The following is a 115,343-nucleotide window of genomic DNA, read 5'->3' as shown; positions in this document are numbered from 1 at the left end:
TTCGGATTGAGCTGGATCTTGCTTTCGGAGGAAAGCCGAAGTCCAGAAGGCAAGGCCGCGAACATCACCTCGCCGATATGGCAACAGTAGTATTCCGCCATCCAAACCCAAAAGCGGATTTGAAGGGGATTGACGCTGGGCTGTATATCCAGCACGTCGAGAATGGGCTTGGCTTCGTAGGCTTGGGGAGGCTTGTTGTGCACCTTCCCGATGATGCCCGTCAGCACTTTCTTTTTGCCAAACTGCACGATCACCCGTGCCCCAATCTGAATTTGGGACCGCAGCAAAGCGGGGATTTTGTAAGTGAACATCCGGGGAATGGGGACGGGCAGGATGATATCCGCGAAGTTGTTTCCGCCGCTTGTTTCCGCCAAATCCTGTTCTGCAAAGAGACTTTCCACCAATTCAGGCTAAATAAGGTAATTGAGCAATTGCCTCTTCCCAAGAAGCTACCGGGCGGCGACATGCTCTGTCAAAACAAATATAAATTAAGGCATTTCCCTCGGCGTCGGGCGTTTTTCCCTGAAGAAGGGGGACATTTTCTGTCAAGTTCTCAGACCAGGAAAGAACAGAGTTTGGGGTGTAGGCTTGCTGAAAGGCTTCCGCTTTGGACTTCGCGTTTGTTCCGACGATGGCGATTTCCGCGGAGGGAACCAGCGATTCGAGCAGGAAATGGGCCCAGTTGCTGAGAAAACCCGGATCGCGGAGAACCAAATCCTTCATGCCACCCAGCATCTTTTGCGCTATCTCCGAGTACTTCTCTTCATAGGTCAAAAGTGAAAGTCTATGGAGGTTTCGGGCCATGATCGAGTTGGAAGCGGGGATGACGTTGTCAAAAAGCTCCTTCTTATTGGCGATCAGTTTCTCTGCTTTGGGATTGTTGAAAAAGAAAAATCCGTCGCTTTCATCATAAAACTGATCCAAGCAGAAATCTGTCAAGTCCTTGGCAAAGTTCAGCCAGGATACGTCGCCACTCGCTTCGAAAGCCATTAATGCCGCGCGGATCACTGCAGCATAGTCTTCCAGAAATGCTGGGGTGTAGGCCTGGCCGTTTTTATAAGAGCGATGCAAAACGCCCGAAACGATCATCTTTTCCCGCACAAAGCCCAAGTTTTTCAAAGCCAGATCCAGCATGCGTTTTTCTCCTGTCGCATGGTAGGCCTGAATCAATCCTGCCGACATCAGTCCATTCCATCCCGCGAGAATTTTGTCGTCTTTTCCAGGGAAAATCCGCTGGTTTCTGACCTCAAGTAGCTTGGCTTTGACGGCGTTGAGCTTATCGACCAGCTCGTTTTCTTCGAGCTTGAATTGGGAGGTGATCTCTGCGTAGGATTCCGTCTGGAAGAGGATGTTGACGCCATCTTCCCAGTTTCCATTGGGTTTGAGATTGTAGAGTTTGCTGAGCCAAGGCAATTCGTCCGGCATCAAGGCCTGCAATTCGGCGTAGGTCCAGGTATAGAATTTTCCTTCCACTCCCTCGCTATCCGCGTCTTGAGCGGCGTGGAATCCTCCCTCTTCTTGGAGCATTTCGGCTTCCAGCCAGTTGACGGTTTCGGTGACTTTTTCCAGAAAAAACGCATCTCGGCTGACCTGATAGGCTTTTGCATAGAGCTCCAGCAGTTGGCCGTTGTCGTAGAGCATCTTTTCGAAGTGCGGCGCAAACCACTCTCCATCGACCGAATATCTCGCAAAGCCGCCTCGCAAATGGTCGTAAATGCCGCCCATTCCGATTTTTTTCAGGGTGAAGAAGACTTTTTCCTGCAAGTCTGGATTTTTGGAAAGCAGGGCATAATCGAGCACAAAGTCCCAAATCGTCGGCATAGGAAACTTAGGTGCCCGATTCATTCCTCCCCATTCAGGATCAAACTGGGAGGAAAGCTTGGTGATGATTTCCATGAGATCATCGGGATCGAATTCAGATGCATTGCCGGCAATGCCATATTTCTCGGTTTCCTTTCGGCTCAGGCTTCGCCCAAAGCTTTCGGCGCTTTCCGCCAACTGATCCTCGTGTTTTTCAAACGCGTTGGCAATGTTGGCCAGCAATTGTTTCCATTGCAGGTTGGGGAAATAGGTGCCGCCATAAAAAGGCTTTTGGTTGGGCATCAGGAAAACATTCAGCGGCCAACCGCCTTGGAGTCCCATAGCCTGCACCGCGTCCATGTAAATGTTGTCAATGTCCGGGCGCTCTTCCCGGTCAATTTTGATGCAGACAAAGTGTTCGTTCATCAATTCTGCAGTCACTTCGTCCTCAAAGCTTTCCCGCTCCATGACATGGCACCAATGACAAGCCGAATAGCCAATCGACACCAAAATCGGTTTGTTTTCAGTCTCGGCTTTTTGCAAGGCTTCCGGTCCCCAAGGAAACCAATCCACAGGGTTGTGTGCGTGCTGGAGTAGGTAGGGGCTTTGGCTTTGGATAAGACGATTGGACATGGATTTAAAAATTTGAAAATTGAAAGATTGGAAAATTGGGAGGGACGTAGATAGTTCTTTTGGCCAACTCCCCCTTTGGAAAAGGGGGCAGGGGGATTTAGTTATGAAGCTGCGACATGACGAGGTGGTCTGTCACCCTGAGCGTAGTCGAAGGGTGACCTCTTCGATCTCCCTAGAAAAATCAAATTGAGAGTTCAATCGTTCCAGCTTTTCCAAAAGGTTTCGAAGAAATTTGCGGTGGGCTTCGGTATCGGGATTGAAAGGCCGATGCGCAAGCTCCAGTCTGATTTTATTGATTTCACCGGCCAATTTTTTGGTTTCCTCAGTGAAATACGCTTGCTGCCATCTCTCCCAAATGTAATTTTCCGCCTCTTCACTCGGGTGGATCAAATCGGTTTTATAGAAGCGATAGTCCCTGAGTTCGTCCATCAATATTTCGTAGGCCGGGAAATAGTCTACCCGATCAAGGTCCTCCTGTAGATTTTGGCATAAAGCCCTGAGCATGCTTTTGCTGAGTTGGTTTTCCGCGACGCCGTCCTTCAGGTGTCGAACCGGGCTAACAGTCAGAATGATTCGGATAGCTGGATTGGCGAGGCGGATTGCCCGCAGGGTTTCGAGGACAGGCCTTTTCATTTCCTCGATGGACCAAAGCCTTTTGCGGAACTGGTTCTGCGGCACTTTGTGGCAGTTTGCAACCAAGGTTCCGTCTAGTAGTTCATAACCCCAAGCAGTGCCGAAAGTTAGGATGAGGTCCGTCCCGACTCGCGCTTGGGATTGTGTTTTGTCGGCTTCGTTTCTGAGCAATTGCATCAGATTTTCCAACGATTCGGCCCGAATATCCGAATGGGCAAGAAAGTGGTGAAAAAGCCCTTCTCGCTCTGTCAAAAGACGATCCTCAAACGACCGATCGAAAAAGGATCGGTTCAAAAGCTCAGAGATGGCCACAGGATGAAATACCGTCCCAAAAGGATTGACCAAAACGTCGAGCTTGGCATCGCCCATTCGCTGGCCGATGGTCTGGGCAAAGCAGGAGCCCATGCTGAGAATCATGCTTTGATGGGAAATCTTTTGCGGGGAGGGCGGAATCGGGAAGTCTATAGACCAGCGCATGGGATGAAGATAGCAATTATGCCTCTTTTGTCGCATTTGACAGGGTTTTTAAGACTGGAAAAAAAGGATTGGGATGATTGTCAGGAGGATGAAAAAATCTTTCGGGAGCCCTAGAAATTTTTCTTTCCAAGCCAGTAAATTGGCTTCGTTAAGCGGGTGTAGCTCAGTTGGTTGTCCGCCTAGGCGGATCCCAAGCTGAAGGTTCCCGATTTTTTTCGGGACAAGCTGTGAGTTCGAGACTCATTACCCGCTCTGAAGGACAGTCCATAGAAGGCTTGTCCTTTTTTATTTGGTTGAAAATGAGTTTTTTAAAAAAAATAAATTTCAACCTCTGTGATTTTTTTGAATGATACGAGACTAATAGTGCAAAATCCAATCCATGAGCCAAGAAGAAGAATTTGTAAACCTGATCCAACAAAATCAAGGCTTGCTTTACAAAATCGCTTCGATTTATACCCGGATTCCTGAGGAGCAGCAAGATCTCTTTCAGGAAATCGTATACCAGACCTGGAAGTCCTTTGGCAGTTATAAAAAAGCCGCCAAACCCAGTACTTGGCTCTATCGGGTGGGAATGAACACGGCCATTTCACACCTCAATCGATCCAAAAAAAGGATAACTGCAGTGTCTTTGGAAGGATGGGAATCGCTTCGATTGGAGGAGTACGATGCCGGATTGGAGGAAAGGGTTCAGTTACTGTATGCTGAGATCCGCAAACTTGGCCTGCTGGATCGTGGGATTGTTTTCCTATTTCTGGAAGATAAAAACTACGAAGAGATCGCGGAAATCGTCGGGATTACCGCCAGCAACGTGGGTACCCGACTGTCTAGAATCAAAGAAAAATTAAGAAAAGGCGTCAAAAATAACTAAGCCCCTGAGCCATGGAACTCGATGAAATGAAATCCCTCTGGGGCAGCCTAAGTGATGCCACAGAAAGAAAAGAAAAAATCAAAAAAGAAGAACTCATGAAATTGACCAAGAGAAATTATCAACGAAAGCTGGGTAAAATCTACCTGCCTGAGATTTTGGGTACCGTCATCACTTTCCTGTATGCAGGATTCTTTATCTCCCAGTTTGACAAATTGGAGTTTAAGGTGAACCAGATCCTCACCATTTTCAACACCAGCGCCATGATCTTGCTGCCGATTATCAGTTTGATTAGTCTGAATCGACTCAACCGATTGGATATCAGTGAGAATAGTCCAATGGAGTTGGTGGCTAAGTTCAAGAAGGACAAGGTGTTTTTTTGGAAGTTCCAGCGAATGAACATGCTGCTTTCTGGCTTTTTTGCCATCAGTATATTGCCGCCATTGGCAGAGTTGGTCGGAAAAAGAGACCTGATCCTAGAACCACAGTTTTGGATGGTATATGTACCCGTTGGATTGATTTGTGTTTATTTTTTCAGCAAAATCACCTTCAGGAAATACGAAAAATCGCTTGAGGAAGCGGAACAGTTGATAGAGGGGATAGACTAAAAAAAGGGAGCGTTAGCTTCCTTTTTTGATTTCATTCCATTGCCTAAGTACCTGCGTGTCCCCGAATCCATAGATTGGGAGCCTTTTTTGGAACTCGCGGAATACGCTGGAAAAGTCAGTCTCTCCCATTTCCTCCCGGATTTTCAGGAGGGTTTGGACAGGTTTGCCAGGAAAGTCTCCAATCGGCATCATGTCTCTCCATGATTCCACGGCCGGTTTCAGAAAAGGGAATCTCTCGATAAAGAGATTGGCGATTTTGAGCGCTTCAAAGACGTCATTGTTTTGGAAGTGTATCCACAAGTCTCCCAACACCGCACGCTCCCTTTGACTCAGTTTCTTGGCTTTTTTCTCATAGCTTTCGACTAGCTCCCTTTCGCTCAATGCTGAAAAATGGTAGGGCGAGTCGGGGTAGGGAAGTACAAGATTTACCACGGCAGGATGCGTTTTCAGGTAGTTGAATACAAACCAGAGATTAACCTGGCAGAAAAGATCTTCCTCAAACCAGCAAAAAATTTGGCTGTCTGCCGGAATGGCCTTGATTTTCAGAATCTCTTGGTAAGAATAGGTTTTGTAGTCGATCGAAGCGCCTTCGGGGTAATTTTGTTTGATAAAAGCTTCTCTCAGTTGCCAGAGCTCTTCACCCTCTTTGGGACTTACCGGGCCATCGACGAGACATTCCCTAAAAGAAATCCTTTCTCCTGGAATGCTTTTGGGAAACATGGACAAAAGCGCGTCGCCATTGAGAATATGATAGATCATGCGCTGTGGTATTTGGCTTTTGTCACGGCGTAGGATTTGGCGATGAGTTCGCGGAGGATGCCTTCGTTGAGATCGGAGAGCTTGTTGGCGTAGAGACAGGCGACGGCGCGCTTGTATTTCCCGAGGTTTTCGAGCAGTGGCTCAAAGTCCTGCTGCTCACAACTGAGCAGGTAGAGGGAAAGGGCTGTTTTTCGAGGGGAAAAGCCTACGATGGGCGCGTCTCCCTCGTGGCCGGTGGCATATTTGTAGTGATAGCTGCCAAAGCCTATGATGGACGGCCCCCACATGGTGGCTTCCTCGCCAGTGATCTCTTCCATCATTTTTTTCAGCGCAAAAGCATCTTCGCGTTTTTTTGGGCTTTCTACCGCGTTGATAAAATCGTCGACGGATACCTCGGTGGGTTTTGTTTTGTTTTCGGCCATGACTATTCTTGATAAAGTTCGATAGGCAAGCCGTCAGGATCGGAAAAGAATGTGAATTGTTTCCCCGTGTACTCATCCACCCTGATTGGCTCTGCCTGAATTCCTAATTTACTCAAATCTTCCGCCGCTTTCCCAATGTCTTTGACTGCAAAAGCCAAATGCCTCAGGCCGCAGGCTTCGGGTCGGGAAACTCTCGCTGGGGGATTGGGAAAAGAAAAGAGTTCGATCACATATTGCCCATTGAGTTCTAAGTCAAGCTTGTAAGAATCCCGCTCAGCGCGATAAACTTCCTGCAGGATTTTAAGTCCGAGGATTTCTGTATAAAAGTGCTTGGAACGCTCGTAGTCCGAGCAGATGATGGCGATATGGTGGATGGATGAAAGCATTTTTGGATTGTAAAATTGAACACTTCGGCAAGCTTAGAGCAAGGATTGGAAGATCGGAAAATTAGTCCACAGTCGACAGACGACAGTCCACCGCAATTCGACAGTCGACTTGGGTCTAGGGAAAGTTGGGAAAATGAATAGTGATCTATAACTTATTGAAAATGTGCTGTTATAGCCAGTTTTTATTTCTCCGAGTAAAGTAGTCCCCACTTTCCGATTTGAATTGTCTTTTTAAATGTTTGTCCAACTTGATATGGCCCTTGAACTTTTAAGTCAATTATTCTGTCAAGTTGTTGATCTTGAATTTTTATATAGTGCCTTGTCCCTCCTTTACTTGTCAAAGTATAGTAGTCAATAATTTTTGCATTCAGATTTACTGACCTACTATCACCAGTATACGCGTTGGTCAAAATTATCGTTGAAAGCGTTGTCCCAATAGAAATTCCCGTCATTCCTAATGTCAAAATGAATATTCTAAAAACTGTCCTTAATTGCGTCCAAATTTTTCTTTCGTACTCTTTCTTCTCGTGTTGTCGAATGAACCTTAAATAAATGAAGTAACAGCTTGGAGCCATAACGATTAGAATTGGTAAAGTAAAATACTTCATTGTCCAACCAACAGCAGTGTCAATCTCGATAAAGTCAAATGATGTAAACGAAAGAATTATTATCAACATACAAAGTCCGACTATGGTGTAGAAAACCGTCTGAAATTTTCGTGTTGTCATTGATTGCAGTGTTGTCCTAAAATTGGCTATAGCTACTCACTGAAAAACTTTTTTGTGCCGCTTCGACCAATTTTCCATTGGCCATGGACTATCGGCTATGGACTACCATCTACTTCATTAGGTGCTTCTCAAGGAAATCCGCCGTCAGCTGCCCTACCTGAACCATGTTTTTCCAGCGCATCCAGTGATGGGTATCGCCGGGGATCAGGACCGCCTCGTAGGGCATTCCAAGCTCTTCAAATCTTCGGATCAAATTGGTCGTCTGGCTTACTTCTACATTTCGATCATCATCGGAATGGATAAATAGCACCGGGCTTTTCCAGGTCCCCAGATCCGCAATTGGCGAGGACTTCCAGGCGATTTCTTTGGCCTTTTCATAATCCGGCGCAATTTCGTAACCTTCGGGCAAATCATATCGCCCATCCAAGTCGTGCACACCGTGAATATCCACGCCAACTTTGAATAGGTCAGAATCTCGAGCCAAGGCTAAAGCAGTCAGGTAGCCCCCATAGCTGCCCCCATAGACTCCGATCCTGTCAGCGTCGACTTGACTTAGCGAAGCCAAATATTCGCCTCCAGCTTTAATGTCTTGGTATTCGACCGCGCCTTGAAAATAGCCATTTGCAGGTCGGTGAAACTCGTAGCCATATCCGATTCCCAATCGGTAATTAACTGAAAGGACGACAAACCCAAGCTCAGCCAAGTACTGGTTGTAGGCATAGGTATTGGAATAATAATCCATGTAGCTCCAACCGAGCAACATCTGTCGCTGAGGTCCGCCATGGATGAAAACTACACCAGGCTTTTTGGCAGCTCCGCCTTCTTTTTCGAAAAGCTGACCGTAAACGGTTGTGCCATCCGGAGCTTTAAAGCTGACTTGCTTTGGAGTGACCAGATTGCTTTGAGGGAAATCAGATGGAATGGAGGATTCTTGGAGGAGTTTTGTTGCCGATCCGGACTTCACTGCCACCAAATGTGAACGCTGGGGCGTGGCTGAGAAAAAGGCGATTTTGTCTCCGCCACCCAAACCAACCGGATAGGCTTCGATTCCGTTGCCGGAAGTTTCCCAGGTCAATTTTTTGGTCTTTAGGTCTATTCTTCCAATGTGTCGTCTGTCGAGATCCTCTTCCTCTGGGCCGGTATTGGCGGAAAAGACCACATGGTTTCCATATTGGCTGAGCTTGATCTGCTCGACCATGTAATTTCCCGGTGTGAGGGATTGCAGGTTTTGGCTTGCCAAGTCCAGGGCAAAGAGATGCTGCCAGCCCTCATGGTAAGATTCGAATACGAGTTCTTTGGAATTGGGAAATGCGAAAAACCCATAGCGATAGGATCCTCGGAGTGTTTCGGGAGCTTTCCAGAACATTTTTCCTTCGCCTGATCTGACATCTGCAAGCCAGATTTCCCAAGGTACATGTCTGGGTTCCAACAGCGGAAATGCAGCTCCACTTCCTCCTTGGGTTTTAACAAAGGCAATTTGGCTGCCGTCAGGCGACCATTTGGGTTGGGAATAGCGGTGAAAGGATGGGGCGATCCAATGGATGGGAGTTTCTTGGTTTTCATAGATTCCCAGCAACTGATGCCCTCCTCGGCTTACGGTGAAAGCCAGTTTTTTTCCGTCAGGAGAAAACTCTAGGGAATTCACATTTCCTTTGACTTGAAAGAGTTGGGCAGGTTTTTCATTTCCTTCTAAATCAGCTTTCCATGCCTGTCCACCTTTGAGATAAAGGATTTGATTTTGTGGCCCGAGGGTAAAGTCGTCCCCTTCAACAAGGACTTCAGCTTTTTGGGTTGAGAGGTTGATTTTCCAGATTTCCACTTTGGGAAGTGTGGGCATGTTCAGCGCATTCACCGTGGAGGAGGCATTTCCGCCGCCATGGTCTCCGCCACGCACAAAGATCAGCCAATTGCCGTCTGCGGTGAACTTGAGGCTGCTGATTTCTTGTCCATCGTCTTGGTTGAACTTGGTCAGTTTGGTCGGTAGGAAATTTGGGCCATCGGCGAAGTAGACATTTCTTTTTCCCTGCTCATTCATCGCCCAAGCGATCTTTTCGCCGACTGGAGATGAAGTCAATTCCGAAGGAAAGCTGAATTTTCCAACCTGCTCCATCGTGAAGGATTGGGAAAAGAGCAGGATTGGTAAAAAAAGTAAGAGGGCAACCGGGATAAATCTTTTCATATCAATACTTGTCATGGATGAAGTACAAAACCTTTTGAAGTTCGGTTTTCAGGTCGTTGGACGGAATCGCGTAGTTGTTCATCATGCAAGAGAAATGCAGGATTTTACCGCTCTTGGTGAGCAGGTATCCACTTAGAGAGTTGGCCATGCTGAGGGAGCCGGTCTTGGCATAGATGTAGGGAGGCTGGCCGGGGTCGGCCGGGTACCAATTGCGGATGGTGCCGGACTCTCCCCCTGCTGGGAAGTAGGCCTTGATCTTTTCCAGCGGAACTTCTTGGCGGATTTTGCCCAGCAGAGCGATGATGGATCTCGGCGTAAACATGTTTTGGGCAGAAAGTCCAGAGCCGTCGACCCAGCGTGGCTCGTCCGGTAGGTCGTTTAGGAGGTTTTCTTTGGAATAAGAGATTGCCTCCGAGATGTCCAATTTGTTGGTCAGCTGATCCGAAACCAAAAACATCAGTTGCTCGGCCAAGAAATTGTCGCTGATCTTCATCATCTGGGCGTAGATGCTATCGGCTGGTGCAGAGAGGAGTTTTTTGGGTTCTTCCTCGAAATAACTTGGATTGGAAATCATCGTAATCGACTTTCCCGTTGCTTCCTCGAGTAGGATTTTCGTCAGCTCACGCGAGGTGATAAAGGGAATGTCGGATTCAAATTCGGAATCCTTCGCCTCGGTTTTGAACTGGTAGGGAAAGCGGTTTTTTTGATGTTTTCGGGTGAAAGAATAAGGCCTGGAACTCTCCGATTCGTCGTTTTCCATGGCCGATTTGAACCTTTCCGGGTAAACTGTAAAGTCGGTTTCCCCCTTTTCTTTTTCAAAACGGACAATGTCGCCATACACCGGAAGAGCGGATCGCTCGGCTGCATAGTAATAGGGATACCAATTCCATGACCAGCCCGGCCCGTAGGCATCCACTTGGTCGAAATTGTCCAGCAGAAAGAGTTTTTTGTTTGAAGCTTTGAGGAAGTCGATGGCTGTTTCATCTTTCAAATCTGGATGAAGCAAGCTTGGATCGCCCGTGCCCCAGAAGATTAGGGAATCGCCTTTTTCCAGATAGTTTAATCCATTGACCAAGCTGTCACCCAAAATGGAGTAGGCCGTGTAGAATGTGAAAATCTTCGTGTTGGAAGCGGGAATGAAATACTTGCCCGAGTTGATTTCAACCAAGGTTTTGCCCTTTTCAGGATCTTGGAGCATAAAGCCCAGATGGCCCTTGTCAAAGACATCTGATTTAGAAAGGGACTTGTTGATTTTGTGGACAGTGCAGGAACTGAGTGCAAGGAGGGTGGCGACTAGAATTCTTTTCATAACGGAAAATAAAAAAAGTCTCCCGCAAAAAAGCAGGAGACTTGATGAGAGGAGGGATTCTTTACTGATCCCACCAGATTCTGTCCAATAGCGTGACCTGGGGTACATTGTTGCCATTTCGGCTGACCTCACTGTCCGGATAGGCCAATCGTCTGATGAACTCCCCGTTTAGATTGGGGTTCAGATTTTCAGGCAGGGTCATGTCCTTGTAGGCATAGTCAAAACGACGGGCATCGTTCCATGTCTCGGGGTGGAGAAACATCGCGACGAATTTTTCCTTCATGACCAGATCCAAAGTCAATGCATCGGCGCCCACGCTCACGGATGGGTCGGCCAAATAAGCTGCTTTAGCAGCGTCTTCCACTTCGAGCATATCCATGTGAGCTTCGATCCCGGCAAGGTAAGCGGCATAAGCCCTTGCTTTGTCTGAAGCCAGAGCAGCTTCGGCTTCGATAAATTTCATCTCAGCATAAGTGGCAATCATAATTGGCGAAGTTTCGCTGGTATAGTATTGGCCGGGGATCAAGGTAGATCTGGCACCGGATTCAGGGGCATTTCCACGTCCAGCTCCGTTTACCGTGCCTACGAATTCACCCGTAGAGGTGGTGCCTACCATCAAAGGAAGTCTTGGATCGAATGCCGGATAAGAGGTTCCGTCCAGTGCCTGGATAAATTGTTCTGATATCCATCCTCCCAACAGCAAGCTGGCGTTGTTTATAGCTACTTGAGCCCAGGGATTAAAGGCTTCTTCGAAGAAAAAGACCTTGGCGTCATCGTCATTGGAAGAGAATCCGCCATCAAGCGCGGCCAACACTTCCGAGGCACTGTATCCCTGTTCATGAATCATAAATCGCGCCTTGAGCGAATGGGCAAATTTTGACCATTTCTCAATGTCTCCTGAGTAGATAAAGTCGTCACCGCCGATGGTAATGGTGCTTTCTTTTTGAAGGTTTGCGATACCCTGATCCAAGAGGTTCAAGATTTGGCCATAGAGCTGTTGATCGTCATCATAGGCCGGTGTCACGGTCTCGAATGTGAAGCTTTCAGAGAAAGGAACATCACCAAAGAAGTCTACGGTCATCCCCAGGTTAAGCGCCATGAGGATTTGAGCCACGCCCAGATAGTGGTTTGCACCAGACTCGGTAGACTTGTCCATGATCACGGTCAAATCAGTCATGACATTGTAGAAATTGAACCAGGTACCGCTGAAGTCCAGCGGATCCATGGTGTCAGAAGAGCTGGCGGGATTTGGTGAGGCCAGGTATTGGACATAATTACTGGTCGCACTGCCGGCCCGGTAGATATTGCGGGCGGTTTCCAGGGTGCTGTTGGTCAATAGCCCCGTGACGGGTGCGTCCTCGGGATTGTTGGGGTTTTCGTTGACGTCTAAAAATGATTCACAGGCTGAGGCCAATAGAACCACCAATGCGCCAATCACTACGGTAAGTTTATTTCTAAATTTCATCTTTTTGCGGTTTTAAAGGTTTATAGGCCAAGGTTTAAAGTCACGAAGTAGCTCTGTACACCGGGGAACCCAAGTCCCGTAAATCCGATTGCATTTCCTCCTGCTCCCGCGGAAAAGGATTCAGGATCAAATCCGTCCCATGGGGTGGAAAGAATGATGTTGTTGGCCGCCAGCGAGATCCTCGCCGTACGGAAGGGAGTCTTTTCCAGGGCGTTTGGCTGAAGACTGTAGGCGAGGGTGATGTTGCGCAGTTTTAGGAAGGAAGCATCTCCAACAAAGTTTTCTGACGTGGTTCTATGGTGATTTCTCCAATATCCTGCGCCATAATTCACGCCGTCTGGACCGACACCCTGACCCAACCACACTTCCTTGGTGTTTTGCGAGCCATCCGCCAGCACTCCCTCAAATACGCGTGTGTCATTTCTGGCAAGGGATGCGGTGCCTTTGCCGAATGCTGAGATGAAGTTTGCAAACTGGTTATACTGCTCCATTCCGGTGCGGAAGTCGATCAGGAAGGAGAATTCGAGCCCTTTGTAAGAGAAGTTGTTTCTCAGGCCGCCGAAGAATTTTGGCACCGCATTTCCCAGTACGAGCTGTGTTCCGGTACGTACGGGGAAGCCATTTGCGCCGATCAGCATCGGCAAGCTGCGGTCTAGGACATCGGATTCGGGATTGGCGCCTGGGCGGGTGTAGCTGCTGCCGTAGATGTTGCCGTAGGCTTGTCCCTCTTTCAGAATCATGGTCACCGTACTGCCCACATACCCAAATTGCGATCCCACCACGATTTGGTCAATGCCTTCGCGGATCTCTTTGATTTCGTTTTTGTTGGTCGTGAGATTCGCTGTCACATCCCAGCGGAAATCGCCTTTCTCGATAGGCGTGCCTCCAAAAACAATTTCCCAGCCGCGGTTTTCGATTTCACCCGCATTAGTGATGTAAGAGGAAAAGCCCGTGGCGTCGGAGATAGGTACGGGAATGATCTGGTCTTTGGCGTTGGACTTATAGTAAGTGACATCCAAGTTGAGGCGATTGTTGAAAAAGGCCAACTGGGTGCCAAATTCCAAAGACTGCGTAGTCTCCGGCTTAAGATTTGGATCTCCAAAGGTGGAATTTCTGGAGAAGCCCACCTGTCCGTCCAGCGGGTAGCCGTCAGGTGACACAAAGGTAGCTCCGAGGATGTGCGGGCTTGTATCCTTGCCTACTTCCGCGACCGAGGCCCTTATTTTTCCAAACGTCCACCAGTTCGGAAGGCTGAAGTTTTCGCTGAAGACATAGCCAACGTTAACGGAGGGGTAAAAGAAGGAATTGTTGTCTTTGGGAAGAGTGGAGGAGATGTCGTTTCTTCCCGTTACGTTGATGAATAGGAAGTTCTTGTAGTCGACCATCAAATCTCCATAGAAGCCGACCAGTCGGCGTATGCTTTTAGCTTGGGAGCCAAAGACCTGTGTGGTGTTTCCGATGTTATAAAATCCCGGGATCACGAAGTTGTTCCCAGAGAGTGTGATTATGTCGTACTTTCTCTCGAAGATGTCATTGCCGAGTCGAAGCTGTGTGTTCCAGTTTTCGTTCCATTGCTTTTTCAGCGTGATATAGAAGTTGGAGGTGAGGTCTCGGCTGTTGATTTTGGACTCTTCAATCGAACCTGTGCTACTCAGTGGCACTTCCCCGTCTATGCCCATCGGGCCAGGGGTGATGGCCTCGCGAGAGTCGGAATAGGTGTCCATTCCCAGACGATAGGAGAGGGTGATCCAGTCGGCGGGACTGTAGTTGAAGTTCAGGTTACCGATGATACGATTGACATCGTCCTTGTAAGTGGAAAAACGGGCATCGTAAATGGGGTTGGTGTTTGTGCCCACCGAATTCATCGTTCCGTCTGGATTGATGTAATCTCTCACATCGGCTGTCTCAGACCAGTACATCATCCGCTCCAAAAAGCGATCGTGTGGAACACGATTACCTCCCGAATTGGTGTAATTCATAGAGGCAGTGAAGTTGAATTTTTCGCTGGCAGTGATGGTTCCGGAGAGTTTGGCGCTGGTTCTGTCCCATGTCGAGAAGGGGATAATACCATTTTGGTCAAGTCTGCCAAAGGAACCGTAGAATGTCGCTTTTTCGTTGCCGCCCGACACGCTCAAGCTGTTGTCAAACTGGATACCCGTATCAAATGCATCGTTCCAGTTGTCTTGGTAGACATAGTTCGGGTCGTTTTCTTCCGCGATATTGGCGCCCCATGCCGGCCAAAAGCTATTGTCGTCACGCACGCCTGAGAAGCCTTGTCCGTATTGGTCTTGCAGCTCTGGCATCTTTGCAAGCTTATCAAAACCCAAGGAAGTGTTGAAGTCCACTCGGATCTCTCCTGCTTTGCCTTTTTTGGTAGTAATGATAACGGCACCGTTGGCCGCGCGAACACCGTAAAGGGCGGTTGCGGCGGCACCTTTCAGTACGGACATGGACTCTACATCATTTGGGTTGATGTCAGCAATCCGGTTGGACATACCGCGGGGAGTGCCGGATGATTCTACCGTAGAGTTGTCCACCGGCACGCCATCCACGACGAAAAGGGGCTGGTTGTCTGCGGAAGGATCCAGAGAGTTGATACCCCTGATGATGATCCGCGCCGACTGTCCTGGAGCGCCTCCGGAATTGGTCACCTGCACACCGGCTACCTGTCCCTGAAGGGAATTGACCACATTGGGCTGTCGTGTTTTGGTGATTTCTGCGGCGTCGATGTTTTGAGCGGCATAGCCTAGGGATTTCTTTTCTTGGGAAATGCCAAAAGCCGTGACAATTACCTCGTCAAGCTGCGATGTTTCGGTTGCGAGCGCGATGTTGATTGTGGTAGAGTTGCCTACAGTTTGGGTTTTGTTTTGATATCCGATAAACGAGAAAATCAAAACTGCATCAGGGCCTGGGACGGAGATGGAATAGTTGCCATCGACGTCGGACACTGTTCCAGTGCTCGTTCCTTGGATCAAAATGCTGACCCCCGGCAGTGGGAGTCCATCTTCTGAGGAGGTCACTTTTCCGCGGACTTGTTGTTGGGCCATTGCGGGAAAGGCCAACAAAAAGACCATCAGAAAAAGCATGGTAAAGTAGCTTTTCATCATAGTAATAGTTGTTTAGTAAGAAATTAATCAATTGAAGCGTCACTGTCGTTTTAAGTCCACAACAAGGACCACACTCATGTAGAAAGTGCAGCTAGATACAGAAACAAGATTCCCCTTTGCGAAGGCAAAAAGGGAAAGGTTGGCTGGAGTTTTTCTCCGGGTTCATTGGTTGACAGTTTTCAATTTAAGCCAATAATGAATTATATTCAAAAAAATCTAGGGATTATCCATTTATAGATTCTTAATTTCTTAATTGCCAGCGCTTTTTGTTAGGAGCTACTGCTGATAGCCTGGCGAAAGAATGTTTATGTTTTCCAACAAAAAAGCCGCCCTTGTTGAAGGACGGCTTTGTATTGCTTGATGAAGGTGAGACTAATTTTTTACGATCGTCTCTGTGACTGTTTCGGTCTTTTTTCCGTCGATAATTTTCACTTCTTTCTTGATCTCGACTTTTTGTGCCATCGCATCTGCACCATGTGTTCCCTCGGAGATGTGAGGTGCAATGACCAAAGCGACGATAGACATCAGTTTGATCAGAATGTTCATTGATGGACCAGAGGTGTCTTTGAAAGGATCGCCGACGGTGTCTCCCGTTACAGAAGCTTTATGGGGTTCAGATTTTTTGTAATAGATCTCGCCATTGATCTCAACTCCTTTTTCAAAAGATTTCTTGGCGTTGTCCCAAGCTCCGCCAGCATTGGACTGGAACATTCCCATCAACACTCCGGAGACTGTAACGCCGGCCAATAGACCTCCCAGCACTTCCGGTCCAAAAGCGAATCCTATGATAATTGGAGTGATCAGGGCAATTGCACCTGGAGCGATCATTTCTCTGATCGAAGCTTTGGTGGAGATTTCCACGCATTTCTCGTATTCCGGTTTGGCTTTGTATTCCATGATTCCCGGAATTTCCCGGAATTGGCGTCTTACCTCGTTCACCATATCCATCGCTGCACGGCCTACCGCCGCAATCGCTAAGGAAGAGAAGATGAACGGAATCATTCCGCCCACAAACAGGCCCGCCAATACGTCTGCTTTGTAAATGTCGATCGCTGAAATTCCCGATATTCCGACGAATGCCGCAAACAAAGCCAAAGAAGTCAATGCTGCAGAAGCAATGGCGAAGCCTTTTCCAGTTGCAGCAGTAGTATTGCCCACCGCATCAAGGATGTCGGTTCTGCCTCTGACTTCCTCAGGAAGCTGGCTCATTTCCGCTATACCGCCGGCGTTGTCGGCAATCGGTCCAAATGCGTCAATTGCAAGCTGCATGGCAGTAGTTGCCATCATGCCCGCCGCAGCAATGGCAACTCCGTAAAGACCTGCGAATTCATAAGCTCCATAGATCCCGCCTGCCAACACCAAGATTGGCAACACGGTGGATTCCATCCCAACGGATAGCCCACCAATGATGTTGGTAGCATGTCCTGTAGCAGATTGTTTGACAATCGACATCACGGGGCGTTTGCCCATTGCTGTGTAGTATTCTGTGATGATGGACATCAAAGTTCCTACAACCAAACCAAGGATGATCGCATAGAATACATCCATGCTCGTGAATTCGTAGCCTCTTATTGAAAGCGTTTCAGGCAACATGTGTTTTACGACGAAAAACGACGCAATTCCGGTGAAAATGATCGAGGACCAGTTTCCCATATTCAGGGCTTTTTGAACATCACCCTTATCATCTTTAACAGTCACGAAAGCCATTCCCATTATGGAGAATACAATTCCCAAACCCGCCAATACCATCGGGAGCAAAATCGGGGCGATGCCACCAAAGGCATCTTCGGATATGATTTCCTGGCCCAATACCATGGTTGCTAGGATAGTGGCTACATAGGATCCAAACAAATCGGCGCCCATACCTGCTACGTCACCCACGTTGTCGCCTACGTTGTCGGCGATGGTGGCTGGGTTTCTGACATCATCCTCTGGAATTCCTGCTTCTACTTTACCAACTAAATCAGCACCAACGTCCGCAGCCTTTGTATAGATACCTCCACCGACACGGGCGAAAAGCGCAATGGATTCTGCACCAAGGGAAAAACCTGCTAATACTTCAAGGGCAGTTTCCATTTCGATTCCGTTAACTCCGGCTCCGGCGCTTAAAACATAATATTGATAGAACACGATGAACAGTGAACCAAGCCCCAAAACAGCCAGACCAGCGACGCCTAACCCCATGACAGATCCGCCGGTGAAGGATACTTTAAGCGCTTGCTTGAGACTGGTACGCGCCGCTTGGGTGGTTCGGACGTTGGCTTTAGTGGCGATTTTCATTCCGATATAGCCAGCCAAGGCTGACAAAAACGCGCCAATCAAAAAGGAAATGGCAATGACAGGACTTGAGGTCTCTACCAAAGTGCCAGACCATGCCAGCAGGATACCGGCAATGATGGCAAAATAAGAAAGAACCTTCCATTCGGCTTTTAGAAATGCCATAGCCCCATCGGCGATATAGCCCGATAGCTCTACCATGTTTTTGTCTCCTGTGTCCTGTTTAGTGACCCAGGCAGATTTGACTGCCATTACCAGCAGGCCGATTAGTCCCAAAGCAGGGACTAAGTAAATCAGCGCTTGTTCCATAATTTATTCGGATTCTAATAAGGTTTACTGTTAATTAATTGGGCAAATATAGAATTTATACCCAATGCACCAAGCTGGATAAAAATCACTTTGGCCGATCCCAAAAACTCGGGCACTTTGAATGTGTGGACCGATTTTATCGATCTTTGTGGATGGGTTTTGGTCAAATGGGAGTTTTGTGCGAGTATTATCAATTCCTTTTTTCCAATCAATCACCAGCTCGCTTCGCAAAATGCTGGCTAATAAGGGATGAGGATTTGTTTTTATGAAACCACTGTTTGTAGCAAACCAAAATCTTTAGTCAATGGATATCTCAAAGGATGATTTTTTGTCAACGGATTCTTCTGTCTGGAAGGACTCCCCCACACTTTTGGCATTGTGGTTTGATGGGCACGGGGACTGGACATCGGCGCACGCCCAGGTAGATCATTTGCAGGGGAAGGCGGCGGCAAGAATACACGCCTACCTTCACAGGAAAGAAGGGGATCAATGGAATGCCGATTACTGGTATTCCAAATCGGGAGATAAACGTCCCCAGCTGAGTCTCGATGAGGAATGGGAGGTTTTGGTCGAAAGGTTTTTGTCCAAATGAAGTCAAGGATTTTTAACTAATCCAGTTGGTGAAAAGCTCTGGATATACTTAAAAAATACCCTATATAGGGTATTTTTTAGGAGGTTGTTGCGGGGTATTTTTGGGTAGATTAATTCACCAGAAATGAAATTCTTTTACCTCTCATCTACAGCAAACGCCAGCGGCAACTATGAAGTCCACGAAAAGGAGTGCGAGTTTATCCCGGGATCTCTGGACCGCGATTATCTGGGGCCTTTCAACAACGGACGCGAAGCCTTGCGAAAAGCGGTATCTCTGAACCCCCAGTCCGTTTGTTGCGAATCCTGCTGCAAATCGCCAGTTAAGGCCATTTTTAGAACCGCGCCGGGTAAAGAATAACCTCCAACTTTTGGAAACTGATTTGCCTGAAAATCAGACGGCTTTGACTTAGGCTAGGAAAATCGAACTCAAAGTCTTTTTTTAATTCTTGAAAATTGTAATTTCGAAGCCCAAATCGGGGTGTGGCGCAGTCCGGTAGCGTACACGTCTGGGGGGCGTGTGGTCGCAGGTTCAAATCCTGTCACCCCGACAAAATAGGATTGTAGTCCAAATCAAAACTCTGTAAATAACTGATTTACAGAGTTTTTGTTTTTTGGAGATTCATGGAAAGTCAAAAGAATGCATATTTCTGTGAGCGATTCCTGGAACAAGGAAATAAAAACAGGCTTTGTATCGTATGAAACTTTCCCCATTCAAATTGGGATTTGAGCAGGGTGAGAAAAGGGATCGCATAGCCGAGACAAACTGAGTCAACAAAGGCTCTACAATTCCAAGAATCGCAGAGCCTTTGTTTTTAGGATGGATACCGAACATGGTTTCCTCGTTGGGTCAAACTGGGATTTTCTCCGCGTCTTCCCTTTCCCAGATTCTGTGTTTGGCGATCGCATCGATGAACGTCCCCGGTCCTTCGTCGAAAAACACGCCCTTGGGATCGCTGTTTTTGGAGGCGTAGGTACTCGCCCAGAGATCGCTCCCGCCGCCATTTACCGCAATGAACTTGTAGTGTCGGTAGGCTTCGTCCAAAAACCGTATCGCAGTGGAATCTTCCTTTAATGCCTCCGCGCTTTGCAGTCCATCCGGGACCAAGACCGCGTCAAAGAGTACGGAGGAAGTGGTTGCCAAGCTGTGGTCCACCTTTATCTTCGCGCCTTCGGCTCCAGTGATCCAGCCGCTGTGGAGACTGATGATTTTTGAATTCGCCCCTTCGTTTTTCAAGGCGTCCTGATACAGCTCCACTTGTCCGCCGTCCACGCCATCGTTGGCCAGGATAGCGATAGACCTGCCTTGGATTCCCTTGCCAGGCGAGGCCATCAGGCTTAGCTTTTCGGACTTTTCTATACTGGATTTGGCTTCTGTGGGTTGATAGTCAGCGGGATTCGCATCTGCTGGAAAGCTGTGGTTGAGTGGCATGTCGGGTTTGAAAATTGGGTTGATGCCCAGTCCAAGTGCGACTTTTTTCGCCAGGGATTCATTGACGTAGGTAAGCATCCCCACCATCCTTTCGCGAATTTCTTCCCGACCGACCTTTCCGAGCTCAAATCTCAACGCCTTGACAATATGATCCTGCTCGACTTCGGTTTGGCTTTCGTAGAAAAGTTTGGCCTGGCTGAAATGGTCCATGAAACTCTTGCTCCGATTCCTGATTTTGTAGCCTTCCACTTTTTCTTGGTGACTGACGAAACCTCCATCTGCCATCTTAGCCTGAAATGGACAGCCGCCACTAATCTGGTTTGGACTATAACTGCCTTTTCCCCTGTTGATGGTTTGGCGCATATAACCCCCGCGCTGATTGTTGTGCACCGGCGTGATCGGTCGATTAATGGGTATCTCCGCAAAATTTGGCCCCCCTAATCGGATCAGCTGCGTGTCGGTGTAAGAAAATAGCCTCCCCTGCAGCAGCGGGTCATTGGTAAAGTCAATGCCAGGGACCACATGGCCAGGGTGAAACGCCACCTGTTCGGTTTCCGCAAAGAAATTGTCCGGGTTTCTATTCAGCACCATCCTGCCGAGTATTTTCACCGGCACGAGCTCTTCGGGAATAATCTTGGTAGGATCAAGTAAGTCAAAGTCGAATTTGTGCTCGTCTTTTTCTTCCACGAGCTGAACGCCAAACTCCCACTCCGGGAAATTCCCGTTTTCTATCGCTTCCCAAAGATCCCTTCGATGAAAATCGGGGTCCTGACCGGAGATCTTCTGTGCCTCTTCCCAAGTGACCGAGTGTGTGCCGAGTTTCGGCTTCCAATGAAATTTGACAAAATGCGATTCGCCTTTGGAATTGACAAACCGAAAGGTGTGGACACCGAAGCCCTCCATCATGGAAAGGCTTCTGGGGATAGCCCTGTCGCTCATCACCCACATGATCATATGCATACTCTCCGGCATCAAGGAGATGAAATCCCAGAATGTATCGTGCGCGGAGGCTGCCTGCGGAATTTCATTATCCTGTTCAGGCTTTACAGCATGAACCAGGTCTGGGAATTTCATGGCATCTTGAATAAAAAACACGGGCATGTTATTTCCTACCAAATCGTAGTTGCCCTCGTCGGTGTAAAATTTGACTGCAAACCCTCTCACGTCGCGGGCTAGGTCTGTAGAGCCTTTGAATCCAGCCACCGTACTAAATCTCGTAAAAACCGGGGTTCGCTTGCCTTTTTCGCTTAAGAAGGAGGCTCGGGTGATTTCCGAGAAGTCGCCATAACTTTCAAAAAAGCCGTGCGCCCCCTCACCTCGTGCATGCACGATCCTTTCAGGGATACGTTCGTGGTCGAAGTGGGTCATCTTTTCTCTAAACTGGAAATCTTCCAGTAGGGTAGGCCCTCTCTCTCCGGCAGTAAGGGAGTTGTGGTCGTCGTTGACTCGCACCCCTTGGTTGTTGCTCATCACCTCGCCGCTACCATCCTCGGTGTTCATGTACAGGTCGTCGATCTTACTGTTTTCGGGTTTTTCTTTGTTTTTTTCTGCATCCATGGTGTTAACTATTTAGTGGTTCGCGGACAAGGATGCCAATAACATTCCAACCCTTCTTGGTAGGGTGTCTCGATGGAACCATCTGGGAAAACTGTTTTTCTATAACCTATTCGGCAAGGACAGCAGGGAAGGAATCCACGGAGTACCGGGCTGGGTGTACTTATTCAGCTAAGTGATCCGCCCGATTGAAGCAAGGCTCTTCGGATTAATTTTGTGATGGGCTCTAGACCTTATTCCCTGGCTTTTCGGATTGCTGTCGCAGTTTTTTCCCACCCTGTGTATAAAAGCCCCCTCGTCAACGGTTGGCGATCACCTGCCAAAGCATATTGCCGCTGTCATCATTGACGAGAAGAGAGCCATCGGGCAGGACCGTCACATCCACCGGTCTACCGTACACTTCGGATTTTTCCCGGTCTACGATGAAGCCTGTCAAAAAATCCTCGGGCTTACCGGCAGGTTTTCCATCTTCAAAGGGAACAAATACCACCTTGTAGCCGCTGAGTTCTTTTCTATTCCAGGAGCCATGCTGCCCGACAAAAGCGCCGTTTTTATACTTGTCGGGGAAAGCGTCTCCTGTGTAAAAACTTAGTCCCAAGGATGCGGTATGGCTGCCTAGGGGTACGTCGGGGACAATCGCTTCAGAGACGAACTCCATGCCTTGACCCTCCATCCGGGGATCATAGATCTGGCCAAAATAGGAGTAAGGCCATCCATAGAATCCACCCCGCTTTACACTGGTGATATAGTCAGGAACCAGGTCGTCTCCCAAGGCATCGCGTTCATTCACAGCGGTCCACAGTTCTCCCGTGACCGGATTCCAAGACATTCCTACCGGATTCCTCAAGCCTCGCGCATAGATAAGCTCGCCAGTGCCGTCTGGATTCACCTCCAAGATGGCGGCCCTTCTGACCTCTTCATCCATTCCATGTTCGGCATTGTTGCTGGCGGAGCCTACGGATATGTAGATTTTTGAGTTGTCCTTGTTTGCGATGAGATTCCTTGTCCAGTGATTGTTGTATCCGCCGGCGGGGAGTTGCACAAGTCGCTCGCCTTCAGTGCTTAACTTGGTCTGGCCGGCTGTATAAGGAAACCTGTTTAGCCCATCTGTGTCAGCGATGTAAAAGTGGTCTCCGATGATGAGCATGCCATAGGGTTGATTTAGTTTGTCCTTAAAAACCTCCCTCGTCTCATAATCTCCGTCTTTGTCCTTGTCCTGAAACACTGTGATGCGATCCGCGCTATTTCTGGTGTTGCTCTCAGCCACAAAGATGTCCCCATTTGGCCCCACGATAGTAGAGCGTGGGTTTTCCAGATCTCCCGCAAACATGCGGACTGTAAAGCCCTCCGGTGCAGTTGGGGTTTTGCCCTCAGGCCAACCGATGACTTTGCTCGTGTTGGTTGTGGCTTTGCTGGAGTATGGAGCAGGCAAGACCAGCTCACCAATGGCGGTTTGAACGGTGTCTGCTTGCCTCTTGGAAATTGCCTCTTTTTCCACCTTGGAAACTTTTTCCGTGCAGGAGAAAGCAGCGAAGATCAGTGCTATGGGTAAGAGGCTTTGGTGTCGTTTCATGGCTGTTGATGTTTGATTTCAGCCATCAGTTAATTCAATGTGCAGGCCAAAGTGGCCCTGTCGGTTAGTTTAATGGGGACTTTCCCCAAGCCTAAATTCTTTGCCCTGTGACAGGCAGATGGTCACGAAAGCAACAATTATCCGTGTTCCCTATATTTTTGGCCGATTGTTTGGTTTTGTTGTTTAAACACTAAACCGACACTCACAACTATGGATTTCAGAAAACTCGTCAAAGAATCACTCTCCATGTTGGAAAAATCCGATCAAGGCATCATTTTTCAGGATATGGACAACCAGATTGTACATGTGGCCGATGCGGCCTTTTATGGTAGGGAAGTTTTTCCCAAGGATCTTCTCCAACTTCTTAGGGACAATTTCGCGATGTCCGGTTTTCCTCTAGACGACGCCCAGTTTAGGAGGGATCTATCGACGCTGATCGAAAGATATGAGGATGCTGTTCGGCGCAAAGGAAAAAAGAAACAGCCTTCGCTTGATCCCGACTTCGGGAAGATCATGTGAAAAACTGCGATTTCGGCACGATTGAGCCACTGCTTTCCGGTTTTGATGTGTTCGTCGCCTAGGTGGCAATCCTAGCAGGGTTTTCCTCCCCCTCAGATCGAGAATTTGTCTCGTAACCTCTCAGTTTTCGCATGACGGAATTCGCTGACAATCCATGCACTAAAATGGATAAGGCAACAGCAAAAGCGAGCGTCGCCCATAACTCATCCTTGGAATCAAATTCGAATTCCCCCAGAGCAAAAGCGAGGTAAAAAATGGAGCCCATTCCCCGGATTCCAAAAAAGCTAATGGCTAGGCGTTCTTTCTTAGCTAGGCTGGTGCCTACCAGACTAAGGTAGGCCGTAGCCGGCCTGATCACAAAAATGAATAGGCATACAAACGCGGCCATTCTCCAATCCAAAGGATCCAGGATGCCCGCATAAAGGGCTCCACCGAATAGGATGAGCAGAATGGCAAGAAGAAGTCGCTCTATCTGTTCGGTAAAGGAATGCATCTCCTCATGGTATTTGTGCTTTCTTTCGTAGCTGCGCATCGTGAGTGCGCATACAAAGGTGGAAATGAAGCCATAACCTTCGCAGGCTTCTGTTATTCCATATACTAGCAGCGTCAGTCCAATTGCCAAAAAGCCATCCCGGGTGTACAAAATCTTATGTTTTTTGGAAAAGCTGAATAGAAGATGGCCCACGGTATAGCCAGCCATCCAACCCAGCGCAAGTCCGATGGCAATTTTATAGACCAGATGGAAGGTGAACCAATGAACCAAGCCCTCAGATTCACTGGTGCCCAGCATCGCAAACGAAATCGCCAACCAAGTAAAAGGAAAGGCCAAGCCGTCGTTCATTCCCGCTTCCGCGGTGAGTGCGAACTTGGTTTCTGAGCTGCTTTTTTCGTTTGGCGGGCCTACCTGTACATCCGCGGCTAAGACAGGGTCCGTTGGAGCCAATGCCGCGCCCAAAAGCACTGCCGAGGATAGGGTAAGGCCGAGGTAGAAATAGCCAAGAAAAGTCGTCAAGCCAATACACAACAACATCGCTATCCCAAGCAGCCTCAGCGGAACAGCCCAGCCTTTAAGGGAAAATCTCCGCTCCAATTTGATCCCTGCGCCCATCAGCGAGAAAATCACGATCAGCTCGGTCAGGTGAAGCGTTGCGGCTTCATTTTGCTGGGGAAGTGGATTTGGGAGGCTTTCCGGGAAAAGCATGTAGATTAAATATCCACCCGCAGTATAAAAAATCGAATAGGAGATGCCGGTTTCTTTGGAAACTGTTGGCATCCAGGCCATAACAAAAACAGCGAGGCCAACTACGATAAAAAGTAGCATCAATGTGTCCATAGGCTTTGTTTTTCACTAATATGGGCACATTGCCATAATTCAAACGTGTTGGGTTTCATGACTACCAATTTGGCTTATTTGGAGAGAACCATTTTGTCAGCGACAAGCGTGGTGATTTCCAAGGTGATTTCTTGGTTTTCTTCTTTGATGCAAATGGTCCTGCCATCTTCTTTCACCGTCCATATTGCCTGGACAAAGGATTTGCCGTCTTGATAACCAATTCCCTCCCGTAGAACTCTTCCATCGGCAAAGAATTCCAATATGTCCCTGTTTCGGGAGAGGCCTAGGGGAAAGGTCGAAGGCCTATAAACCAGTTTTAGGGGCGTGTCTTCTTCGTGTGCATGAATCCATCGATTGGGAAGAAATTCCAGTTCTATAGGCATGGCGTCACTGTTGTTGGATAAGGCCGGATCTGGGGCCAGAAAGGCTTGTGCGCATCCTCGCCACTTGGCCCGGAGTAAACATCACCATGGTATCGTCGTCCACATAGTCCATATAGTTCATAAACATATCCCCATCCGGGCCATTGTTACATGAGATATGGGGAAAAGAAGGCTTGTTGTAATTGGGAAGCTGCTGCAGGGGTGTATCCTCCACGTAGTCGGACCCCGAGCAATCCTGCGTATCTCCCCAAATATGGCGTAGGTTCAAATAATGGCCGACCTCGTGGGTGCAGGTACGCCCTAAGTTGAAAGGAACTTGTGCTGTTCCCTCCGTGCCAAACGCTCTATAGAACACGACCACGCCATCGGTCTCCACAGGTCCTCCCGGAAATTGTGCATACCCAAGTAGTCCACCGAGCATATTGCACACCCAAATGTTGAGATATTTATCCGTAGGCCAAGCATCCGAACCGCCTTGATTGGTAAACTTTACCGAATCCAAATGATCAAATCCCCCTTTATCCGTTTGTTTTCTGACTATTCCGTCAGTGGGGTTTCCCTGAGGATCGCTACAGGCCAATGAAAACCTAATTCCCGAATCCATGGGTAAATTGCTCCAAGCTTTTGGCAAAGATGATTTGTCCGGGTTTGACGCTCCAAAATCCCTGTTGAGTACCTCGATCTGTCCCATGACTTGCTGATCCGAGATGTTTTGCTCTTCTGTCTGATAGACGACGTGTACTACCACCTGAATTGTAGCTGTTGGCAGATTCTGGATGCGGTCGGCTTCCCGTAGTTTTTGATAATTTCCTTCTATTTCCGCCAGGTTTAACCGAAACTGTGGAAATCTCTCCATCAGGATATTGTTCGAAGATACTGTTCCACAGGTTCGGTGGGGCGGACGGTCGGCTTCGCTTGATTCGCTAAATGAAATAGGCTTCATAGGAAGAAGGGTTTATTCCGTAGGGTTTTAAAGCATTTAGTTTCCCTCGGTCGAATTTTAGATCAATGTGCCATAGGCCTCGGATTTAATTTACGGCGATTCTTCCGTCCAAGGCCAATTCTTCAAGAAGTCTAATCAGTTTGCGGACGGAGCCCGAGCGCGATCGAAAGTAGATTTTTTTGGTTTCTCCAGTGGTCAGCTTCAGGCTGAGGACGAAAATCATCCCCCTCCAAAGCATATTAATTTTTCTGACTCCCCATTTTTCCAAGTCATCCCTCAAATTGATTTTTGCGGTTTTAAAGGGATATCGGATCGTCAAGATCCATCCGTCTAAGTCAATACTTCCGCTGGTATTGGTCTTGGTCAAGAAAATGGCAATTACGAAAAAGACAAAGGCGATAGCGAGAATGCTAACGAGTGAATAAATCATTGTGATGGGTGTTTGATTACGTGGTGTGGGTTCAAGAAGGATGCCATGGGCAAGACCCAATTGAAGTGGAGGGGTGCAGGTTGGGTCTTAAATAGGGCAAATAGCCGCCGGGAGGCACAATAGACGAAGAAACTTTTTCTCTCCCGCATTTGACAAGCTTAGTCGGGAGACCTTCTCCAACTGGCGGGACTTGTGGATTTTTGGAAATCAACTGTGGTCTGCCGACACGGCCAAGAAAAGTCCATCTCAGGAAAAAAACTGCAGCAACGGGCCGGACTTACGTTTGAATTGAAGGCTAGTAGGAGTGATCAATCTCTGATTTTCCGTTTTCCCAGTTTGGAGGATTAGGGATTCATAAAAATCAGTTCACGAAACCCTTTTGCTGATTCCGGTCTTACATCGGCCCTTGAGTATAGGCGCGACGGCAACCCTTCCAACGCGAGAAAATGACTATGATAAAGCCTTTTTGGCTACATCTGTCTTTTTGTGACGCCTAAAACTTTGAGCCAACAAAAATGCAAAACGAAATTAATAACTGGACTAAACACTCCCGGAAAACGGAACAGCAATCAAGTAATCCGTCATTGACAGTATATTAGAAGATGGAAGTCAGCTCGACAAGTTGCCCACCTGGACAAAAATTTATGGCAAGCATAAGCTAAGTTTTTGAGGAATGCAGCACCAGCGGATCTTCCTGAATCTAGCATCAGAACTGAAGAACAACCCGGCTATATTGTTTTCTATACTTTTTGAGGAAGATCTTGTAGCCTGCGCCGACATTTTGTTCCGGTTATCTCTGAGATTTTTCTTTGATTCCATAAAACAAATAATAGCGCCAAAAAAAGTGTCAAAATGCATATCATGGCTGAAATAAAAACAAACAATACTAGTTTGTGAGAAAATAATTACATTATTTAACAATGTATGAAGCTAGTATTCGGGAAATTAAAGCCTATTCACGATTGATTTAATTGATATGTGCCTAGATTTTGGCAGTGGTTTTTCCTGTAGAATTAGATAATTGACTAGAGATTCGTTAGCTGTGGTCGAGCTGGTGGTTTCAATCTGGTTTTTTGTTATGTATTTCCTCTTTTTATCTCTTCAATCCATCAAAATTGTCTACAAAGTGGACAGAGATGTCGGCGAACACGAAATCAAAGGCTTGATCCAAGTACCGAAAGACTAAACGTACGATTTTTCCGGCTAAGAAGGCCGGTTTGAGATTTTTTATAAGATTATGAAATTTTAGATGCAGGCGATATGAGAATTATTTTTAAAGTCATTGGAATGGCATTCCTGTTGGGCTTAGTCGCTTCTGGGACAAACTATGGCCAGCAGCTTCCCCAGTTTAGCCAATACATTTTTAATGGACTACATGTGAATCCGGGCTACGCCGGATATAAAGGAGAGCCATACATCCAGTCAACTTACCGCAGTCAGTGGGTGAGTTTTCCGGGTGCACCAAAGACGCTGACGGTGACGGCGGACTTATCTGCAAACGAAGGCACAATGGGTTTTGGCTTGTCCTTCCTGAGTGACAATCTAGGGCCCGCGCGGACTAACAGCGGTCTGCTGACGTATGCCTACCGAATCTACACCGGGCAGCAATCGAGACTGGGGCTCGGCGTTAGCGCGGGCTTTTCGCAGTATTCGATTGATGGTAGCATGCTGGACCCGAACGATTTTCCGGACAGCGAGATTCCTGATGGGCGCATCAATCTGACGGTACCTAACCTGAATTCCGGACTTTTCTTTGATTCGCGGAATTTTTACGTGGGATTCAGCGTGTACAATATGATCGGAAAAAAATCTCTTGAAAAAGAGGATGTTGCCCTAGCTTATCATGATTTCCACTATTACCTGACCGCTGGCTATCTATTGGAGTTGGGCAAATCGGTGAAGTTCAAGCCGAGCTTCCTGATTAGACAGGTGAAGGGAGCACCCACCAATTATGACGTCAACGCGATGTTCCTGTTCTTGGAGCGTGTGTGGGTAGGAGGTAGCTACAGGAGCAACTTCAAGTTGTGGAATGACGACCTTCAGGACGGTCTCAGCAAGAGGAATGCGGTTGCTATGATGATTGAGGTCTTTGCGACGGAAAAACTACGGCTGGGATATTCATACGACCATAACCTGAATGTGCTGAACAGCTATAATCACAACTCACACGAGCTGTCGGTAGGCTACTACTTGATTCCGAGAAGAGCGGATATGGAAAACCAAAGATGGTTCTGATTATGAGAAAAACAGTTGCAATATTCGGCATTGTCGCAACGGTAATCTTGGGGGCTGCGGGACAGGTGGTAGCCCAGAAAAGTGCTGTGCGGTACGCCGACCAGCAGATGGATTTGAGGAACTATAAGCATGCGCTGGACATATATGAAAAGGCCTTTGATAAGAAGCCCGTCTATGAGACAGCAAAAAAGATCGCCGAAACACAGGATATTCTCAGAGATTACGACGGCTCATATAACTGGTGGGAGACGACTGTCTCGTACGAAGAGGCAGATAAATCAGATTACGCACATTATTTGAGATCCGCCCAGTTGAATGATCGCTGGGAGGAGGCTGTGCAAGTGCTCTCGGAAAAGGGGGTAAACGCCGACAGTGTACCTGGAGTCCCAGATCTACTTACACTTAAAAGTAAACGCAAGGTCAAACTGGAACCTGCAGAAGGATTGAATTCAGTAGGTTCTGACTTTGTAGTTTCAAAGGATTCGAGTGGAAACAGTTACTTTGTCTCTGACCGGGGAGGAGTATATTCTCGTGATATGCCTGGTCTGAGGATAGATGGGCGTAACCAATACTTTAGCGAAGAGAAGAGCGACTTCACCGACCGGGAATACTTCAAAATCTACCGGCAGGATACGAGTGGTATGATCACCGAAGTGATTTCTAATGTTCCGAATACCTATAATTTTTCCGATCCAACCTTTGACAAGAGACAGGGCGTGATGTTCTACTCGGTCACCCGAGGGATCAAAAAAGTCAAAAAACATGACAGGATCACAGTACAGCCTGAAATCTACTATAGCAAGCTAAACGAAGCTGGAGAATTGGAGGGATTCACCCCGGTTCCTTTTAACGATTCGATCTCGTATGCGGTGATGAACCCCTTTGCGGACGAAGAGGCGGGAAGGCTTTACTTCACCTCGGATATGCCTGGCGGAATGGGCGGAACTGACCTGTACTACGTCAGCTATGATCAAAGTATGAGTTTCGGAATGCCTGTAAACTTGGGTCCTGAGATCAATACATCGGGTAATGAGTCCCATGCGTTCCGCAAAGGGGATAAATTTTACTTCAGCTCCACAGGCCATTCAGGAGTGGGAGGTATGGATGTTTTCCAAGCCGACTATAGCGCTACCCACTTCGGCAATGTTCAGAACATGGGCATTCCGGTGAATTCAACAGGCGACGACTTTGCCTACCGCATCACCGAAGACGGGTCGGGCAAAAACGAGACTTATCTTTCCTCGAACAGAAAAGGGGGGATGGGACTTGATGACATCTATATGATCCAGGATGTGTATAGGCAGTTTATTGCAAGAGTGATCGACTGTGAAGGCATACCGATTACAGATGCCTACATGGCGACCTTAAGAGATCACGCGAACAACGGCAACGTAACGACAAACCGTACGGCTAGAGGAAGCCTTCATGCCGAATTGGAACCGGATAGCGACTTCGGGATTACGATTAGCAAGCCGGGCTACTTCAGTATCGCCGATGAGACCATTACTACCAAAGGCTTTGAAGGAGACACCTTGAGACGTGTTTATAAATTGGTGGCGATTCCTTATCAGCTGCCTGTCTATGTCGACATCGTGTACTACGACTTGGACAAGTACCAGATTAGGGAAGACGCAAAACCCGCACTGGACAAGCTGGGAGAGATTATGAACAAATATCCGTTTTTGGATCTGATTGTGGCATCCTACACGGACTCAAGGGCGAGTGATGCATACAATATCACTCTTTCCAACAACAGGGCCCAGGCGGTGACAGACTACATGGCACAGTACAATATTGCTCCTGGACGTGTCCGTTTGGAATGGTTTGGCGAGCAAGGATTGGTAAATGATTGTGGGGACGGTGTGCCTTGCCCAGAGTTAGACCATCAGCTGAACAGACGATCGGAATTGATTTTGGAAGCATTTCCAGATAGGGATGTTCAGTACGAAATTCCTGAGAGTTATCGTGCGGAGGACTTCTGTGATACAGAGGCCTTGTTTGAGAAGATTCAAAACGAACTTGCCGCTCTGCCTACCATCTACTTCGACTTTGGCAAAAGTATGCTGAGAAGCGTGTACAGAAAGGAGTTGGAGCGCACGGCCGTGATGTTGAAACGACTGCCAAATTTAATGCTTACAATTGAAGGCCATACCGATCAAAGAGGCACCGAAGATTTCAACCAAAGACTTTCGGAGCGCCGCGCAGCTGTGGTGAAAGAATATTTGAATCAAAGAGGCATAGAAAACAACAGGATGGAAGAAATTTGGTTTGGCAAAAGCAGACCAATCCATGACTGCAAAGATCTGGACTGTACTGAAGCTATGCATCAATTGAACAGACGAACGGAACTTCGCTTAGGCAGGAAACCGTACACATCCATTGGCGACCAGCAGCAGTAAGAAGATTTCCATTAAATCCGCAAGAGAGACAGGCATGGAGATTTTTTGAATTGTGGGAAAGGATATTGGACCTTGGAAGAGGACAGAACCTTCCCATTATCGGTTTTTGGGAGGCAAAAGATCAGATAGCCATTGAATGGAAGCTCAAGCTCAACGCCTTTGATGTCTACCAGTGCAACCATATCCTGAAGAATGAGACGATTTATAAGTGATTTAGCAGCTTCTGTATATGTCATAATTCCATACTGAGAATTACCGGAAACATATTTTTTAGCTGATGGCGGATGGTTAAGAATTTTTGTCCCATTAACCTCGATGACCTAAAAAGGTATTGGCGAATTTCCCCTGATTTATTTCGACCGGATTGACACCTCCATCACCATAATAAGATCCAACATATGGGGTGACAGGACTTGTTTAAAGTTCGAGGGCTAAAATTTTCTATTTAATAACGCAACAATGTTGCATAAAATAATTCTCCTGGTTAATATTGTCCAATTATTTATGCAATATTGTTGCAAAAACAATTTCTTATTGATTTACTCAAGCCTAAACTCTCTTGGACTCCATTGTACAAAAACTACCTAAAATCATACTCCCTAGTTGCTCTGGAAGCTTGTTGTTAACCTTTTTATTAGCAGCAGTTTTAGCCGGATCAACCCTGGCTCAATCTAGGTTGTGCGGCCACCTAAAAGACCAAAAAGGCTTTCCCGTCATCAACTTGAACGTCAGGCTGATTTCTGATTCGGAAAAGAAAATTGCCCTGTCGGATGTGGATGGGAACTTTGAGTTCAGGGAGCTCATGGGCACAAAATACCAACTCCTGATCACTTCGATGAGCTACGATACCAATGAGCGGGAGATTGATCTAAGCCAAGTCAACCAACCTATGACCATTGTGTTGTCCTCTTCGGGCTTCCATCTTCAGGAAGTGGAGGTAATTGGCCGGGCCCGCCAAGACTATACCAGCGAATACAGCTTTTCGGCTACCAAGATAGCCATCGCCAACAGGGAGCTCCCGCAGGCAGTAGGATCGGTAACCAAGGAATTGATCAAGGATAGGGGGACTTTCCGATTGGCGGATGCTGTGAAAAATGTCAGCGGAGTCATTCCCTCTAGTTTTTACAACCAATATGCCATACGTGGAATCAGCCAAAACGAGGAAGGTCAAATCGTGAATGGGCTACGAACCCGACAGTTTTACTTTCTCCAGCCACTGACTTCCCATATCGAGCGAGTGGAAGTCATCAAAGGTCCTGCTTCCGTCACATTCGCCAGTACGGATCCAGGCGGAAGTATCAATATGGTCACCAAAAAGCCTCTTTCCGAAGAGCGAAAAGAGGTGAGTCTCAGTGCAGGCAGCTTCAGAACAGTGCGGGGCACCCTGGATTTTACAGGTCCTCTGAATTCTTCGAAAACCCTGCTTTATCGTCTCAATGCCGCCTATCAGCAAGCAGGTTCTTTTCGTGATTATGTAAACAACAATTCAGTGCTGGTCAATCCCTCCATCACCTATTTGCCCAACTCCAAAACCTCTATCAATACCGAGTTGATCTTTAGCTCCATGCATGGCAACCTGGACAGGGGACAACCGATTTTTGGTGCGGTGGCCGGAGAGACCGATCTCAACAGCACGCCTACTAGCTTAAATCTTGGTGCCCCAACGGACTTTTTCATTTCGGACGAGCTAATCTGGGCCATCAACTTAAGCCATAGGTTTTCCGACAAAATCAACTTCAACACGGTGTATATGAAGCAGACCTGGATAGAGGATCTTCAAGAGCACCGGACCACCAACGCTTTTGCCAGAAATATTGAGGGAGAGCAGGTTGGCAGTTTGGTCGGGATGCAGTTTGTAGCGCGAGAGCAACATTGGAATATCGACAACCTCAACGCTTACTTCAATTTTGACTTTGATTTGGGAGATACAAAAAACAAGCTGTTGGTAGGATATGACCTGCATTCGTGGCAAAAGCTTAAGGGTGGGGGACAGAATGCCGCTAGGGGATTTCTCCTTAATGACGGTTCGGTAGTCGGCTCCTTTGATCCTTCCAAGGCCGAAAACTACCAAACAGTGACGGTCAACGGCGAAGTACTCCCCAAACCCAATGTCAGCTACTTCAACTTGGAAGCCCCCAGTTCGGCCTTGCCGGTGATTACGGATTACACCTTCAATTCCCGCGTGGCAATTCCTGCAGCCCTTACGACTTCCTCAGCTGTTTATATCCAAGAGTATTTCAAGTGGGGGAAGCTGTCTGCATTGCTCAGTTTGAGAAACGAGTGGTTTGAGGATATTACCAACCACGACTCCGAAAACGAACTTTCGTTTACCAACACGGTACTTTTACCCCGAGTGGGATTGACCTATGAGGTGAGCCCTTCGGTGAATGTTTATGCGACCTATTTGGAGGGAATGCAGCCTCAATCCAACACGGTTACCTTGATGCCGAGTACAGGAGCCTACTTTTGGACTTCGGAATCGGCTTCCCGATTCAAGCCTTTAGTAGGCGATTTGAAGGAGATAGGCGTGAAGGCGGAGTTTTTTGACGGCTTGATTTTGCTCAACTCAGCGGTATATGAAATCAACCAGGAGAATATCCTTATGAATGCCAACTTGCCGGATTTTCCAGATTCCCTTGTACAGAGGGGGGCAGATCGCAGCAGGGGATTTGAAATGGACGTCACCGGGTTTGTCATGCCCAACTGGCAAGTTTCCATGTCTTATAGCTTTATCGATGCCGAGATCGTTTCCGACGCCAATGCCGAATTGATAGGCACGAGGAAGGAAAACACTCCAAAACATAGTGCAAATATCTGGAGCCGCTACAACTTTGAGGAGACCACTTCACTGAACGGTCTGGGCCTCGGTTTTGGACTACAGGCGCAAGGGAGTCGCGTGCCATGGTTTACGAGGGATTTTGAAATACCCGCTTTTGCCGTTTTGGATGCCGCGGTTTACTTCGCTCCGCCCGCCAGCAATATGCAGTTGGCGCTCAACGTAAACAATCTGGCAGACAAGACCTACTGGCTTGGAGCGCAGAATTATACCCGCCTGTTTCCAGGCGCACCCCGAAACTTCATGTTGACAGCAACTTATAAATTCTGATTCCCTTATCAATCATGAAAAACAGAAGTCCTCTTCTTTTATTGGCATCCCAGGTTTGGAAAAATATCGTGTTCCAACCTGGATCCAAAGTCCTGATTTTATTCATGAATGGCCTATTGATCGGCTTTTTGATCGTGGGCCTGCTCGACCTCAACGAGCACCAGCGACAAATCCACGGATTCGGCGAGGAAGTGCGCGAAAAATGGGAAAACAGTCCCGACAAACATCCGCATCGGATGGCCCACTATGGCTATCTGGTATTCAGGGAGAAATTTCCGCTTTCCTATTTCGATTTCGGGATGGACAGCTATTTGGGAAATGTAATTTTTCTGGAAGCCCACCGGCAAAACACCGCTAATTTCTCGGAGGCCAATCTGTCCAATGGACTGTTGCGGTTTGGGGAGATTTCTGCAGGGATGATTTTGCAGATCTTGGTGCCGCTCTTGATCTTTTTCTGGGGATATGACCTGATTACCAGGGACAGGGAAAACGGAACGTTGAAAATCCTTTTTTCCCAGGGGGTGGAAGGCTTGGAATTGGTTTGGGGAAGGGTGTTTGGCCTTTTTTGGGTATCCCTCTCTCTGGTAGGTTTGCCATTGCTTCTGGGCTTTGCTTTCTTGTTTTTGCAGCCTGAAAACGAACTTCTCCGTCAGTCCCTGATCCAATATTTGGTAATGACTTTGGCTTATTTGGCCTATTTTCTCATCCTTTCTCTGGTAGCCGTTTTGGTCTCAGCCAAAAGCCAAAGTTCCAAATCTTCCCTGACCGCCCTAATTGGCTTCTGGTTGTTGTTTACCCTGGTGTTACCCAAAGTTTCGCAGGTGGTAGGACAGTCTGTCTTTTCCAATCCTTCCAAAATTGAATTTGATTCGGCAGTCGAGGAGGAAATCATCCAACAGGGTGACAGCCACAATCCCAACGACCCACACTATGCATCTCTGAAAGATTCCCTGCTCCAAGCACATCAGGTCGATTCTGTCCACAAGCTGCCATTCAACTACAGTGGGTTTGTAATGCGGGAAGGGGAGAGACTCAGCACTGAAACCTACCTCAGACATGAAGAGGCGCTTTTGGAAATTTTCCAAAATCAACAGAAAGTCATCCGGATAGCTGCTTGGGCTGACCCGTTTTTAGCCATCAAACTATCCTCCATGGGTCTTTCCGGTACGGATGAGGCGATGTATCAATACTTCAAAGCCCAATCGGAAGCCTATCGCTATGAGCTGGCGCAGACGATGAACAACTTGCAGATCGACTTGATCAGCAACCAGATCAAGTCTTCTTCGGATCCTTCGGCGAGGCTTACCCAAGACCATTGGAAGGGTCTGCCGGATTTCCATCAGCAGTTTCTTTCGCTTGGGCAGGTTTTGTCCAACCAGCTCAGTGCACTTTTTATCTTGGGTTTGTGGTTGCTTGCTGGCGTTTTGCTCAGTGTGTTTTATTCAAAAAGAATCAAAGTAGTTTGAAAATGATCAAGTACCTAGTCAAAGACTTTTTTAGGTCAAAAGCGCATCCTATTGGGTTGATCTTGCTTTTGGTAGCCGGGCTGATCAGCCTGGAAATCGGTTCCCGCTTCTTGGAGCGGTCGGAGAGAATCTCTGAAAAAACCGCCGAACATCAAGTCCAAAGCATCCAGCGCAATATTTCCCATTCATCTGGAGACTTGGGCAACTTGATGTACTATTTGCGTTTTGGCTTGAAAAACGAAGTCCCGCGACTCGCGGGGCTATCCATTGGCCAGCGCGATATCTATCCCTCGGTACAAAGTGTCACCGTCCGAAATCTGGAGGAGCAGCGCTATTCCACAGACCTGATGAACCCTCTTTTTCAGCTTTTGGGTAATATGGATTTCAGTTTTGTGCTGATTTACTTCTTTCCCTTGGTGATCATCGCCTTCGGATTTAATCTTATTTCCGAGGAAAGAGAGGGTGGAACCTGGAGTTTGGTCCTCAGCCAGACAGACGCGCCGACGAGATTCTTGAGGTACAAACTGGGAATCAGGCTGGTAAGCGTCCTTTCGGTGCTGATCCTACTTTTGGGCATTTCCGTGATGTACCTAGCAATTCCAATAGATCGGTACCTTCTGGCCTTCGCTTTGATAGCGGTGGTGTATGTGCTGTTTTGGTTTGCCTTGGTTTGGTTGGTGGTGAGCTTCCAGTTAAGTTCCAACCGAAATGCGCAGATTCTATTGGCTTGTTGGGTCTTGCTGAACCTCATCGTACCCGCCGGGATCAATGTACTCCAGCGTCTATTGTTTCCGATTCCGGAGGCCATGACTGCCGTGATCGAAAACAGGGAAGGCTATCATGCGCAATGGGACAGGGAGAAGGAACCAACTCTGGAGCATTTTTACTCCAAATACCCGCAGTATCGGGAATTTTCGCATCCATCGGATCAGGACTTCAGTTGGCTTTGGTACTTTGCCATGCAGCAGCTTGGGGACGATGAAGCGCGCGAATCGGTGGAAGATGTTAAATCCAAATTGGGGCAGCGGATGGAGATGGCCAACCTGCTGAGTTGGATAGTGCCAACGGTTCATGCCCAAGTTTCCCTCAATTCAGTCAGCTTTTCGGATTTGGGAAATTACCTCCGGTACATGGAATCCCTGGAGGGGTTTCATGAGGGAAAGAAAAACTTCTTTTTTCCAAAAATCTTTGAAGGAAAACCCGTCTCCGAGATTGATTGGCCAAGATTCACTCTGGAGCGGTTCCAGGATAGCCAACCAGTCCTGTGGGCTAAAATACTGGGTCCTTTTATCTTGGCTCTTTTACTTCTTTTGGTTTGGGCCAATCGAAATTTTACTAAATCTGAAATCTATTCCAACGGAAAATAAGTCAAATGATTGAAGCAAGACAACTATCCAAAAGCTACGGCGACCACAAGGCTCTCAAGCAACTGGACATCCAGATCAACGTTGGCGAAATTTTCGCCCTTTTGGGGCAGAATGGAGCAGGCAAAACCACTACGATCAATTGTTTTTTGGGCTTTGTCAAGCCCAGTTCTGGGGAGGTTCTGATCAATGGGGTCTCCGTCACCCAAGATCCCAAAGAATCCAAGAAGTATCTGGCCTATATTCCCGAAACAGTCATGCTGTATGGGAACTTGAGTGGTATCGAGAATCTCGCATTCTTCTCCTCCTTGGCAGGGCAAACTTATTCCACCGAGGAGCTCAAGGCCTTTTTGAGCAAATCTGGACTCCAGGAAAGCGCCCATGACAGACGGGTGGGAGGGTATTCCAAAGGGATGCGCCAAAAAGTAGGAATAGCAATCGCCCTGGCAAAGAAAGCGAAGGCTTTGTTTTTGGACGAGCCGACGAGCGGATTGGATCCCAAAGCCTCCAACGAATTTTCTGTTATTTTGAAAGAACTTGCCGCTCAGGGAACGGCGATACTGATGGCCACGCATGACATTTTCCGAGCCAAGGAAGTGGCCAACCGTATTGGAATCATGAAAGAGGGGCAATTGGTCAGCGAGATGCCAGCTTCGGGTCTCTCAGCCAACGAACTGGAACAGCTTTATCTCCAAACGATATGATTCGCGCGATCTTTTCTGCCTTTTTCATGCTGATTTGCTTGCGTTTCGCCGAAGCCCAATCTTCAAATCCCTTTGGGCTGCCCCTGACTACTAACTTGGAGGACTACCGGAAATTAGTCGCGGAGGATCCCGACAATGAGTTTGTGAAATTGTTGGAGTATGCGCCGAGCTTGGTCTTGGACATTAAATATGCCTCCAAGGCCAATGTTTTTTATACCCAACTCTATCCGCGACCCATAGGCCTTACAAGGCGACCGGTGGCCAAAGCCCTCGCCAAAGCGCAGGAAGAATTTAACCAGCAGGGTTTGAGTCTTAAAATCTATGATGCCTACAGACCGTATGCGATCACCGTGAAGATGTTCGACATCCTACCGGATACGGTGTACATGGGTTTGCCTTGGCAGGGAAGCAAGCACAACAGAGGAGTGGCGCTGGATTTGACCTTGGTCGAATTGTTGACAGGTGAGGAGCTGAAAATGCCCACTCAGTTTGATGCCTTGGTATACGCTTCCCATCTGGAATTTGCCAAACTACCAGAGGAGGTCGTAGCAAACAGAGAACTGTTGAAAAAAGTAATGAAGAAGTACGGATTTACGGTCGATCCGGTGGAGTGGTGGCATTACAATTACCTCGGGGAAAGGAATTTTGATCTCATGGATATTCCGATCGATATGATGGAAGAGGAAGTATCGAAATAGGTATACAAGGAGATCAAAATTGGCTCCGACTTGCGTTGCGAATTGGCCCAAGACCCGAAACGATGACCTTGGCGCTTCCCGAAGGGATCAAACCTCCCTAAAACTTACCCAAAACGCAGCGCCCTTGCCGATGACTGAATTTACGCCTATGCTTCCTCCCATGGCTTCCATGAATTCCTTCGAAATGGCAAGCCCAAGTCCTGTTCCGTTTTCCGAGGAATGGTCCAGCTTGAAGAAATGCTCAAAGATCCGTTCCTGGTTTTTGAGAGAAATGCCGGGCCCCAAGTCTTTGACCTCTACCTTTATCCGGTTGGCTTCCCGACTGGCCGTGATAGTGATCTCCGAATTGGCCGGGCTGTACCTGATTGCATTGCTGATCAAGTTGTTGAAAATCCAGACTGATTTGTGATAGTCGCCCTTGATCTGCGGAAGATTTTCCGGAATCTGCTTGTTGAGCCGGATATTCTTTTCCCTCAAAAACAAATCTAGGCCCTGCAGCGAGTCGGCTATGGAATCGGCCACCGAAAAGTGCTCCGTGGTCAGGCTGATATAGCCCTGGTTGATTTGGGAAATGTCCAACACTTCATTGACCATGCGTTTGATCCTTTCCTGGTTGGATTTGATCGTGTGTACGAGATCCGACTGATCGGAGGTCAAACTGCCAGTTTTCTTGTTTTCCAGCAGATTGGTGCTCAGCTGTATAGCGGCAAGTGGGGTCTTGAGCTCGTGGGACAGCGTGGACATGAATTTCAGCTTGGCTTGGTCTTTTTCGGAAAACTCCGTGATGTCCGACAGGATCACTAAATGCCCCATCAGCTTTTTGGGCCCATTTTCTTCTTCAGTTCCGGAGAGCTTGAGGATTTCCTTTTTGAAGATGCGTTCCTTTCCGCCCATGACTATCCGCACGGGTGCTATCTGGCCCTCCTCACCCTCCAGATAGGGGACGAACAGGTCTTCGGTGATGTTGTCTATGAGATTGTTGATCCGTGCGATCTCTTGGATATGTTTTCCCTCTACTTGCTCCCGACGCAGATGGATCAGGTCCAGCAGAAGTTCATTACATAGGATGATGTTCTTGTTTTCATCGGTGACCAGGATTGCCTCGTTCATTTCGTTTACGATCATGGCGAGTCGTTTTTGTTCCCGGATCAGTTTGGAAAAGTTCGATTTTTCATACTCCTTCAGCTTCACCACCATCTTTCGGATGGATTTGGCGAGGTTACCCAGCTCGTCTTCCCCTTCAAAGGGAATCTGGACACCATAGTTTCCCAGAGAGATTTCCTTGATGGATTTGGTGAATAGTTTGATCGGATTGACGATGTAATTCGGCAAGCCAAGGAAGAAAATCAGACCAAAAGTGATCCCGGAAGCTCCGATGATGATCATGTAGACGATGACCTGTTCGGACTTGTTTTTGGCGTTTTCACTTTTGCTCAAAATGGTCTCTTCGTTGAGCAGAAAGATCGTCTCGGTGAGAGTCTTGATTTTGCTGACAGAGACCCAAAGCTCGTTCGAATTCAAATTGGAGCCAGCGAGTCCCTGGTCGATCAGATCCAGATAGCCTGTTACCTCAAGGCTGAGGTTTTCAGTGAGGTTTTTTTCTCCAGCTTCAGTGATGTTGGCTTTCTGGGAATTGACCAGTGTGTAAAGCTCCGCCGATCTGCTCTCAAACTCCTCCAAGGTCAAGACGTCCCTCTCAAACTTGCCCTGGAGCTCATCCACCTGCTGGTTGACCTTTCTCATGTAGTCGATTGTGCGGTAGTTATCCTTGAGGATGACCGCCGTATAATCTGCCACTAGATTGAGGTAGTATACTCCTATGCCTGCCACCACAGCGATGATTCCAAGGAGGAAAAACTGGGAGAGGTAGAGTTTTGCCTTGATTTTCATGGGTTTGTCAGAATACAATGATGAGGTCGATTTCTTTTCCCTGGATCTTTTTCAACAGGCTTTCGAGATGGTTTTTCCCCAATACCATTCTCACCAAGCCGAAAGAAGGCTTTCCGATCACAATATTAGTGGCTTTAATCTGAGCGGCCACCTGGTAGATTTCTTCGGGAATGTCATCACCCTGTTTTCGGTGGATTTCAGCGCCCAATTCAGCCGCCCATTTGAGGTTTTGAAGTAATTTTCGCTGCTGCGCCAGATTGATCCGGTCGGGATTTTCCCTGCTGCTCTGCACATATACCACCGCCCACTTGGCATGGTAGCGTTCCGCAAGCCGGTAGGTTTTACGGATGATTTTTTTTCCGCCATCGTAGTTGCTGCTCAGGCAGGCCAAAAATACCTCCCGGGTGGCTGACTTGGTGGAAAGAGCACTCATGTCAATTTTTTTCTCGACCTGCAGTGCCACTTGCCTCAGGGCCAAATCCCTCAGCTGGAGTATCGTCTCAGGCTTGAAGAAATTATCCAAAGCCTGGGCTATTTTTTCTCCAGAGTAGATTTTGCCTTCCTTCAGGCGTTTGATCAGATCCTCGGAGGGTAAGTCGATATTAACCACCTCATCCGCATAGGAAAGGATTTTGTCCGGAATGCACTCCTGGATCTTGACTTTCGTAAGTTTTTCCACGATATCATTGAGGCTTTCCAGATGTTGGACATTGAAGGCGGTGATGACATTGATGCCAGCCTCCAGGAGGTCGATCACATCTTGCCAGCGTTTCTGGTTTTTCGAACCGGGGACATTGGTATGGGCCAGCTCGTCCACGATCACCACTTCCGGCCGGATGTTGAGAATGGTTTCCAGATCCAGTTCCTCGAGGTTTTTCCCCTTATAGAAAAGCTGTTTTCTGGGAATCATCGGCAATCCTTTCACCAGCATTTCCGTGTCGGGCCGGTGGTGGGTTTCGATGAGGCCGATCTTCACTTCCACGCTAGCCTGCAGCAGTTCATGGGCTTCCTGAAGCATGCGAAAGCTTTTTCCCACACCGGCGATCATGCCGATGTACACCTTGAGACGGCCTTTTTTCCGTTGAAAGATCTGGGAAAGAAAGAAGTTTTCTCCTGGTTCACTCATGTGGAGTGCGAGTTATCGGGTTTTAGGAATCAGAAGTTGATCGCGAACGATGTGGTGAACAAATTCATCTGGTCGGAATTTTGGTTTTCGGCCGGAAAATAGGCATCGTCTCCGGCGAAATACCTGTATTCTGTTCTCCACATCAGATTTTCGGAAAGTTTCCAGTCCAAATTGAGGGATGCGCTTAGGGTTTGGAAGCCCTCCGGACTCTCCGTCGAAATGATTACACCGTCTCGGTCGGTGTATTGTTCCAGTCTGCCTGCAAGGGAAATTTTGTCATTCATCTGTACTTGAGCTATCAAAACGGGGGAAATCCAAGTGTCGTAGTCGCTTCCCATGGGCTCCGACTGCTGCATCCCCATATCCAATCCCAGAATCACCTTCCATCTCGGAGTGAGCGAGATTTGGCTGTAGAGATTGTGGAAATACCTCATTTTACGCTCGGTATCCGGGCTGTCTGTTCCGATAAAGGTGCTGCTGTTGATCAGGAAATTTCCGGAAGTAAAGGTAGCCTGGGTGCCAAAGGACATCAGGGAGTTGCCTTCCACACGCTGGATACGCTGCCAGCCATTCAAAGCCAAGGCAGCGAGATACCATTTTTGGTTAGGAGAGGAATAGCTCAGTCTCAGCCCGCTTTCATAATAGGGGGAATTGTCCGCCAGGATGCTTCGGGTTAGGTTGAGGTTAGCGGTGCCGATGGCAGATTCAAATCCAATATGGGAAGGGAGAATCCCCATATCGATCCACAAGTTTTGATTTTCTGAAAGCTTATAGCCCACATTAGCCTCAAATACATTTTTCAACACCCCTGGCTCTGCGGCAAGGTTGGCATTGGAATAGGTACCGGCCATCAGCGCAAAGTTGGACCGGATGCGGTCTTTGCTATACTGGAATGCGACCATCCCCAAGTTGATGTTGAATTCATTGTGGCGGTTGTAAGAATAGATAAAAGGAGGCTTGTTGCTTGACGCTGGATTCCCAAAGTCATAGCTATAGTAGGCTTCCAGAAAGCCGGAGATTTTCAATAGATTTTCTTCCTTAGCCTCTACCGCCTGTGCCAAGGACTCTACACATCCGAAGGTTGCGACGAAGAAAAGTAGGAGGTTCAAAAAAGAGATACTCTGGAGGTAATTCATAATAGTACTTGGTTCAATTTAAAGGGCAGAGGTGAGTTAGTTGGATGAGGTAATTTCGTCAAGCGCGAGGTTAATGGAAAGCACATTCACCAAATCCCCCGGTCCGAAAATTCCACCCATAGGCTGAATGGTTTGTTTGTCAATTAATTCTTCCAAAAGTTTGGGCTCGAGGTTGCGGGCAGCAGCTACCCGTTGCACTTGGATTTTGGCGGCGTCCACCGAGATATGAGGATCCAGCCCAGAGCCGGATGCGGTAACCAACTCTTCTGGAATCTGATCCGCCGTGATCCCAGGATTGGCCTCGAGGAATGCTTGGATTCGGTCTTTGATCTCTTGGATATGATCAGGATTGTTTGTTCCGTAGTTGCTGCCACCGGTGCTGGAGGCATCGTAATTCACTGCTGAGGGCCTGCCCCAGAAATAACCGGGAGAAGTAAATGGCTGCCCCACTTCGGCAAAGCCGACGAGTTGTTCGCCTTTGTAGACAGGGTTGCCACTGGCATTTTCAGGAAAAATCTTGCCGATAGCCCAAATGGTTACAGGGAACATCACTCCGAAAATTACCAGGGTGACGAGTGTCAGGGTCAAGTTTGTGCGAATGGAATTCATGACAAGTTGTGAAATAAGGTGAATGTTTACAGCAATCCGCTGATGAGTAGGTCAATCAGTTTGATTCCCAGAAAGGGGACCACCACACCGCCTAGGCCATAGATCAGGAGATTTTTAGTGAGCAGTTCGGCTGCCCCAATGGGCCGGTATTTTACCCCTCCCAGAGCCAATGGGATCAGCAGAGGAATGATGATGGCATTGAAAATCACGGCGGATAAAATTGCGGAGTCGGGGCTGCTCAGATTCATGATGTTCAAAGCATTGAGACCGGGAATGGCTGCTGCAAAGAGCGCAGGAACGATGGCGAAGTATTTGGCAACATCGTTTGCGATGGAGAAAGTGGTGACGTTGCCCCGGGTGATGAGGAGCTGCTTTCCGATTTCGATTACTTCCAGCAATTTGGTTGGGTCGCTGTCCAAGTCCACCATGTTGGCCGCTTCTTTGGCTGCTTGAGTCCCGCTGTTCATGGCTACACCTAGGTCTGCTTGGGCCAAAGCCGGTGCATCATTCGTTCCGTCGCCCATCATCGCCACCAACTTTCCTTCGGCCTGTTCTTTTTTGATGTAGTTTAGTTTGTTCTCTGGTTTGGCCTCGGCGATAAAGTCGTCCACACCGGCTTTCTTAGCGATGTAGGCGGCGGTGAGCGGGTTGTCACCGGTGACCATGACTGTGCGGACACCCATTTTTCGGAGTCTGTCAAAACGCTCGTGGATTCCTGGCTTGATGATGTCTTCCAGCTGGATCACACCGATGGCCTTTTTGTCCACTGCCAAGGCCAAAGGGGTACCGCCGTTGGCGGCGATTTCTTTCACTTTTTGTTCAAGGAATTTGAGCTCTTCTCTGTTGGTAGACCAGAAGCATATCGAGTTCCAAGAGCCTTTCCTGATTTTGGTACCATCTGCCAGATCGACGCCGCTGATCCGGGTCTCGGCGCTGAATTTGATGATCAATGAATTGTCCAGTTCCCGATCGCTGAAGGTTACGCCCAAGGATTTGGTAAGTTCTAGAATTGACTTTCCTTCGGGAGTGGGATCCCCAAATGAACTGATGGCGGCATATCGGTTTAGTTTTTCCCGATCTTCTTCCCGAAGGGGATAGAAGTTGGTCGCCTTCCGGTTGCCAATTGTGATGGTCCCTGTTTTGTCCAAAAGCAATATGTCGATGTCTCCGGCAGTTTCCACTGCTTTTCCGGATTTGGCGATCAGGTTGGCTTTAAGTGCGCGATCCATTCCGGCGATACCGATAGCTGAAAGCAAGCCCCCGATGGTGGTAGGAATCAGACAGACAAAAAGGGAGACCAATGCGGCAATGGTAATGGGTGCGTTGACCAGGTCTCCAAATGGTTTGAGCGTGACGGTGACGATCAAAAACACCAGGGTAAAGCTTGCCAATAAGATGGTCAAGGCGATCTCATTTGGTGTTTTTTGTCGGTTGGCACCTTCGACCAGCTTAATCATTTTGTCCAGAAAGCTTTCACCGGGTTCAGCCACCACCTTTACTTTGATCTGATCCGAAAGGACTTTGGTACCGCCGATGACCGAATTGTGGTCGGTCTCGGCCTCCCGAATCACCGGAGCAGACTCGCCCGTGATGGCTGATTCATCCACTGAGGCCAAACCTGCGATGATCTCACCGTCTGCGGGGATAATCTCTCCTGCCTCGACCAAAAAGACGTCGCCTTTTCGAAGTTCAGAAGATGACACCGATTTGATTTCGCCGTTGGCCAAGATCTTTTTGGCTTTGGTGTCCTGTCGGGTTTTTCGGAGGGAATCGGCTTGGGCCTTTCCCTTTGCTTCGGCGATGGCTTCTGCAAAGTTTCCAAAGAGGACAGTTACAAAAAGAATCAAGGTGATTACCAGGTTGTAGCCCGGTGTACCCAGAGAATCTGAGGTTTGAAGCAGGGAAATCAGGGTAACCAGAACCATCACCAAAGTTCCGAGGGCTACCATAAACATCACCGGGTTTTTGATCAAAATCCGCGGGTTCAGTTTGACAAAGGATTGAAGAAATGCAAATCGCAATCCCTCACCAGTTATAGTTTTATTGACAGATGCTGTAGTCATGACAAGAAATATCAGATGGAGAAATAGTCGGCAATGGGTCCCAAAGCCAAAGCTGGGAAGAAGGAAAGGGCGGTCACAATCAGGATCACGGCAAGCAGCACGACCCCAAAGGCCATGCTTTCAAGTTTGAGCGAACCTGAAGATTGTGGGATGGATTTTTTAAAGGAAAGGGACCCGACTAAAGCCAATGGGCCGATGATCGGCAGAAATCTTCCCAACAGCATGATGATTCCCGTCAGCAGATTCCAAAAGGGCGTGTTGTCTCCCAAGCCTTCAAAGCCTGAACCGTTGTTGGCTGCTGCGGAGGTGTTCTCATAGAGGATTTCGGAAAAACCATGGTACGAGGGATTTTTGAGCCATCCCAACTCAGGATCCAGGCTGAGGGAATACGATGCCAGTGCTGTGCCTGCCAAAATCAGGAAAGGGTGCAGCAAGATGACCAGTGAGGCAAGTTTGATTTCCGGTGCTTCAATCTTTTTCCCTAGAAAGTCCGGAGTCCGGCCGATCATCTGCCCTGCAATGAATACAGCTATAATGACATAGAGAAAGAAGTTGATGAATCCCACTCCAACACCCCCATAGATGGCATTGATCATCATGTCCAGCAGGAATATTCCGCCGGATATCGGAGTATGGCTGTCATGCATGCTATTGACGGAGCCGTTGGAAGTAGAGGTGGTGGAGACTCCCCATAAGGAGGAGGCCATAGATCCGAACCGGAGTTCTTTACCCTCCAAGTTGGAAGAAGAGGACAGGCCAAGCTCTCTGAGTGATGGACTTCCCTTAAGTTCTTCGGTGATTGAAATTGCCACAAAGGACAAAAACAGCAAGGTCATGACGCCCATGAACACGAGGGCAAGTTTTTTTCTGTTTAGGAAAAAGCCAAACGTAAAAACCAAAGCCATCGGAATCAAAAGGATGGAGATGTTTTCCACCACATTGGTTAGGTAATTGGGATTTTCAAAAGGATGGGTAGAGTTGGGACCAAAGAACCCGCCCCCATTGGTTCCAAGCTGCTTGATCGCCACCATCGGTGCCACCGGGCCGGAAGCCACATTAATTTTTTGGCCTTCCAAAGTGGTCACTTCCCGCAATCCTTCAAAAGTCACCGGAGTTCCTCCCAAGACCAGCAGCAGGCTGACCACCACTGCAAGCGGCAGAAGAATCCGGGTACAGCTTTTTACAAAAAGCTTATAGAAGTTGCCCAGTTGGCTGGTGCGGTCGTTTTTCAATCCCTGGAATAGGAGTGCACAGGCAGCAATTCCCGTTCCTGCGCTTACAAATTGCAGCCAGCAGAACACGAGAAGCTGGGTGAAGTAGGATGCGCCGCTTTCCCCGGAATAGTGCTGGAGATTGGTATTGGTGACAAAGCTGACGGCGGTGTTGAATGCCAAGGTCGGCTCCCAATTGCCCAGCCGAACCGGATTCCAGAAAGGATGGGCTCCCTGAAACAGGAGGAAGAGAAAGGCGAAGAAGAAAAAGATTAGGTTGAGGCCCAGCAAGGCTTTGGCGTTTTGCTTCCAGTCCATGGAGTAGGAGGGGTTGATGCCCGCCAAACGCAGTAATTTTTCCTCCATGGGATTGAGGAAGTCCAAAAAGGTCGATTGATCAGTAAATACCCTCGTGATGTATTTTCCCAATGGCCAAGCTAAGCTAAGGCTTGCCAGGAAAATCAGGAGGATTCCAAGTAGTTCAGTAGTCATGATTTAGAATTTTTCCGGTTTTACAATCGCATAGATGAGGTAGCCGAAGGTCACCAGGGAGAGTATCAGTAGGGCTAGCATATTATTTTTTGATCAGTTGGTCGAAGAAGTCCAGCGCCCGGAAGAAGAGTCCAAAGAGCGTGGCGGTGAGTAGGGTGATGGCGAGAATCTGAAGGATTTCCATGAGTTGATCGATTTTTCTCCTTCCGTTACCAGCGCGATGCCAAGCGTTAAAGTCAGTGAGGTGATTTATACAACTGTCTGAAAAACAGTGAAAAATAGATTGTCTTCAAAAATTCACTACTACCTGAAAAGTAAAATACCCTTCCATAATGAAAGGGTATTTTTCAAAATGGAAGGGTGGTACTGGTTAATTTTCAGGAGAAATATGGTACTCTTCCAGTTTGCGGTACAGGGTGGTCAATCCTATACCCAATAGATCGGAGGTCTTGGTTTTGTTGCCGCCTGTATGGGCCAAAGCCTTTTCGATATGAGTTTTTTCCACTTCTTTCAGCGACCAGGAAGTCGGATAAAAGCTTGATTTTTCATTCAAAAACTGCACGGGCAGGAGGTCTACCGTCAAGGTATTTCCCTCCAACAGGATGACCGAGCGCTCAATGACATTACGGAGTTCGCGGATATTTCCTTTCCAGCGGTGGGCTTTCAGGGCCTCAGTGTATGACTCGCTAAGCTGTATGTCGCGCAGGCCTTCCTTTTGGGCAAAAGTTTTGGCGAAGTAATTGGCCAAGATTGGGATGTCGGCTTTTCGGGAATCAAGCGAAGGCAGGGTGATCTGAAAAACCGCCAGGCGGTAAAACAAGTCTTCCCTGAAATTGCCATGTGCTACTTCCTCTTCCAAGGTTCTGTTGGTGGCAGCGACGATCCGGATATCCACTTGGGTCTCTTTGGTGTCTCCCACTTTGATGAATCGCCCGGTCTCCAAGACCCTGAGCAGTTTGGCTTGGAGATCTCCCGCCAATTCTCCGATCTCGTCCAAAAACACGGTTCCTTTGTGGGCCTCTTCCAGGATTCCCTTTTTGTCTTTTGTAGCTCCTGTAAAAGCCCCAGTCTTGTAACCAAACAGTTCGCTCTCCAGCAGGTCTTTTCCAAAAGCACTGCAGTTGATGGCGATGAAGGGTTGGTTCTTCCGTTGGCTTGCGTCGTGGATGGCATTGGCAAAGACTTCTTTTCCTGTTCCGGATTCTCCGGTCAAAAGCACCGTTGTCTCCGTTCCGGCCACTTTTTTCGCCAGGGAAATGGCTTGCTGAATTTTCTCGGAATCTCCTAGGATGGTATCAAAACCTACCTGCTGCTGTAGGCGCTGCTCCAGATGGCTGATTCGCCGGACCAACTCGCTTTTTTCGAGGGCTTTGGCTATGGAGGGGATTAGTTTTTCGTTATCATCTCCTTTGACGAGGTAGTCAAAGGCTCCGTTTTTCATAGCTTGCACACCGTCTTGGATATTGCCAAATGCAGTCATGCAGATCACTTCCAGATGGGGAAATTGCAACTTGATCTTTCTGCAAAGCTCCACCCCAGACCCATCTGGCAGCCGGACGTCCGACAGCACCAGATTAAACTCTTCCGTGCTGATCTTTTTCCAACCGTCGGCTACTTTCTCGGCGGTTTTTACCTGATATCCTTCTAGCTCCAGCGTCTTGGCTAAAAGGTTTCGGATGTCTTTCTCGTCTTCGATGATCAGGATTTTTGCCATGGGGTGTCGTTGCTTGGCTGCAAAAATAAACGAGTCGATGCCCTTTTTAGCGCCAAGTTGTTTTTTTTGATACCCGTTTTCTTCAACCCCAGGTGGCTTGGTTCTTTTTCAGTGAAGGATTCGGCAAGTTTAGGCTAGTCTTTGTTCGCCATTTTCATTGGCTAGGCGAAACTAAGGAAAGCTATACCGCAAGCTGAGCTGCAAGCGGTTGGCTGTGCCGTCCGACCCGTCCAGATCTTCGCGCATACCCCACAAGTACTCGATCCCCACAAAAGCTTTCTCGGTAAAATTCCAGATCAAATCGGCGGCGGCATAGCTTCCAATGGCGGCGGCATTTGGCGCCTGTCCCTCCGTATTGTCTATTTCCCCGTGATTGTACACAAAGACAGAGTAGAGGGAGGAAGTCCAGTGCCTCTCATATCCCAGAGTGTAGCCCAAGTCAGTTAAGGCTTGCAGCTCGCCTGCACCATCGAGCGCAGCCGACATTCCACCTCGAAAACGTGCCACACCCGGACCGTAGGCAACCTGATAGAAGAGTCGGTCTTTTTGAGCGATATTAAAAATACCCGAGGCACTACCGCCAAAGAGGGAAACCTTATCCATATCTCCGGTATCAAAACGGTACACCAGCTTGGCCGCAAACGCGGACAGTTGAACGTGTCCCCAAGGTTTGGTCAAGCGGTATCTCCCAGTGAAGTCAGGAAGTGGGTTTTCGAATTTCCCGCTCTGGGCCGGGGCCTGGGCATTGGCATGCGGTTCTTCCACTGCGAAAGCCACATAGGCGTCTTTGGAGATGGAGTGCTTATACCTGATCATGGGGTTTCTTGCAAAGAGATAGGCCCCGGGTTTTTCAAAGTCAAGGGTATTGGGAATCATGGACTCATCCATGAAGTTGGACCACCATTGCCCGGCAAGCCACTTTCCGTTGATCTCCAAAAAAGCATGACGAAGCCGCAGTCCCCCATTTGTCCCGTAGAAATCCGTCTCGACAAATGCCCTCAACTCTCCGACCTTGGTATCGGTGCGAACGTCCAAGTTGAAGCGAGTTTCTTTGGCATGCAGGTGGCTGCTTTGCCCCTTGGAGCCGTCCGTGGGGATCTTGGATACATCAAAGAAATCGGGAGAAGCAATGGGATTGAAGTCGTGGATAAAATCCAGCTTCACATATCCGCCAAACTTAAACCTAGTATCTGTCCTCGGAATAAGCCACCAGCCGGGAGGAAGCTCCGAATTTGGTTTGGCCTCCGACTGACTTCGTGCAGGAAGGATAAACAATATCGATAGAAGCGCTGTGCAAAGTGATTTCATGGGTTCTTCTTGGCTTACTGTTGCGTATTTCCTGCCAGATCTCCCAGATTCACCGTACGTTCGTTGACCTGTTGGGTAGGCCGGTTGTTTGGTCCTATCCTCTTGGAAAACTCAGCGATCTGGTCTCTGGTAAGAACCACTGGCTCCTGCAAGACCAGCCACTGAACTCCCTCGCTGCAAGGCGGCGTGGTCAAAGAACCCAAGTAATGGTAGGCATAATTGTGTTTCGGAAGATGGACTTCCAGTTCAAGATTTACATCCTGCAGATGTTTTTCCTCTCCTTTCGAATTGGGCAGGTTGGCTACGATTTTGGCGAAGTTTTCATTCGGGGTATTACCTTCACGGAACAGTATTCCCACCACTGCCAAGCTGCCGTCTTCATTTTGGTGGACCATGTGCATCTCCATGGGGGCGTGCTCTCCATCAATGGTGTGTTCACTTGGGGTGTGAAAATGGAATTGTTTCAATTCATAGGCCTTGTCACCAAAGGTGAAGGTGCTTCCTTCGTCCACGGTCACCTGGATGGTATGGCCATTGTCGATGATCTCTTCCATGTGCTCGTTGTGCGCGATCCGAAGCGAAGTGGTCTTGTAGTCAAAGTTCCAGGATCCCGCCGTACTGGCAACCGACTTCACGATGTTGATGGGAGACTGGCTTTGCCCTTCGCCGCACAAGGCATAGACTGGAGTCAGCGATGACCATTTACTCGGGCCACTTTCTCCTCCGTATCCCCAATGCACTGGGCGGGCGGAAGTAGATAGGACTTTGGGCACAGAGTCGGTGGCTTCCGTCTCGTTTTGCTCGGTGTTTTTCGTGGAGCAGGAGTAGAAGAATAGGCCAGAAGCGGCCAATGCGACAACAAAGGATTTTCTTTTCATGCTTTTTTCGGTTTAGGGAGCTTCTTTTCTCCGAGGATGTTAAGAATGATTCGGTGGCTTGCCATAAAAAGTCGGCATGCTGCCATAATACCGGACCGTCGTATCCGACCCTCCCAAAATCAGCAACCAAAAGGTGGAGTGATTTGGGAGGGGCATTCGGGCTGGCCTACGGTTTTTGATAGACGATGTCCATGTTCTTTATCGTGCCGTTGAACTTGAAAGGCGCCTGCTCATAGTAGTCATCCGACACTGGCGAGCCCAGATCCGAGCCGATGTCGAAACAATCATTGGCTGTGAAGGCCAACGTCGCCAAGGTCGGAATCATCGTACGGGCAATCTCTTTTCCGTTGGCTTTGATGACCATTTCTCCAGAATGCAGATGGGGCGGCCCGCCTCCCTGATGGGGCTTGGCCTGTAGGTCAAACTCAAGTTTGGTAGGACCTTTCAATTTGGTCGTGGAGGCGACTTTGGTTCGTTCGATTTCGAAGAGGTTGTACTCGTAGTGAAGTTGGTTGTCCTTGATGTAGCAGGTGACACCCGCAGAGAAACCTCCCAGGGCAAAGAGAACTCCGTTGGCGCCATCGGGAATATCTACCTCCATGGAGGCATGGTGGGGGAAGATGCCGATCTTTGGCGCGGTAAACTCGGGCATGCGGTCGATGTCGCCGGTAAAGTGGAATTCATTGGCCATATTTCTCGGGGCGTCCTCGGGATGGTACATGACCCAGAGTCCACCGCCGATGGGTAGGTTTTTGTTTTTCGCGGACTCGATCAGGAAGAGCTCCTTCATCGCCGCCAGTTTTTCGGGGTGTTCCGAGGCCAAATCCTTGGACTGGGAGAAATCTTCGTCAAGATTGTAGAGTTCCCATACGTCTTTATCGGGAGTCCAAGTCGCCATCCCCGGCGTCACCGGAAGCCATGGCGTCCTTGGTCCGAATGCGGAAGCTATCCAGCCTTCGTGATAGATGGACCTGCTGGCCATGACGTCGAAAAACTGGGTAGATTTTTGTCCCTTGGCGTTTGCATCATCAAAGGTATAGGCCATACTGGTGCCGTCGATCACGTCTTGAGGGAATCCGTTTACGACTTGGGGTTCCTTGATTTCCAGAATTTGGTAGATCGTGGGCACGACGTCGTTTACGTGGTGAAACTGTGCCCGTGGTGTTTTGTCGGCGTCTACCTTTTTTGGCCAAGATACCGCCATGGGCTGCCGCGTTCCTCCAAAGTGCGCCGCGACGAGCTTGGTGCCTTTGTAAGGGGTAGAGCCTGCCCAAGCCCAGCCGGCATGGTACATGTTGTCGGTTTTGGGTGTGCCCAGTGCTTCCAGACCGCCGAGCCCGTCCAAGGCCTCGATGTGCTGGCTGATTTCCGTAGGGATCTGGTTTTGGGCGAGCAGCTCACTGATCGAGCCGTGCATACCTTCGGAGCTTGAGCCGTTGTCCCCCCAGATGTAGAATATAAGCGTGTCGTCACGCAAGCCCATGCGTTCGAGCTCTTCCACAATCCTGCCTGCATGGTGGTCGGCATGTTCAGCGAATCCTGCATAGACCTCCATCAGCCTTCTCTGAAACGGTTTTTCGGCCTCGGGTATGCTTTCCCAGGAGGCCAGCGTCTCGGGTCTAGGGGTCAGTTGGGTGTTGGCGGGGATCCAGCCCATCTCTTTTTGGCGCTTAAATACCCGTTCACGGTAGTTGTCCCAGCCATCGTCAAACTTCCCCTTGTACTTGTCGGCCCACACTTTGGGCACATGGTGCGGCCCGTGGACGGCACCGGGTGCCCAGTACATGAAAAAAGGCTTGTCAGGGGAAAATGCCTGATGCTGGTGAATCCATTTGATTGCATCGTCCGCGATGTCCTCGGTCAGATGGTAACCTTCTTCAGGGGTTTTTGGAAGTGGCACATAGGTGGTGTTCCGAACCATGGTTGGTTCATATTGAGAGGCCTCGCCGGCAAGAAATCCATAAAAATACTCAAAGCCGTAGCCTGTCGGCCAATAGTCAAACGGCCCCGCGGCGGTGGTTTGCATCGTGGGAGTATTGTGCCATTTTCCAAAAGCAGAGGTGTTGTAGCCGTAGTTTTTGAGGACTTCTGCCACCGTTGCTGAGGTCTTTGGGATCACTCCGCTGAAGCCGTCCCAGTCATTGGACAGCTCTGCGATCTGTCCGTTGCCTACCCGCGTGTGGTTGCGTCCGGTAAGGAGCGAGGCTCGAGTGGGAGAACACATCGCTGTGGAATGAAACCGGTTGTAGCTGATCCCGGTATTGGCGATCCTTGAAAGGGTGGGGGTGTGTACTTCGCCGCCGAAGGTGTCTGGAAGTCCCGGCCCGGCATCATCTATCAGGATGATGAGGATGTTTGGCGCTTCTTCAGACAGATATCTGGCGTCCTGCCGCCGTTTGTTGGTCGACTCGCCAATCGTTCGGCCGGCTTCACTGGCTGAGGGCGTGATGGGGAAGGGTAGTACGTCTTGCGCAAAAGTCGGGTTCGACAATCCCAGCAAAACGGTAAAACAGAGGAGCGGGCTTAATGTTTTCATCTAAAATGGGGGGAAGGAATGTGTAAAAATCACTTGGTGCAATTCCAATAATTGCTTTCAAATTATTCCAAGATAGAACAAGCTACCCCAATATTTCTCTTTTGGATTGTGCGATTCCATGATTTAACGGTTAAATTGAATGCGGTAGCAGGCGGGTCATCCGTCTCCCATCTTTGGAAAAAGTCCATCACTGAATGGAAAACATTTTGGAAAAAGACCTCAGCCCCGACGCAGGCCTAACGGATCATTCGATAGCAAAACAGCTTGACACCATCCTTGGACATAGACTCTTCAAGGGGTCTCCCATACTTTGCAGTTTCCTCCGATTCATTGTGGCAGAGACGCTAAAAGGGAATGCGAGGGAACTGAAGGAGTATGTCATTGGCGTCAACGCCCTGGGGAAGAAATTGGATTTTAATCCGCAGACGGATGCGATCGTCAGAATTCATGCGGGCAGGCTACGAAAGCTGCTCGCGGAGTATTACTCCGGGCCGGGCGCTTGGGATGAGCTTTTGATCGAGTTGGTGAAAGGTTCTTATGTGCCGATCTTCAGGGTAAGGCCCCTTTTCCAGGAACAAAAGCCAATAATCAAACCTAGTGGCGCCCATTGGAGATCAAGCCTGACCCTTGCCGTCCTGCCATTTAGAAACCTCTGCTCAGATGGCAGCTACCAGTTTTTTTCCGACGGACTGGGTGAGGAGCTTACCGGCCTGTTCAGCACTTTCCGCGACATATCCGTCATAGCCCACCATTCGGCCAGAAAATACACCAAACCCGAGCAGGACATCAAATCCATAGGCCGAGAATTGGGAGCGCACTACCTCATCACAGGTTCCGTGAGAAGGACAAAATCCGAGATCAGGATCAGCGTGGGGCTTTCAGAAACCTGGGACGGCACGCAGGTATGGGCCAAAAGCTACCGTGAGACGCTGGAGGAGGATGGTCTTTTCGAGGTTCAAGACCACATCACCGCCGACATCTACAGTAAACTGGGCGGATACTATGGCTTCATCATCCGTGATGCCATCGTCTCCGGGCGGAAAAGAAAGCAGCTTAGCATACAGACATTTGACGCTGTGCTGTGGAACTATTATTTCCACATGGACTTTTCGAGGGAAGCCTATCTGAAAACCCGTGGGGCATTGGAGGATTCGCTACGCCGGGATCCTCACTATGCCACTGGTATGGCCTTTCTTTCCGAGCTGTACCTTGATGCGCTGACTCTAGGCTACCCCACGGTTGCAGATCCGCTCAAAGAGAGTTATGCGATGGCAAAACGGGCAATCAGACTGGATCCGGAGTGTCCTCATGCACACCGTAGCTTTGCTTGGGCGAGTATTTATCTCAAAAGAAAAGCCGACGCTGTTCAGGCTATGGAGCAGTGCCTGAAACTTAATCCCTATTCCGTTTCCAATTCCGGCGCCGTGGGCTTTGGGATGGCCTGTGTCGGAGAATACGACAGGGCACTCGACCTGCTGGACAGTTCGGTTTCGCTGAATCCACATAGCCCGTGGTGGTTTTACTTGGGGTATTTTTTGATCTACTTCCACAAAAAGGATTTTACCAAGGCCCTAGTTGCGGCGGAGCGGATAACCGTGCTGGAAGTATTCTTCGATCCCCTGACCAAGGCGGCGGCCAGAGGCAAGCTTGGCTTGCTTGACCCCAAAGCCATCGACGATCTTCGGCTCGAGCTGTCCACCTTCAAAGTCCAACTTGACGATCTAAAAAGCAATCTGGAGTCCATGATCCTGGACAGGGAGCTGATAGATGACATCCTCGATGGGCTGGCCTTGTCGGGAGTTAGCCAGAGGCCCAACTAACCTGATTACAATAAACCTGCGTCCGAGATATGACTCTTGTCAATAGGCCTTTGGACATGCCCTTTCCATTTAGAAACTGCTGTGGAGCAATCCGTTTTTGGAACCTTGACAGGTTCGAAAAATTAAGAATTATATTGTTTTTCAATGAGATGGGAAATGGGAAGTTGGAATTCCGATGAGAAGCTTTTCGCATGATGATTACAGAAAGAAGGTATTCACATTGGGAGTTTTTAGTGCGGTTTTCTTGACGGCTTCCTTTGCCGGGCTTTGACAGGGAGGTTTTTCTTACGGAGCTGAACCCTGAATTCAGGACTTTGCCAATGGGCCTTTTTATGGAATCTAGAAGTGATTTTCCAGGGCTCAACGAGAAAGAGATGTCACCTTGACTTTATGAATTCGTTAAGCCTTGGTTTTCGCTGCCCAAAGGTGCCTCGAAATATTGGCAAATGGTCTAATTTTAGACATGCGTAGATTTATCACTAGCCTGCTGGCTCTTCTCTTGTTTTTGCCTTTTCAGGTTTTCGCCCAGTCCGGAGCCTTTCAGATCCATTCCCACAACGACTACCTGCAGACGGTGCCTTTTTGGACGGCCTACGCCGCCGGTGCCTCCTCCATCGAGGTGGACCTGATCCTGAAAGACGGGCAACTGATGGCGGCCCACGAGGTGGAGAGCATTGATCCCAAGCGGACGATCGAAAGCCTCTACCTTGATCCCATTGCCGAGGGAGTGAAGACCGGGTTGGTGTCCACGGCACAGTTTCATCTCCTGGTGGACTTGAAGACCGAGGCTTATTCCACTCTGGAGATTTTGTTGAAAAGCATGGAAAATTATCGGGAGCTTCTTTTTAGCCAAGCCAATCCAAATGGCTTGAAGCTGATCATCTCAGGAAACAGGCCGAAGCCCAGCGACTATGCAAGCTATCCAGAGTGGATGTTTTTTGACTACCAGAGCAAGGAATTAAACAAGGATCTGCCATGGAGCAAGATAGGCATGGTAAGCCTTAGCTTTCGGCAGTTTTCTTTTTGGAACGGAAAAGGGAGAATGGTGGAAGCTGAGCGTGAAAATGTGCAGAATTTTATTGATTTGGCACACAGCTATGACAGGCCGGTTCGCTTTTGGGGATCGCCGGACAGCAAGTCGGCATGGAAGGCTTTCTACGAAATGGGCGAGGATTACATCAATACCGACCATCCCATGGATGCGGCCGACTACTTGGGTAAGCTGGGAGAAAATGTATATGAAAACAATGTTAAGCACGAGATCTATCATCCCCTGTTTGAAGGAGACGGAAAAGAGGTGCCGGTCAAAAATGTAATCTTGATGATCGGAGATGGTAACGGCTTTGCGCAGATTTCTTCCGCCCTATTTTCAAACGGCAACCAACTCAACCTGACTCAGCTGAAAAATATCGGTCTGGTCAAGACCCAGGCTGCAGATGATTTTACTACGGATTCCGCGGCAGGCGCGACAGCCTACGCCACCGGCCATAAAACCAACAACCGAGCAATCGGCGTGGATCCTGAAGGAAATGCCCTGGAAAACCTTCCAGACATATTGGATGGCTTTGGCTTTTCCAGCGGGATTGTCACCACGGATCAGCTGACCGGCGCTACGCCAGCCTCCTTCTATGCACATCATCCCGAGCGGGACGACGAAAAGCAGATCGCCGCCTACCTGCCCAAGAGCAAGCTGGATCTCTTTGTCGGCGGCGGAGGTGATACTTTCACCTCCGAACTGGACAAGCTGGAGCAGGCGGGCTATTCCCTCGTTGATGAACTGGAAAACTGGAAGGGTGAGAAAATCGGGTATTTTGCTTCGCCGACTTCCCTTCCCAAAATGCTGGACGGCAGGGGGGACTATCTGAGGAAAAGCACAGAAGCGGCACTTAGCTTTTTGGACGGAAAAGGGGTGCCATTCTTCCTTATGGTGGAGGCAGCCAATATTGATTCCGGAGGCCATGAAAACAGTACGGGAATGATCGTGACGGAGACGCTCGATTTTGACGAAGTGATCGGCAGCGTGCTGGAGTTTGCAGATGAACATCCGGGTACCCTCGTGTTGATTACCGCCGACCATGAGACGGGAGGAGTCTCGTTGCCACAAGGCGATATCGAGTCAAATACCGTTGAACTGGCATTTCACAGCGATGACCATACGGGGATTTTGGTGCCGATCTTTGCCTACGGAGCACATTCAGGTGACTTCAGGGGTGTGTACGAAAACACAGAGGTCTTTCAGAAGATCATGAAATTGGTTGAAAGGTATCATATGAGATAAGCGGCACAGCTCTGGTTTCCCTTTTTGTTTTGCTCAATCCCAGCAGTCGTACGTGCGGAACTTCGCGACGAGTAGTTGGTTGAAAGCTGCATTTCTCTGACAATCAATAATGTAAAAAATGTTATGGAAGCGCGGCTTGACTATGGATGCCGCAATTTTCTTTTGAAAAATTTAATGATTTTTCACTTGTGGGTTCAAATTACTCGATTTAGCTTTGTGGTTATGTTCAGAAAAGTGCTTCGGCTTGTCATGAGTTTTTTACTCATCCTATCCATAGGATACAGCCAGCTTTTTCTTGCTTTTTATTCCGATACCTTGGATTTTTCCTCTTCTGAAGACCAACCTGTCAAGGTAGAGACAAGATCAGCGCACTTCAGTTCCAAAGTAAAAACCGACCATTCGGCAGACCATCAAAACCAGGACTGGGATTCCGAAGTGTTGGAGAAAGACCCAGACGAATACACAGGGTCTATATCGCTAGAACTTCAACTTGCCTTTGCGGCAGTATTCTTTTGTCTACTCTCCATCAGTTTCGGGAAATACCACACTCGGTTTCTCCGATATTACCGAAACTTCTTCTTCATACATACCCACCGTTTGCATGTGTACAACGGGGTCTTTACGATTTGATTGCCAGCCGTACCAAGCATCCTGACGCTTGGTTTCCTTTTCGTTGGCAATAGACCCTAATTCTCTGGAAAGGCGATCGTGATCGTAGATCGATAGTTCGTTTCCGCTCCAGAGAGCTCATATCACATCACTCTTCTTAAAATCTTAGCATTATGAATTTCAATCGAATTCTCCTTTCGATGGGAGTGGGTGCGCTGTTACTTCACGCTAGCTGTGAGTCCAAGCATGCACATCATGAAGAAGACGCCACCTTTCAGGTGACGAGTCCGATCCAAAAAGATACCGTAGTCTATCGTGACTACGTCAGCCAGATCCGGTCCTCCCAGCATATCGAGCTGCGGGCTTTGGAGAAGGGCTACCTCCAAAACATTTACGTGGACGAAGGCCAGTTTGTCAAAAAGGGCCAACTGATGTTCCGCATCATGCCGGTGATCTACCAATCTGAAATGGAGATTGCCAAGGCCGAGGCCAACTTTGCCGAGATCGAGTACCTCAATACCAAGAGCCTCGCGGACAGCAATGTCGTCTCCCAAAACGAGTTGGCTTTGGCAAAAGCCAAATTGACACGCGCCAAGGCCGAGTTGAGCCTGGCAGAGGCCCATTTGGGTTTCACCGAAATACGTGCACCCTTTGACGGGATCATGGGCAGGTTCAACGACGTAAGACAGGGAAGCTTGCTCGACGAGGGCGAACTTCTTACCACCCTTTCTGACAACACCAAGATGTGGGTGTACTTCAACGTCCCCGAAGCGGAATACTTGGACTTGGTGTCCTCTGCATCCCTGGATAGTCTGCCAAAAGTCCATCTCCTGATGGCCAACCACCAACGATTTGCCGATACTGGGGTGATCGAGGCAATCGAGTCCGACTTCAATAACGAAACCGGTAACATCGCCTTTAGGGCAACTTTCCAAAACGCAAACAGAATCCTTCGACACGGCGAGACTGGCAACATCCAAATGCCCGTGCCGCATCACAACGCATTGATCATTCCCCAGAAAGCCACCTTTGAGATCCTTGACAAGAAATTTGTTTTCGTAGTCGGAGAGGACGGAGTCGTACAATCCAGACAGATCACGGTCCTGACCGAGCTTCCCCACCTCTATATCATCTCCGAGGGACTGAGCGCCAATGAGAAGATCCTGATCGAAGGGCTACGCAAAGTGGAAAACAACCAGAAGATCAAGGTTGAATTTGTTAATCCTGAGAAAGTGATTTCTGAACTGAACAGCCTACATGCTGAGTAAGACCACCCTCTAAATCACAGGTAAGATGTTTAGTAAATTCATTCAACGCCCGGTATTGGCGATAGCCATATCGCTTGCCATTATATTTCTGGGAGTCTTGGCGATAGCGACCAGACCGATCTCCCAGTTTCCCGAGATTGCCCCGCCTAGGGTCAATATATTCATTGCCTATCCAGGTTCCAGTGCAGCCGTATTGGTGGAGTCCACTCTCGTGCCTCTTGAGCGTGCGATCAATGGTGTACAAGGCATGCAGTACATCATTTCCGATGCGACCAGCGCGGGAGAAGCTACCATCCAAATCGTCTTCGAACCCGGTACGGATCCAAATGCTGCGGTAGTCAACGTGAAAACCCGCGTGGACCAGGTGATGAACAATCTTCCTCCACTGGTACAGCGTGAAGGGGTCATCATCACGCCGATCCAGCCAAGTATGTTGATGTATGTCAACCTCTATAGCAAGGACAAAAACGCGGACGAGAAGTTTCTCTATAACTACGCCAACGTACACATTCTTCCTGAGCTACAGCGAATCAGCGGAATGGGCCGTGCCCAGATCTTGGGTAGCCGCCAGTATGCCATGAGGGTTTGGCTGAAGCCAGATCGTATGAGAGCCTACAATGTCTCTACTGAAGAGGTACTTGCAGCTATTGACGAGCAAAGTGTGATCGGTAGACCGGGCCGCCTCGGTCAAGCTTCCGGCAAGACCGCCCAGTCTTTGGAATACGTGTTGACCTACAAAGGGCGATTCAACAAACCTGAGGAATACGAGGAGATCATCGTCAAGGCTACACCCGAGGGTGAAATCCTAAAACTGAAGGACATTGCAGAGGTAGAGCTCGGATCTGAGTTTTTCGACATCTATTCCAACAAGGATGGTTACCCTGCAGCTTCTATCGTACTGAAACAAAACATCGGAAGTAATGCCAGCAAGGTGATCGAAGAAGTGAAAGCCAAGATGGAGGATATGAAGGGAGACTTCCCTCCTGGCATGATGTACGAGATCAACTATGACGTGTCCAAGTTTGTGGACGCTTCCATCGACAAGGTAATGCACACCTTGGTGGAGGCATTTGTCCTCGTGGCGATTGTGGTATTTCTCTTCTTGGGGGACTGGAGATCGACGCTGATTCCTGCGATTGCCGTTCCCGTTTCCCTGATTGGAGCCTTTGTATTTATGCAACTCTTCGGGTTGACGATCAACTTGATTACCCTTTTTGCACTCGTGTTGGCCATCGGTATTGTGGTCGATGACGCGATCGTGGTGGTGGAAGCCGTCCACGCCAAGATGGAAGAAGAACATTTGTCTCCGTACAAGGCTGTTCGAAAAGTACTCGGAGAAATCAGCGGTGCGATCATCGCCATCACCTTGATCATGACCGCGGTATTCGTTCCCGTAGCCTTTATGACTGGGCCTGTTGGAGTCTTCTACAGACAATTCTCCATTACCATGGCAAGCTCCATCGTGCTCTCGGGTATAGTGGCTTTGACGCTCACTCCCGTGCTCTGCGCCATGATTTTGAAAAACAACCATGGCAAAGCTCGCAAGAAGACACCGGTGGATCGATTTATCGATTGGTTCAACGCCCGATTTGAAAAGCTGACTGGTAGATATACTTCGCTTCTGACTCTTATCGTAAACCGTCGGTTAGTCACTTGGGCGATGCTCGCCGCATTTGCCTTTGGGATCTTCGCGGTGGACAAAGTCCTTCCTTCCGGCTTCATTCCCAATGAGGACCAAGGGATGATCTATGCGATTATTCAGACGCCTCCCGGATCCACTCTGGAGCGAACCAATGAAGTGTCCAGAAACCTGCAGAAAATCGCCGAAGAAGTAGAGGGTATCCAGTCCGTCTCCTCCCTGGCTGGATATGAGATCCTGACAGAAGGCCGCGGTTCTAACGCCGGTACCTGTTTGATCAACCTGAAAGACTGGTCAGACCGCGAGCACTCCGTTCACGAAATCATCGAGGAGCTGGAGGAGAAGACCAAGGATCTCGGCGCGGTGATCGAATACTTCGAGCCACCCGCAGTGCCGGGCTATGGTTCTTCCGATGGTTTCTCACTTCGACTTTTGGATAAAAATTCGACTGTCGATTACCACGAATTTGACAAGGTCAATTCTGACTTTATGAAGGAGCTGCAAAAGCGTCCCGAGTTGACGGGGCTCTTTACCTTCTTTGCGGCAAACTATCCGCAATATGAGCTGATCATAGACAATGAGCTGGCCATGCAGAAAGGCGTCTCTATCGGCAAGGCCATGGAAAATCTGGATGTATTGATCGGTAGTACCTACGAACAGGGCTTTGTTCGTTTTGGTAACTTCTTCAAGGTCTATACCCAATCCGCCCCCGAGTACAGGAAGCTTCCCAGCGACATTCTCAATCTTTTCATCAAGAGTGAGCATGGAGAGATGGTGCCGTATTCTGCCTTTATGAAGATGGAGAAAAAGCAGGGGCCAAACGAGATCACTCGCTTCAACCTCTATACCTCCTCTTCTATTAAGGGTATTCCTGCCAAGGGGTATACCAGTGGGGATGCGATCCATGCGATTCAGGAGGTGGCAGAACAGACTTTGCCTCACGGTTATGACATTGCTTGGGAGGGGCTTTCCTACGACGAAGCCCGTCGTGGTAACGAAGCGGTGTACATCTTCATCGTCGTCTTGATCTTTGTTTACCTGGTTTTGGCAGCTCAGTATGAAAGCTTCATCATCCCACTCGCAGTGGTGTTTTCGCTGCCCGCTGGGGTGTTTGGTTCCTTCCTTTTGCTGAAGGCCATGGGCCTCGCCAATGACATCTATGCACAGATAGGCTTGATCATGTTGGTGGGACTTTTAGGCAAAAACGCCGTGCTGATCGTGGAATTTGCCGTCCAAAAGCGCCAGCAAGGCTCAACTATTTTGGCAGCTGCCATCGAAGGTGCCAAGGTCCGATTCCGTCCCATCTTGATGACATCCTTTGCCTTTATCGCCGGCTTGATTCCTTTGGTCTTGGCAACAGGTCCTGGAGCTATCGGCAACCGGACCATCGGATCTTCCGCACTCGGGGGGATGCTCTTCGGTACCATCTTCGGTGTGATCATCGTTCCGGGGCTCTATTACATCTTTGGATCCATTGCCGATGGCAGAAAGATGATCCGGGACGAAGACGAGACCCCGCTCAGCGAGGAGTTTGTCGAGAGTGCCTATAGAGAAAGCACCCTCAAAAAGTTAAAGAAGTTGCTGAACAAAAAAGGATATGAAATCGAGCCTGACGCGAAACGAAACACAGATGTGTGATTATCAGCTAGGCGAGATTCCATCTGACCTTTTAAATCAAATTATAAACTGATGAAAATGAGTAAGCATATCATCAACAAATCCATCGCGGGAGCTTTGATCATCCTGACTGCATGGGGCTGCAAAATCAGCGAACCGACCTCCCGTGCCGAGTGGAAGAACACCCCTGAGAGATACAATGGCTCTCAGGATACCACCAATGTCTCGGAAATCAAATGGTCGGAATTTTTCAACGATCCGAACCTGAGATCGCTGATCGATACCGCGCTGGCCAACAACCAGGAGCTGAATATGATGCTCCAGGAGATAAATGTCTCGAATAACGAAATCCGAGCCAGAAAAGGGGAATACCTTCCATTTGTGAATATCCAAGCCGGAGCCGGAATGGACAAGGTAGGTCGGTATACCCGCTATGGAGCTTTGGAAGCCAACAACGAGATCAAGCCTGGGGAGGAATTTCCAGAGCCATACTCTGACTTTATGGTTGGGGCTTATGCCTCTTGGGAGCTGGACGTCTGGAAAAAACTCCGAAACGCCAAGAAAGTGGCTGTGTTCAACTACCTCTCCTCTGTGGAAGGCAAAAACTTCATGGTGACCCAGCTCGTTGCCGAAATAGCCAATTCATATTATGAACTGATGGCCTTGGACAACCAATTGGCTATCCTCAACCAAAATATCGATATCCAAAAGGATGCGTTGACTATTGTGAAACTCCAAAAGGAGGCCGCGAAAGTAACCGAATTGGCGGTGAAGCGATTTGAGGCCGAAGTTGCCAAAAACCAAAGCTTGATCTACAATATCCATCAGCAGATTACGGAGACTGAAAACCGGATCAACTTCTTGGTGGGGCGTTTCCCTCAGCCTGTGACGCGTAGCTCAGCGTCTTTTGAACAACTGACGCCGCAGCTGATCAAGTCGGGTATTCCTTCCCAGCTTTTGGCCAATCGTCCGGACATCCGCCAGGCGGAGATGGATCTGGAGGCAGCCAAGCTGAATGTGAAAGTTGCGAAGGCCAATTTCTATCCGCAGTTCCGAATCACCGCCGGCTTGGGCTATCAGGCTTTCAATCCCCAGTTTCTCTTTAATACGCCCGAGTCGATGCTGTACTCTTTGGCTGGAGACCTGGTCGCGCCTCTGATCAACCGAAATGCGATCAAGGCCAACTACAACTCGGCCAATGCCAAGCAGATGCAGGCGGTGTACAATTATGAGCAAAGTATACTCAATGGCTATATCGAGGTCGCCAACCAGCTCGCCAAGATCAATAACCTGGGAAATAGCTACGAGCTGAAGGCCCAGCAAGTATCAGCCTTGACCGAGTCGATTTCGATATCCAACAGCCTGTTTAGATCCGCGCGGGCGGATTACATGGAAGTTTTGCTGACGCAAAGAGATGCATTGGAATCCAAAATGGAGCTGATCGAGACCAAGATGGAGCAGATGAATGCGATGGTCAACATCTATCAGGCTCTAGGGGGAGGATGGAATTAACCCAAGTATTAACTGAAGACGTTGGCGTAGGCTGACACAGAGTGATGACTAATTTTCTAATCGAAAACCATTCTGCAGCGTTGCGGAATGGTTTTTTGATTTCAGAAGGGGCAATTTCCTGTTTTGGGAAGTTATTTGGACACATTGTTGGGATGATACACAGGAACGGAGTTCAAAAAACGGTCTGATAGGCTGTTTTGGCAGTCGGAACAGTCCTTGCAACAAATGGCTCGGAACACTAAACCAACTATTTTCTATGAAAACAATCAATCAAACCCCACGCACGTCTCCGCTTCGCAGCACCATGGTCAAGAGATCTGGAGCAGTATTGCTTGCCGCATTTTGTATGATGGGCATGTCCTCCTGCAACGACGAAGATGAAGATCCTATCGTTGACACCGTCAGCCAGCAGGATAGAGACTTCGCAGTTTCTGCGTCCCAATTTATCAATGCGCAGGTCAGCATTGGCCAAATGGCGGTAGATAAGGGAGAAGACGATTCTGTCTTGGAGTACGCCACGATGATCGTGGAAGACAATGCGGAAAGCCAGTCTGAGCTCGAAGGAATTGCTGACTCAAAAGAAATTGAAATTTCCGCCGATATCTCTGCTGAGATGCAAGCCAAGTATGAGGAATTGGCAATGCTCGAAGGGGAGGATTTCGACAAAGCTTATGTCCAATTCCAATTGGACGCGCTGGAAGACTCCAAATCGATGTTTGAAAATGAGGTCGATAATGGCCAAAACTTCACCGTAAAAGGATATGCGGACAAGGTTCTTGGTATGGTCAAAGCGCATAGAACCGAAGCGCTCCTAGTCAAGGCTGAAATCGGATTGGAGGATTTGTAATAATCAATTCTTCAATCTGTGAGCCGGTTTCCTTTTGGGGAAACCGGCTTTTTTGTTTCTGGATGTCAAGTCCCGAAAAGATTTAGAGGACACTTGTCTAAAACAGCATAGGGGCAAATAGAACCAGGTAGTCTCTCCAGTTAGCCCACGTATGGCCGCCTTCACTTTCGTGGTATTCGTGCTTCAAGCCAGTTTTGTCCAGTATAGAAAGCAGACGCTGATTGGATTCGATTACAAAGTCAGTCTTGCCGCAGGCTACCCAATATTTCTTCACACCGCTGTCCTTGAGTGCGGTGAATTTTTTCTCCAACTCAGCCATGTCTGCATTGGCATCAAAAATTCCGCTACTAAAGACTCCTATGTAGGAGAATTTGTCGGGATAGGTTGTAGAGGCTGTGATGGTGTGCGCCCCTCCCATAGAGAGTCCGGCGATGGCACGGTGGTCTTTGTCGGCTTTGATTCTATAGTTTTTTTCGATGTAGGGGACCACATCCTCGACAAGGCTTTTTTCAAATTTTCCTTGAAACTGACCGTAGGTCTCGCGAGTCGGGGCCGCCACTCCAGGCGCTTGCTTGAGTGTTGAGCTTTGCCAGGCGTTGCCATTAGTCTTGACGACGAGCATGGGTTTGGCTTTACCGGAGGCGATCAGGTTGTCCAAAATGAGGTTGGCCCGGCCAAGAGAGGACCAAGCATCCTCGTCCCCTCCAGCTCCGTGTAGCAGGTAGAGTACTGGATAGGAATCGGAGGAAGAGTCATACCCCGGCGGCGTATAGACATACATTCTGCGTTTCATTCCCAGTGAAGGTGAGTCATACCAGACTTGGGAAAGCGTTCCGTGGGGGGTGTCGTTTAGCTGGAAAACTTCCGATTCCTGCCCTGGAATCATCAAGAGGCTTGCATACCGAGTGCCATCACGCAGTGCATGGGGATTGGTGGGGTCTATTGCCGAGACTCCATCGATGAAGAAGTTGTAATGGTACATGGAAGTCGGAAGCGGGTCGATCGTGACCGACCAGATTCCTTTTTCATCTTTGGTCATAGGGATTGTTTCTCCAAATCCCATCCAGCTGCCGTTGATAGTGACGGTATTTGCTTTGTCGGAAAATACCCGAAATGTGACTGATCGGCTGTCGGAGATCTCGGGAGAGACTACCCGAGGTGGCTGCATGGCGCTGATTTCTTGCGCTTTAAGGGACTTGACGCTCCCCGCTACAATCAAGAGGGCCGCCGCCAAGGCTTTGAGTTTGATGTTCATGGGTTTATTGGTTAAAGAGTTTCGGTGCAAATTCGGTGAGGTAAACCCTCCAATTTCTCCAGGTGTGGCCGCCCTCGGACTCTACATACTCGTAGGGCATATTCATGGCATCCAGCTTGGCGCGGAATTCTTTGTTGGCATCGTAGAGGAAGTCGGTCTTTCCGATCGCGATCCAGTAGAGCTTGTAGCCATTGTCCATCTCGGCTTTGAGTTTTCCATCGAAGTTGTCGTAGATTTTCCCGGTTGCATCTTCCCTGGGCATGATGGCTGCTGAAAATAGGCCTACGTAGTCGAACATGTTCGGATAATTGTTGGAGATATGCAGGGAATGGTATCCCCCCATGGAGAGTCCAGCAATGGCTCGATTGGATTTGTCAGCCTTCACTCGATAATTGCTTTCCACAAAAGAGATAATGTCCTTGAAGTTGGCCTCGTACGTACCATCCATGGTTTTGGCTACCATAAATTGCGGCTTGTAAAACCCTTTGCTCCCTTCTCCTGGAGCCCCATCCTGGATCACGTTTCCATTGGGCATCACCACGATCATAGGTTTGGCTTTGCCCTCGGCGATCAGATTGTCCAATATCTGTGAGGTGCGGCCCAGATTGATCCACGCCTCTTCATCTCCTCCAGCTCCATGGAGCAAGTAAAGTACAGGGTAGGAGTCCTTGGAGTTTTCATATCCCGGAGGCGTATAGATTGTGATTCGACGATCCATGCCCAGGCCGGGCGAATCATACCACCTTCTGGTCACCGAGCCATGGGGTACATCGTTGACTTTGAAAAGGTCTGCGTGGCCACCCCCTACGATGAAGATATTGGTGGCAGAGGCCACGTCGCGAATCAAAAAGGGATTGTTGGGGTCGGTGGTGGTAAATCCGTCGATGATGAAGGAATAGTTATAAAGTTCGGGCTTGAGGACTTCACTCTTGTAAGTCCATACGCCTTTGTCGTCTTTGGTCAAATCGGCCTTTCCAGGTCCGTCAAAAGTGCCTCTCGGGGTTTCCATTTTTACCGTTGGGAGAAAATCCCCGGTGATCTGAACCGACTGGGCCTTGGGAGCCAAAAGTCGGAAAGTCACGGAAGCGTCGTCGTGCACCTCCGGCGAAATGATCTGTTGCGCGCCAAAAAGCGCCTCCTGGGCCTGAACAGCAATGCTCAAGACTGTTAAGAAGATTAAGGAAAGAAGTAGGTTTTTAATCATGGGTTGTTTTCTATTGTCTCAAAGTGGAAAAATAGAAAATCCAAAATTCAATTCCTACACTTGGAGCCCATACCTAATTGACGGTGAGGAAAAAAACTGCTTTATCCCTCGTTTTGCAGCGAATCCACTGGGTTGGTCCAGGCGGTCTTCAGCGTATGGTAGCCGACGGAGAGAAAGGTCAATCCAAGCATAGCGATCGCGGTCACCAGATACAGGGACCAGCGGACCTCAGTATGGTAGGTAAAGTCAGAGAGAAACTGATCGACAAAATACCAAGCTAGGGGAAATCCAATCACCATACTCGTCACGACCAATAGTGCGAAGTCGCCACAGAGGAGTACAGAAAGACTGCCGGCAGAGGCTCCGAGTACCTTTCGAATCCCGATTTCTTTGGTTCTCCGCTCGGCGGTGAACGAGGCCAATCCAAACAACCCCAAACCGGAGATCAATATTGCCACAAGGGTGAAGGCCAGCGCCAGTTTTCCTATCACCTGCTCACTCCGATATTCCCGGTTAAACTCTTCTTCGAGGAAAGAATATTCGAACGGGTAATCGGGATTGTGTTTTTTGAAAACAGATTCAATCTGGGCCACGGTGGTATTTATTGAAGCCTTGCCTGAAACTTTAATGAAGTAGTGGAAACCGACATTTTCCGAATACATAAAGATCATCGGCTCGATGTCCGCCTTGAGGTTGTCGTTGTGGAAGTCCTCCGTGACACCCACGATTTGGCCCTTGCCATGCCACATTTCCAGCTCTGTGCCCACTGCTTCCTCGGGATCCAATCCCATAGCTTCGGCGGCTTTTTTGTTGATGATATAATTGGAGGCATCTTGGACTCCTACGAAGTTCCTGCCTTCGCGCAGCGGAATTTGTAAGGTAGGAATGAAGCCCTCATCGCAGCGCAAGATCTTAAAACTGATGTTCGATTGTTCCGGTTTGCCCGGCCAAACGGGATCGGAAGAGGTGATCGGGACCGTGAAAATACTGTTTCCGCCAAAAGCGACATTGGATATGTTTGGGAGCTGGAGAAGGTCGTTTTTGATTCCCGCGTAGTTTTTGACAATGCCCTCGTTTTGGTCAATGACCAGGACGTTTTCCTTGTCAAATCCCAGGTTGCGCTCGCTGATGTAAGTGATCTGCTGATAGATTGCGCTACTGCCAACTATCAAAATCGCGGAGGCCGCAAATTGCGCGACGACCAAGACCCGGCGTAAGCTCACGCCACCGAGCATGGATCGGCTGTCACCTTTCAGGACTCGCAATGGATTGAATGCCGACAGTACGAAAGCGGGATAAGTTCCCGACAGGATTCCCGTCAAGAGCGTCAGGAGAAGCATTCCTGCGATGAAGATCGGGCTGCCCAAGTGCAATTTGATGGTCTTTTCAGTCAGCTCATTGAAAAACGGAAGCAACAAATGAACCAGCAAAACAGCAAGTACAAGCGCGATCCAAGAAAGCAGAACCGACTCCAGGACAAACTGCACCATCAATTCGCTACGGTTTGCACCTATGGCTTTTCGGATTCCCACCTCTTTTCCTCTACTTCCTGACCGTGCGGTAGCCAGATTGATGAAGTTGATGCAGGCCATCACCAAGATCAAAAGCGCCACAAAACCGAAGAGATATACCTGCTCGATTCTTCCGCCAGCGTTCACTCCATTCTCAAATTCACCGTAAAGCCGGTGCTTTTGGTAGGGGAAAAGAAAAGGGCTGCTTGTGCACTCGGCACAATGGTTTTGGATCAGTCCTGCGATTTTAGGATTGGGGATTTCGCTATTTTCCCGAATCAAAACCGCGGTACGAGAGCCTCCTGCCTGCCAGTTTTCCATCCATGGATTTTCCTTCAGATAGAGCTCAAAGGGAACCACAAAATCAAATTGAAGCGAGGTGTTTTCCGGGACGTCTTCAAAAACTCCCGTCACCGTCAGCTCCTGTTTTTGGTTGAGATTGATCGTTTTTCCTACAGGGTTTTCTTGGGGAAAAAGCTTTTCCGCCAGTTCTCTCGAAAGCACGATGGAGTTCAGTTTTCCTGGATTTCCTCTAGAAAAAGCAAGCCCAAAAACTTCAAAAAATGCCGAGTCGGCAAAGATGCCGGTTTCCTTAAAGCCTTCGATTTGGTTTTTGATCAGCAGGTCCGTCTCAAAGCTGTACCGGGTTACTGCTTCAATTTCGGGAATTTCGTCAGCGAGCACTTCTTTGAGATTTGCCGGTGGAACCGGGTGCGTCGAGATGCTGCCATCAGGCATTTTGGCGTTGACCATTACACTGTAAATCCGATCACTGTTTGGCCAAAAACGGTCGTAAGACACCTCGTCCAAAATCCATAGTAGGATAAAAATGCTCACCGCGATTCCTGAGGTCAGCCCCACGATGTTGATCAGCGTGTAACCTCTATGGCGAAGCAGATTTCGAAAAGATGTCTTAAAGTAATTTTTCCACATGGCTAATCTGAGGTCATAAAGTGGGATTTTGCTCCCTTCCTGAATTTTATTGTGCGTTTGATCCAAAGCCATGCCCGATTCAAAGGTCCAATATTCCCAAAAATGGCTGTTTTTAAGTCTAGTCAGAAACTGCAACGAACAATATTGTCCGATTTTGGGAAAACGGAAACGCGTTAGCTAAAGACGAAAAGGAGAGCGGAGCTGTAGCGTGAAGAGAATAGTGGCTGCCAATGCCGGCAAAAACCAGGGGATACCGAAGAGTATGAGTAGAAAAAACAAAAAGAAAATCCCGAGAGCGATCTGAACGAAGGAATTGCCAAAGTATTGGTAAACCAATGCCTGCAAAGCCATAATGAGGGAAAGGAAAAGAAGTGGCAAGGCAATCACGGGTTCCCATGCCAAAATCTTTCCTCCTCGCCAGAGTAGAAAGAGTAACTCGGGCAGCAAAACCAAAATTAGAGTAGCCAAGTGGTTCAGTGCTTTTTTCGACAGGGGAGTTGGAAGACTTCTGAACCAAGACATTCGGTTGAATTCAAAATCGGCTTTTTCGAGCAGTAGTGGAATTTGAAAATAGGCTATGCAAAGAATTCCAAACTCTAGCCAGCGGTGGTCGTAAGCGCCCGAGCGGAAGGAAAGGAAAAATCCGTTGAGGAGAAGAAGACTAGCTCCTTTTGTAAGCAACAGAAGGATCGGGCGGTTTTGTCTTAGTTCCCATAGCAGCCAGGTGAATCTCGGAACCGGGCCTCTCCAGGGAAGACTGGTAAAAACGCTTTCTTTCAGGGGCTTGGAAAGGTGGGAATACAAGCGCCAGATAGACCAAGCCAAGGCCAAACCTATAGTGGTCCATAATACGATAAGTGAAATCCAGGCCCTTTTTTCTATCCCGAAGACACTTAAAAAAGCAAAATAGCCAACAATTATCAGGTGGTTGGCGGTGAAAATTGCCAGCCAGTTTTTGGTAAATTCCCGAAAGGGTAGGAGGGCAGTCTGATGAAATACCAGATAATTTCTGTGGAGGAGAGTATTCAGTTGGAACCTGAGGTGAAACCCCGAATAAGCCAAAAAACCAATCGGCAGTAGCGTGAAGGCCAGCGGATGGGTAAATAGGAATCGGCCGAGTAGCACATGTTGCTTGAATTCCATAAAAACTCCTCCGAAGACCAGCGCCAACACCCAAAATCCAAGCATGCTTCGATAAAATGGAACGGCGAAAGCCAGAAGTCCGATTCTATACTTTCTAAAGTAGACACCCATTCTCAAAAAGCAGTTTCGTATCGATCGGTAGGTGGTCTAGGGGCTGGGATTGATGGGTTGTGAGCAGGAAGCTTACACCTGATTTGGCTTTTTCTATAATCAGATCCGTCAATGTTTCCTGGCTCTTTCGGTCGATGGTGGTAAAGGGTTCATCGAGAATAATCAAGCTTGGGTCGCCCATAAATGCCAGGACCAAGGCTGTTTTCTTCAGCATTCCGGAAGAGTAAGTTCCTACTGGATGGGAGGAAAATGAGACTATGCCCAGGGTGGTTTTTAGAAGATTGATTTGTGGACTGCCTGCTTGTTTTGCAGATGCGACTACGCTGATTAGGTTGTCCGCACTTAGAAATTCCGGAAAAACAGGTTCCGCCTCGGCATAGCCGATTTTCATTCGGTAGGACAGGGGAGTTTTTCGGAGCGATATACCCGTCAGTTCGATCTCGCCTTTGGAGTCGTGGATTCCTGCGATTGCTTTCAAAAAGGTGGATTTACCCGATCCGTTTTCTCCTCCGATCAGGTGAATGCCCGGCTTGAGTTTCAGTCCTTCGATGGAAAGTTTGAAGCCAGATGGATATTCTTTTGAAAAGGCGGTAAGTGACAACAGCAGATCCATTCCAGTAAAGGTAGTGGCGGTGATTTTGGGTGAAAGTGAAAGATAAGGCAGGTTAATTGTTTTTGAATGCATTTTGTACAGAAAAGGAGAGAGTGGTTGGACGATGTCTGCGGCTTGGGAAAATTTTATTCTTTTTTACTAAAGAAAAGTTTTTTATTATATTGAAAATCAGTAATTTAAATAGTTTTTATCGCCAAAAAGATTGCTTTTTTTATAGTGCCCGAGTGGGGGCTTATTTGGCTTTATTCGGTTTTACCCAGGCCGACCCAGGGTTTTGGATCCGTTCCAAAAAAGGACGGAAGCATTTGCAAGTAGTATTTAGTACTGTTATTTCCAAAAGTATCAACGAGACGACTTTGACGATTTCCCTTCAGAGCTCATGCCTTTTTCATGGAGCATGAAAATTAGAAAAAGTGGATTGTGTTTTTAACCCAACATCAAAATGAACGAGACTGAATCAAGTACCAGAAGAGACTTCATCAATACCTTGCTATTGGGTGGAGCCGCAGGAGGAATGGCCGCAATCCTTCCCCCATCACTTGCGTATGGAGACACGACTACGGCTTCTACTCAGTTGAGTGAAGCTGAGGAGTGGTTTAAAAAAATCAAGGGTACCCATAGGGTGGCATTTGATGGAACTACGCCGCACGAGGGATTGCCGATAATTTGGAATTGGGCATTTTACTATTCCAACAACGGAACAGGTTCTTCAGATGAAGATATCACAGCCATGACGGTTCTTCGGCATTCAGCAATTCCTTTTGCAATGAAGACAGAGCTGTGGGAAAAATATCAGCTCGGAGAATTTGTAGGTGTGAACGACCCCAAGACCCAAAAGCCGTCACTGAGAAATACGATGTACGAGCCGCAGGAAGGGGATATGCCCGTTCCGATCGTGCAGGGAATCAAAGACTTGCAAGCCCGGGGGGCCTTGTTTTGTGTCTGTGATTTGGCGCTCAATGTTTACTCCGGCGCCAAAGCAGGCCAGATCGGGGCGGATCCGGCCGCACTCTATGAAGAATGGAAAGCCGGTGTTTTGCCTGGAATCCAGATTGTTCCCTCGGGTGTTTGGGCTCTGGAAAGAGCTCAGAAGCACGGTTGCGCCTACATTTTTGCGGGAAATTGAGGAGATGGACATGAAGACCTTTTTTTTGTTTTTGGGGCTTTTACTGTGCGCGAACGTGGCTTGGGCTCAGCAAAAGCCGGTGAGGATTGTATTTGATGTGACAAGTGCAGATCCATCTGTCCATCAGGCCGCAATTCGGCATGTGTCTTTGATGGCGCAATCCTATCCGGGATCGAGCTACGAGGTGGTAGTCTATGGGCAAGCCATTGAAATGGTGTTGGACTCCAAATCTTCTGTGGCCAAAGAGATAGCGACTTTGGCTTCGGGGAATCAGGTAAAATTTGCCGTTTGTGAGCTGACCATGAAGAAATTCAATGTCGACAAGCCTCAGTTAATTGGCGGCGTAATGTCAGTTCCAGACGGTATCTTGGAGATCTACAGTCGACAGCAAGAGGGCTGGGGGTATATCAAAGAAGGACACTGATTTTCGGTTGGGGTTAAATTAAACAGAGCCCGCATTTTGTTCGACTTTTGTCGTGTAAAATGCGGGTTTATTTCTTGAAGATTTTCCTTCCAACAATAAACGACTATTCCGCATGAAGCGTGTCGACAGGATTTGCCAAGGCTGCCTGCACGGATCGGTAGCTAACCGAAAGCAATACGATAAGAATACTAAGGGCCAAAGCTGCGAGGAAGAGGGAAGGTCCCAAAGCGATCCGGTAAGCAAATTCCTGCAAGACCTTGTCCATGGTGAACCAAGCGATTGACATGGAGAGGGCAAATGCAATCAAAATAAGACGGATGAATTCCTTGGAGAACAGCCAGACAATGGAAGAGGCCGAAGCTCCCAATACTTTCCGTACTCCGACCTCTTTTTGACGGTTGTTTGCCATGAAGGTGGCGAGGCCGAAAGATCCCAAGCAACCGATGAATATGGCTATCCCGGCAAAAAATGCTAATACGCTGGTCGTTTTTCGCTCGCCGCGAAACAAGTTGTTGACGTCGTCTCTGGCAAAGCTGTACTCGAAAAGATGCTCTGGATAGGCACCCTCCCAGATGTCTTCGATCTGGCTGAGTTGTTGTTCGACTTGCCCTCCCGTCAGTTTCAGGGAAATAGTCTTGTAGCCATCTAGATTGTTCATTAATAGGAGTGGGGCTGGGTTGTCACCAGGCGAGGTGGAATTGAAATCCTTAACCACACCATTCACATGGAGTAGATTTCCCCACAGGTCAATTTCCTGACCGACAAAGTCGGAGTAGTCCTGAAAACCAGCGGATTTTGCCAAGCTTTCGTTGACTACGATGCTATTTAGGGTGTCGAGATCAGCCAGTCCGGTACCCGCTAGGATTTCCAATCCAAACAATGCGATATAATCTCCGTCCGCTTCTTTGATTTGGGTAGCGATAGGTTCGTCGGATCCGGAAAGGCTAATGCTGGTACTTAATACGCTGTTAGCGGCGGGAGGAGTACTGCTCAGACTCGCGGACTCGACTCCCGGTATTCGCATCAATTCAGATTTGAGGGTGCGTTTTTTTGACTTGTCCTGCGGTGCATCGGACTGAGCGGCTGAGGCAGGAATCGGAATATTCACAATGGCATCCTGCACAAAGCCCATGTCCTTCTTTTGCATATATCTGAACTGTGCGTAGATCACCAAAGTGGAAATGATGAAAAACTGGGAAATAAAGAACTGCGAGACAATCAATGTTCGGCGTATGGTGTAGCCCGAACCTTTGGTAGACGTGTTTCCATGGATCACATGCCCCTGACGCATTCCTGAAATTACCCACGCAGGATAGAGGCCAGAAAGTAAAGTTACTCCTAGCCAGATCACCAGAAAGTAAACCCAGATGCCCCAGTCGGTGGTTAATGAAAGGCTCAGAGACAGTTCCAAATATCCGTTGAAAATCGGGATAAGAAGTTGAGCAGCAAGAAGGGAGAGGAGGCAGGCTGCGAAAGTAGCCAATAGTGACTCCGAGAGAATTTGGGTGATAAGCTGTGCTCGTGTACTTCCCAGAACCTTTCGAATTCCAATTTCCTTGGTTCGCTTTACAGCGGATGCTGTGGTCAGATTGATGAAATTGATGCAGCAGGTGAGTAGCAAGAATAGCCCTATTCCGGTGAAGGCAATCTTCGCGGCGGCGGGCATTTTGGAATTGTAATTACCCACACGCATATCGGAATGAAGCTCCGCTAAAGGTTGGATGATAAAGTGGTTGCCGTTGGTGTTTTCCTTGCCTTTTCCATAGTTCTTTTGAACCAAAGCCTCCAATCCTGCTTCAACCGAACCTATGCCTGAGTTTTGATTTAATAGAAAATAGCAATTGTCCTCGTCTGAAAGCCCACCCCAGCCAACCGATTCTTTTTGCTCACGAATGGATTCGAAGGAAAGCATGAGGTCAAATGGCAAATCGGTGGTCGTCGGAAAGTCTTCCAGCACTCCCTCGATTTGGTAGCTTTCGTTGTTGTAGAGGATTTCCCGGCCTATGACTTCCCGCGTGCCAAAGTATTTTTCCGCCCATCGGACAGAAATCAAGGCCTTTTGAGGTTCAATGAGCACTTTAGCAGCATCTCCCGCAAGTATCTTCCGGTCGAAAATCCGGAAGAAGGAATTCTCGGTAAAGACCACGCCGTTTTTTTCCTTAAAGCGATCCACCGTCCCGTCTGGTCTAACTACGCCGAGCAGACTGTTTCGCTTGTAGACGGTAGCGACCGCCTCTTGAATCTCCGGAATTTCAGCCCGAAGCTCCGCAGCTAAAACTGCCGGAACGGCTTGGACAAATGTCTGTCCATTTGGCCCATTTTCGCCAGACACTACCCGATAGATCCTGTCCTTTTGGGAATGGTGCTGGTCAAATTGGAGGCCCTGCCTTACGATAAGAAACAATAAAAGGCTTCCCGTGATCCCTAGGGTGAGCCCGGCAATATTGGTTAGGGAATTGGCTCTTTCTCTGAGAAGCGTTCTTAGCGCGGTGACAAGATGATTTCGAAACATAGGTTGGGAGGATTCGATTTCCAAAGAGCTTGCCAAGCTGAGGCCAGAAAAAAAGGTGCTTTTCGTGCCAAAGGCCCATTTTTCAATGAATCCGATGTACGTGAGCGATTTTTTTTGTCCCTCAGCGGACAAAACTGAGGTCATTGATTTTCTGACAAACTATGGCTGGGGACGGAACTTGTTTTAGATAAGGTAAGTATATACTTTTGGTGATACTTTGATCGAATATGAAAACATTGTCTTTGAAATTGGATGACGCCGTTTTTGAGGAAACGGAGGATATCCTAAAGGAAAAAGGAATCGCCAGAAATCGCTATATTAACGAAGCATTGGATTTTTACAACCGCTTTCACAAGCGTAAAAAGTTGGCAAAAGCATTTGCCAAAGCTTCGATCTTAGTGCGTGATTCATCGATGGAAATAAACGAGGAGTTTGATAAGCTGATCGATGAAGGGACAGTTTGAGGTCTGGTTGGTTAATCTCAATCCCTCCCGAGGAACCGAACCCGGAAAGGTCCGGCCAGCTGTAGTGATTCAAACCAATTTGTTGAACCAGCTGGATCATCCCTCTACCTTGATCTGTCCTATTACTTCACAGCTTTCCGAACAAGAAAATATTCTGCGGGTGCGATTGGAAACGGGTGTTACTGGGTTAGAACTGGAATCTGAGATATTGGTAGATCAGATTCGAGCCTTGGATAATCGGAGGTTTTTAGATCGGCTTGGAAAACTAGATGAGGAGAGAGTGGGGGAACTTCGACGGAAACTTATGGCGGTGATGGATTTTTGATGAATATATAAAACGAGTTTCGGAATGTGGTGCGGGGAACTTCTTTCAACTGCCTCGGTTACTGTTTGTTCTCGCTCCGAAGTCCGAAATTGAAAGGGAGTGTTCACTAAACTGTGTCTATCGAAAATAGTGGAATCCACCGAAAAGGAAGATTTTGGGCTTTCATGTCCAATACTTAATTCGTCAATACTTCCTCCTTCGAGCTCCCCTCCATTTGCCATTCCCTTTACTCTGGGGTATCTTTGTGTCGAATCAAAAATCCGTAAGCAGTGGCAAATAAAAACGTCAAAGTAGGGATGGTCCAGCTCAGTTGCTCTGGGAATGTGGCCGAAAACATGGACAAAACCATCGCCGGCATCCGCAAGGCTGCTGAAAAAGGTGCCCAAGTCGTTGTCCTTCAGGAGCTCTTCCGATCGCTGTATTTTTGTGATGTGGAAGACTACGAAAACTTCAAGCTGGCTGAGGCGATTCCTGGCCCGTCTACCGACACTCTTGGGGCTTTGGCCAAAGAACTTGGCGTGGTGATCGTGGCTTCACTTTTTGAAAAGCGGGCAGAGGGTCTTTACCACAACACCACCGCCGTGCTCGATGCGGACGGTACCTACTTAGGCAAATACAGAAAGATGCATATTCCGGATGATCCGGGTTATTTTGAGAAATTTTACTTCACCCCGGGAGACTTGGGTTACAAAGTGTTCCCTACCAAATTCGGCAAGATCGGCGTACTGATCTGCTGGGATCAGTGGTATCCGGAGGCTGCGCGTATTACGGCTTTGAAAGGTGCCGATTTCTTGGTGTATCCTACCGCCATCGGGTGGGCAGGGATTCAAGATGAAGCTACCAATGATGAGCAATATGGCGCTTGGCAGACGATCCAACGATCCCACGCGGTGGCCAACGGCATCCCTGTAGTATCTGTAAACCGAACCGGAGTGGAAGGGGAGATGCAGTTTTGGGGCGGCTCTTTTGTAGCGAATGCCTTCGGCCGAGTGACCTATAAGGCGCCCCATTTGGAAGAGGAAATCCACGTAGAGGAGTTGGACTTGACCGGTTCGGATAGGTACAGAACCCACTGGCCATTCTTGAGAGATAGAAGAATTGATTCCTATAGCCCGATCACCAAGCGTTTTCTTGACGAAGAATAGGCTATGAGAGATATTTTTGAACTGGCCCGCAGCGGAGCTGCGACTCCAGCCGAACTGGGCTACTATTTTCCCGCCGAGTTTGCTCCGCAAGAATCCATGTGGCTTAGCTGGCCGCACAAGGAGGAGTCTTGGCCAGGGAAAATAGACACCATCTTTGCTCCTTATGCCCAGTTTGTCAAAGAAGTGGCCAAGGGACAGAAAGTCAACATCAATGTGGCTGATGAAGAGATGAAAGCCTTTGCTTTGGGTCATCTTCAAGCTGCTGGTGTGGACCTTGCAAAGGTGAAGTTTCACTTTTTTCCGACCAACGATGCTTGGTGTAGAGACCATGGACCTGCGTTTCTGATCAATCCAAATGCGGAATACAAGAAAGCCCTCGTTAAATGGGAGTACAATGCCTGGGGTGAAAAATACCCGCCACACAACTTAGACAACCTGATTCCTTTGCACATCGCGGCTGAGTTGGCGATACCATGCTTCAGACCAGGAATCGTGATGGAGGGAGGTTCGGTGGAGTTCAATGGCAAGGGTACGCTACTTACTTCGACCGCCTGTCTGCTGAACAAGAATAGAAACCCGCAATTGAGCCAAACCCAGATTGAAAAATACCTATGCGACTACTATGGCGTAGAGCATGTTCTTTGGGTTGGGGACGGCATTGTTGGTGACGATACTGACGGACACATTGACGACATCACGCGCTTTGTCAATGAGGATACCGTGGTGACCGTTGTTGAGGAAAACAAGGCCGACGAAAACCATGAGATCTTAGACGAAAATCTGAAGCTGTTGAAGAGGATGCGCCTTGAAAACGGCAAGCAGCTGAACATCGTGGAGTTGCCTATGCCCAGTCCGGTCATTTGGGAAGAACAACGACTTCCGGCATCTTACGCGAATTTCTACATTGGAAACGAGGTGGTAGTGGTGCCCACTTTCCATGACAAAAATGACCAAAAAGCGCTTGATATTTTGACGGATTGTTTCCCTGGCAGAAAGGTCGTTGGAATCGATTCTACCGATATCATTTGGGGTTTGGGTTCTTTCCATTGCCTGAGCCAGCAGGAACCAGCGGTTTAGCACGCATTGATCAGTAGGGTTTTTCCAATAGCTTTAATTGGTATTTCGAAGAGGCTGTGTCAAAAGGCCTGATTGTGGAAGCTTGAGCACTGGCGCTGCGGGAGTAGCGTAAATCAAAGGCCATTTACAGTGAATTCAGCCGCATTTCGACTTCGCTCAATGTGACAAACATCAGTTATGAGACAGCTTCTTGTTGTTTTGTAAAGTTTAGAAATGGCTTTTTGATTCTCAATTAGATTCCCGCATTGGCTTCCTTGACTCTACCAAACTCCTTGACTTTTCAGAATAAATGATCACTACACCTTATTTACTTAAGTTTTTTCATCCATCTTTCTCAAAGTATTTTGCGAAATGTTGGGATATTAGGTGGAGAATTCTTTTTAGCCTGATCTTTTCATCTAGCCATTGAGACAATGGGAATTCAATCTTTTAGAAGATTAAGTCTTGCGTTTCTTCTACTTGTTTTTTTGTCGGTAGTTTCCACCGAGGTGCATGCTCAGCTCGGGCACAATTCCCAGGAGGTTTGGCCAGGACTAGAAGTGTTTTACAGGCTAAATCAGCGTTCCAGATTCCTGGCGACCTTGTCTGGTACCAAATTGGACAAGACCGACTATGCGGATGGGGGACTTGGTTTTTTTTACGACCATTTTACTTTTCCTCCCAAGTTTGCTCAGAAGCTTTTAACCCACCGAAACGACAGCTTGCCGGGAAAATACCTTTGGCTTAGGATGGGCTACCAGTTTACCAATTCCTCCAAGCAAGCGGAAAACGAGTTAAGCAACCATACCATAGTGACGGAAGTCAATAGCAGAACCTACCTCCCTGGCAATTTTTTGGGCACATTGAGAAATCGCATGGATTGGCAGTTTATCAATGGAGAATTCCAAGCGAGGTATAGGCCAAGGATCATCTTTGAGCGAGATTTCAGGACAGAATATCTCTTTTTTACTTTCAGGTCTTTTGGAGAATACTTCGCCTATTTCGGAAGTCCGGAACTCAATCGTTTTCGCGTACAGTTTGGGGCCGAGATCAAAGTCGCACGGAATCTGGATTATGAAATCTATTGGAACCATCAATTCAAATACGATCAAGATCCGGAGGAAGTGGATGCTTTTGGGATGAATCTGAAATTCTATTTTACGAGGGGCACCAAAGCGATCTACTGGGACAAGATCTTCCCCAACAAAAGTGGGAACTAGTCATCCAATTACGGACAGCTACCGCGTATGCTTATTGCCTGATCACCCGTCCGTCTTCCATTTCGATGATGCGGTCAGTGCCTTCGGCAAATTCCGGGTCATGGGTGACAATCAGCATAGTTTGCCCGAAGTCGGCAGCCAATTCCTTGAACTTGTTGTACACGATATCCGAGTTTTTCTTGTCGAGGTTTCCCGTGGGTTCATCTCCCATAATCAGGAGTGGATCATTGATCAAGGCTCTGGCGATTGCCACGCGTTGCTTTTGTCCCCCGGAGAGTTGATTGGCCTTTTTCTTGGCGTGGTCCTGCATGTCAAAGATGCGCAGCTTTTCGATAGCTCGGTGTTCCAGCTCTTCTCTGGCATATTTTCCCAGCTTGAGCCCGGGGATCATCACATTTTCCAAGACCGAAAACTCGTTGAGCAGGTAATGGAACTGGAAGACAAAGCCGATTTTTTCATTTCTGAGTTTGGAGAGGTAGTCAGAGGATTTGCCGGAAATCAACTCCCCATCGAGGCTAAGCTCTCCTCTATAGTCCGTGTCCATCGTGGAGAGGATGTAGAGTAAAGTGGATTTTCCGCACCCTGACTTGCCGACCACCGAGACAAATTCACCCCTTTTGATTGTGAATGACACTTTTTTCAATACCTGCGTTTCCGTGGGATTGTAGAAAAACTTGTCGATGTTTTTTGCTTCCAATACAGGAGTTTCGAATGCGTTCATTTTCCTCGGATGATTTCTACGGGATCTACGCCGCTCGCTTTTCGGGCTGGGAAAAATCCGGCAAAATAGGTCGTGATCAAGCTGAAGGTGCCTCCGATCAAGTAGTATTTGGGATTGTAGTCCACAGGGAAGGTTTTGATCGTGGGTAAGGCTTCAGTCTCAAAGGGAATCTGGTCGATGCCCAATCCTGCCAAAAAACCAAACAACAGCCCCAGTGCCCCGCCTACAAATCCGATTGTGAGTGCGATCGTGATGAAAATCCGGTTGACGTCTCTGCTGTCAAAGCCGATAGCCTTGAGAATGGCTATGGTGTCAAGCTTCTCATAGATCATCATATTTAGAATGTTGTAGATACCAAAGCCGGACACCACCAGCAAGGTGATACCGACCGCGTAGCTGATCATGGTTCGAATATTGGTCCCTGTCTCAAACTGGGCATTCACAGTTTGGATGTCGTCTGCGTCGATCTGGAAAATACCGGCCAGCTCTTTGGCCATCGGAGGCGCCAGGCTGAGATCATGAAGCTTCACCTGGATGTCCGTGACATAGGATGCGGGCTCGCCGAGCATCTTTTGTACGGTTGTTAGGGAGGCGTAGCTGTTGACATTGTCGAAATCTCCCAAGCCGGATTGGTAATAGCCGACGACCTTGAGTTGAACCCGATTGCCTTGTGCTGTCGTCACCTGGACCACGTCTCCGATGTCCGCCAGCATGCGGTCTGCAGCTCCTTTCCCCAAAATAATCGTATTGGTTTGGTTCAGTTCAGCATAGTCTCCAGCAGTTACATAATCTGAAAATGAAAACAGTTCGGCCTCTTTTTCGACTTCAATTCCATTGACAATACCGGTGAGGTCTATGGTGCCGACGTTAAAAAAGACCTGTGCGGAAATTTTCGGACTGATTCCCAAAACCCTCGAGTCCCGCTCCAGCGTACGCATGATGGATTCGCTATTGTAGATGGCCAAGCGGCTGGTGCTTGGCTTGATGGAGCGGATGATGTTGAGGGAATTCTCAAACTTTTCGCTTTGGTCTATGGGTTGGTTGGGATTGGGACGGATCTCATTGTAAAAACGGATATGGGGAGTTCTGTTGATGACCAAACCGTCAAGCATGGAGTTGAGCCCGTTCATGAAGCCGAGCAAGGCTACAAACATGGTGATGCTGAAAAGCACGCCTGTGGCAGCAATCACCGTCTGCTTTCTCCTTGCGAGCATCAAGGCCTTAGCTATCTCTATGATCAGCGTCCATTTCATCTGGAAATCATTGTTTTTTCGATAGCCATATGGATTCTCGCATTTCGGATGGGTTTCCTTAGTGCCAAATTTTTGATGCTCGATTTCATCGCTCAGGCTGGATTAATTGGGTCTGCTCATCCACTCCCTCGAGAATTTCGGCGAATTGGAAGTTTTTCAAACCCACTTTGACGGGGAGCGTATCCCCGTCCTCGGTGATTACACTGTTTTCCATCCAGAGGTAATTTCTTGGAATCACCAGAGCTGCAGGGCTTTCTTTGGTAACGATATTGGCCTCCAAAGTTAGGTTAGGAAAAAGCTTCGGAGGATTCTTGGAGAAAACGGCTTCTACCGTGAAGCTCTTTGACCGTGGATCCATGATCGGATAAATGCGGGTCACCTTTGCCTCAAAGACCTGCTCCTTGAAACTGTCCATCGTTACCAAGACCAATTGCCCCAGTTCTACTTTGGAAATGTCGTATTCGTCTACCTGCAACTCCAGTAAGAAGTAGACTGCGCTGCCGATGACGGCGAGAGGCGTTTGGGGGCTTACCATTTCTCCCTTTTCCTTCAAGATGGAAAAAACCACCCCGTCGATCTTGCTTCGTAGGGTATAGTCGCTTTCCACGACCCTGGATATGGCGAGGTTTTTTGAGGCGCTTTTGGAATTGAACTCAATCTCCCGCTGCAGATCCCGATGCCGTAGCAAGTAGGACTCATAGGCGGTTTTGGAGTTTTGATAGGCCAGCTGCCGCTGCTCCAGCTCCACGGCGCTGCCGATGTTTTGGCCCCAAAGGCTTTTCTGGCGGCTCAGCAAGAGGGAGTCGTTGATCATCTTGCTCTTTGCCAAATCTGTGGCTAACTCTAAATCTCTTAGTTTGGATTGGTTGGCTTGCTGGTCCGCAAAGGCCTGCGAGAGTTGGGCGTTTTCCCTGCTGAGCGCTTCCCGTTCGCTGAAAACCTGGAGAATGGGAGACCCTGCCTTGACCGTATCACCCTCCTCCACGAAGATTTCCTGGATGGGACCACTGGCCGAAGTAAAAGCCTCGTATTGGTCTTTGGCTTTGACGATGCCAAAGGCGTAGACGGACTCAGTCAATGCCTGTCTTTTGGGTGTGATGATGTTTGATTCAGGATTTCCGCAGGAGCTGACCAGCAATACGGCCATCAGAAGGGCTTTGATCGACTGGATTTTGGGAGAAAATGCACTTTTTTCACTCATGTCGAGGATAAAGGTGGGTGGGCAGTTGATTCGTTTCCAGGGTTTAAAATACTGAGAATTTTAACGCGCAGGACTTTTTCAAGGGTTTTTGAAATCTAGTCCCTATCGATTGCCATTGAGGCGATCAGCGGTATCATTCCCCCGATCTCGCGCTTATTCCACGGCTTGATAGACCATTTGGCGAAACTTGTTTTCGTAGTGGCTGCTGAACGGGTTGACTTGGGTCATAAAGACCGCCACCATCTCTTCTTCTGGGTCGATGAAAAAATAGGTGCAATACGCTCCGCTCCAATAGAAGGTGCCTTCAGAGCTCAGTGCCTTGGAGTCCGCTAGGTCGTCGACGACAGCAAAGCCAAGCCCAAATCCTTTGCCTGGCTCCCGAAATAGGTCTCCGCTTTGATTGATCCGCATGATGTCTACCGTCTTGGAACTCAGATATCGTCTGCCATCCAGCTCACCGCCGTTGAGCATCATCCTGGCAAAACGTGAGTAATCCTCTGCCGTCGAGAAAAGGCCGTGTGTACCACCAAAAACCGTGTTTCCCGAGGTGGGCGTCTGGCGTTCGGATTTGACCAAGGTACCGTTGTCGTCGTAATTGTGGAGTTGCACCATCCGTTTTGTTTGCTCCTCGCTGAGATTGTATCCGGTGTCTTTCATGCCCAAGGGGCCGAAAAGACGCGTTTTCAGGAATTCGTCTGGGCTCATTCCCGTAAACACCTCGATGAGCCTCGCGAGGATGTCTGGCGAGGCTGAGTAGTTCCACTTTTCTCCCGGGTGGCTGGCCAAAGGCTGCGCGGCGAGCGCTTTTACCCGCTCCTCTATGGTCTGAGGATTGGACATGTAAATCGCCTCGCGAACCTCCTCATCCAGTTTGGTGGGGCCGATGCCATGCAGGAAGCCCGCCGTGTGGCTCAAAACTTGGGCTATGGTGATTTGTGATTTGGCGGGTTCCAATCCGGAGGAACTTCCGACCTCGGGATCTTTGACCACCTTCATCTCTTTAAATTCGGGAAGGTATTTGGAGATGGGGTCGTTCAAGAAGAAATAGCCCTCCTCATAGAGCATCATGAAAGCCGTACTGACGATGGGTTTGGTCATGGACTGGATAAAGAAAATCTGATCCGCGCGTATCGCCGTCTTTGACGCAAAGTCGCTGTAGCCGAGTGCTGACTCGTGGGCTTTTCCGCCGTTTTTGTAGATCAGTGTGACCACTCCTGGAAGCCGCCCCTCGTCAATTTCTTTCTGAAAATAAGCATCATAGCGGGCGAGCCGCTCTGGGGACAAGCTGCTTTGCGCCACTGCTGATACGGAGACCAACACACAAAAAAGGAGGGAAGCGAATATACTCGAGAGTTTAGCCATCGGATTTTGGGTTTTTGTCAAGTTAGGATTTCTGTTTGATATTCAGGGCGGTGTAGACTAGTGAGAATGATTGCTATTTTTCGTGCAGAAACCTGAAGCTGTTGCCCTTTACGCGCAATTCATCCATGCCATTTTTGCCCGGTGCAAATTCCAGTTCGATCACCGCCGTCTTTCGCGGCGCGACGGTAGAGTCGGAAGCATGGGTATGGAGGACGTATTGGAGCTTTCCCTTTCCGTCCACGAAGTAGTCCCCGTGTCCAGTTCCGTTGTTTTTTGCATCGCCTCGGTCAAAGATGGGATTGGAATCGCTTTTGGTCCAGGGGCCAAGGGGGCTTTTGGCCACTGCGTAGCCGACCGCATAGTCTGGGTTTCTGAAGTCGTTTGCCGAATAGATGAAATAGTACCATCCCCTATGCTTGATGATCGAGGGTCCTTCGGATACGGTCCATTCTGATCCTGCGGTATTTTCCCAATCTTCCTCTGCGTGAAAGCAATAGGTCAGGGTCTCCTCCTTGATTCCGGAAAAATCGTCTTTCAGTTCTGCTACATAGAGTCGGTTTCCCTCCGTCAGCCTAACATGGTATAGGTACTTTTTGCCATCGGAGTCTAGGAATACGTAGGGATCAATCTGTTTTCCCGGAGCTGGGAGGGGAGACTTTTTTTCTTGGGTAAAAGGCCCCAGTGGGCTGTCCGACACGGCAATCGCGATCTGCTCGTCGGCGGTATAGGCCATGTAAAACTTAGCTCCGAAAGCAAAAACCTGCGGAGCCCAGAAGCCTTTGCTGCCAAAAGCATCACCTTTTTTCAGCGCGAATCCGTCGTTTTTGGCGGACTTTTTCCAGACCTCCATGTCTTTTGAAGTATAGACTTCGAAGCCCTTGTTGGAGTCTCGGCCGTCCGTTCCGTAGAGGTAATAGACTGAATCATGGTGGAAAATCGATGGGTCAGCCAGTCGGATGACGTCTTGGTTGGGAGGCGGGGCGAAAAGAAAGCGCAGCAGAAAAAGGGCGGTAAAAAGATGCTGGTAAATCACGATTGGGGAAATAGGTTTATTGGTTTGAAATCAGGGTGTAGGGTGGAAAGTCATTCTCGGTTCATCCTTTCGAGTTCTTTTTCCAGCCGGTCGATATTCTCTTCATTTTTGTCCAGGACATATTTTTTGAGTTTGGCGCATTCCTCTTCAGTTTCAAAAAGCTGCTTGAAGGTGACTCGCGTTTGCTCGGGTCCGAGCTCGTCAAAAGTCGCCAAGACTTGAAATAGAGGTTTGGAGTGGCGCTTCCAAGCGATAAGACTCGGCTTTTCGATTTGGATAAATTCGCATCGGTTTTCAAAATTCCCCTGAGTTGGGGCGTGCATGGTGAAGTTCCACTTGCCTCCAACCTGAAAGTCAAACTCGTGGAAGGTGTTGGTGAAGCCAGCCGGTCCCCACCAGTTTTTCAAATGCTCGGGTTCTGACCAGGCGCGGTAGACGAGTCCTTGAGTATAAGGAATTACTCTCGTACAGACTATTTCGGAATCTGGTGTGGTTTGGAGGATTTCGCTGGTCATGGCTGGACTATTTGAGAACTTAAAATAGCGGTTTTTTGAAGGAAAGTAACCTTTTGGATTGAACGGCTATCTCTTTTGCCTATTTTGGGTTACCAACTTAAAACCGTATGCAGCACTTCGAATCGTCCTATTCCACTCATGATGGCAAAAAGCTATTTTTGCAGGCTTGGCTGCCTGAAAAGGCTAGAGCGAGCATGCTGTTGGTACACGGATTGGGCGAGCACAGCGGGAGGTATGCGGATTTTGCCGGAAAATTGGTCGAGGCCGAAATAGCCGTTTTCACCTTCGACGGTCGGGGGCATGGAAATTCGGAAAGCAAACAGCCAACCGCTTTTTATGAGTCAGCTGAAGACTATCTGACAGATATCGAAATGCTTTTTGGGAAAGCCAAGAATTACCTGGCAGGGATTCCGGCGTTTATTTACGGCCATAGTATGGGCGGCGGACTGGTGGCAGCTTTTGTCCTCAAAAGAAAGCCGGATGCTGCCGGAGTGATCCTGAGCAGCCCGGCGATAAAGGAGGCTGATGGTACTTCCAAATTGCTGATCGCGGTTTCGGATTTGGTGAGTAGATATCTGCCCAAGCTCAAAGCTTTAAAATTGGATATCACTGGAATTTCTAGGGTTCCTGAGGAGGTTGAAAAGTACAAGGCTGATCCCTTGATCTATCAAGAAAGCATCCCGGCCCGAACTGGAACTGAACTTTATCGTCAGATGAAATACATTCAGAGCCATGCGGCTGAGTTTAGACTGCCTTTACTGATTCTCCATGGAGATGCAGATCGTCTGACCAATCCCAAGGGCTCTCAGCTGCTTTTTGAACAAGCGTCTTCCAAAGACAAGACCTTGGAGATTTTTCCGGGCGGATATCACGAACTGATTCGGGACTTGGAAGCCGAAAGGTATCGAACGCTTATTTTGGATTGGCTAGAAAAGAGGATTTGACGCTCAGTGACCGCGGATGCTCGGTTTAGGCCGATGCCCTATTTTTTGTTGTCCATATTGCCATTCCCTCTTACCTTTAAAAGCTGGAGTTTCCCTCCGGCTAGCAAATCCGATTTTAGATTTATTTTCCATGAGTAAAAAGTCTCTTGGGCTTCTATTGTCAGCCCTTTTGTTTTCTTTCGGCCTTCTCGCCCAAAACACGCTTCACCCAACCTCACAAGCTTACGAATACCCCACCGAGCCAGAAGTCTTGGAAAAACTCGAACAGTGGAGGGATCAGAAGTTTGGAATCCTGATCCACTGGGGAATCTATGCTGTGCCTGGAATAGTCGAGTCTTGGAGCATCAACAATGAGGACTGGATTCGCCGAAAGGACACCACCCAAAGCTACACCGACTATAAGAAGTGGTACTTTGGCTTAAAAGACCAATTCAATCCGCAGGGCTTCAATCCTGAGCAGTGGGCCGACGCAGCTGCAAAAGCTGGGATGAAATACGTGGTGTTTACCACCAAGCATCACGATGGCTTCAACATGTTTGACACGCAGTTCACCGACTATAAAATCACTGAAGGACCGTTTAAAAACCACCCCAAAGCCGACGTTGCGAAGTATGTTTTTGATGCCTTTAGAGCTAAAGACATGATGATTGGCGCCTATTACTCCAAGCCGGATTGGCATTCACAATATTTCTGGTGGGACTATTATGCGACTCCAGATCGCAATGTGAACTATGATATCCGCAAGAATCCTTGGAGGTGGAATCAGTTTAAGGAATTTACCTACAATCAGATCAATGAGATAACTACCCGCTATGGCGGTATCGACATACTCTGGCTGGATGGGGGATGGGTAAGGCCCCGCTCGACTGTCAACGAGGAAGTGCTGAGCTGGGGAGCGCCGATACCCGACTTTGATCAGGAAATCAACATGCCGAGGATCGCCGAGATGGCAAGAAAAAACCAAGAAGGTATCCTGATCGTCGACCGCACCGTCCATGGTCCCTTTGAAAACTACCGCACGCCGGAGCAAGGAATACCTGCAACAATGTCGGCCGACCCCTGGGAGAGTTGCATCACCCTTGGCGGTGCTTGGGGCTATGTGCCAAATGACAAATTCAAGCCTTCCCGAAAGGTGATTCAACTGTTGGTAGAAATTGTCGCCAAAGGTGGTAACCTGCTTTTGGGGGTGGGGCCGACTGCGGACGGTCAGTTTTTGCCTGAACAAATTGCTAGACTGGAAGAAATTGGAAAGTGGCTGGAAGTAAATGGTGAAGGGATATATAATACCCGAGCGATTGAGAACTTCAAGGACGGAAAGGTCTATTTCACCCAAGGAAAGCAAAAAGAAATGTATGCGATTTTGCCTTTGGAAGAAGGTGAAAAGCTGGGTGAAACCATTTCCTGGACAGTAAATGCACCGTCAAAGGGAGCAAAGATTCAAGTTTTGGGAGAAAAAGGAACTCTTAAATGGAAGACTGAATCAGGAAAAACAGTCGTCACTTTGCCAAAAAGTCTACAGCAGAAACTGAGCAATTCTCCAGCGATTGTCCTGAAATACAACTAGAATTTAACGTTTCTGAAGTCAATAAGCCGATTGGGATCTCAATCGGCTTTTCGATTTTTTGGATGTCCGGAGAGGAAAATGAGGTGGGCTGGGCCTGATTTGACTCGGTCTGTCTTCCACTCGTAAGATTCGGAATTGGACACGTTTTGAATCAAGCCTTGCAATTCTTCCACTGAATAAGTTCTCAACGCAGACACGATACCATCCCACCAAGTAAACAAGGGGACCAGCGGGAGAGGATAGGTAAAAACAAGTCTTCCCCAAGAAAATGGGCGAATCAGCGGAGTAGTGAAAAGTACGGTAAGTGGAGAGAAAAACATGGCCAAAATGCTGAGAACCGATCGGTCTTGCCCCTCCGCGATGAAGATCGCCTGCTTGGAATCCACTGCGTTTTGAAGGATCCGGACCGCATCCTCCGGCCCGAAATGGTGAAAGGAGAGAAACATGGTTCGGACTCCTTTGAGTTTCTTGGGGACATTTCTCGCATCCACGGGTTCGGGGATAGCCTTGAAATTACGGGCTTGGCTTTGCGTAAACTGGAAAGCTTTGTGGTTGGGATAGAGGTCAGTAAGGACAATCTTAACCTCAGGGTTGATTTTCTGGAGGTCTTCATTGAGGGAGAGTAGTCCTCCGCCTCCACCCGAACCTAGATCGATGAGTTGGTTGGATCCTGTAGTTTTCAGAAGGTAGTTCAGTTCAGGCACCAAGGGCGAAAACATTCTCGTTTTATTGGTCAAAAACTGGAGGAAGTCGGTCATGTAGTCCCTGATCCTCGCTGGAAACCAAGCCTGGTCTTCCCATTCAAAGAATTGAATCCTTCCCATTTTTTGAGCTGATTTTGGGTTTTGCCTCTGCCTTTCCGACCGTCCTTTCGCCAAATTAGGAAATTAAACGATCATCTCATTGTCAGCTAGTTAGATGTCTTAATGGGGTCAGCTTTTTCATCAAAAGGAATTTTAACAAAAACTGAAATCCAGGGTCCTCTATTTAATATATCTCCTAGAAAGGATACCCTATGGCGAAGTTGAAAATCAGGTTTTCTCGCCGCCAGGTCTTGCTGCCAATGTCAAAGCTATTACCCCAACGATCCCCCTCCGGGAGGTACGGTACGCGGACGGGGGTGGCCAGGTCAAAGCGGATCACGAAATACTGGATGTCAATCCTGAGTCCCACTCCGGTGCCTACAGCGAGTTCTTTCCACCAGCTGGAACTGAACTTGCCTCCTGGAAGGGCTTCGTTTTCGTTTTGCAGCCAAATATTGCCCGCGTCCATGAATAGCGCTCCCTTCAGGAAGGACACGATGGGGAAGCGGTATTCGATGTTTCCTTCCATTCGGATATCCCCGGTTTGGTCAAAGTAGGAATTGTTGTCACTAACCGGAGGGCGGTAGGTTCCCGGGCCGATTGACCGGATACGAAAGGCCCGGACGCTGTGAGGCCCACCCGAGAAAAACTGCTTGGAGTAGGGGAGTGAGAGGCTTCGGTTAAACGGAAGGCCCCAGCCGGCATAGAGGCGTGTGGCGATGGTTTGCTCCCTGGAGAGATTGAGGTGATATCTTAGATCGAGATCCAGCTTCCCGTATTGGGCATATTCCAGTCCGAGGATCTTGCCGTCACTTTCCCCGAAGATGTTTTCCAGCCCATTGGCCAAATTGCCGGCAAAGTCCAACCCAATGCCCAGGAAGTAGCCATGGGTGCGATAGCGGTCGTTGAGCTTGTTGTAGTTGAAGACATAATTGATGCCTAGGATGAAGTTTTGCTCGAAGCTTTTCCTAAGGAAGGGGTTGCTGTCGAGGATCTCTTCAAACTCTGGAGTGGTGTAGGTAAGATTGACCAGGTTGATATTGATCGGAGTAAATTCATGGAAGGCGTATCGGTTGGCATTCCAGAGGTAGCCGAAACTCGTAAAGAATGAATTGAGTCGATAAAGGCCTCCGCGGGCGAGGTATTCGGTCCCCACACTGATTTTGGTCTTGGGTACCGAGTAGCTAAACCGCTCCCGAATTGGCACGAAAAAGATGATGCGCGGAAAGATCAAGTCACCCTGCAAGCCCAGTTCCAAGGAGTGTAGCTTGTCCTGGTTGCCGGAGGCTACCTGAAATTCATACCCAGCCCTGGCGGTGATGTTGATCATTTCCCCGCCCTTGAAGAGGTTTCGGTTGCGATAGGCTAATCCCAGGGTTGGCCCGGCAAAGGAGTTGGACTTAGACACCCCGAGGAGCTCTGCCCGCAGGGATCGCTTGGTCATCGGCGAGAGGTGAAACTCGGCACTGAGATGGCCGGTGGAGTCGAAGATCTTCAGGTCTTCATACCGTAGGTTGACAAATTTGTAGTTGCCGATGTTGCTGAGCCGATTGCTGCTCAAGCGGGATTTTTGGGGATCGTAGCGCTCCTCGGTACCGATGAGGATGTATTGGTCCAGAAGATCCTCCTTGAAGGTGGTGCCCTCCTGGATGTAAAACTTCTCGTTGTAGACGACGGTGTCTGCCTCGGTCTCGTCCTCCTCGATGGAGTAGTTGGGAAAGACCTTGATGCTGTCTATCACATAGGGGACTTTGCCGGACTGCGGGACGGCGTTTTTCATCCGCAGGTAGAGTCGGAAGTTTCGAAGGGAGTCGGTGTCGTTGGTGTCGGCCTCGAAGATGAGGTAGTCGGCGTTAAAGTTGTAGTAGCCTTTTAGCTTCACCAGGGAGTCGATGCGGGAGCGTTCCTGCTTCAGCCGGTCTAGGTCGAAACGGTCACCTTTTTTGAGCTTGGGTTTTTCCTGCGAAAGGACGATCTCCCGACTGATCAGCGAGGAATCTCGCTCGATGATTAGCGTGTCCATGCGGTAGGGTTCGCCAACTTCCGCCATATAGCTAACGTTGGCAAACTTGTTTTTTCGGAAAACCTCCGATGCCGCTGCCCCATAGAAAAAGCCGCGGTTTTCCAGACGGTTGAGGATCAGTTCCTCGGTGCGGGAAGTGTTGACCTGCTTGAAATAAACGGGTTCTTCTCCCCATTTTTTGTTGATAAACCGGGGGACAAAGCCTGCCGAATCCCCACGGGTTTTATAGTGTGCCCAAAGCCCGACGTACATCCCGAGGAATTTCCCATTGGGCTCAGGCCTGAGCAGGCCTTCCAGCTCCTCGTTCAGCTTCTTTTTGCCATCCACCTTGCCGCTGTAATTGACTATCAGCTCCGCGCCGGTGTAGAGAAACTCATCCTCAGGAATGTATTTTTTTACGCTGCATCCCAACAGGACCAGCATCAGCAGTACTGCCGTCGCCACGCTATTGGTCAGGATCTTCATTGTCTTTCTGTTCTTGTTCTTTGGCGGTTTTTTTGCGATTTCGCTTTTCTTTTTTGGTCAGCGCTTCCTCTTCTTCCTCCTTGACGGGAGGCCTCCAGAGCTCGGAAAACTCATTGAACTCCCGATTAAGTATCAATCCTATCCCGGTGACGAAGAGCTGTCCGTCGATGATGGACTCGAATTGGTTTTTGCGGAAGACCCGTATCCTCCATCGCCCGTCCTCGGTGAGGAGATATTCGAAGCTGATATTGGCCAAGAGGGCGTTGGCTTCCTGTTCTTGGCTTTGGGAAGAATTCCCTTCCAATCCCACTTGGCTCCCCACTTCCACGATGAGGCGGTCGTCAAATAGCCGCTGCTGGGCGTTGATATTGAGGTCTGTTCGGTTTTGGGCGGAGCCGCTTTGGTAGTCCTGGTAGCTGTCCACATCAAAGCCCACCGAAAATCCGCTTTCCTCCCCGAAGATCTTGCTGGAGAGGGCGTTCATCTGGCTGGATAGGAGCTGGCTGGCGCTGTTGCGCGCGATGGCTTCGGCGCCGCCGCTGGATCCATCGCTCCCCGTGGATGGGAAGAAGCGGTCCAAAACCAGCAGGGAAAATACCTGCTTGTTCAGCTCGTCCTCCTGTCCATTGACCTGCAACACTCGGGAGTAAACATTTCCCCCAAAAGCCCCTCGCTCGCTCTCTGGCATGTCCAAGGCAAAGGTAATTTCCGGTTTGAGTAGGTCGCCTTTTACATTGAGATAGACCAGGAAACTCAGCCGCTGTTGATACTGGCTGATGATCTCGCTGTCGGAGCCGGATAGCTGGGCGGACATCAGGTCGGCGGCGCTGGTTTCCACCGCGTAGATCGCACGGAGGTCCAGAGTGGCATCCATGGGATCCCCGTTCCAGGTGATGCGGCTGCCGGGGTTGATGTCGAATTTTTTGCTGATCAGATTGTACAGCGACATCTCATAAAAGCCTCCATTGACCTCGTAGGCTCCGGTCAGCGTAACACGCCCGTTGGGGTTGATGTCCATCTGCAGCTCCGAATCCCCCGCAATGGTGAGGTTGTCGCCGGTGGAGGGGTCGATCACGACTTTGAAGCTTGCCTCAGGGTCAACCGCAAGTGCGGCGTGGATCTCATATCCGGCAAAGGAGCTCGTGGTCTCATCCAGAGGACGCGTCAGAATATCGTTGGGGTCGGATCGGTTGACAAAATTGACCACGCCTTCACGTTCGACGAGGTCTAGCTCGGACTCGGGGATGATCACAGTCAGGTCGGTGTTGTCGCGGATGCGAAGCCTTGCTCGCACGACCGGCAGCGCCAGATCACCTTGGACGCTGACATCGGCGTCGAGGGAGGCTTTGCCAAAGACCAGTTCGTTTTCATCGTTGGTTGAGTTGATCGCCATGAAGTTTTCGGCATCCAGCTGCAGATCAAATGAGGGGTTGGTAAAGCTCTCCGTGAAGACCGTTCCATTTACCGCAAAGGTGTTGCCTTCTTCGTCACGGATGGTAAACTCGTCAAAATAGACACCCTCATTGTCGATGCGGAGGATTTCGTCCGACAGGACGTAAGTAGTGCTCAGCTGGGTCGGAATGATAGAGGCCTCGCTAAAACGGAATTCCCCCTCGTACACTGGATCGACGGTGGTCCCTTCGACCTTCACTTTGCCGCTGAGATATCCCTTTCCATCGGTTAGTTCGCCTTGGGATAGGGAGGCTATTTTTTGCATATCTATCCGATTTAGGTCCAGATCCAGAGCGATGTTTGCCCCAGCTTCATCGGCGACGAAACTTCCATTCAGACCCAAATCCACTCCTTGGTCCTTTAATGTTAAGGCAAGGATGTAGTTGCCAAGACTTTTTGCGGTAGCCTCGAGAGCTAGATTGCCGAGCGGAGTATCCATTACCACAAGGCTGTCCACGTTGATTTTGCCCATGAGCCCGGTCGCCCCAAAGGGATTTTCCACGACCAATTCCCCCTGCAATGCCCCTCCGGCAAGCGTGTCGCTCGGATTCAGCATCCCGGTCAGGGTTTCCAATCGGAAGTTGCTGAATTCTGTGGCGATATTCTTTTCGGAAAAGCCGGGGACGTCGTTTTCGATGCGCAGGCTTTGGTTTTGGTTATTCAGTTCAAAATCCTCGAATCGAAGTTCACCTGTAGCGTAGTTCATGCGGTTGGTCGTGGGGATATCCCAGGATTCGCCATTTAGCGTGAGATCCTCGGGGGAAATGCGGATCTGGGTAGAGTCACCGGTGATGCCGATTTCGAAGGGGATGTGCGCTAGCACGTCTTCCCCCCGATGGGTCACGAAGTCAAGGAGCAGGATGGAATTGTCCAACACTCCCGTGAGCTGAGTCTTTTGCATCGCTATTGGCCCCGTCGTCAAATTTTGGAATCCAAGCTCGAGGTCTAGTTCCTTTCCCGTACCGTTGATCCGGGCATGGAGACTATCAATCTCGGTGCCGGCATAGTTCACATAGGGGAAGTCAATCGCAGCCACAAGGGAATCGGTCGCTTGGACAAAATCAACTTTGACCCGGGCGCTGTCAAAGCCCTCCAATCCGGATACCAGCACATTGGTGAGGATGGGATCGGAGCTGATTTGCAAGTCAACATTCATCCGAAGCGAATCGCCCTGATAGTTTCGCTGTGCGGTGGAGTCCAGATAGTGGGTAAAGAGATCTGCCAGCGCGGTCTGCAGTTGACTGGTCGAGGAGTTTGAGCGGAGATAACCGTTGATGATCTTGCTGGAAATGTCCACACTGGTGGTGTCGGGCCTCAAGTGCGCCGCAAGATCAAGGAGGCCTGTTTGGTAATTTCTGTCTTTGAAAAATATATTGCCCTCGCTCAGATGCACACCCAGGTCGAAAGCCTCCGGATTGCCTTCAAAGTTTGCTTGCAGCAGGAGCTTGGCGCGGCTGTTTTCGGCAGTCAAGCCCAGCTCCCGAAAATCCGCTCCCTCCAAGTTGAGGCTGAGATCTATCTTGGAGCTGGCGGAATCCAGATCCAGCTGTGTCAAAAGGTCAAAGTCTAAAAACTCTTTCTTGATCCACATCCGTAGGTCCCCGGCCCCATCCACGAGTTTCCCTTCCAAATTGAGCCCACTGTAGTCCACTCCATAGAGCTGGAGCCTTTCGAAAGAGGAACTCAGCTCGGCGTCCATGGAATAAACGTCTGTTCCAGAGCCGACTGCTTTAATCCGAAAGCTTGCCGTGTCCAGCTCGGGCATGTTGAGAAGAGTTGCCAGCTGAAGCTCCTGCACGGTCAGGTCTGCGTCAAAAGCCAGGGTCTGTCGGTTTTGGTAATTTCCCGCCAAGTTGATGTTTCCTAGACTGGTCTCCAGATCCACCTTGGCCACCATGTCGTCCAAACTTCCTCTCACGTCGGATTGCAAGTTCAGCTCCTCGGGCAGCTGTATGCCCAGGGCCTGCTCATCGACAAAACGACGGATATCCGAGCGGGTAGACCGCCCGCTGATCGAGGGGAGATCGATTCGAAGCCGCTCCATGTCCATCGGCTCTCGGATACTTCCGCTCATACGGAGCCTTGTCTCCGACCAGGCCAATCCCAGGTCTTGAATACGAATGTTTTCCAAGGTTCCATCTACTTCGGCATCCAGCATCAAAGGCGCTTTGGCGATCTCCCGAACGAGCGTGTCTTGGCTTAGGGTGGGAGAGAAAAAATAGGCGTCCCTCACGTCCAAGCGGGTGTCTTCCACTTGGAGTTCGATTTTGCTTTGCTCAGGCCTGTTCACCAAATCAGCTATGGATGCATAGTCCACGCTTGCATTTCCAGCCAGATAGGAGCGGTTGGTTTCCACTACCAGGTCGCTGATCTGTGTGGAGCGACCATCCAAGTCCAGCTCAAACTGAAACTTAGCCAGCTCAAATCCGCTGCCCTCTGTGAAGTGAAATTCGCGGAGGTTTGCAGTGGCTTTTTCGTCTTCCAGTGTGATGTCTTTTGCGTCAAACTTCAGTCCGAAGATGCTGATTGCCTCGGGGTTGAATTCGCCCGTCCGGGCCTCTATATCTGCCGATTTATATTGGATGTCAGTAGCGTCAACGCTAAGCTGGTCGGCCTGTACCACCCAGTCCGGCCAAACAAAAGCCACGGTATCCGCACTGCTTTCATCACCCGATTCAGCTTTCTCCGAAAAATCCGAATAGCTGAGGCTGCTGCCCTTCAGTTCTGCTTTGGCCAGATGGATGACCTGATCCCAGAGATTTGCTTCGGGAAGCTCGACAATAAACAATCCTATTTTCGCTTCTGCCGCCATGCGGTCGGGCTCGCTTTGATAGTCTAGGGCGATGTTGGACAGGAGCAACTCGTCCAGCCTCAAGCTGGGCATGGGGGACTCGCTTTCTTCCTCCTCCGAAGGAGGAAAGGGCTTGGTCTGGAGATACCTCCCACTGGTGTTTTTCAGGGCGACCAAATCTATCCCAAAGTTGAAGTTTTCCAGGTCGATGTCCGAAACAGCCACTTCGAGCGAACCGAGAATAAGCGCTGCGTCTATGCCCATTACCTCGTCTTTGTATATCAAATCCACTTCCCGCAAGCTCGCAGGAGCGATGGAGAGGGAAAGGGGACTGGTGGCCGCTGTGTCTGCAGGACTGGCCTGTGCAGTATCGGAGGCGAAAGCTTCCATGAGAAAATCAAAATTGAATTTGCCACTGGAGTCCGGTCTGCTTACGCGTGCGGTCAGCCCTTCCCAGTCTAGCCGGGTGACGTGGATAGCCCCGGTGCTCAGGAGAGGCATAATGGCTACGCCAGCTTCAAGTTTTCGCGAGTAGAGCAGCGTGTCCCGCTGAAGGTCTTCGAGATAGAATTCTTCCAGAAACACATTGCCGGAGAAGGTGACAAAGAGACGGCCGATTCGAATTTCAGTACCGGTCTTTTCCTTGACAAATGAGACCGCTTTTCCTACAATCACCTCTTGTCCCCATGGGCTTCGGACAAAAAGGATCCCGGCGATCAAGATCACCAAAACGACTCCGAGGATGATCCCCAAAATCTTGAAAATCTTAAAAAGAAGCTTCTTGGTCGTAATAGCTTAAATAATTTACAGGTAATCACTGAACGCAACTTTCTACAGAAAAAACGAGCATTGACTGTAGAATCTTGTCCACAGACCATAGGCAACCGACCTTACTGTAGATTGCCGACCACGGAATACAGCGAGTTCTCTTGCTCTGGTTTTTGGACGTAGGCTACCTTGGGTCGCGCGTGCCGCCGATTTCAAAGTTATACCGGAAAACCGCGACTATCATCAAATCAATAAGCAAGCCACGATGGACCCATTCGTAAAATAGTCGAAAAATGCCGAAAGTAACGGTTTATCTACTCCACGCCGACAAGGGGGAACTCCGTGATTCGAAGCATGGTGCAACCATAGGGAACCAGCATGATTTTCTTTTTGCGTTGCTCCAGTTCTTTTGCTGAAATCTTTGGGGAAAGTCCATTTGGAAGTTGAGGGGCACCTTTCACCAGTTTCCACTCAGGAATTTGGACTCCCTCCATTTGCAGTTCTATGGGTACGTTTTCCAGATTCCAGGGATAGCGGCCATCCCATTCTTTCTCTATCACTTCAACAGTTTTTGCCATGTCCCTGAGGTCGGCCGGGTTCAGCGCAAAATTCCAATCGCTTGTCGGAAACACCTCTGTGAAGGCCCTGAATCGGTCGTTTCTATCCTTGACTCTTTCCTCACTTTCGATTTTCAAACTGTAGACCAAGGGTCCCCGCTCGATACTGACCATGCCCTGATACCAGGTCGATGAGCTGAGCGCCATGGGTAGCCTAAGCTTGACTTCATCGCCGCTTTTCCATTCCCTGTCGATGATCGCGATTCTGTTTTGGATTTCGGGCGATTGCTTTTCTCCATTCACCAAAATTTCGAAATCCTTGGCCCAAGCGGGAATCCGCAGATGAAAGGGAAAACGGGCTGATTCCGAGAGCTCCATTTCAAAGTTCACTTCCTCCCTAAACGGGAATTGGGTCTTTTCGGTAAGCTTCAATTTCGCACCTTGACCTACCAAGATTTCCACTTCGCTTGGCGCATATTGGAAGGCGGCCACGCCTCCGTCAGCTGTGGCATAAAAGAGGTTTTGGACATACTTGGGCCAGCTTTGGTGCATGTTAGTGGTGCAGCAGGGATAGCCGGAGAGTGTGCCAAAGACAAAGTCTGTTCCGCCGTGGTTCTTTGTTTCGTAGGAAGTTTCCAGTCGGTCGGAAAGCTCTACTTGGTTGGCTGCCTGAAAGTATTGACGCGAAGTGAAATCATCCGAAGCCTGAGTCGGGAGGGCGTTGTAAGTGATCTTTTCCAAAAGGTCGGCAAAGTCCATGTCTCCGGTGATCTTGACCATCGTCTCCAAAGAATACATTTCCTCCGCGATCGAGCAGAATTCTATTCCCTGCACCGGATTGTTTCCATGCAGGGGTTCGTCACCTCCGTACATTCCCTGCACTTGGCCGTGGTAAGTCTGGAGGTCTTTTAGCGCTTTTTTTACTGCCGCAATGGCATCGCCATCACCGCTTTTTTGGTAGTATACGATGGGCTGTTTTAGTCCTTGGGCGACGTTCACGGTGTGGAGGCCGGGAAGTTTGGAGAGGGTGATCTTGGAGATTTCTGCCGAATCAAAAGGATAGGATTTGATCTGGTTGTAGAAGTGGACATTGTCGTTTTGCAGCCCATTTTCGGCATTGGTGTAGATCGCCTGCCAAGGGAAGGTCTGCTTTTGGATGAGCTCACCCAGTTCCAGAAGCTTTTCATCTCCGGTGATGTTGTACAGCCAATACACCACCAAGAGATTGTCGCCTGCGCGACGATTGGCCCAAAAGGAGAGATGGTCCAGAGGTTTTTTTGGAAGTTCTTCTAGCTGGTAATGAAAATATTGGGTCAAGGCCTCAATCACGCGTGGATCTTCTGTTGCCTGATAATATTGCTGAAGGACTTTCAGCATCACCATTTTGGGCCACCAGTCTTCACGAGGCCCCTTTTGGATTCCGGGCTCTGGTGTAGGGTCGGTTTCAAAGGGGATCGGGCCAAGGTATCCTGATTCCGCTTGGTTGTTGAGGGTCCAATCCACCCAAGTTTGGGCTTTGGCTTTGAGGGCTTCGTCATCGAGAATGTAGGCAAGTGGCAAAAGCCCATCGATCCAATAGGGGCCGCGTTCCCAGCCGTCCCCGTCACCTCCAAGCCAGCCGTTTCGGGCTCCGACCACTTCGGGATACACTTCGTCCAAGTGACCAGTCAGCCCAGTGGCCATGCGCTTGAGCTGCTCTTCGAGCCAACCTTTGGGTTTGATGCTGCCAATGGGAAGCTCTAGGTAGCTCGTCGGGACAAGAGGCGCGCGATTGGTCAGGTAATGCGCTGTAGCCTTGACTTCTTCTTTTGGCTGGGGAGAGCAGGCGAAGATCAGCGCTGAGACGGCAAACAAAACGAGTGATTTCTTCATGAATAGCGGGTCAGAGGGATGACTTCGAAAGCTTAAAATAGGGAATTGGATGCGAGGTGGCAATGGGATGCTTCGACAAGCTCAGCACAAGGGTAGGAAGTTTGGGAGTAGGAAGTCGGGATGCTTCGACAAGCTCAGCACAAGTGTGGGAGGTTGGATGAGCGATGTCGGGTGAGACGGAAGACGGAAGATATGCCCAAGCTGGAAATTGGGCGATTCAGGCGAGTTCCTATGAAGGGAGTATATTTTACCTTCAGAAGCTACACCTGTACCAAAATTAGGTGCCTGACTACCCTCGGAAGGTACAGCTGTACCAAAAAAGGCTCGACCTGTCACCAAAAAAGGTACAGCTGTTCCCAAAAAGGCTAAAACTGTCTGTAAAAAAGGTACAGCTGTCTCTAAAAAAGCTCGACGGGTACCCAAATAAGGTACAGCACTACCTTCGGAAGGTACAGCTGTACCAAAATAAGGTACCCAACTACCCTCAGAAGGTACAGCGGTAGCCAAATAAGGTACCCGATTACCCTCAGAAGGTACAGCGGTAGCCAAATAAGGTACCCGACTACCCTCAGAAGGTACAGCGGTAGCCAAAAAAGGTACCCAACTACCCTCGGAAGGTACAGCAGTAGCCAAAAAGGATACCCGACTACCTTCTGGAGGTATATGCCCTCCAAACTCTACCCTCCCTTTCTTCCCGCAAATCTCATTTTCATGAAAAAACATCCTTTCGTTTTCAGAAACTCTGATATCTTTAGGGGAATGTATGAACGCTCCGTATCCAACATTTCGGACTAAGCTCGGAAAGCGAGGACAAAGCGGTTGAATTGTCCCCCGAGCCGGAAATCAATCTCCTCCAAAATGGAGATACACGAAACTGAGATGGGGAGTGGTGTTTATACGGATGTTACCTCCAAAGCTATACTAGCTGCAGTGTCATCTGCCTCCCCCAAGCATCTTTACTTGCCCCAAAAAGGAACAAAATAGCGAGCGGGGACACTCGCTGGGACAGAGGCAGAGGTAAACTAATTAAGCTGCCTCTCTGCTCATCTTTATTCGTTTAGCTTGACCCAAAAGAACCATCCCGAAAGTTTTCAGGACAAGGCGCAGTCCCCATGGCTATCGGCATTTCCGCGCGCGAGGCCTAACACTTGCCCGCTCCTGCGTCGGCCCACCGCGCCTATCCCATTATTGTTTTTTATATTAGGTCATTGACGAAAAACCCAAAACCAAACCATCATGGCCAAAGCATCTGTTTTAGCTTTTCTAGGGATACTCTGTTTTGCTGCAAATTCAGTCGGACAGGCAGTTCCTACTTACCAACCAAAAGTTGACGCGAGATCTGTGAGCGTAATTCACCAGGATCAACTTGAGTTTAAGGATCTCAACAAGAATCAAACACTGGATGTCTATGAGGATTGGAGGCAATCGGTCGATGCACGCGTTGCCGATCTTCTCCGCCAGATGACCTTGGAGGAAAAAGTAGGGATGCTTTTGATCAATACCCTAAATGCAGAGGAATATGGCAAAGTTTCCGAAAGAGCTGTAGATTTCATCGAGAAAGAAAAAATGACCCGATTCATTTTTCGAAATTCCGTGTCCCAAAGTCCAGTCCGAACTGGGGGTCCTGGAAATGGGTTTGCAGGTGTTCAGATCACACCCTATGAAGCCGCCCAGTTTATGAATGCTGTACAGGAAATTGCGGAAAATAGCAGACTGGGAATTCCTCTGATGTTTAAGTCCAATGCGAGGAATCACATGGACTATGACGCACGAGCGGGAATAAACGTGGAATCCGGCGCATTTTCGGCTTGGCCAAAAGAAAGTGGGCTTGCCGCCACCCGCGACTTGGGACTGATCGCTGACTTTGCGAAGACCATGGCGGAAGAATGGACTTCCATAGGTTTACGAGGCATGTATGGCTACATGGCGGATCTCTCTACGGAACCTCGTTGGTATAGAGTGCACGAGACTTTTACAGAAGACAGCAAACTTGCTTCGGAGATCATTACGGTCCTGATTAAAAATCTTCAGGGCGAGTCCCTGAATTCCAAGAGTGTGGCTTTGACGATCAAGCATTTTCCAGGCGGAGGCCCACAGGAAGGAGGAGGCGATCCGCACTACGATTTTGGTAAAAATCAGGCCTATCCTGCCGATATGTTTGACTACCATGTGGAGCCGTTTAAAGCGGCCATAGAGGCGGGGGCTTCCTCGATCATGGCTTATTATGGGATTCCCGTAGGTCAGCCCTACCTTCCCAATACTGTTGGGATGGCATTTTCAAAGGGTATTTTAACCGAACTACTGAGAGAAAAGCTCGGCTTCCAAGGGTACGTCAACTCGGATACGGGAATTATTGGCGATAGAGCTTGGGGCTTGGAAGACAAGACGGTGGAGGAGCAAATCCTGATAGCCATTGAAGCCGGAACAGATATTTTGTCTGGTTTCAACAATAATCAGCAGCTTCTCGAACTGGTGAATTCGGGAAAACTTCCCGAGGAAAGAGTTGCTTTGTCAGTCAAACGATTGTTGAGAGAACAGTTTGAATTGGGCTTGTTCGAGAATCCATTTGTAGATCCAAACCGCGCGGCCTATTTGATCGGGAATCCGTCGTTCCAGAGAAAAGCTGACCTCGCGCAAAGAAAATCCATAGTTTTGCTCCAGAATAAAAATGTGTTGCCGCTGGCAAAGCCGGAGGGAAAGGATTCCTTGAGGGTGTTTACCATGGGGGTGAATCCGTCACTGTTCAAAGAGAGAAGTTGGACTGCTGTTAAAGCTTTTTCCGGAGACTATGACGCTTCCAAAGGAGAAAAAATGAAGCTGCCTGCGGAAGATATCGACTACGCCATCGTCCGGGTTCATGTCAGCAACGAAAGAGCGGCAGATCGAATGTTTGGAGGGGCTCTGCCTGACGAACTTGATCTCTTGGCCTTTTCTGATATGGCTAAATCCAAGTCATGGAAAATCTCTCCCTCCTTGGAGGACATACAGGCCATTATGGAAAAAGTGGGTCCGGGAAAAACCGTTTTATCCATTGACTTCCGTCAACCTTATGTCTTGGACGAGGCAAGTGGCATTCTAAATTCCGGGGTGATTTTGGCAACTTTTGGCGTGAGCGATGCGGCGGTGATGGATATACTTACCGGGAAATTCAAGCCGACAGGAAAGCTTCCTTTTGCCCTTGCAAATAATCCAGAAGCCATCAAAACCCAAGACCCCGATGCACCTGGCTATCCTGAAAAGGATACTCTTTTCCCCTTTGGATTTGGTTTGGAATATTAGCGAATGGTCTTGTTGATGGAGGCTAAATTGGAACAATTGGCGAAGATTTGGATATCGAACTGAGCGGCGTTTTCCATCATCCGATTTCTGCTGCGTCGACCCAGCCTACCCAGCCGTCTTATATTTTATACTAAGCGATGAGTTTACAAAGAGAAAGCTCCCTCGGGTAGGGGGTAAGTTGAGCGCTGGAGGAGTCTCCACTTCCATACTTCCTAAGCTCCCGACTTCCCGACCTCGCTACTTCTGTGCTGAGCTTGTCGAGGCATCACCATCTCGGTCTTATGCCGGGAGCGGTTGGAAAGCTTCGGCTTTTGTATTCCTCCAGATCGCCGGTCGGCTGTTCGATTTCGGCGGGGAAGGGTCGCTTGGCAAAGGTTTGGAAGTAAAGCAGGCAGGCGTTTCTCCACCATTCGGCCTCCTCTTCTTGGATGGCCAGCAACTGGCGTACATGGTCGAAGCGAGCCGGATCGATCTTTCCTTCCAAGGAAGCCCAGGTTTCCTGCATCTGTCGTACGGATTTGACGCCGGAGTCATAGTGTAGGCCGATTTCCTCCCAAAGCGTTCTGCCGGAACGCATTTCGAAATCCCATGGCAAGTGGTGAAACCAGAGCAGGAATTTTTCTGGGATCTCCTGGGGATCTGACCAAGCATTTTGGATTTCCGGCGCATATTGGCCCAAGGCATTGCTTCCGCTGGCTGTCCGGTCAAATCCTATTCCCAAGCTGTCGGCTTGATGATAGTACAAGGCTGTCCAGTCGGCCCGTCCACCAGTCACCCAAGGCCCCGGGCCATAGTGGTGATCCCGGCCCATGATATGATGGAGACCTAGCGGCATCATGTAGTTGACCGCCGCCTCTCGGGAGTCCAACAGGATTTCTTTGATCTTGCCCGCCAATTCGGGGTCTTTTCCGAAAGTCATTTTCACCCACTCATCGGCAATTTCTCCGGAACTCAAATCTGGGTTCCAGGCCATTCTTCCGAAGGCATACCAGTTGGACTGGGCCATCAAGTGCCCTGTCCAGTTGCGGTCGGTGCCGATGTTGGAGACGCCAGCGACGAGGGTAAGCTTTTGGTCTGAGTCGCTGCCATCGACCACGCCTGCAACAGTGGAAGAGGGGGTAGGTCTATAGGTTTTGCTTTGCAAGACTTCCTCCCACATCGGCGCGAGATAGACCAGTTGGGTGGCTTGGCCGAGGTACTCTTGGGTGATTTGAAACTCCATCCCCAGATTGGTTTTGGGCATGGCTCCGAAGAGCGGATGGAAAGGCTCGCGGGGCATAAAGTCGATTGCGCCATTCTTGACTTGGATGATGACATTGTCGCGAAACTTTCCGTCTAGGGGTTCAAATTCAAGGTTGGCATGCTTGTGTCTGTCCTCGTCGAGTTCATGGGAATAGACAAATGCCCTCCAGATCAATACGCCTCCGTGGGGAGCCAAAGCATCCGCGAGCATGTTTGCCCCTTCCGCGTGATTCCGACCGTATTCATGGGGACCAGGCTGTCCCTCGGAATTGGCCTTGACGAGGAATCCTCCAAAATCCGGGATAAAGGAATACATCTCGTCCGTTTTCTTTTTCCAAAAATCAATTATCGCAGAGTCAAGCGGATCGGCGGTTTTCAGCCCTCCAATCTCGATAGGTGCGGAGAAGCGGGCAGTGAGAAAGACTTTGATGCCGTAAGGACGAAAGAGGTCTGCCAGCACTTTGGCTTTCTTCATAAAGTCCGTGGTCAGGATTCTTGCATTTGCATTGACGTTGGTGAGGGAGACGGCGTTGATGCCGAGACTGGCATTGGCGCGGGCATAGTCAAGGTAGCGAGGATCGACGTAGCCGGGTAGCTTGTGCCAGTCCCAGATCGAGAAACCTGCATAGCCCCGCTCCACAGTTCTATCCAGATTATCCCAATGGTTGAGCATGCGAAGCTTAACTTTTGGGCTCCCAGATTTTTCGGCAGTCTGATCAAAAGAATCAGTTTGGATGCTTCTTAGCCAGTCAAAAACCCCATATAAAACACTAATAGGGCGGTTGCCGACAATAGCGTAATAGGTTTTGCCTTGAAACCCAATCGGCCCTCGCCAATAACCATCCTCGCCGAGTTCCTTGATCGAGGTCTGCTGCTGCAGGCCCAAGACTTGGGAAAGCTCCTCCCGTGTACCCAGCCAAACTTGGGTTTGGGCGAGCCTTTCTGAGGTGAAGACGGGGGATTGACCCAGCATTTTTTCTCCGGAAAGCTCAAGTTCTTTGCGAATTACGTCGTAAGTAGGGCTTTGTCCAAAGAAGTAGAATCCAGAGTAGAGGCGTGATAGATCGGATTTTGCCGTTGGATTCTCTATGGCTTGGTAGTCCAGCCAAAGGCCATAGCCGTCATTGGCGCGGGTAGAAAAAGTCAATAGTGTGCAAAGGACAAGCGTCAATAGGGTTTTCATGGGTTTGGGTTTTTGGGTTTTTAAATTGATCAAAAAAGAGGCGAAATCCTAAAAGCACAGGATGTTCAACCCCGCTGGGGTTGGGGGTGGCCTTGGGGTCACCTAGTGCCCCCGGTAGGTCCGACAGGCTCATCTACCGGGGGCTATTGATAAGTTTGACCACTTCGTGGTCGTGTTACGGTTGGTTTGGAGTAGCTGATCCCGAAGGGCGTTGATTTTTTTCAATTGTCTTTCATCATAGAATCACCGAAACTTCACCGAGCCAAATCAGCTTAGTATGGGCACCTACACGCAATTGATCTACCATGTGGTTTTTTCTACGAAACATCGTGAGAAAACAATTGTCCCTGACCAAAAGAAAAGGCTGTTTGCCTATGTTCATCACCTGCTCACCAACAAAAACTGCCACCTCTATCGAATCAATGGTGTGAAAGATCATCTCCATATTTTGACGCACATTCACCCGACAATACCCATCGCAAGTTTGGTCAAGGACATCAAACTCGCCGCTGATGACTTCATCAAGCGTGAAGAAATCTTTCCGGATTTCAAGGGTTGGCAGGATGGGTATGGTGCATTTTCGGAATCTATAAAGGCGAAGGACAGTCTGATCAAGTACATCAAAAACCAAGAGGAGCACCATATAGAGACGACTTTTTTGGATGAATACAAGGCTTTGCTTCAGGAGTATGAAATCGAGTTTGACGAGAAGTACTTGCTATGAGTTTAACCCCATTGGGGTTGGCCTTGGGGTCACCTAGTGCCCCCGGTTGCTCCGGAGGTTATTGATAGGTTTGACCACTTCGTGGTCTTTAATGCCTGATGACCAAAACTCCCACGCCGTCGAAGCTGTGACCCCGATAGGGGTTAAACTTTTCATTAACCATGGGTGTAACCCATGGACGAGAAACGATAAATAATTCAAAAGACCCCGAAGGGTGTCGAACTCTTTCCAATCAACTTCCCAAACCCAATCCCCGACAATTTTCGTCATCCTTCCTGTTTATCGAAGGGATAAATCTCCTACTTTCCTATCTTGGACGCTCGCCAAAATTTCATGGATCACAGACCTTTTATCCTCTATAAGTCCTCCGCGGGTTCGGGTAAAACCTACACCCTGACGCTGGAATACCTGAAGCTGGCTTTGCAAAGCCCCCGCTCAGCCTATAAGCAGATCCTTGCGGTGACCTTTACCAACAAGGCCACCCAGGAGATGAAGGAACGGATTCTGAGCGTGTTGGAGCGCTTGAGTAAGGAAGTGCGGCCGGGAGAATTCTTGGACGAGGAACTGATGAAAGCGCTGGATGTGAATGCGGCTCAGCTGCAGTCAAGGGCGAGGGAGACACTGCTTTACATCCTCCATGGCTATGGGTATTTTGCGGTGAGTACCATCGATTCTTTTTTCCAGCGGGTGATCCGATCCTTTGCTAGGGAAATGGACTTGCAGGCCAAATTTGACTTGGAGATGGACACTGACGCAGTCTTGGACAGACTCGTGGATCGTGTGGTGGAGAAGGTGGCGATTGACAAAAATCTACGCACTTGGCTGATCGAGTATGCCAGCGAGCAAATTGAAAACGAGAAAGCTTGGGATATCCGATCTGGGATCAAAGGCTTGGGCCGCGAGATCTTTCAGGAGCGCTTCAAAGCTTTCCGGGGACTATTTCAGGAAAGTGTCGCCAGAGAAGGCTTTTTGGGCGATTTCAGAAAATACATTAGGGAGGAAAAGCGAAAGCTGATCGCGGAAGCGGAAGAGATGAGGGTAAAAGCCGAGTCGATTCGAATAAACCATGGCTTGGAATGGACGGATTTCAAAGGAGGGTCAAAGACTTTTGCAATGCGATTTGTCCGTCAGGGTGATCCGAAAAATCCGATTCCTGACCTCACCGAGGCTATGCTTCGGGATCTTCCGGACTTGGCTAATTGGTACAAAAAAGGAGACAAGAAAGGTCCGGCAATTGAGTCCGCAGGCCAAGCTGGTCTATACGACATGCTTTTCTCTTGGCCGGAAAAACTCACCCGGTGGAACACGATCGATGCCTTGCAGCGAAATCTGAATGCCTTTGGTGTTTTTCGCGACCTGATCTTGGAGCTGCGACTGCTCAAGGATGAAGAGGGAATACTGCTGATTTCCGACGTCAACGAGTTTCTCCAGCAAATTACCAAGGACAACGATGCGCCCTTTGTATACGAGAAGATCGGCAACCAATACCGGAATTTCCTGATCGATGAATTTCAGGATACCTCAGATTTCCAGTGGACGAGCTTTAAGCCTCTGCTCGAAAACTCGCTGGCTTCTGGCAACACCAACCTGCTCGTAGGCGACGTGAAACAATCCATCTACCGATGGCGTGGTGGCAAGCTGGAGCTGCTTTTGAACGAAGTTCAAAGCCAGTTTCGCCCGGATATTATCGAGGAGAAGAACCTCGCGACGAACTTCCGAAGCCTGCCCGGGATCATACAGTTTAACAACGCCTTGTTCGAAACCCTCCCGGCGGCAATGCAGGACGGAATGGCCAATCAGTATTATTTGGACGCGAACGGATTGCTTGTCGCTGCATTTAAAGGCGTCGGACAGAGCATTCCTGAAAAGAAGCTTAGCCTGGACTTCCAGGGGAAAATCAAACTTAACTTTAAGCAAAAAATAAATTCCAGAAGTACTTCTGAAGAGAGCGAAGAGGAGGAGGAAGATTCTGCAAATGAGGTTTTGGATAAACTTCCAGCGATCGTCATGGAGCTGCAGGATAGAGGATATCAGCTGAGGGATATCGCTTTTCTGGTTCGGAAAAACTCCCAGGGAGCCGAGATCGCGGACAAGTTGATGTCCTATGCGAGGGAAAATTCTGACTCGGATTACCGCTTTGATGTGCTTTCTGAGGAATCGCTTTTTCTGGACAAGTCCGCCGCAGTGAAAAGTTTGGTGGCCATGCTGACTTTTTTAGCGAACCCCAGCGACAAGGTTTCCCTGAAGACGATTTGGTTTTACTATGCTTTGATCCACGTGATTCCCTTTAGCCACGAGCTATTCCACAAGGACAGTCTTCCAGAGGAATTGTGGCCAAAGCAGGCGGAGTTTCTCGCCAGAATCAATGAACTGAACCAGCTTCCTTTGTTGGAATTGCTTGAAGAGTGCGTGGACTTTTTGGACTTGATGCAAAAGCAAATTGACTTGGCCTATGTATCCGGTTTCAAGGAGGCGGTTTTCGACTTTGTGAAAAAGAACCGTGCGGATCTTGTAGGTTTCTTGGATTGGTGGGAGCTGAATAAGGCCAAGCGGACGGTGAAGATTCCCGAAGACCATGATGCCATGCGCATCCTCACCATCCACAAGTCCAAGGGCCTGCAATACAAAGTCGTGCTCATGCCATTTTTGGATTGGAAGATCGTCGCTTCGGGGCTCCAGGCGCCAATTATCTGGTCGCCTTTTTCGACCGAGGGCGGTTTGCAGACGGTGATGCCGCTGACACACGGTTCGACATTGAAAAACTCCGCTTTTTCGCAGGCCTATGAAGAAGAGATTCGATTGGCCTATTTGGATTCGCTGAACATGCTCTATGTGGCATTCACCCGCGCCGAGGAAGTGATCTGGGGATTTTCGGATTTTTCCCAATCCAAGGATGGGAAGATCAGCGCAAACTCCACCGGAAATCTGCTTTACGCGCTATTTTCCTCTGGCTTTCGAGTGGAGGAGCTTGGAGAAAGGCAGAACTGGGATGCGGAAAATATGAGTTACGAAGCTGGAAACTGGAGTTTGGTTTCACAGGAAAAAAGCAGAAAAGTCTATTCAGCGCCGCTCCTAAGGTGGGAATCCCACAATTGGAGATCCAAGCTCAAGACCAAGAAAATGGCTTGGGACTTTTCTGAAGCAGGGCTTCAGGCAAGATCGCAGCGAAAGCTAGGTGTAATCGTTCACGAGCTCTTGGCTGCATCGAAAAACAAAGAGGAAACTGGCCTTTTACTCCAGCAATACACCTTTGAAGGGAGGCTAGACGCGGAAACTGCGGAGCTTGTAGGCGCTCAGTTGGAGGCCTTGTTTGCTTTGCCGCAGTTTATCCATTGGTTTGATCCAAGCTATCAAACGCTCGCCGAGCAGGGAATCCTGCTGCCGGGAGGTAGTCAAAAGCGGCCTGATCGTATCCTCATTGGTGAAAAAGAAGCGATCGTGGTCGATTTCAAAACAGGCGAAAAATATGAATCCCATCTCCGTCAGGTGAAAGAATACATGGACCTGGTGTCCCAGCTCAGCCAAAAGCCCGTCAAAGGCTTTCTCTGCTATCTCGAACCCACAGAAATTTTGGAAGTATGAACTCGTTTTTGAAAGATACCGCAAGGCAGATTCTGGATTCGGGCCGCAAGCTGGATGAATTGGTAATTGTTTTGCCAAACCGCCGTGCGGGACTGTTTTTTACGCGACACCTCGGCGAACTGATTGACCAACCCGTTTGGATGCCGGAGGTGAGAACCATCGAGCAAGTTTTCTATGGCTTGGCCGGAAACACGCCCGCCGACGAGTTGACGCTGATCTTTGAATTGTATGAACTCTACAGCCAGATTCAGGAGGAGCCGGAGGATTTTGATCGCTTTTACTTTTGGGGAGAATTGATCCTAAAAGATTTCAATGACCTCGACCAGTTTCTCGCTCCGGCCAAGACGGTTTATCAAAACCTGGCTGAAATCAAGGAATTCGAGTCGGATTTGAGCTTTTTGACCGAGGACCAAAAAGAATTGATCTCCCAGTTTTGGTTGGCATTTGCCCGACAAAATGAAAGCGAAAAAGAGAAGTTTCTACGCTTCTGGCAGATTCTGGGACGTTTGTATTCGGACTTCCAGCATCGCTTAAGAACCGTCGGAATGGCCTATTCGGGACAGCTCTATCGACAAGTAGTGGAAAATCTACAGCAGGTAGAAAAGCCATGGAAGCACTTCATCTTCGTAGGTTTTAATGCTTTTACGCTGGCTGAGGAAAAGCTCATTAAGCATTTTGTGAAGGAGTTTGGAGCGGAAGTTTATTGGGATCTGGATGCGTTTTATCTGGAGGACAAACTGCAGGAAGCGGGCTTGTTTTTTAGGGATTATCAAAAAGATCCGGTGCTTGGAAAGACTTTCCCAAAAGTAATTCCAGATGAAATCCGACACAAATCAGATCGAATCAAGACGCATTCCATTCCGCTGAAGACGAATCAGGCTAATCTGGTAGGGAAGATTTTAGAAGAGATCGGTGAAAAGGAACCGCTGGAGGAAACGGTAATCGTACTGCCAGATGAACAGTTGCTATTTCCTGTGCTACACATGCTTCCTCCTCAGATCGACAAGTTAAACGTCACCATGGGCTATCCCATCCGAAATGCGCCGATTTATGCATTTTTGGACGGAGTGCTGGACTTGCAGCGTTTCGTGAAGGTGAGGGATGGGAAAACCAGTTTTTACCACAAGCCCGTAACTGATTTGCTTTCTTTTCCTTACCTGAAAAGCGAAAATCCCCAGCATGCGCAGGAAGTGCTAGATAGCATTCGAGCCAATAACCTGTTGGACGTACCTCAGGAAATGTTGGTGAAGGGCAATTCGATTTTTGGATTGGTTTTCCGAAAGGTCGAGGCTGAGGAAATCTTCGACTACTTGGGAAACTTGATTCAGTATCTGGCAAAAGCCTACCATGATGACGAAATCCAGCGCAGCTACCTCTTTCAGGCCTTCAAGCAGCTGAACCGTATCCGAGATGTTTTTCAAAGCAAGAGCTCAAAGGGGCTGAGAATGGATTTTGTCCTAAAGTTGTTCAGGCAGATTTTCCGCGAACTCAAGTTGCCTTTCGAGGGTGAACCGTTGCAGGGTTTGCAACTCATGGGGGTGCTGGAGTCAAGAAATCTGGACTTCCGCCGCGTGATCATCTGCGATGTGAACGAGGGGAGCTTTCCTCCGGGAGGCGGCATCAATTCCATGATTCCTTTCAACCTTCGGCGGGCTTTTGGACTGCCGGTTCAGGAGCAGAATGACGCGATCTACGCCTATACCTTTTACCGCCTGCTTCACCGAACAGAGGAAGTCCATTTGATCTACACGACCTCTTCGGATCAGGGAAAAGCAGGGGAGATGAGTCGATTTATCCAGCAGATGCATGCTGAACTCGGTATTGCCAAGCCTGAGGTGGCGATGGTGCCAGTTGACCTGACTCCTTCAGCGCCTATCTCCGTCGAAAAAACTCGGGCGGTCACGGAGTCTTTGAAGCTTTATTTGCGAAAAAATGATCCCAACGCTTTTCCAAAAGCCAAGGCTCTTTCTGCCTCGGCGATCAACAGCTATTTGGATTGCAGGCTTCGGTTCTATTTCCGCTATGTGGCGGGATTAAAGGAAAAGGAAGAAGTAGTCACCGGTATTGATCCCTCGACCTTTGGCACCATCCTTCATAGCGCGATGGAGTTTTTGTATGAAATAGGGGAGGGAAATGCCTCACGAAAGATCGATACACATGGAATCGAGCGACTGAAGCCGCAGGTTCCGGCGGCTGTGGATCGCGCAATCCGAAAATTTTACAACAAAGAGGAAAACGAAGAACTGGAGCTTTCAGGCCAATTGCAGATCGTTCGGGAGATATTTGTGAAATACTTGGGTGCGATCCTGGATTACGATCAAAAGAACGGTGATTTCGAAGTCATTGGTTTGGAAAAGGAATATCCGTCCGGGATCGCCGTCGAGACCTCAGAAGGGGTAGCAGAGGTGGTACTGGGAGGTGTGATTGACCGAATGGATGTCAAGGAAGGGGTTATACGTCTGATCGATTACAAAACAGGGAAAGACACCAAAAACGTGAAGTCCATCGCGTCGCTTTTTGACCGGGATGACAAAAACCGGAATAAGGCGGCGATGCAGACCATGCTGTATGCGCACTTTTACGAAACTGGCCATCCCGAGAATCAGCTGCCGCTGAAGCCGGGCATATTCAATATCAAGGAAATCTATAATCCCCAGTTCAATCCGTTTTTGAAACTTGAGGGGGACGAAATCGCAGACTATAGGAGGTTCGCCGAGGAATTCCGGACTGGATTGAGCGGCTTGTTGTCGGAGATGTTTGATCCGACGAGGCCCTTTGACCAGACGGAAAAGGTTGAAAAATGTACCTATTGTGCCTACAAAGAGATTTGTGGAAGATAGTATTCAGTGGTCCGTATTCAGTCACAGTGACCAGCCTGGAAACTGCGACTGGCCACTGATCACTAAAAACTCTTTTTCGTCACCTTGGGATAAAGGTCGCTCAGCAGTACCAATGCAGCAGAGCCATACCATTCTTTGAGATCCATCTTGAGTACCCCTGCTTGGATGGCGGGATCGGTTTCGGTGAGAGTCTTGGCTTCTTCTATAGTTTGGACATCGAAAATGTAGATGCCTCTCAGTTCTTCATTTCCGAAGAAAGGCCCCGCCACGACCAATTTTCCCATTTCGGCCATTTTGCCGATGTTGGCCATGTGTTCACCTTGGATTTCCTGACGTTGTTCGGGCGTGTACTCACCTACACGGTCGCCTCGGAGGAGAAAGGCCATTACGTACTTTTTCATGCCGTAGTCGTCGGCTCCGACTTTGGTGGCAAGCGCTTCGTCGTATTCACTTTGGGCAAAACCAAAGGTGGAAAGGCCGAGCGATAAGAAGAGGATTGTAAATAACTTTTTCATGGGTGAACTGGATTAGTGAAGGATAAGGGCGATGGTGTCAGCTTTGGTGCGAACCTTTATCCACTCCGTAAGCCGATTTGACTCAGCTGTAGAGGGCTTGGGAGAAAACTGGGCGTAGGCTACGAGCAAGGTGTCCACGCTTTTCTTTTCCAAATCCGTCATCATTGTCCTTCCGATGGTGAATTTTTTGAGGTTGGGGTGATTGATTTTGGCTTCTTCCGCGATCTCAAGGCTGAGTTTTCGGGCGTTGGCGTCTGCGAGGATTTCATTTTCTAGGAGGGCTATCTTTTCATCCTTATCCCGGATCAGTGCTTCGTTTCGCTCGTAGAGATCTTTTAGAATGTCATTTCTAAGGAGATTGAGGTCGGTACTTTTTCCGCTCTGTAGAAAATTAAGCGTGGTTTCCTCTAGTCCAAAGCCCGCCAATTTCTCATTTAATTTTGCGATTTCTTCCTCGGGGAGCTGATCGCCGATCAGGCTGACTTCGATGGTCTTGGGCGGGATGTTGTAGTGGTACGCTGCGGTTAGTACTTGGGTATTTGGAAATTTGATTTCCAGACCAACAAACCTTCGCGCCTGCTCATTCCAGATGGATTTTTTCACAAGGCCGTAAGCCAGGTAAACGCTGGGGATGATGGTCATCAGGGTGATGATCGTGATGTAGGTCTTTACCTGGTTTTCACGCTTGGGGTCCAAAAAGTCCTTTTTGGGATACTTCATAAACCGGACGATCAGGTAAGTGGACAGGCTGATGAAGACCGAGTTGATAAAGAAGAGGTAAAACGCCCCGACGAAATAGAGCAAGTTTCCTGTGGCCAATCCATAGCCGGCGGTACACAGGGGAGGCATCAAAGCGGTGGCGATGGCCACCCCTGGGATGGCGTTGCTCTTTTCCTTTCTAGAGCCTGCTACTATTCCGGCAAGTCCTCCGAAGAGTGCAATCAATACATCCCAAACCGTCGGCTCCGTCCGGGCCAAGAGCTCCGACTGGGCACTGCTGATCGGGGTCACCGCAAAGTAGATCGTGGAGGTCAAAATGGAGATAAAGACTGCTACTCCCAAGTTGCGGAAGGAACGCTTCAGTAGATCGAAGTCATTGATGCCTGCTGCCATCCCGATACCCATGATCGGACCCATCAAGGGAGAGATCAACATCGCGCCAATGATGACCGCAGTAGAGTTGACGTTGAGGCCCACTGAGGCGACGAAAATAGCGAAGATCAGGATCCATAGATTTGCTCCCTTAAACTCTACGTTTTTGGAGATATATTCGATGGTTTCCAGCTCGTCTTCCTTGCCTTCTTCCAGGTCAAACCTATTGGCCATGTAGACGAAAAATCGGAGTAGCCTGCTTCTTCTTTTAGGGGCAGGTGAGGAGGAATCCATAGACTTGTATTGATTTAAAAATGTCTGTGAAAATACGGATAATAGTCAAAATCTATCAGAGAGGGACAAAAAATTGGGTTGCGATCCCGCAGTCCCTAGCGATATACAAAGGCATAAATTTCTAGGATGGAGCAGGATAAATGACCTTGATGAAATTGATTTTTGGGTTTATTTAAATAGAGCTAAATTACTGATTATAAATCGTGTAAAATTGGTTTAGCTTTCCCGTAATTTGTAGTATCTAAAAAATTTAGAGTTATCTAAATATTCTATTTATTGCTTTTTGAACCTGATATTGGGGAATTAACCCTAGTTTTAAAGTTCAATCGCGACGCCTTCTGATTTTTTTTCTCAAGGAGGGTATCGTGAATAAAACCGAGTCAAAAAATGGCGATAGTAGTGTACCTGGATGATGACAAGATTCAGCATTTGCTGATGAAGAAACTGATGAAGATTTATCTGCCGGATTGCTCGGTGGCGGTGTTTGGCGAGCCCGAAGTTTTGGATTCTTGGCTAGCGGAAAACCACGTCGATTTGATCCTCTCCGACCTCAATTTTGAGACCTCTTCCGGCTGGGATTGGGTTGCTAGTTTTGGTGCTAAAAGCAAGGCACCGATTGTGTTTGTCACGGCGAGTTCTTCTTCTGAGGACCGAAGAAAAGCATCGCATTTTAAAGAGGTGAAAGCCGTGATGGAGAAGCCCATTTCGGAGGAGAATTGGAATACGCTGGCGGGTCTGATCGAAGGCCTGAACTAGGAAAACCTTTCCATGCGATTGCGCTTTTTTTCATTAAAGAATTGGGGATTTTTGGCCCCAATTGGTTTTTCAACTGGGGCAAAGTTTCTCGAAGGCGAACTTGTGATTTGGCTCCGGCGTTACTCCCGAGACCCTCAGTATGTCGGTAGAAGCTTTTTGAGCGGGCATTTGTCCGCTTCTAAAAAATAAGACTATTGAGGAAAGGGTTGGTTTTAATTTTGTTTTCTTTGTAC

At 48.8% G+C, this 115,343-nt stretch carries 80 protein-coding genes and 2 tRNA genes (1 of these 82 running past the window's edge); 35 read left to right on the top strand and 47 right to left on the bottom strand.

The window, feature by feature from the left end; all coding sequences use genetic code 11:
- The 3 genes from priA to J0A67_RS11905 all read right to left on the bottom strand — a co-directional run.
- Positions 1-401, bottom strand: partial view of a replication restart helicase PriA gene (priA, locus tag J0A67_RS11915; protein ID WP_206569549.1) — the 5' portion only. Its footprint begins 2,119 nt before the window's first position; 401 of the gene's 2,520 nt are visible here — the first part of the coding sequence; its start codon is at positions 399-401; its stop codon lies beyond the left edge, outside the window.
- 4 nt (positions 402-405) lie between these two features.
- Positions 406-2,433, bottom strand: coding sequence for a thioredoxin domain-containing protein (locus J0A67_RS11910; RefSeq protein WP_206569548.1), 2,028 nt, complete (start codon positions 2,431-2,433; stop codon positions 406-408).
- Positions 2,434-2,565: 132 nt separating this feature from the next.
- A complete protein-coding gene (locus J0A67_RS11905; RefSeq protein ID WP_206569547.1) occupies positions 2,566-3,579 on the bottom strand; it encodes a GSCFA domain-containing protein in 1,014 nt (337 codons plus the stop codon).
- Positions 3,580-3,695: 116 nt separating this feature from the next.
- On the opposite strand from J0A67_RS11905, the gene J0A67_RS11900 reads away from it, so the two are divergent.
- The 3 genes from J0A67_RS11900 (at position 3,696) to J0A67_RS11890 (ending at position 5,016) form a co-directional block, all read left to right on the top strand.
- A tRNA-Gly gene (locus J0A67_RS11900) sits at positions 3,696-3,795 on the top strand.
- A 127-nt stretch (positions 3,796-3,922) separates the two neighbouring features.
- Complete coding sequence (locus J0A67_RS11895) at positions 3,923-4,411, top strand: RNA polymerase sigma factor (RefSeq protein ID WP_206569546.1); 489 nt, start codon at positions 3,923-3,925, stop codon at positions 4,409-4,411.
- Between the two features lie 11 nt (positions 4,412-4,422).
- Positions 4,423-5,016 carry a hypothetical protein gene (locus tag J0A67_RS11890; protein ID WP_206569545.1) on the top strand — a complete coding sequence of 198 codons (594 nt, stop codon included), beginning with the start codon at positions 4,423-4,425 and terminating at the stop codon, positions 5,014-5,016.
- Between the two features lie 12 nt (positions 5,017-5,028).
- Here J0A67_RS11890 and J0A67_RS11885 read toward each other — a convergent pair whose 3' ends face one another.
- From J0A67_RS11885 to J0A67_RS11850, 8 genes are all read right to left on the bottom strand, one after another.
- The gene (locus J0A67_RS11885; RefSeq protein ID WP_206569544.1) at positions 5,029-5,775 is read right to left on the bottom strand and encodes a DUF1835 domain-containing protein; all 747 of its coding nucleotides are present in this window, start codon (positions 5,773-5,775) and stop codon (positions 5,029-5,031) included.
- Entirely contained in the window at positions 5,772-6,197 is a 426-nt protein-coding gene (locus J0A67_RS11880; protein ID WP_206569543.1) for a DUF1801 domain-containing protein, read from the bottom strand. The genes J0A67_RS11885 and J0A67_RS11880 overlap by 4 nt, the downstream gene beginning before the upstream one ends.
- Positions 6,198-6,199: 2 nt before the next feature.
- Entirely contained in the window at positions 6,200-6,583 is a 384-nt protein-coding gene (gene gloA2 / locus J0A67_RS11875; RefSeq protein ID WP_206569542.1) for an SMU1112c/YaeR family gloxylase I-like metalloprotein, read from the bottom strand.
- Between the two features lie 837 nt (positions 6,584-7,420).
- A complete protein-coding gene (locus J0A67_RS11870; protein WP_206569541.1) occupies positions 7,421-9,490 on the bottom strand; it encodes a prolyl oligopeptidase family serine peptidase in 2,070 nt (689 codons plus the stop codon).
- 1 nt (position 9,491) lies between these two features.
- Positions 9,492-10,799, bottom strand: coding sequence for a D-alanyl-D-alanine carboxypeptidase (locus tag J0A67_RS11865; RefSeq protein ID WP_206569540.1), 1,308 nt, complete (start codon positions 10,797-10,799; stop codon positions 9,492-9,494).
- Between the two features lie 61 nt (positions 10,800-10,860).
- Complete coding sequence (locus J0A67_RS11860; protein ID WP_206569539.1) at positions 10,861-12,264, bottom strand: SusD/RagB family nutrient-binding outer membrane lipoprotein; 1,404 nt, start codon at positions 12,262-12,264, stop codon at positions 10,861-10,863.
- Between the two features lie 20 nt (positions 12,265-12,284).
- Entirely contained in the window at positions 12,285-15,371 is a 3,087-nt protein-coding gene (locus tag J0A67_RS11855; RefSeq protein ID WP_206569538.1) for a SusC/RagA family TonB-linked outer membrane protein, read from the bottom strand.
- Positions 15,372-15,743: 372 nt separating this feature from the next.
- The gene (locus J0A67_RS11850) at positions 15,744-17,957 is read right to left on the bottom strand and encodes a sodium-translocating pyrophosphatase (RefSeq protein ID WP_206569537.1); all 2,214 of its coding nucleotides are present in this window, start codon (positions 17,955-17,957) and stop codon (positions 15,744-15,746) included.
- A 304-nt stretch (positions 17,958-18,261) separates the two neighbouring features.
- Between J0A67_RS11850 and J0A67_RS11845 the strand changes: the two genes are divergently transcribed.
- From J0A67_RS11845 to J0A67_RS11835, 3 genes are all read left to right on the top strand, one after another.
- Positions 18,262-18,549, top strand: a complete 288-nt coding sequence (locus tag J0A67_RS11845; protein ID WP_206569536.1) for a hypothetical protein — start codon at positions 18,262-18,264, stop codon at positions 18,547-18,549.
- 123 nt (positions 18,550-18,672) lie between these two features.
- The gene (locus tag J0A67_RS11840) at positions 18,673-18,906 is read left to right on the top strand and encodes a hypothetical protein (protein WP_206569535.1); all 234 of its coding nucleotides are present in this window, start codon (positions 18,673-18,675) and stop codon (positions 18,904-18,906) included.
- 116 nt (positions 18,907-19,022) lie between these two features.
- Positions 19,023-19,096: transfer RNA gene (locus tag J0A67_RS11835), tRNA-Pro, on the top strand.
- A gap of 299 nt (positions 19,097-19,395) precedes the next feature.
- On the opposite strand, the gene J0A67_RS11830 is transcribed toward J0A67_RS11835, so the two are convergent.
- Together J0A67_RS11830 and J0A67_RS11825 are read right to left on the bottom strand one after the other, a co-directional pair.
- Positions 19,396-21,534 carry a catalase gene (locus J0A67_RS11830; RefSeq protein ID WP_206569534.1) on the bottom strand — a complete coding sequence of 713 codons (2,139 nt, stop codon included), beginning with the start codon at positions 21,532-21,534 and terminating at the stop codon, positions 19,396-19,398.
- A 295-nt stretch (positions 21,535-21,829) separates the two neighbouring features.
- A complete protein-coding gene (locus tag J0A67_RS11825; protein WP_206569533.1) occupies positions 21,830-23,104 on the bottom strand; it encodes a PQQ-dependent sugar dehydrogenase in 1,275 nt (424 codons plus the stop codon).
- Between the two features lie 210 nt (positions 23,105-23,314).
- On the opposite strand from J0A67_RS11825, the gene J0A67_RS11820 reads away from it, so the two are divergent.
- Complete coding sequence (locus J0A67_RS11820; protein ID WP_206569532.1) at positions 23,315-23,623, top strand: hypothetical protein; 309 nt, start codon at positions 23,315-23,317, stop codon at positions 23,621-23,623.
- A gap of 58 nt (positions 23,624-23,681) precedes the next feature.
- Here J0A67_RS11820 and J0A67_RS11815 read toward each other — a convergent pair whose 3' ends face one another.
- The 4 genes from J0A67_RS11815 to J0A67_RS11800 form a co-directional block, all read right to left on the bottom strand.
- Entirely contained in the window at positions 23,682-24,956 is a 1,275-nt protein-coding gene (locus J0A67_RS11815) for a cation:proton antiporter (RefSeq protein WP_206569531.1), read from the bottom strand.
- Between the two features lie 74 nt (positions 24,957-25,030).
- Positions 25,031-25,339, bottom strand: coding sequence for a hypothetical protein (locus J0A67_RS11810; protein ID WP_206569530.1), 309 nt, complete (start codon positions 25,337-25,339; stop codon positions 25,031-25,033).
- Between the two features lie 4 nt (positions 25,340-25,343).
- On the bottom strand, positions 25,344-26,282 hold the full coding sequence (locus tag J0A67_RS11805; RefSeq protein ID WP_206569529.1) for a zinc metalloprotease: 939 nt from the start codon (positions 26,280-26,282) through the stop codon (positions 25,344-25,346).
- Between the two features lie 85 nt (positions 26,283-26,367).
- Positions 26,368-26,712 carry a hypothetical protein gene (locus J0A67_RS11800; RefSeq protein WP_206569528.1) on the bottom strand — a complete coding sequence of 115 codons (345 nt, stop codon included), beginning with the start codon at positions 26,710-26,712 and terminating at the stop codon, positions 26,368-26,370.
- Between the two features lie 1,260 nt (positions 26,713-27,972).
- Between J0A67_RS11800 and J0A67_RS11795 the strand changes: the two genes are divergently transcribed.
- The 7 genes from J0A67_RS11795 to J0A67_RS11765 all read left to right on the top strand — a co-directional run bounded on the left by J0A67_RS11795 (position 27,973) and on the right by J0A67_RS11765 (position 38,684).
- On the top strand, positions 27,973-28,947 hold the full coding sequence (locus J0A67_RS11795; RefSeq protein ID WP_206569527.1) for a PorP/SprF family type IX secretion system membrane protein: 975 nt from the start codon (positions 27,973-27,975) through the stop codon (positions 28,945-28,947).
- 2 nt (positions 28,948-28,949) lie between these two features.
- A complete protein-coding gene (locus J0A67_RS11790; RefSeq protein ID WP_241265154.1) occupies positions 28,950-31,346 on the top strand; it encodes an OmpA family protein in 2,397 nt (798 codons plus the stop codon).
- Between the two features lie 676 nt (positions 31,347-32,022).
- On the top strand, positions 32,023-34,452 hold the full coding sequence (locus J0A67_RS11785) for a TonB-dependent siderophore receptor (protein ID WP_241265153.1): 2,430 nt from the start codon (positions 32,023-32,025) through the stop codon (positions 34,450-34,452).
- A gap of 14 nt (positions 34,453-34,466) precedes the next feature.
- Positions 34,467-35,918, top strand: coding sequence for a DUF3526 domain-containing protein (locus J0A67_RS11780; protein WP_206569525.1), 1,452 nt, complete (start codon positions 34,467-34,469; stop codon positions 35,916-35,918).
- 2 nt (positions 35,919-35,920) lie between these two features.
- Positions 35,921-37,285 carry a DUF3526 domain-containing protein gene (locus J0A67_RS11775; protein WP_206569524.1) on the top strand — a complete coding sequence of 455 codons (1,365 nt, stop codon included), beginning with the start codon at positions 35,921-35,923 and terminating at the stop codon, positions 37,283-37,285.
- 5 nt (positions 37,286-37,290) lie between these two features.
- Positions 37,291-37,986, top strand: coding sequence for an ABC transporter ATP-binding protein (locus J0A67_RS11770; protein WP_206569523.1), 696 nt, complete (start codon positions 37,291-37,293; stop codon positions 37,984-37,986).
- A complete protein-coding gene (locus tag J0A67_RS11765; RefSeq protein WP_206569522.1) occupies positions 37,983-38,684 on the top strand; it encodes a M15 family metallopeptidase in 702 nt (233 codons plus the stop codon). Before J0A67_RS11770 ends, J0A67_RS11765 begins: the two co-directional genes overlap by 4 nt.
- 87 nt (positions 38,685-38,771) lie before the next feature.
- On the opposite strand, the gene J0A67_RS11760 is transcribed toward J0A67_RS11765, so the two are convergent.
- The 11 genes from J0A67_RS11760 to J0A67_RS11710 form a co-directional block, all read right to left on the bottom strand.
- Entirely contained in the window at positions 38,772-40,574 is a 1,803-nt protein-coding gene (locus J0A67_RS11760; protein WP_206569521.1) for a sensor histidine kinase, read from the bottom strand.
- Between the two features lie 7 nt (positions 40,575-40,581).
- Positions 40,582-41,700 (bottom strand): sensor protein KdpD, encoded by a 1,119-nt coding sequence (locus J0A67_RS11755; protein WP_206569520.1) that lies wholly within the window; start codon positions 41,698-41,700, stop codon positions 40,582-40,584.
- 29 nt (positions 41,701-41,729) lie between these two features.
- Positions 41,730-42,836, bottom strand: a complete 1,107-nt coding sequence (locus J0A67_RS11750) for a porin (protein ID WP_206569519.1) — start codon at positions 42,834-42,836, stop codon at positions 41,730-41,732.
- A gap of 36 nt (positions 42,837-42,872) precedes the next feature.
- Positions 42,873-43,445: a potassium-transporting ATPase subunit KdpC gene (gene kdpC, locus J0A67_RS11745; RefSeq protein ID WP_206569518.1), complete on the bottom strand. Its 573-nt coding sequence runs from the start codon at positions 43,443-43,445 to the stop codon at positions 42,873-42,875.
- Positions 43,446-43,471: 26 nt separating this feature from the next.
- Complete coding sequence (kdpB, locus tag J0A67_RS11740; protein WP_206569517.1) at positions 43,472-45,508, bottom strand: potassium-transporting ATPase subunit KdpB; 2,037 nt, start codon at positions 45,506-45,508, stop codon at positions 43,472-43,474.
- An 11-nt stretch (positions 45,509-45,519) separates the two neighbouring features.
- On the bottom strand, positions 45,520-47,211 hold the full coding sequence (gene kdpA / locus J0A67_RS11735) for a potassium-transporting ATPase subunit KdpA (RefSeq protein ID WP_206569516.1): 1,692 nt from the start codon (positions 47,209-47,211) through the stop codon (positions 45,520-45,522).
- A 3-nt stretch (positions 47,212-47,214) separates the two neighbouring features.
- Positions 47,215-47,292, bottom strand: coding sequence for a potassium-transporting ATPase subunit F (locus J0A67_RS23300; protein WP_119476380.1), 78 nt, complete (start codon positions 47,290-47,292; stop codon positions 47,215-47,217).
- 289 nt (positions 47,293-47,581) lie between these two features.
- Positions 47,582-48,925 (bottom strand): sigma-54-dependent transcriptional regulator, encoded by a 1,344-nt coding sequence (locus J0A67_RS11725; protein WP_206569515.1) that lies wholly within the window; start codon positions 48,923-48,925, stop codon positions 47,582-47,584.
- A 171-nt stretch (positions 48,926-49,096) separates the two neighbouring features.
- Entirely contained in the window at positions 49,097-50,233 is a 1,137-nt protein-coding gene (locus tag J0A67_RS11720) for a DcaP family trimeric outer membrane transporter (RefSeq protein ID WP_206569514.1), read from the bottom strand.
- 14 nt (positions 50,234-50,247) lie between these two features.
- On the bottom strand, positions 50,248-51,111 hold the full coding sequence (locus J0A67_RS11715; protein WP_206569513.1) for a carbonic anhydrase: 864 nt from the start codon (positions 51,109-51,111) through the stop codon (positions 50,248-50,250).
- Between the two features lie 166 nt (positions 51,112-51,277).
- Entirely contained in the window at positions 51,278-53,647 is a 2,370-nt protein-coding gene (locus J0A67_RS11710) for an arylsulfatase (RefSeq protein ID WP_241265152.1), read from the bottom strand.
- Between the two features lie 194 nt (positions 53,648-53,841).
- On the opposite strand from J0A67_RS11710, the gene J0A67_RS11705 reads away from it, so the two are divergent.
- The 7 genes from J0A67_RS11705 to J0A67_RS11675 all read left to right on the top strand — a co-directional run bounded on the left by J0A67_RS11705 (position 53,842) and on the right by J0A67_RS11675 (position 65,237).
- Positions 53,842-55,467: a tetratricopeptide repeat protein gene (locus J0A67_RS11705; protein WP_206569512.1), complete on the top strand. Its 1,626-nt coding sequence runs from the start codon at positions 53,842-53,844 to the stop codon at positions 55,465-55,467.
- 463 nt (positions 55,468-55,930) lie between these two features.
- Positions 55,931-57,745, top strand: coding sequence for an alkaline phosphatase (locus J0A67_RS11700; RefSeq protein ID WP_206569511.1), 1,815 nt, complete (start codon positions 55,931-55,933; stop codon positions 57,743-57,745).
- A 249-nt stretch (positions 57,746-57,994) separates the two neighbouring features.
- Positions 57,995-58,375, top strand: a complete 381-nt coding sequence (locus J0A67_RS11695) for a hypothetical protein (protein WP_206569510.1) — start codon at positions 57,995-57,997, stop codon at positions 58,373-58,375.
- A gap of 152 nt (positions 58,376-58,527) precedes the next feature.
- Positions 58,528-59,622, top strand: coding sequence for an efflux RND transporter periplasmic adaptor subunit (locus tag J0A67_RS11690; protein WP_206569509.1), 1,095 nt, complete (start codon positions 58,528-58,530; stop codon positions 59,620-59,622).
- A 25-nt stretch (positions 59,623-59,647) separates the two neighbouring features.
- Positions 59,648-62,899, top strand: a complete 3,252-nt coding sequence (locus J0A67_RS11685; protein ID WP_206569508.1) for an efflux RND transporter permease subunit — start codon at positions 59,648-59,650, stop codon at positions 62,897-62,899.
- A 57-nt stretch (positions 62,900-62,956) separates the two neighbouring features.
- The gene (locus J0A67_RS11680) at positions 62,957-64,390 is read left to right on the top strand and encodes a TolC family protein (RefSeq protein ID WP_206569507.1); all 1,434 of its coding nucleotides are present in this window, start codon (positions 62,957-62,959) and stop codon (positions 64,388-64,390) included.
- 256 nt (positions 64,391-64,646) lie between these two features.
- Positions 64,647-65,237, top strand: a complete 591-nt coding sequence (locus J0A67_RS11675) for a DUF4142 domain-containing protein (protein ID WP_206569506.1) — start codon at positions 64,647-64,649, stop codon at positions 65,235-65,237.
- Positions 65,238-65,334: 97 nt separating this feature from the next.
- Here the strand turns inward: J0A67_RS11675 and J0A67_RS11670 are convergent, their stop codons facing one another.
- The 5 genes from J0A67_RS11670 to J0A67_RS11650 form a co-directional block, all read right to left on the bottom strand.
- On the bottom strand, positions 65,335-66,492 hold the full coding sequence (locus J0A67_RS11670) for an esterase (protein ID WP_206569505.1): 1,158 nt from the start codon (positions 66,490-66,492) through the stop codon (positions 65,335-65,337).
- A gap of 4 nt (positions 66,493-66,496) precedes the next feature.
- On the bottom strand, positions 66,497-67,696 hold the full coding sequence (locus J0A67_RS11665) for an esterase (RefSeq protein WP_206569504.1): 1,200 nt from the start codon (positions 67,694-67,696) through the stop codon (positions 66,497-66,499).
- Between the two features lie 101 nt (positions 67,697-67,797).
- Positions 67,798-70,212 (bottom strand): ABC transporter permease, encoded by a 2,415-nt coding sequence (locus J0A67_RS11660; protein WP_241265151.1) that lies wholly within the window; start codon positions 70,210-70,212, stop codon positions 67,798-67,800.
- Positions 70,213-70,317: 105 nt separating this feature from the next.
- A complete protein-coding gene (locus J0A67_RS11655) occupies positions 70,318-71,394 on the bottom strand; it encodes a hypothetical protein (protein WP_206569503.1) in 1,077 nt (358 codons plus the stop codon).
- Positions 71,378-72,079: an ABC transporter ATP-binding protein gene (locus tag J0A67_RS11650; protein ID WP_206569502.1), complete on the bottom strand. Its 702-nt coding sequence runs from the start codon at positions 72,077-72,079 to the stop codon at positions 71,378-71,380. The genes J0A67_RS11655 and J0A67_RS11650 overlap by 17 nt, the downstream gene beginning before the upstream one ends.
- A 370-nt stretch (positions 72,080-72,449) precedes the next feature.
- Here J0A67_RS11650 and J0A67_RS11645 point away from each other — a divergent pair, with 370 nt between their 5' ends.
- Together J0A67_RS11645 and J0A67_RS11640 are read left to right on the top strand one after the other, a co-directional pair.
- The gene (locus J0A67_RS11645; RefSeq protein ID WP_206569501.1) at positions 72,450-73,133 is read left to right on the top strand and encodes a Tat (twin-arginine translocation) pathway signal sequence containing protein; all 684 of its coding nucleotides are present in this window, start codon (positions 72,450-72,452) and stop codon (positions 73,131-73,133) included.
- 10 nt (positions 73,134-73,143) lie between these two features.
- A complete protein-coding gene (locus tag J0A67_RS11640) occupies positions 73,144-73,557 on the top strand; it encodes a DsrE family protein (RefSeq protein WP_206569500.1) in 414 nt (137 codons plus the stop codon).
- Between the two features lie 103 nt (positions 73,558-73,660).
- Here J0A67_RS11640 and J0A67_RS11635 read toward each other — a convergent pair whose 3' ends face one another.
- Positions 73,661-76,213, bottom strand: coding sequence for an ABC transporter permease (locus J0A67_RS11635; protein WP_206569499.1), 2,553 nt, complete (start codon positions 76,211-76,213; stop codon positions 73,661-73,663).
- A gap of 83 nt (positions 76,214-76,296) precedes the next feature.
- Here J0A67_RS11635 and J0A67_RS11630 point away from each other — a divergent pair, with 83 nt between their 5' ends.
- The 5 genes from J0A67_RS11630 (at position 76,297) to J0A67_RS11610 (ending at position 80,279) form a co-directional block, all read left to right on the top strand.
- On the top strand, positions 76,297-76,533 hold the full coding sequence (locus tag J0A67_RS11630) for a hypothetical protein (protein ID WP_206569498.1): 237 nt from the start codon (positions 76,297-76,299) through the stop codon (positions 76,531-76,533).
- Entirely contained in the window at positions 76,517-76,858 is a 342-nt protein-coding gene (locus J0A67_RS11625; protein ID WP_206569497.1) for a type II toxin-antitoxin system PemK/MazF family toxin, read from the top strand. Before J0A67_RS11630 ends, J0A67_RS11625 begins: the two co-directional genes overlap by 17 nt.
- A 296-nt stretch (positions 76,859-77,154) precedes the next feature.
- On the top strand, positions 77,155-78,003 hold the full coding sequence (locus tag J0A67_RS11620; RefSeq protein ID WP_206569702.1) for a carbon-nitrogen hydrolase: 849 nt from the start codon (positions 77,155-77,157) through the stop codon (positions 78,001-78,003).
- Between the two features lie 3 nt (positions 78,004-78,006).
- On the top strand, positions 78,007-79,080 hold the full coding sequence (locus tag J0A67_RS11615; protein WP_206569496.1) for an agmatine deiminase family protein: 1,074 nt from the start codon (positions 78,007-78,009) through the stop codon (positions 79,078-79,080).
- Positions 79,081-79,547: 467 nt separating this feature from the next.
- Complete coding sequence (locus tag J0A67_RS11610) at positions 79,548-80,279, top strand: hypothetical protein (RefSeq protein WP_206569495.1); 732 nt, start codon at positions 79,548-79,550, stop codon at positions 80,277-80,279.
- A gap of 31 nt (positions 80,280-80,310) precedes the next feature.
- On the opposite strand, the gene J0A67_RS11605 is transcribed toward J0A67_RS11610, so the two are convergent.
- The 6 genes from J0A67_RS11605 to J0A67_RS11580 all read right to left on the bottom strand — a co-directional run bounded on the left by J0A67_RS11605 (position 80,311) and on the right by J0A67_RS11580 (position 86,364).
- On the bottom strand, positions 80,311-81,000 hold the full coding sequence (locus tag J0A67_RS11605) for an ABC transporter ATP-binding protein (protein ID WP_206569494.1): 690 nt from the start codon (positions 80,998-81,000) through the stop codon (positions 80,311-80,313).
- Positions 80,997-82,253 carry an ABC transporter permease gene (locus J0A67_RS11600; RefSeq protein WP_206569493.1) on the bottom strand — a complete coding sequence of 419 codons (1,257 nt, stop codon included), beginning with the start codon at positions 82,251-82,253 and terminating at the stop codon, positions 80,997-80,999. The genes J0A67_RS11605 and J0A67_RS11600 overlap by 4 nt, the downstream gene beginning before the upstream one ends.
- An 85-nt stretch (positions 82,254-82,338) precedes the next feature.
- Positions 82,339-83,454, bottom strand: a complete 1,116-nt coding sequence (locus J0A67_RS11595; RefSeq protein WP_241265150.1) for an efflux RND transporter periplasmic adaptor subunit — start codon at positions 83,452-83,454, stop codon at positions 82,339-82,341.
- A 153-nt stretch (positions 83,455-83,607) separates the two neighbouring features.
- On the bottom strand, positions 83,608-84,816 hold the full coding sequence (locus tag J0A67_RS11590; protein WP_206569492.1) for a serine hydrolase domain-containing protein: 1,209 nt from the start codon (positions 84,814-84,816) through the stop codon (positions 83,608-83,610).
- Between the two features lie 73 nt (positions 84,817-84,889).
- On the bottom strand, positions 84,890-85,849 hold the full coding sequence (locus J0A67_RS11585; RefSeq protein WP_206569491.1) for a glycoside hydrolase family 43 protein: 960 nt from the start codon (positions 85,847-85,849) through the stop codon (positions 84,890-84,892).
- A gap of 50 nt (positions 85,850-85,899) precedes the next feature.
- Complete coding sequence (locus tag J0A67_RS11580; RefSeq protein ID WP_206569490.1) at positions 85,900-86,364, bottom strand: SRPBCC family protein; 465 nt, start codon at positions 86,362-86,364, stop codon at positions 85,900-85,902.
- A gap of 107 nt (positions 86,365-86,471) precedes the next feature.
- Between J0A67_RS11580 and J0A67_RS11575 the strand changes: the two genes are divergently transcribed.
- Together J0A67_RS11575 and J0A67_RS11570 are read left to right on the top strand one after the other, a co-directional pair.
- Positions 86,472-87,308 (top strand): alpha/beta hydrolase, encoded by an 837-nt coding sequence (locus J0A67_RS11575; protein WP_206569489.1) that lies wholly within the window; start codon positions 86,472-86,474, stop codon positions 87,306-87,308.
- A 130-nt stretch (positions 87,309-87,438) separates the two neighbouring features.
- Positions 87,439-88,872, top strand: a complete 1,434-nt coding sequence (locus J0A67_RS11570) for an alpha-L-fucosidase (RefSeq protein WP_206569488.1) — start codon at positions 87,439-87,441, stop codon at positions 88,870-88,872.
- 38 nt (positions 88,873-88,910) lie between these two features.
- On the opposite strand, the gene J0A67_RS11565 is transcribed toward J0A67_RS11570, so the two are convergent.
- From J0A67_RS11565 to J0A67_RS11550, 4 genes are all read right to left on the bottom strand, one after another.
- Positions 88,911-89,696, bottom strand: coding sequence for a hypothetical protein (locus J0A67_RS11565; protein ID WP_206569487.1), 786 nt, complete (start codon positions 89,694-89,696; stop codon positions 88,911-88,913).
- 175 nt (positions 89,697-89,871) lie between these two features.
- On the bottom strand, positions 89,872-92,163 hold the full coding sequence (gene tamL, locus J0A67_RS11560; RefSeq protein WP_206569486.1) for a translocation and assembly module lipoprotein TamL: 2,292 nt from the start codon (positions 92,161-92,163) through the stop codon (positions 89,872-89,874).
- Positions 92,144-97,159: a translocation/assembly module TamB gene (locus J0A67_RS11555; RefSeq protein WP_241265149.1), complete on the bottom strand. Its 5,016-nt coding sequence runs from the start codon at positions 97,157-97,159 to the stop codon at positions 92,144-92,146. Before J0A67_RS11555 ends, tamL begins: the two co-directional genes overlap by 20 nt.
- A 329-nt stretch (positions 97,160-97,488) precedes the next feature.
- Positions 97,489-99,603, bottom strand: coding sequence for a beta-L-arabinofuranosidase domain-containing protein (locus J0A67_RS11550; protein WP_206569485.1), 2,115 nt, complete (start codon positions 99,601-99,603; stop codon positions 97,489-97,491).
- A gap of 1,236 nt (positions 99,604-100,839) precedes the next feature.
- Here J0A67_RS11550 and J0A67_RS11545 point away from each other — a divergent pair.
- Positions 100,840-102,882, top strand: a complete 2,043-nt coding sequence (locus tag J0A67_RS11545) for a glycoside hydrolase family 3 protein (RefSeq protein WP_206569484.1) — start codon at positions 100,840-100,842, stop codon at positions 102,880-102,882.
- A 265-nt stretch (positions 102,883-103,147) separates the two neighbouring features.
- Here the strand turns inward: J0A67_RS11545 and J0A67_RS11540 are convergent, their stop codons facing one another.
- Complete coding sequence (locus J0A67_RS11540; RefSeq protein ID WP_206569483.1) at positions 103,148-105,307, bottom strand: alpha-glucuronidase family glycosyl hydrolase; 2,160 nt, start codon at positions 105,305-105,307, stop codon at positions 103,148-103,150.
- Positions 105,308-105,584: 277 nt separating this feature from the next.
- Between J0A67_RS11540 and tnpA the strand changes: the two genes are divergently transcribed.
- The 3 genes from tnpA (at position 105,585) to J0A67_RS11525 (ending at position 112,453) form a co-directional block, all read left to right on the top strand.
- A complete protein-coding gene (gene tnpA, locus J0A67_RS11535) occupies positions 105,585-106,031 on the top strand; it encodes an IS200/IS605 family transposase (protein WP_206569482.1) in 447 nt (148 codons plus the stop codon).
- A gap of 333 nt (positions 106,032-106,364) precedes the next feature.
- A complete protein-coding gene (locus J0A67_RS11530) occupies positions 106,365-109,613 on the top strand; it encodes a UvrD-helicase domain-containing protein (RefSeq protein ID WP_206569481.1) in 3,249 nt (1,082 codons plus the stop codon).
- Positions 109,610-112,453, top strand: a complete 2,844-nt coding sequence (locus J0A67_RS11525) for a PD-(D/E)XK nuclease family protein (RefSeq protein ID WP_206569480.1) — start codon at positions 109,610-109,612, stop codon at positions 112,451-112,453. Before J0A67_RS11530 ends, J0A67_RS11525 begins: the two co-directional genes overlap by 4 nt.
- A 62-nt stretch (positions 112,454-112,515) precedes the next feature.
- On the opposite strand, the gene J0A67_RS11520 is transcribed toward J0A67_RS11525, so the two are convergent.
- Positions 112,516-112,968, bottom strand: a complete 453-nt coding sequence (locus tag J0A67_RS11520; RefSeq protein ID WP_206569479.1) for a YciI family protein — start codon at positions 112,966-112,968, stop codon at positions 112,516-112,518.
- A gap of 12 nt (positions 112,969-112,980) precedes the next feature.
- Entirely contained in the window at positions 112,981-114,354 is a 1,374-nt protein-coding gene (locus J0A67_RS11515) for a TIGR00341 family protein (protein ID WP_206569478.1), read from the bottom strand.
- Between the two features lie 387 nt (positions 114,355-114,741).
- On the opposite strand from J0A67_RS11515, the gene J0A67_RS11510 reads away from it, so the two are divergent.
- Positions 114,742-115,110, top strand: coding sequence for a response regulator (locus J0A67_RS11510; protein WP_206569477.1), 369 nt, complete (start codon positions 114,742-114,744; stop codon positions 115,108-115,110).
- Positions 115,111-115,343 lie beyond the last annotated feature (233 nt).

It is taken from the genome of Algoriphagus aestuariicola (assembly GCF_017254835.1).
GTDB lineage: Bacteria > Bacteroidota > Bacteroidia > Cytophagales > Cyclobacteriaceae > Algoriphagus > Algoriphagus aestuariicola.
The sequence above is the reverse complement of the archived record's forward strand: the minus strand, read 5'-3'. Positions and strand labels throughout refer to the sequence as shown.

Bases quoted from the DNA above. Each gene is read 5' to 3' on its own strand.
- J0A67_RS11595 (WP_241265150.1), bottom strand. From the start codon at position 83,454: ATGAGTGAAAAAAGTGCATTTTCTCCCAAAATCCAGTCGATCAAAGCC.
- J0A67_RS11530 (WP_206569481.1), top strand. From the start codon at position 106,365: ATGGATCACAGACCTTTTATCCTCTATAAGTCCTCCGCGGGTTCGGGT.
- J0A67_RS11550 (WP_206569485.1), bottom strand. From the start codon at position 99,603: ATGAAGAAATCACTCGTTTTGTTTGCCGTCTCAGCGCTGATCTTCGCC.
- J0A67_RS11620 (WP_206569702.1), top strand. From the start codon at position 77,155: ATGGTCCAGCTCAGTTGCTCTGGGAATGTGGCCGAAAACATGGACAAA.
- J0A67_RS11855 (WP_206569538.1), bottom strand. From the start codon at position 15,371: ATGATGAAAAGCTACTTTACCATGCTTTTTCTGATGGTCTTTTTGTTG.
- J0A67_RS11590 (WP_206569492.1), bottom strand. From the start codon at position 84,816: ATGGCTAAACTCTCGAGTATATTCGCTTCCCTCCTTTTTTGTGTGTTG.
- J0A67_RS11660 (WP_241265151.1), bottom strand. From the start codon at position 70,212: ATGGCTTTGGATCAAACGCACAATAAAATTCAGGAAGGGAGCAAAATC.
- J0A67_RS11885 (WP_206569544.1), bottom strand. From the start codon at position 5,775: ATGATCTATCATATTCTCAATGGCGACGCGCTTTTGTCCATGTTTCCC.
- J0A67_RS11910 (WP_206569548.1), bottom strand. From the start codon at position 2,433: ATGTCCAATCGTCTTATCCAAAGCCAAAGCCCCTACCTACTCCAGCAC.
- J0A67_RS11510 (WP_206569477.1), top strand. From the start codon at position 114,742: ATGGCGATAGTAGTGTACCTGGATGATGACAAGATTCAGCATTTGCTG.
- J0A67_RS11780 (WP_206569525.1), top strand. From the start codon at position 34,467: ATGAAAAACAGAAGTCCTCTTCTTTTATTGGCATCCCAGGTTTGGAAA.
- kdpC (WP_206569518.1), bottom strand. From the start codon at position 43,445: ATGAATTCCATTCGCACAAACTTGACCCTGACACTCGTCACCCTGGTA.
- tamL (WP_206569486.1), bottom strand. From the start codon at position 92,163: ATGAAGATCCTGACCAATAGCGTGGCGACGGCAGTACTGCTGATGCTG.
- J0A67_RS11665 (WP_206569504.1), bottom strand. From the start codon at position 67,696: ATGATTAAAAACCTACTTCTTTCCTTAATCTTCTTAACAGTCTTGAGC.
- J0A67_RS11905 (WP_206569547.1), bottom strand. From the start codon at position 3,579: ATGCGACAAAAGAGGCATAATTGCTATCTTCATCCCATGCGCTGGTCT.
- J0A67_RS11520 (WP_206569479.1), bottom strand. From the start codon at position 112,968: ATGAAAAAGTTATTTACAATCCTCTTCTTATCGCTCGGCCTTTCCACC.
- J0A67_RS11810 (WP_206569530.1), bottom strand. From the start codon at position 25,339: ATGCCTATAGAACTGGAATTTCTTCCCAATCGATGGATTCATGCACAC.
- J0A67_RS11790 (WP_241265154.1), top strand. From the start codon at position 28,950: ATGAGAAAAACAGTTGCAATATTCGGCATTGTCGCAACGGTAATCTTG.
- J0A67_RS11720 (WP_206569514.1), bottom strand. From the start codon at position 50,233: ATGAAATCACTTTGCACAGCGCTTCTATCGATATTGTTTATCCTTCCT.
- J0A67_RS11525 (WP_206569480.1), top strand. From the start codon at position 109,610: ATGAACTCGTTTTTGAAAGATACCGCAAGGCAGATTCTGGATTCGGGC.
- J0A67_RS11600 (WP_206569493.1), bottom strand. From the start codon at position 82,253: ATGAAATGGACGCTGATCATAGAGATAGCTAAGGCCTTGATGCTCGCA.
- J0A67_RS23300 (WP_119476380.1), bottom strand. From the start codon at position 47,292: ATGCTAGCCCTACTGATACTCTCCCTGGTGACCTTCGGCTACCTCATC.
- J0A67_RS11800 (WP_206569528.1), bottom strand. From the start codon at position 26,712: ATGATTTATTCACTCGTTAGCATTCTCGCTATCGCCTTTGTCTTTTTC.
- J0A67_RS11880 (WP_206569543.1), bottom strand. From the start codon at position 6,197: ATGGCCGAAAACAAAACAAAACCCACCGAGGTATCCGTCGACGATTTT.
- J0A67_RS11675 (WP_206569506.1), top strand. From the start codon at position 64,647: ATGAAAACAATCAATCAAACCCCACGCACGTCTCCGCTTCGCAGCACC.
- J0A67_RS11860 (WP_206569539.1), bottom strand. From the start codon at position 12,264: ATGAAATTTAGAAATAAACTTACCGTAGTGATTGGCGCATTGGTGGTT.
- J0A67_RS11685 (WP_206569508.1), top strand. From the start codon at position 59,648: ATGTTTAGTAAATTCATTCAACGCCCGGTATTGGCGATAGCCATATCG.
- J0A67_RS11540 (WP_206569483.1), bottom strand. From the start codon at position 105,307: ATGAAAACCCTATTGACGCTTGTCCTTTGCACACTATTGACTTTTTCT.
- J0A67_RS11705 (WP_206569512.1), top strand. From the start codon at position 53,842: ATGGAAAACATTTTGGAAAAAGACCTCAGCCCCGACGCAGGCCTAACG.
- tnpA (WP_206569482.1), top strand. From the start codon at position 105,585: ATGGGCACCTACACGCAATTGATCTACCATGTGGTTTTTTCTACGAAA.
- J0A67_RS11670 (WP_206569505.1), bottom strand. From the start codon at position 66,492: ATGAACATCAAACTCAAAGCCTTGGCGGCGGCCCTCTTGATTGTAGCG.
- J0A67_RS11805 (WP_206569529.1), bottom strand. From the start codon at position 26,282: ATGAAGCCTATTTCATTTAGCGAATCAAGCGAAGCCGACCGTCCGCCC.
- J0A67_RS11820 (WP_206569532.1), top strand. From the start codon at position 23,315: ATGGATTTCAGAAAACTCGTCAAAGAATCACTCTCCATGTTGGAAAAA.
- J0A67_RS11650 (WP_206569502.1), bottom strand. From the start codon at position 72,079: ATGCATTCAAAAACAATTAACCTGCCTTATCTTTCACTTTCACCCAAA.
- J0A67_RS11815 (WP_206569531.1), bottom strand. From the start codon at position 24,956: ATGGACACATTGATGCTACTTTTTATCGTAGTTGGCCTCGCTGTTTTT.
- J0A67_RS11765 (WP_206569522.1), top strand. From the start codon at position 37,983: ATGATTCGCGCGATCTTTTCTGCCTTTTTCATGCTGATTTGCTTGCGT.
- J0A67_RS11760 (WP_206569521.1), bottom strand. From the start codon at position 40,574: ATGAAAATCAAGGCAAAACTCTACCTCTCCCAGTTTTTCCTCCTTGGA.
- J0A67_RS11770 (WP_206569523.1), top strand. From the start codon at position 37,291: ATGATTGAAGCAAGACAACTATCCAAAAGCTACGGCGACCACAAGGCT.
- J0A67_RS11830 (WP_206569534.1), bottom strand. From the start codon at position 21,534: ATGGATGCAGAAAAAAACAAAGAAAAACCCGAAAACAGTAAGATCGAC.
- J0A67_RS11645 (WP_206569501.1), top strand. From the start codon at position 72,450: ATGAACGAGACTGAATCAAGTACCAGAAGAGACTTCATCAATACCTTG.
- J0A67_RS11690 (WP_206569509.1), top strand. From the start codon at position 58,528: ATGAATTTCAATCGAATTCTCCTTTCGATGGGAGTGGGTGCGCTGTTA.
- J0A67_RS11515 (WP_206569478.1), bottom strand. From the start codon at position 114,354: ATGGATTCCTCCTCACCTGCCCCTAAAAGAAGAAGCAGGCTACTCCGA.
- J0A67_RS11580 (WP_206569490.1), bottom strand. From the start codon at position 86,364: ATGACCAGCGAAATCCTCCAAACCACACCAGATTCCGAAATAGTCTGT.
- J0A67_RS11865 (WP_206569540.1), bottom strand. From the start codon at position 10,799: ATGAAAAGAATTCTAGTCGCCACCCTCCTTGCACTCAGTTCCTGCACT.
- J0A67_RS11710 (WP_241265152.1), bottom strand. From the start codon at position 53,647: ATGAAAACATTAAGCCCGCTCCTCTGTTTTACCGTTTTGCTGGGATTG.
- J0A67_RS11655 (WP_206569503.1), bottom strand. From the start codon at position 71,394: ATGGGTGTCTACTTTAGAAAGTATAGAATCGGACTTCTGGCTTTCGCC.
- J0A67_RS11635 (WP_206569499.1), bottom strand. From the start codon at position 76,213: ATGACCTCAGTTTTGTCCGCTGAGGGACAAAAAAAATCGCTCACGTAC.
- J0A67_RS11825 (WP_206569533.1), bottom strand. From the start codon at position 23,104: ATGAAACGACACCAAAGCCTCTTACCCATAGCACTGATCTTCGCTGCT.
- J0A67_RS11890 (WP_206569545.1), top strand. From the start codon at position 4,423: ATGGAACTCGATGAAATGAAATCCCTCTGGGGCAGCCTAAGTGATGCC.
- kdpB (WP_206569517.1), bottom strand. From the start codon at position 45,508: ATGACTACAGCATCTGTCAATAAAACTATAACTGGTGAGGGATTGCGA.
- J0A67_RS11755 (WP_206569520.1), bottom strand. From the start codon at position 41,700: ATGAGTGAACCAGGAGAAAACTTCTTTCTTTCCCAGATCTTTCAACGG.
- J0A67_RS11695 (WP_206569510.1), top strand. From the start codon at position 57,995: ATGAGTTTTTTACTCATCCTATCCATAGGATACAGCCAGCTTTTTCTT.
- J0A67_RS11750 (WP_206569519.1), bottom strand. From the start codon at position 42,836: ATGAATTACCTCCAGAGTATCTCTTTTTTGAACCTCCTACTTTTCTTC.
- J0A67_RS11570 (WP_206569488.1), top strand. From the start codon at position 87,439: ATGAGTAAAAAGTCTCTTGGGCTTCTATTGTCAGCCCTTTTGTTTTCT.
- J0A67_RS11840 (WP_206569535.1), top strand. From the start codon at position 18,673: ATGAAATTCTTTTACCTCTCATCTACAGCAAACGCCAGCGGCAACTAT.
- J0A67_RS11605 (WP_206569494.1), bottom strand. From the start codon at position 81,000: ATGAACGCATTCGAAACTCCTGTATTGGAAGCAAAAAACATCGACAAG.
- J0A67_RS11700 (WP_206569511.1), top strand. From the start codon at position 55,931: ATGCGTAGATTTATCACTAGCCTGCTGGCTCTTCTCTTGTTTTTGCCT.
- kdpA (WP_206569516.1), bottom strand. From the start codon at position 47,211: ATGACTACTGAACTACTTGGAATCCTCCTGATTTTCCTGGCAAGCCTT.
- J0A67_RS11680 (WP_206569507.1), top strand. From the start codon at position 62,957: ATGAGTAAGCATATCATCAACAAATCCATCGCGGGAGCTTTGATCATC.
- gloA2 (WP_206569542.1), bottom strand. From the start codon at position 6,583: ATGCTTTCATCCATCCACCATATCGCCATCATCTGCTCGGACTACGAG.
- J0A67_RS11845 (WP_206569536.1), top strand. From the start codon at position 18,262: ATGGATATCTCAAAGGATGATTTTTTGTCAACGGATTCTTCTGTCTGG.
- J0A67_RS11625 (WP_206569497.1), top strand. From the start codon at position 76,517: ATGAAGGGACAGTTTGAGGTCTGGTTGGTTAATCTCAATCCCTCCCGA.
- J0A67_RS11795 (WP_206569527.1), top strand. From the start codon at position 27,973: ATGAGAATTATTTTTAAAGTCATTGGAATGGCATTCCTGTTGGGCTTA.
- J0A67_RS11775 (WP_206569524.1), top strand. From the start codon at position 35,921: ATGATCAAGTACCTAGTCAAAGACTTTTTTAGGTCAAAAGCGCATCCT.
- J0A67_RS11615 (WP_206569496.1), top strand. From the start codon at position 78,007: ATGAGAGATATTTTTGAACTGGCCCGCAGCGGAGCTGCGACTCCAGCC.
- J0A67_RS11850 (WP_206569537.1), bottom strand. From the start codon at position 17,957: ATGGAACAAGCGCTGATTTACTTAGTCCCTGCTTTGGGACTAATCGGC.
- J0A67_RS11575 (WP_206569489.1), top strand. From the start codon at position 86,472: ATGCAGCACTTCGAATCGTCCTATTCCACTCATGATGGCAAAAAGCTA.
- J0A67_RS11545 (WP_206569484.1), top strand. From the start codon at position 100,840: ATGGCCAAAGCATCTGTTTTAGCTTTTCTAGGGATACTCTGTTTTGCT.
- J0A67_RS11870 (WP_206569541.1), bottom strand. From the start codon at position 9,490: ATGAAAAGATTTATCCCGGTTGCCCTCTTACTTTTTTTACCAATCCTG.
- J0A67_RS11715 (WP_206569513.1), bottom strand. From the start codon at position 51,111: ATGAAAAGAAAATCCTTTGTTGTCGCATTGGCCGCTTCTGGCCTATTC.
- J0A67_RS11630 (WP_206569498.1), top strand. From the start codon at position 76,297: ATGAAAACATTGTCTTTGAAATTGGATGACGCCGTTTTTGAGGAAACG.
- J0A67_RS11895 (WP_206569546.1), top strand. From the start codon at position 3,923: ATGAGCCAAGAAGAAGAATTTGTAAACCTGATCCAACAAAATCAAGGC.
- J0A67_RS11640 (WP_206569500.1), top strand. From the start codon at position 73,144: ATGAAGACCTTTTTTTTGTTTTTGGGGCTTTTACTGTGCGCGAACGTG.
- J0A67_RS11725 (WP_206569515.1), bottom strand. From the start codon at position 48,925: ATGGCAAAAATCCTGATCATCGAAGACGAGAAAGACATCCGAAACCTT.
- J0A67_RS11565 (WP_206569487.1), bottom strand. From the start codon at position 89,696: ATGGGAAGGATTCAATTCTTTGAATGGGAAGACCAGGCTTGGTTTCCA.